The sequence below is a fragment of the Kitasatospora purpeofusca genome (assembly GCF_036010405.1).
Taxonomy (GTDB): domain Bacteria; phylum Actinomycetota; class Actinomycetes; order Streptomycetales; family Streptomycetaceae; genus Kitasatospora; species Kitasatospora purpeofusca.
In genome coordinates this window covers 3,376,359-3,488,623 of record NZ_CP108561.1, presented here as the reverse complement: position 1 = coordinate 3,488,623, position 112,265 = coordinate 3,376,359, and the positions used below count along the sequence as shown (strand labels likewise).

At 74.0% G+C, this 112,265-nt stretch carries 101 protein-coding genes, 1 tRNA gene and 1 riboswitch (2 of these 103 cut by a window edge); of the genes, 52 read left to right on the top strand and 50 right to left on the bottom strand.

The window, feature by feature from the left end; translation table 11 throughout:
• Positions 1–400 carry the 3' portion of a response regulator gene (locus tag OG715_RS15170; RefSeq protein WP_266269289.1) on the top strand. Its footprint begins 263 nt before the window's first position, so only the last 400 of its 663 coding nucleotides appear in the window; the start codon falls outside the window, past its left edge; its stop codon occupies positions 398–400.
• Positions 401–409: 9 nt separating this feature from the next.
• Entirely contained in the window at positions 410–1,312 is a 903-nt protein-coding gene (locus OG715_RS15165; protein WP_266269288.1) for a 1-aminocyclopropane-1-carboxylate deaminase/D-cysteine desulfhydrase, read from the top strand.
• 45 nt (positions 1,313–1,357) lie between these two features.
• Here the strand turns inward: OG715_RS15165 and OG715_RS15160 are convergent, their stop codons facing one another.
• Both OG715_RS15160 and OG715_RS15155 read right to left on the bottom strand, forming a co-directional pair.
• Positions 1,358–2,953, bottom strand: coding sequence for an LCP family protein (locus OG715_RS15160; RefSeq protein WP_266269287.1), 1,596 nt, complete (start codon positions 2,951–2,953; stop codon positions 1,358–1,360).
• Between the two features lie 148 nt (positions 2,954–3,101).
• Positions 3,102–3,575 (bottom strand): MarR family winged helix-turn-helix transcriptional regulator, encoded by a 474-nt coding sequence (locus tag OG715_RS15155; protein WP_078880288.1) that lies wholly within the window; start codon positions 3,573–3,575, stop codon positions 3,102–3,104.
• 81 nt (positions 3,576–3,656) lie between these two features.
• On the opposite strand from OG715_RS15155, the gene OG715_RS15150 reads away from it, so the two are divergent.
• Positions 3,657–4,700 (top strand): NADP-dependent oxidoreductase, encoded by a 1,044-nt coding sequence (locus OG715_RS15150; protein WP_266269286.1) that lies wholly within the window; start codon positions 3,657–3,659, stop codon positions 4,698–4,700.
• A 358-nt stretch (positions 4,701–5,058) separates the two neighbouring features.
• Entirely contained in the window at positions 5,059–5,553 is a 495-nt protein-coding gene (locus OG715_RS15145; protein WP_266269285.1) for a DUF3145 domain-containing protein, read from the top strand.
• A 100-nt stretch (positions 5,554–5,653) separates the two neighbouring features.
• On the opposite strand, the gene fabF is transcribed toward OG715_RS15145, so the two are convergent.
• From fabF to OG715_RS15120, 5 genes are all read right to left on the bottom strand, one after another.
• The gene (gene fabF, locus OG715_RS15140; protein WP_266269284.1) at positions 5,654–6,919 is read right to left on the bottom strand and encodes a beta-ketoacyl-ACP synthase II; all 1,266 of its coding nucleotides are present in this window, start codon (positions 6,917–6,919) and stop codon (positions 5,654–5,656) included.
• 143 nt (positions 6,920–7,062) lie between these two features.
• A complete protein-coding gene (locus OG715_RS15135; RefSeq protein WP_030310143.1) occupies positions 7,063–7,305 on the bottom strand; it encodes an acyl carrier protein in 243 nt (80 codons plus the stop codon).
• A gap of 79 nt (positions 7,306–7,384) precedes the next feature.
• Positions 7,385–8,419: a beta-ketoacyl-ACP synthase III gene (locus OG715_RS15130; RefSeq protein WP_266269283.1), complete on the bottom strand. Its 1,035-nt coding sequence runs from the start codon at positions 8,417–8,419 to the stop codon at positions 7,385–7,387.
• Positions 8,416–9,363 carry an ACP S-malonyltransferase gene (locus tag OG715_RS15125; protein WP_266269282.1) on the bottom strand — a complete coding sequence of 316 codons (948 nt, stop codon included), beginning with the start codon at positions 9,361–9,363 and terminating at the stop codon, positions 8,416–8,418. Before OG715_RS15125 ends, OG715_RS15130 begins: the two co-directional genes overlap by 4 nt.
• A 90-nt stretch (positions 9,364–9,453) precedes the next feature.
• Positions 9,454–10,650, bottom strand: coding sequence for a PucR family transcriptional regulator (locus OG715_RS15120; protein ID WP_266271678.1), 1,197 nt, complete (start codon positions 10,648–10,650; stop codon positions 9,454–9,456).
• Between the two features lie 215 nt (positions 10,651–10,865).
• Between OG715_RS15120 and OG715_RS15115 the strand changes: the two genes are divergently transcribed.
• Positions 10,866–11,642, top strand: a complete 777-nt coding sequence (locus tag OG715_RS15115; RefSeq protein ID WP_266269281.1) for a pirin family protein — start codon at positions 10,866–10,868, stop codon at positions 11,640–11,642.
• Positions 11,643–11,703: 61 nt separating this feature from the next.
• Here OG715_RS15115 and OG715_RS15110 read toward each other — a convergent pair whose 3' ends face one another.
• The gene (locus tag OG715_RS15110) at positions 11,704–12,537 is read right to left on the bottom strand and encodes a serine hydrolase domain-containing protein (protein ID WP_266269280.1); all 834 of its coding nucleotides are present in this window, start codon (positions 12,535–12,537) and stop codon (positions 11,704–11,706) included.
• 105 nt (positions 12,538–12,642) lie between these two features.
• Here OG715_RS15110 and OG715_RS15105 point away from each other — a divergent pair, with 105 nt between their 5' ends.
• Positions 12,643–13,098 carry a MerR family transcriptional regulator gene (locus OG715_RS15105; protein ID WP_266269279.1) on the top strand — a complete coding sequence of 152 codons (456 nt, stop codon included), beginning with the start codon at positions 12,643–12,645 and terminating at the stop codon, positions 13,096–13,098.
• Between the two features lie 40 nt (positions 13,099–13,138).
• Here the strand turns inward: OG715_RS15105 and OG715_RS15100 are convergent, their stop codons facing one another.
• Positions 13,139–13,729, bottom strand: a complete 591-nt coding sequence (locus OG715_RS15100; RefSeq protein WP_266269278.1) for a TIGR03086 family metal-binding protein — start codon at positions 13,727–13,729, stop codon at positions 13,139–13,141.
• 101 nt (positions 13,730–13,830) lie between these two features.
• Here OG715_RS15100 and OG715_RS15095 point away from each other — a divergent pair, with 101 nt between their 5' ends.
• Positions 13,831–14,811, top strand: a complete 981-nt coding sequence (locus OG715_RS15095; RefSeq protein WP_266269277.1) for a helix-turn-helix transcriptional regulator — start codon at positions 13,831–13,833, stop codon at positions 14,809–14,811.
• A 55-nt stretch (positions 14,812–14,866) separates the two neighbouring features.
• Here OG715_RS15095 and OG715_RS15090 read toward each other — a convergent pair whose 3' ends face one another.
• The 6 genes from OG715_RS15090 to OG715_RS15065 form a co-directional block, all read right to left on the bottom strand.
• Positions 14,867–16,078, bottom strand: coding sequence for an alpha/beta hydrolase (locus OG715_RS15090; RefSeq protein ID WP_266269276.1), 1,212 nt, complete (start codon positions 16,076–16,078; stop codon positions 14,867–14,869).
• Positions 16,079–16,342: 264 nt separating this feature from the next.
• Positions 16,343–17,593: an acyltransferase family protein gene (locus OG715_RS15085; RefSeq protein ID WP_266269275.1), complete on the bottom strand. Its 1,251-nt coding sequence runs from the start codon at positions 17,591–17,593 to the stop codon at positions 16,343–16,345.
• A gap of 104 nt (positions 17,594–17,697) precedes the next feature.
• Entirely contained in the window at positions 17,698–18,834 is a 1,137-nt protein-coding gene (locus tag OG715_RS15080) for an alpha/beta hydrolase (RefSeq protein WP_266269274.1), read from the bottom strand.
• Between the two features lie 181 nt (positions 18,835–19,015).
• Positions 19,016–19,690, bottom strand: a complete 675-nt coding sequence (locus OG715_RS15075; RefSeq protein ID WP_266269273.1) for a response regulator — start codon at positions 19,688–19,690, stop codon at positions 19,016–19,018.
• A gap of 23 nt (positions 19,691–19,713) precedes the next feature.
• Positions 19,714–21,078: a sensor histidine kinase gene (locus OG715_RS15070; RefSeq protein WP_266269272.1), complete on the bottom strand. Its 1,365-nt coding sequence runs from the start codon at positions 21,076–21,078 to the stop codon at positions 19,714–19,716.
• Positions 21,079–21,168: 90 nt separating this feature from the next.
• Positions 21,169–21,834 (bottom strand): TetR family transcriptional regulator, encoded by a 666-nt coding sequence (locus OG715_RS15065; RefSeq protein ID WP_266269271.1) that lies wholly within the window; start codon positions 21,832–21,834, stop codon positions 21,169–21,171.
• A 214-nt stretch (positions 21,835–22,048) separates the two neighbouring features.
• Here OG715_RS15065 and OG715_RS15060 point away from each other — a divergent pair, with 214 nt between their 5' ends.
• The gene (locus OG715_RS15060) at positions 22,049–23,653 is read left to right on the top strand and encodes an MFS transporter (protein ID WP_266269270.1); all 1,605 of its coding nucleotides are present in this window, start codon (positions 22,049–22,051) and stop codon (positions 23,651–23,653) included.
• A 114-nt stretch (positions 23,654–23,767) separates the two neighbouring features.
• Here OG715_RS15060 and OG715_RS15055 read toward each other — a convergent pair whose 3' ends face one another.
• Both OG715_RS15055 and aceE read right to left on the bottom strand, forming a co-directional pair.
• Complete coding sequence (locus OG715_RS15055) at positions 23,768–24,568, bottom strand: hypothetical protein (protein WP_266269269.1); 801 nt, start codon at positions 24,566–24,568, stop codon at positions 23,768–23,770.
• A gap of 170 nt (positions 24,569–24,738) precedes the next feature.
• Positions 24,739–27,489 carry a pyruvate dehydrogenase (acetyl-transferring), homodimeric type gene (aceE, locus tag OG715_RS15050; protein WP_045938524.1) on the bottom strand — a complete coding sequence of 917 codons (2,751 nt, stop codon included), beginning with the start codon at positions 27,487–27,489 and terminating at the stop codon, positions 24,739–24,741.
• 516 nt (positions 27,490–28,005) lie between these two features.
• Between aceE and OG715_RS15045 the strand changes: the two genes are divergently transcribed.
• From OG715_RS15045 to OG715_RS15025, 5 genes are all read left to right on the top strand, one after another.
• Positions 28,006–28,443 carry a DUF3052 domain-containing protein gene (locus OG715_RS15045; protein WP_030395852.1) on the top strand — a complete coding sequence of 146 codons (438 nt, stop codon included), beginning with the start codon at positions 28,006–28,008 and terminating at the stop codon, positions 28,441–28,443.
• A gap of 320 nt (positions 28,444–28,763) precedes the next feature.
• Positions 28,764–29,222 (top strand): peroxiredoxin, encoded by a 459-nt coding sequence (locus OG715_RS15040; protein WP_266269268.1) that lies wholly within the window; start codon positions 28,764–28,766, stop codon positions 29,220–29,222.
• Between the two features lie 205 nt (positions 29,223–29,427).
• Entirely contained in the window at positions 29,428–30,003 is a 576-nt protein-coding gene (locus OG715_RS15035; protein ID WP_030395854.1) for a TerD family protein, read from the top strand.
• A gap of 252 nt (positions 30,004–30,255) precedes the next feature.
• Positions 30,256–30,831, top strand: coding sequence for a TerD family protein (locus OG715_RS15030; protein ID WP_030395855.1), 576 nt, complete (start codon positions 30,256–30,258; stop codon positions 30,829–30,831).
• A gap of 108 nt (positions 30,832–30,939) precedes the next feature.
• Positions 30,940–32,046 (top strand): DUF475 domain-containing protein, encoded by a 1,107-nt coding sequence (locus OG715_RS15025; protein WP_266269267.1) that lies wholly within the window; start codon positions 30,940–30,942, stop codon positions 32,044–32,046.
• A gap of 122 nt (positions 32,047–32,168) precedes the next feature.
• Here the strand turns inward: OG715_RS15025 and OG715_RS15020 are convergent, their stop codons facing one another.
• Entirely contained in the window at positions 32,169–33,296 is a 1,128-nt protein-coding gene (locus tag OG715_RS15020; RefSeq protein ID WP_266269266.1) for a DUF2637 domain-containing protein, read from the bottom strand.
• 412 nt (positions 33,297–33,708) lie between these two features.
• On the opposite strand from OG715_RS15020, the gene OG715_RS15015 reads away from it, so the two are divergent.
• Positions 33,709–34,437, top strand: coding sequence for a Tellurium resistance (locus tag OG715_RS15015; RefSeq protein WP_266269265.1), 729 nt, complete (start codon positions 33,709–33,711; stop codon positions 34,435–34,437).
• Positions 34,438–34,483: 46 nt separating this feature from the next.
• Here OG715_RS15015 and OG715_RS15010 read toward each other — a convergent pair whose 3' ends face one another.
• The gene (locus tag OG715_RS15010; protein ID WP_266269264.1) at positions 34,484–35,551 is read right to left on the bottom strand and encodes a TerD family protein; all 1,068 of its coding nucleotides are present in this window, start codon (positions 35,549–35,551) and stop codon (positions 34,484–34,486) included.
• 331 nt (positions 35,552–35,882) lie between these two features.
• Here OG715_RS15010 and OG715_RS15005 point away from each other — a divergent pair, with 331 nt between their 5' ends.
• The 3 genes from OG715_RS15005 (at position 35,883) to OG715_RS14995 (ending at position 40,746) form a co-directional block, all read left to right on the top strand.
• On the top strand, positions 35,883–37,142 hold the full coding sequence (locus OG715_RS15005) for an HpcH/HpaI aldolase/citrate lyase family protein (protein WP_266269263.1): 1,260 nt from the start codon (positions 35,883–35,885) through the stop codon (positions 37,140–37,142).
• Between the two features lie 239 nt (positions 37,143–37,381).
• Positions 37,382–39,835 (top strand): phosphoribosyltransferase, encoded by a 2,454-nt coding sequence (locus tag OG715_RS15000; protein ID WP_266271677.1) that lies wholly within the window; start codon positions 37,382–37,384, stop codon positions 39,833–39,835.
• A 5-nt stretch (positions 39,836–39,840) separates the two neighbouring features.
• Positions 39,841–40,746, top strand: coding sequence for an HAD family hydrolase (locus tag OG715_RS14995; protein ID WP_266269262.1), 906 nt, complete (start codon positions 39,841–39,843; stop codon positions 40,744–40,746).
• Positions 40,747–40,753: 7 nt separating this feature from the next.
• On the opposite strand, the gene OG715_RS14990 is transcribed toward OG715_RS14995, so the two are convergent.
• Together OG715_RS14990 and OG715_RS14985 are read right to left on the bottom strand one after the other, a co-directional pair.
• A complete protein-coding gene (locus OG715_RS14990) occupies positions 40,754–40,981 on the bottom strand; it encodes an FmdB family zinc ribbon protein (RefSeq protein WP_266269260.1) in 228 nt (75 codons plus the stop codon).
• Between the two features lie 71 nt (positions 40,982–41,052).
• Positions 41,053–42,372, bottom strand: coding sequence for a hypothetical protein (locus tag OG715_RS14985; RefSeq protein WP_266269259.1), 1,320 nt, complete (start codon positions 42,370–42,372; stop codon positions 41,053–41,055).
• 226 nt (positions 42,373–42,598) lie between these two features.
• Between OG715_RS14985 and OG715_RS14980 the strand changes: the two genes are divergently transcribed.
• A tRNA-Val gene (locus tag OG715_RS14980) sits at positions 42,599–42,670 on the top strand.
• An 89-nt stretch (positions 42,671–42,759) separates the two neighbouring features.
• Here OG715_RS14980 and OG715_RS14975 read toward each other — a convergent pair.
• Positions 42,760–43,692, bottom strand: a complete 933-nt coding sequence (locus OG715_RS14975) for a nuclease-related domain-containing protein (protein WP_266269257.1) — start codon at positions 43,690–43,692, stop codon at positions 42,760–42,762.
• Between the two features lie 161 nt (positions 43,693–43,853).
• Between OG715_RS14975 and OG715_RS14970 the strand changes: the two genes are divergently transcribed.
• Both OG715_RS14970 and OG715_RS14965 read left to right on the top strand, forming a co-directional pair.
• A complete protein-coding gene (locus OG715_RS14970; protein WP_327064146.1) occupies positions 43,854–44,180 on the top strand; it encodes an MmcQ/YjbR family DNA-binding protein in 327 nt (108 codons plus the stop codon).
• 104 nt (positions 44,181–44,284) lie between these two features.
• On the top strand, positions 44,285–46,807 hold the full coding sequence (locus tag OG715_RS14965) for an ATP-dependent Clp protease ATP-binding subunit (RefSeq protein ID WP_407661109.1): 2,523 nt from the start codon (positions 44,285–44,287) through the stop codon (positions 46,805–46,807).
• A gap of 69 nt (positions 46,808–46,876) precedes the next feature.
• On the opposite strand, the gene OG715_RS14960 is transcribed toward OG715_RS14965, so the two are convergent.
• Positions 46,877–47,758: a metallophosphoesterase family protein gene (locus OG715_RS14960; protein ID WP_266269254.1), complete on the bottom strand. Its 882-nt coding sequence runs from the start codon at positions 47,756–47,758 to the stop codon at positions 46,877–46,879.
• 166 nt (positions 47,759–47,924) lie between these two features.
• On the opposite strand from OG715_RS14960, the gene OG715_RS14955 reads away from it, so the two are divergent.
• The 5 genes from OG715_RS14955 (at position 47,925) to OG715_RS14935 (ending at position 53,772) form a co-directional block, all read left to right on the top strand.
• Positions 47,925–48,794, top strand: a complete 870-nt coding sequence (locus OG715_RS14955; protein ID WP_266269252.1) for a S1 family peptidase — start codon at positions 47,925–47,927, stop codon at positions 48,792–48,794.
• A gap of 154 nt (positions 48,795–48,948) precedes the next feature.
• Positions 48,949–50,421 carry a S28 family serine protease gene (locus OG715_RS14950; protein ID WP_266269251.1) on the top strand — a complete coding sequence of 491 codons (1,473 nt, stop codon included), beginning with the start codon at positions 48,949–48,951 and terminating at the stop codon, positions 50,419–50,421.
• 195 nt (positions 50,422–50,616) lie between these two features.
• Positions 50,617–51,246, top strand: coding sequence for a TetR/AcrR family transcriptional regulator (locus OG715_RS14945; RefSeq protein WP_266269250.1), 630 nt, complete (start codon positions 50,617–50,619; stop codon positions 51,244–51,246).
• Positions 51,230–52,867, top strand: a complete 1,638-nt coding sequence (locus tag OG715_RS14940) for an acyl-CoA dehydrogenase family protein (RefSeq protein ID WP_266269249.1) — start codon at positions 51,230–51,232, stop codon at positions 52,865–52,867. Before OG715_RS14945 ends, OG715_RS14940 begins: the two co-directional genes overlap by 17 nt.
• Complete coding sequence (locus OG715_RS14935) at positions 52,864–53,772, top strand: amidohydrolase family protein (protein WP_266269248.1); 909 nt, start codon at positions 52,864–52,866, stop codon at positions 53,770–53,772. The genes OG715_RS14940 and OG715_RS14935 overlap by 4 nt, the downstream gene beginning before the upstream one ends.
• Before the next feature lie 3 nt (positions 53,773–53,775).
• Here OG715_RS14935 and OG715_RS14930 read toward each other — a convergent pair whose 3' ends face one another.
• On the bottom strand, positions 53,776–54,591 hold the full coding sequence (locus tag OG715_RS14930) for an inositol monophosphatase family protein (RefSeq protein ID WP_266269247.1): 816 nt from the start codon (positions 54,589–54,591) through the stop codon (positions 53,776–53,778).
• Positions 54,592–54,690: 99 nt separating this feature from the next.
• Here OG715_RS14930 and OG715_RS14925 point away from each other — a divergent pair, with 99 nt between their 5' ends.
• Positions 54,691–55,710 (top strand): Lrp/AsnC family transcriptional regulator, encoded by a 1,020-nt coding sequence (locus tag OG715_RS14925; RefSeq protein ID WP_266269246.1) that lies wholly within the window; start codon positions 54,691–54,693, stop codon positions 55,708–55,710.
• A gap of 157 nt (positions 55,711–55,867) precedes the next feature.
• A complete protein-coding gene (locus OG715_RS14920; protein WP_266269245.1) occupies positions 55,868–56,287 on the top strand; it encodes a hypothetical protein in 420 nt (139 codons plus the stop codon).
• A gap of 38 nt (positions 56,288–56,325) precedes the next feature.
• On the opposite strand, the gene OG715_RS14915 is transcribed toward OG715_RS14920, so the two are convergent.
• From OG715_RS14915 to OG715_RS14905, 3 genes are all read right to left on the bottom strand, one after another.
• Positions 56,326–57,156 carry a helix-turn-helix domain-containing protein gene (locus OG715_RS14915; RefSeq protein ID WP_407660980.1) on the bottom strand — a complete coding sequence of 277 codons (831 nt, stop codon included), beginning with the start codon at positions 57,154–57,156 and terminating at the stop codon, positions 56,326–56,328.
• Positions 57,157–57,188: 32 nt separating this feature from the next.
• On the bottom strand, positions 57,189–57,671 hold the full coding sequence (locus OG715_RS14910) for a DUF2269 family protein (protein ID WP_266269244.1): 483 nt from the start codon (positions 57,669–57,671) through the stop codon (positions 57,189–57,191).
• A gap of 176 nt (positions 57,672–57,847) precedes the next feature.
• Positions 57,848–58,603 carry a 4'-phosphopantetheinyl transferase family protein gene (locus OG715_RS14905; RefSeq protein ID WP_266269242.1) on the bottom strand — a complete coding sequence of 252 codons (756 nt, stop codon included), beginning with the start codon at positions 58,601–58,603 and terminating at the stop codon, positions 57,848–57,850.
• A 230-nt stretch (positions 58,604–58,833) separates the two neighbouring features.
• Here OG715_RS14905 and OG715_RS14900 point away from each other — a divergent pair, with 230 nt between their 5' ends.
• Positions 58,834–60,357, top strand: coding sequence for a choice-of-anchor A family protein (locus OG715_RS14900; protein WP_266269241.1), 1,524 nt, complete (start codon positions 58,834–58,836; stop codon positions 60,355–60,357).
• A 76-nt stretch (positions 60,358–60,433) separates the two neighbouring features.
• On the opposite strand, the gene OG715_RS14895 is transcribed toward OG715_RS14900, so the two are convergent.
• Positions 60,434–61,069, bottom strand: coding sequence for a TetR/AcrR family transcriptional regulator (locus OG715_RS14895; protein WP_266269239.1), 636 nt, complete (start codon positions 61,067–61,069; stop codon positions 60,434–60,436).
• Between the two features lie 63 nt (positions 61,070–61,132).
• Between OG715_RS14895 and OG715_RS14890 the strand changes: the two genes are divergently transcribed.
• Positions 61,133–62,086: a hypothetical protein gene (locus OG715_RS14890; protein WP_266269238.1), complete on the top strand. Its 954-nt coding sequence runs from the start codon at positions 61,133–61,135 to the stop codon at positions 62,084–62,086.
• An 87-nt stretch (positions 62,087–62,173) separates the two neighbouring features.
• Here the strand turns inward: OG715_RS14890 and OG715_RS14885 are convergent, their stop codons facing one another.
• From OG715_RS14885 to OG715_RS14875, 3 genes are all read right to left on the bottom strand, one after another.
• A complete protein-coding gene (locus tag OG715_RS14885; RefSeq protein WP_266269237.1) occupies positions 62,174–62,686 on the bottom strand; it encodes a F0F1 ATP synthase subunit B family protein in 513 nt (170 codons plus the stop codon).
• Positions 62,687–62,848: 162 nt separating this feature from the next.
• On the bottom strand, positions 62,849–64,075 hold the full coding sequence (kynU, locus tag OG715_RS14880) for a kynureninase (RefSeq protein ID WP_266269236.1): 1,227 nt from the start codon (positions 64,073–64,075) through the stop codon (positions 62,849–62,851).
• Positions 64,076–64,199: 124 nt separating this feature from the next.
• Positions 64,200–65,030, bottom strand: coding sequence for a tryptophan 2,3-dioxygenase (locus OG715_RS14875; RefSeq protein ID WP_266269235.1), 831 nt, complete (start codon positions 65,028–65,030; stop codon positions 64,200–64,202).
• A 247-nt stretch (positions 65,031–65,277) separates the two neighbouring features.
• Between OG715_RS14875 and OG715_RS14870 the strand changes: the two genes are divergently transcribed.
• Both OG715_RS14870 and OG715_RS14865 read left to right on the top strand, forming a co-directional pair.
• Entirely contained in the window at positions 65,278–65,712 is a 435-nt protein-coding gene (locus OG715_RS14870; protein ID WP_030391649.1) for an Lrp/AsnC family transcriptional regulator, read from the top strand.
• A 69-nt stretch (positions 65,713–65,781) separates the two neighbouring features.
• Positions 65,782–66,324 (top strand): NADPH-dependent FMN reductase, encoded by a 543-nt coding sequence (locus OG715_RS14865; protein WP_266269234.1) that lies wholly within the window; start codon positions 65,782–65,784, stop codon positions 66,322–66,324.
• 41 nt (positions 66,325–66,365) lie between these two features.
• Here OG715_RS14865 and OG715_RS14860 read toward each other — a convergent pair whose 3' ends face one another.
• On the bottom strand, positions 66,366–67,001 hold the full coding sequence (locus OG715_RS14860) for a MarC family protein (RefSeq protein ID WP_266269233.1): 636 nt from the start codon (positions 66,999–67,001) through the stop codon (positions 66,366–66,368).
• 181 nt (positions 67,002–67,182) lie between these two features.
• Here OG715_RS14860 and OG715_RS14855 point away from each other — a divergent pair, with 181 nt between their 5' ends.
• The 3 genes from OG715_RS14855 (at position 67,183) to OG715_RS14845 (ending at position 70,771) form a co-directional block, all read left to right on the top strand.
• Complete coding sequence (locus OG715_RS14855; protein WP_053651565.1) at positions 67,183–67,743, top strand: DoxX family protein; 561 nt, start codon at positions 67,183–67,185, stop codon at positions 67,741–67,743.
• A gap of 193 nt (positions 67,744–67,936) precedes the next feature.
• A complete protein-coding gene (locus OG715_RS14850) occupies positions 67,937–68,623 on the top strand; it encodes a hypothetical protein (protein ID WP_266269232.1) in 687 nt (228 codons plus the stop codon).
• 348 nt (positions 68,624–68,971) lie between these two features.
• Complete coding sequence (locus tag OG715_RS14845) at positions 68,972–70,771, top strand: glycosyl hydrolase family 18 protein (protein ID WP_266269231.1); 1,800 nt, start codon at positions 68,972–68,974, stop codon at positions 70,769–70,771.
• A gap of 119 nt (positions 70,772–70,890) precedes the next feature.
• On the opposite strand, the gene OG715_RS14840 is transcribed toward OG715_RS14845, so the two are convergent.
• Positions 70,891–71,451 carry a MarR family winged helix-turn-helix transcriptional regulator gene (locus tag OG715_RS14840; protein WP_266269230.1) on the bottom strand — a complete coding sequence of 187 codons (561 nt, stop codon included), beginning with the start codon at positions 71,449–71,451 and terminating at the stop codon, positions 70,891–70,893.
• Between the two features lie 169 nt (positions 71,452–71,620).
• On the opposite strand from OG715_RS14840, the gene OG715_RS14835 reads away from it, so the two are divergent.
• From OG715_RS14835 to OG715_RS14820, 4 genes are all read left to right on the top strand, one after another.
• Positions 71,621–72,958, top strand: a complete 1,338-nt coding sequence (locus tag OG715_RS14835; protein WP_266269228.1) for an MFS transporter — start codon at positions 71,621–71,623, stop codon at positions 72,956–72,958.
• A 173-nt stretch (positions 72,959–73,131) separates the two neighbouring features.
• A complete protein-coding gene (locus OG715_RS14830; RefSeq protein WP_266269227.1) occupies positions 73,132–74,760 on the top strand; it encodes a dolichyl-phosphate-mannose--protein mannosyltransferase in 1,629 nt (542 codons plus the stop codon).
• Positions 74,761–74,763: 3 nt separating this feature from the next.
• Complete coding sequence (locus OG715_RS14825) at positions 74,764–75,573, top strand: ABC transporter permease (protein WP_266269226.1); 810 nt, start codon at positions 74,764–74,766, stop codon at positions 75,571–75,573.
• 254 nt (positions 75,574–75,827) lie between these two features.
• Complete coding sequence (locus OG715_RS14820) at positions 75,828–76,415, top strand: TMEM165/GDT1 family protein (protein ID WP_266269225.1); 588 nt, start codon at positions 75,828–75,830, stop codon at positions 76,413–76,415.
• Between the two features lie 14 nt (positions 76,416–76,429).
• Here the strand turns inward: OG715_RS14820 and OG715_RS14815 are convergent, their stop codons facing one another.
• Positions 76,430–77,614 carry a peptidoglycan-binding domain-containing protein gene (locus OG715_RS14815; RefSeq protein WP_266269224.1) on the bottom strand — a complete coding sequence of 395 codons (1,185 nt, stop codon included), beginning with the start codon at positions 77,612–77,614 and terminating at the stop codon, positions 76,430–76,432.
• 313 nt (positions 77,615–77,927) lie between these two features.
• On the opposite strand from OG715_RS14815, the gene OG715_RS14810 reads away from it, so the two are divergent.
• The gene (locus OG715_RS14810; RefSeq protein WP_266269222.1) at positions 77,928–80,024 is read left to right on the top strand and encodes an MDR family MFS transporter; all 2,097 of its coding nucleotides are present in this window, start codon (positions 77,928–77,930) and stop codon (positions 80,022–80,024) included.
• 40 nt (positions 80,025–80,064) lie between these two features.
• Here the strand turns inward: OG715_RS14810 and OG715_RS14805 are convergent, their stop codons facing one another.
• Entirely contained in the window at positions 80,065–80,529 is a 465-nt protein-coding gene (locus tag OG715_RS14805; protein WP_323182122.1) for a MarR family winged helix-turn-helix transcriptional regulator, read from the bottom strand.
• 87 nt (positions 80,530–80,616) lie between these two features.
• Between OG715_RS14805 and OG715_RS14800 the strand changes: the two genes are divergently transcribed.
• The 3 genes from OG715_RS14800 to OG715_RS14790 all read left to right on the top strand — a co-directional run bounded on the left by OG715_RS14800 (position 80,617) and on the right by OG715_RS14790 (position 82,425).
• Positions 80,617–80,988 carry a cupin domain-containing protein gene (locus OG715_RS14800; RefSeq protein WP_266269221.1) on the top strand — a complete coding sequence of 124 codons (372 nt, stop codon included), beginning with the start codon at positions 80,617–80,619 and terminating at the stop codon, positions 80,986–80,988.
• 44 nt (positions 80,989–81,032) lie between these two features.
• Positions 81,033–81,359, top strand: a complete 327-nt coding sequence (locus tag OG715_RS14795) for an antibiotic biosynthesis monooxygenase family protein (RefSeq protein WP_030391634.1) — start codon at positions 81,033–81,035, stop codon at positions 81,357–81,359.
• A gap of 322 nt (positions 81,360–81,681) precedes the next feature.
• Positions 81,682–82,425 carry a helix-turn-helix domain-containing protein gene (locus tag OG715_RS14790; protein ID WP_266269220.1) on the top strand — a complete coding sequence of 248 codons (744 nt, stop codon included), beginning with the start codon at positions 81,682–81,684 and terminating at the stop codon, positions 82,423–82,425.
• A 677-nt stretch (positions 82,426–83,102) separates the two neighbouring features.
• Here the strand turns inward: OG715_RS14790 and OG715_RS14785 are convergent.
• Positions 83,103–83,402 (bottom strand): hypothetical protein, encoded by a 300-nt coding sequence (locus tag OG715_RS14785; protein WP_266269219.1) that lies wholly within the window; start codon positions 83,400–83,402, stop codon positions 83,103–83,105.
• A gap of 226 nt (positions 83,403–83,628) precedes the next feature.
• Between OG715_RS14785 and OG715_RS14780 the strand changes: the two genes are divergently transcribed.
• On the top strand, positions 83,629–84,459 hold the full coding sequence (locus tag OG715_RS14780; RefSeq protein WP_407661108.1) for a glycosyltransferase family 2 protein: 831 nt from the start codon (positions 83,629–83,631) through the stop codon (positions 84,457–84,459).
• On the opposite strand, the gene OG715_RS14775 is transcribed toward OG715_RS14780, so the two are convergent.
• Together OG715_RS14775 and OG715_RS14770 are read right to left on the bottom strand one after the other, a co-directional pair.
• Positions 84,456–85,463, bottom strand: a complete 1,008-nt coding sequence (locus tag OG715_RS14775) for an NAD-dependent epimerase/dehydratase family protein (RefSeq protein ID WP_266269217.1) — start codon at positions 85,461–85,463, stop codon at positions 84,456–84,458. The two genes, OG715_RS14780 and OG715_RS14775, sit on opposite strands and share 4 nt — an antisense overlap.
• A 50-nt stretch (positions 85,464–85,513) precedes the next feature.
• Positions 85,514–85,717: a hypothetical protein gene (locus OG715_RS14770; RefSeq protein WP_266269216.1), complete on the bottom strand. Its 204-nt coding sequence runs from the start codon at positions 85,715–85,717 to the stop codon at positions 85,514–85,516.
• Between the two features lie 369 nt (positions 85,718–86,086).
• On the opposite strand from OG715_RS14770, the gene OG715_RS14765 reads away from it, so the two are divergent.
• Both OG715_RS14765 and OG715_RS14760 read left to right on the top strand, forming a co-directional pair.
• Positions 86,087–87,469 (top strand): Tat pathway signal protein, encoded by a 1,383-nt coding sequence (locus tag OG715_RS14765; protein WP_266269215.1) that lies wholly within the window; start codon positions 86,087–86,089, stop codon positions 87,467–87,469.
• Positions 87,470–87,482: 13 nt separating this feature from the next.
• Positions 87,483–87,974, top strand: a complete 492-nt coding sequence (locus OG715_RS14760) for a TrmO family methyltransferase domain-containing protein (protein WP_266269214.1) — start codon at positions 87,483–87,485, stop codon at positions 87,972–87,974.
• A 108-nt stretch (positions 87,975–88,082) separates the two neighbouring features.
• On the opposite strand, the gene OG715_RS14755 is transcribed toward OG715_RS14760, so the two are convergent.
• The 6 genes from OG715_RS14755 to OG715_RS14730 all read right to left on the bottom strand — a co-directional run bounded on the left by OG715_RS14755 (position 88,083) and on the right by OG715_RS14730 (position 94,964).
• Complete coding sequence (locus OG715_RS14755) at positions 88,083–88,934, bottom strand: ECF transporter S component (RefSeq protein WP_266269213.1); 852 nt, start codon at positions 88,932–88,934, stop codon at positions 88,083–88,085.
• The gene (locus tag OG715_RS14750) at positions 88,931–90,553 is read right to left on the bottom strand and encodes an ABC transporter ATP-binding protein (protein WP_266269212.1); all 1,623 of its coding nucleotides are present in this window, start codon (positions 90,551–90,553) and stop codon (positions 88,931–88,933) included. Before OG715_RS14750 ends, OG715_RS14755 begins: the two co-directional genes overlap by 4 nt.
• Positions 90,550–91,836, bottom strand: a complete 1,287-nt coding sequence (locus tag OG715_RS14745) for a CbiQ family ECF transporter T component (protein WP_327064144.1) — start codon at positions 91,834–91,836, stop codon at positions 90,550–90,552. The genes OG715_RS14750 and OG715_RS14745 overlap by 4 nt, the downstream gene beginning before the upstream one ends.
• Positions 91,833–92,531, bottom strand: coding sequence for an SCO2322 family protein (locus tag OG715_RS14740; RefSeq protein ID WP_407661107.1), 699 nt, complete (start codon positions 92,529–92,531; stop codon positions 91,833–91,835). Before OG715_RS14740 ends, OG715_RS14745 begins: the two co-directional genes overlap by 4 nt.
• 110 nt (positions 92,532–92,641) lie before the next feature.
• Positions 92,642–93,940 carry a prenyltransferase/squalene oxidase repeat-containing protein gene (locus tag OG715_RS14735; RefSeq protein WP_266269208.1) on the bottom strand — a complete coding sequence of 433 codons (1,299 nt, stop codon included), beginning with the start codon at positions 93,938–93,940 and terminating at the stop codon, positions 92,642–92,644.
• An 87-nt stretch (positions 93,941–94,027) separates the two neighbouring features.
• Positions 94,028–94,152, bottom strand: a riboswitch (cobalamin riboswitch).
• Positions 94,153–94,268: 116 nt separating this feature from the next.
• On the bottom strand, positions 94,269–94,964 hold the full coding sequence (locus OG715_RS14730) for a TetR family transcriptional regulator (RefSeq protein ID WP_407660979.1): 696 nt from the start codon (positions 94,962–94,964) through the stop codon (positions 94,269–94,271).
• A 233-nt stretch (positions 94,965–95,197) separates the two neighbouring features.
• On the opposite strand from OG715_RS14730, the gene OG715_RS14725 reads away from it, so the two are divergent.
• The 3 genes from OG715_RS14725 to OG715_RS14715 all read left to right on the top strand — a co-directional run bounded on the left by OG715_RS14725 (position 95,198) and on the right by OG715_RS14715 (position 98,502).
• Positions 95,198–96,508 carry a glycosyltransferase family 4 protein gene (locus OG715_RS14725; protein ID WP_266269206.1) on the top strand — a complete coding sequence of 437 codons (1,311 nt, stop codon included), beginning with the start codon at positions 95,198–95,200 and terminating at the stop codon, positions 96,506–96,508.
• Between the two features lie 153 nt (positions 96,509–96,661).
• Positions 96,662–97,423, top strand: a complete 762-nt coding sequence (locus OG715_RS14720) for a class I SAM-dependent methyltransferase (protein ID WP_266269205.1) — start codon at positions 96,662–96,664, stop codon at positions 97,421–97,423.
• Entirely contained in the window at positions 97,420–98,502 is a 1,083-nt protein-coding gene (locus OG715_RS14715) for a prenyltransferase/squalene oxidase repeat-containing protein (RefSeq protein ID WP_266269204.1), read from the top strand. Before OG715_RS14720 ends, OG715_RS14715 begins: the two co-directional genes overlap by 4 nt.
• A 90-nt stretch (positions 98,503–98,592) precedes the next feature.
• Here the strand turns inward: OG715_RS14715 and OG715_RS14710 are convergent, their stop codons facing one another.
• The 4 genes from OG715_RS14710 to OG715_RS14695 form a co-directional block, all read right to left on the bottom strand.
• On the bottom strand, positions 98,593–99,543 hold the full coding sequence (locus OG715_RS14710) for a hypothetical protein (RefSeq protein ID WP_266269202.1): 951 nt from the start codon (positions 99,541–99,543) through the stop codon (positions 98,593–98,595).
• A gap of 285 nt (positions 99,544–99,828) precedes the next feature.
• Positions 99,829–100,911, bottom strand: coding sequence for an N-acetylmuramoyl-L-alanine amidase (locus tag OG715_RS14705; RefSeq protein ID WP_266269201.1), 1,083 nt, complete (start codon positions 100,909–100,911; stop codon positions 99,829–99,831).
• Between the two features lie 7 nt (positions 100,912–100,918).
• Complete coding sequence (locus OG715_RS14700) at positions 100,919–102,169, bottom strand: hypothetical protein (protein WP_266269200.1); 1,251 nt, start codon at positions 102,167–102,169, stop codon at positions 100,919–100,921.
• A gap of 291 nt (positions 102,170–102,460) precedes the next feature.
• On the bottom strand, positions 102,461–103,117 hold the full coding sequence (locus OG715_RS14695; protein ID WP_266269198.1) for a class I SAM-dependent methyltransferase: 657 nt from the start codon (positions 103,115–103,117) through the stop codon (positions 102,461–102,463).
• A gap of 213 nt (positions 103,118–103,330) precedes the next feature.
• Here OG715_RS14695 and OG715_RS14690 point away from each other — a divergent pair, with 213 nt between their 5' ends.
• From OG715_RS14690 to OG715_RS14675, 4 genes are all read left to right on the top strand, one after another.
• Complete coding sequence (locus OG715_RS14690; protein ID WP_266269197.1) at positions 103,331–104,089, top strand: hypothetical protein; 759 nt, start codon at positions 103,331–103,333, stop codon at positions 104,087–104,089.
• A complete protein-coding gene (locus OG715_RS14685) occupies positions 104,086–104,436 on the top strand; it encodes a winged helix-turn-helix domain-containing protein (RefSeq protein WP_266269196.1) in 351 nt (116 codons plus the stop codon). The genes OG715_RS14690 and OG715_RS14685 overlap by 4 nt, the downstream gene beginning before the upstream one ends.
• 179 nt (positions 104,437–104,615) lie before the next feature.
• Positions 104,616–105,707, top strand: a complete 1,092-nt coding sequence (locus tag OG715_RS14680; protein WP_266269195.1) for an alcohol dehydrogenase catalytic domain-containing protein — start codon at positions 104,616–104,618, stop codon at positions 105,705–105,707.
• A 547-nt stretch (positions 105,708–106,254) separates the two neighbouring features.
• Positions 106,255–107,307, top strand: a complete 1,053-nt coding sequence (locus tag OG715_RS14675; RefSeq protein ID WP_266269194.1) for a serine/threonine-protein kinase — start codon at positions 106,255–106,257, stop codon at positions 107,305–107,307.
• An 8-nt stretch (positions 107,308–107,315) separates the two neighbouring features.
• On the opposite strand, the gene OG715_RS14670 is transcribed toward OG715_RS14675, so the two are convergent.
• Both OG715_RS14670 and lanL read right to left on the bottom strand, forming a co-directional pair.
• Positions 107,316–109,322: a S9 family peptidase gene (locus OG715_RS14670; protein WP_266269193.1), complete on the bottom strand. Its 2,007-nt coding sequence runs from the start codon at positions 109,320–109,322 to the stop codon at positions 107,316–107,318.
• Positions 109,313–112,265: the 3' portion of a class IV lanthionine synthetase LanL gene (lanL, locus tag OG715_RS14665; protein ID WP_266269192.1), read on the bottom strand. 515 nt of this gene lie beyond the right edge of the window; the window shows 2,953 of its 3,468 coding nt (coding positions 516–3,468); the start codon falls outside the window, past its right edge — the gene reads right to left on this strand; the stop codon is at positions 109,313–109,315. The genes OG715_RS14670 and lanL overlap by 10 nt, the downstream gene beginning before the upstream one ends.

The following is a 112,265-nucleotide window of genomic DNA, read 5'->3' as shown; positions in this document are numbered from 1 at the left end:
CTACGACACCGACGCCGACGTGCTCCCCGCCGTCCGGGCCGGAGCCACCGGCTACCTGCTGAAGGACGCGGCCAGGGAGGACCTCTTCCACGCCGTCAGCGAGGCCGCCCGCGGCGCCTCGGTGATCGCGCCGACCGTCGCCGCCAAGCTGCTGGGCCAGGTCCGGGAGCCGGCCCGGGAGCCGGCCCAGGAGGCGCTGAGCCCGCGCGAGCTGGAGGTGCTGGAGCTGGTCGCCGCCGGATCCACCAACCGGGAGGCGGCAGCCCGGCTGTTCATCAGCGAGGCCACCGTGAAGACCCATCTGATCCACGTCTACGCCAAGCTCGGCGTCAAGGACCGCGCCTCGGCCGTCGCCGCCGGCTTCAACCTGGGCCTGCTCACCCCCACCGGTCGCCCGTAAGCTGGCCGGATGCTCGAATCCGCGCTGCTGCCGACCCCGCTGGTGGACTGCACCGACGAGGCGCTCGCCCGGGCCGGGGTGGAGCTGCGGCTCAAGCGGGACGACCTCGCGCACCCGCTGGTGCCGGGGAACAAGTGGCGCAAGCTCGCGCCGAACCTGGCCGCCGCCGTCGAGGGCGGCCACACCCGGCTGCTGACCTTCGGCGGGGCGTACTCCACCCATCTGCGGGCGGTCGCGGTCGCGGCCGGGGCGCTCGGGCTGGAGAGCGTCGGGCTGGTCCGCGGCGAGGAGCTGGCCGACCGGCCGCGCAACTGGTCGCTGCGGGCCGCCGAGGCGGCCGGGATGGAGCTGGTGTTCCTGACCCGGGCCGAGTACCGGGAGGCCGCCGGCCGGGCCGGGGAGGGGCCGGGGTGGCGCTGGGGCCCCGGGCTGGTGCTGCCGGAGGGCGGCTCCAACGGTCTCGCGGTCACCGGCGCGGCGGAGATCGTGGCGGAGCTGGACGACCTGGGCGGGCGCGACGTGGTCTGCTGCCCGGTCGGCACCGGCGGCACGCTGGCCGGGATCGCGGCCGGGCTGCCGCCGGGAGCGCGGGCGCTGGGCGTGGCGGTGCTGCGCGGCGGCGAGGGGTACCTGGAGGCCGAGGTGACCCGGCTGCACCGGGCTGCGTACGGGCGGGAGTTCGAGGGCTGGCGGATCGACCACGGGCACCACGGCGGCGGGTACGGCCGGGTGCCGGCCGCGCTGGAGGAGTTCGCGGCCGGCTTCGAACGGCGGCACGGGATCGCCCTGGAGCGTCGTTACGTGGCGAAGCTGCTGGCCGCCGTGCACGATCTGGCCGGGGCCGGCGCCTTCCCGCCCGGCACCCGGCTGACGGCCGTGGTCACCGGCCTGCCGGACCCGGCCGGGCCCTGACGACGGAGGGCCGGGCCGGGCGGGAAGGGTGCGCGGCTCCCGGCCTCAGCCGAAGGTGAGGTTGGCGCAGGGGTCGGAGTCGGCGGTGCGGCTGTTCTCGGCGATGCCGCCGGGGACGCCGGTGGGCAGCGGTGCGGTGGGGGCACCGCCGGGGGTACCGACCGCGGTGGGGGCGCCGGCTCCCAGGGCGATGCCGACCGCGGCGGGCGTGCCGCCGGGCACGGGCCGGGAGGCCGACGCGGTGGCGGTCGGGGGAACCGGGCGGTAGTCGCGCCCGAGGGTGACGGTGACGCCCTCGGAGCCCGGCTCCACGGTCGTCCTGGCACCGGGGAAGAGCGTGGCGAGCTGGTCGGCGACGGCCTTGAACGGCGGGTCGTAGGCGATCTCGGTGCGCAGTCGGCCGCCGGTGGTGGCGCCCAGCGAGACGTTGGTGAAGCCCTGGGCGCGGATCGCCGCGGAGCCCGCGCCGGCGAGTCCGTCGGTGCCGACGCCGTTGACCACGGTGATCGTGGTGGCGAGCTGCTCGGGGCTCAGCGGGGTCGCGGCCGGCGCGGGGGTCGCGGCGCCGTCGGTGGCGGCGGGGGAGGGGCCGGCGGTGCCGCCCTCCGGGAGCAGGCCGGTGCTCTGGCCGTCCAGGGTGCGGTCCTCGCGGAGCAGCCGCCACAGGGTGTCCACGTCGGGGTGGACCAGGTCGACCCGGCCCTTCTGCACGGTCGAGAACTGCCAGGGGGCGGTGACGAAGGTGATGTCGGACAGCTTGATCTGCTGCAGCGACTGCGCGAAGTCGACCAGCTTCATCGCGGTGCCGAGGCCCTCGTCGACGGTCAGCGAGCGGGTGGCGGCGTCGGCGAGCGGCAGCAGGGTCGGCAGCGAGAAGCCCTGGGACTGGATCTTGCGGATCATCGCGGAGAGGAAGGCCTGCTGACGCTTCATCCGGCCTATGTCGGAGTTGTCGCCGAAGCCGTAGCGGGCGCGGAGGTAGTCGACGGCCGGCTGGCCGGCGATCTTCTGCAGGCCCTTGCGGAGCTTGATGTTGTGCGAGTTGACGTCGTTGGGGACGCAGACCTCCACGCCGTCGATGGCGTCGGTCATCGCGGCGACGCCCTTGAAGTCGACCACGATGGTGTGGTCGATCCGCAGCCCGCTGAGCCCCTCGACGGTGTTCTGGGTGCAGGCCGGGTTCCCCTTGGGGGAGTCGCCGACGGTGAAGGCCTCGTTGAACATCTGGTTGGTGCGGGGCTTCGTCCAGTCGCCGCTGGGCAGCCGGCAGGACGGGACGGTGACCAGGGTGTCGCGGGGTATGGAGACGCCGACGGCGTGCTTCCGGTCGGCGTAGATGTGCAGCAGGATCGCGGTGTCCGAGTGGCCCACCCCCACGTCGCCGCCGCCGAGGTCGTCGTTCCCGTCGTTGCGGGTGTCCGAGCCGAGCAGCAGGACGTTGACCGGCACCGAGGCCCCGGGAGCGGTGGGAACCGGGGCGGGCGGGCGCTCGGTGGCGACGCCGCCGGCGTCGAAGGTGCTGATGTTGGTGTCGAGCCGGTGGTAGAACCAGGCTCCGGCTCCGGCCACGGTCAGCACCAGGACGGCCGCGAGTCCTATGACGGTTCGTATGACACGTCGACGGCGCGAGCTGCCGCTCATCCTTCCCGCCCCCCGTTTTCCGTTCTGGGATCCCACCCGGTCGCCGGTCGGCGGGCGGGTGCCTCGTCTTCGAACGTTAGACGTTTCGGGGGAGTGTTCGGTTACCTTCGATCGGCGGACAACTCGGGGGCCCGTGCTGTGATGCTGCTCACGCGCCGGGGCCGGTGGCGCCGGTGAGCATCCGGCGGAGCAGGTCGCGCAGCTGGGTCCGCTCCTCGGAGTCGAGCGCGGCGAGCGGCTCGCGGGCGAAGTTCAGCGACTCGCGGAGCTCCTCGGAGGCGCCCGCCCCGGTCTCGGTGGCGGCGACCAGCTTGACCCGGCGGTCCTGCAGGTCGGGCTGGCGGGTGACGAAGCCGCGGGTCTCCAGCCGGTCCACGATGCCGGTGATGTTGGAGGGCTCGCAGCTGAGCGTCTGGGCGATCTGGCGCATGGGCATCGGGCCGCGCCGCAGCAGCGCGAGGACCTTGGCCTGCGCTCCGGTGAGCGAGCGGGCGGCTGCCGCCTCCTCGTACTCGCGGTGGAAGAGCGCGACCAGGTTGGCCATGAGATCGACGACCTCGCGGGTGATCTCGTCGGTCTGCGGTGCGGTGGCCCGGGTCGGCTGGGTGTCCATGGTTCCCATCATACCTGAACAGTTGACAACGTGAACCTTTCATGCCCATTGTTACTTCACCGACTCAACCTTTTATGTGGGGAGATCATCATGGCCGCCGAGCAGACCGCCGCTCCGGAAGCCCCCGCCACCGCCCGCGAGTGGCACCTCGCCGCCCGCCCCGAGGGCTGGCCCGTCCCGACCGACTTCGCCCTGGTCGAGGCGCCGGTCCGGACCCCGGGTCCGGGCGAGATCCTGGTCCGCAACACGGACCTGTCGGTCGACCCCTACATGCGGGGCCGGATGAACGACGCGAAGTCCTACATCCCGCCGTTCAAGCTCGGCGCGGCCATGGACGGCGGCGCCGTCGGTTATGTCGTGGCCTCGGAGGCCGAGGGCTTCGCCCCGGGCGACGCGGTGCTGCACGGGCTCGGCTGGCGCGAGTACGCCACCCTGCCCGCGACGCACGCGGTCAAGGTGCCGGAGATCGAGGGCGTTCCGCTCTCCGCCTACCTCGGCGTGCTCGGCATGCCCGGCCTGACCGCCTACGCGGGCCTGCTCGCCGTCGGCGCCCTCAAGGAGGGCGACCGGGTCTTCGTCTCCGGAGCGGCCGGCGCGGTCGGTTCGCTCGTCGGCCAGATCGCGAAGCTCAAGGGCGCCTCGCTGGTGGTCGGTTCGGCCGGCTCGGCGGAGAAGGTCGACCGGCTGACCAAGGAGTTCGGCTTCGACGCCGCCTTCAACTACAAGGACGGCCCGGTCGGCGAGCAGCTCGCCGAGGTCGCCCCGGAGGGCATCGACCTCTACTTCGACAACGTCGGCGGGGAGCACCTGGAGGCCGCGATCAACGCCCTGGGCGTACACGGCCGGGCCGTGCTGTGCGGCGCCATCGCCCACTACAACGACACCGCCGCCGCCCCCGGCCCGCGCAACCTGATGCAGGTCATCGGCAAGCGGCTGCGCCTGGAGGGCATCCTGGTCGGCGACCACGACGGGCTCCGCCCGCAGTTCGTCGCCGAGGTGGGCGGCTGGCTCCAGGAGGGGAAGCTGCGCTCCGAGGAGACCGTGGTGGACGGCTTCGGGAACGCCGCCCAGGCCTTCCTGGACATGCTGCGCGGTGCCAACACCGGCAAGATGGTGGTCCGGCTGAAGGGCTGACGCCCCGTCGGCTCCCGCTCCCGCCTCGCACCGGCCACCGCCGGTGCGAGGCGGTTTGCGTACCCGGCGGAGGGGATCCGGCCGCACTACCGCATTCCGGCCGGATCCGAAAGTGCGTCAGCACCGCTGCGGGGAGGCGCGGTACGGTGGTCCCGCCTGGCGATGGGGCCGTTCGGGGGAGAGATCCCACCGGGGGGTGGACCTCGTTGCGGATTCGACTAGCATTGAGCGAAAGCCTGTCCGTTTTGCTCAATTTAGTGGCTTAATGTCGGCTAACGTGGGTAACTGTGGATCAACTACGGGCACGAACGCGAGGCAGCTGGGGAAGGCGACCCTCGTCCACAGCCTGGAGGTCCCGGTGACGACACGTGGAGTCCTGTACGTCCACTCCGCGCCCCGCGCGCTGTGCCCGCACGTCGAGTGGGCCGTCGCGGGGGTGCTCGGGGTGCGGGTGAGCCTGGACTGGATCCGCCAGCCGGCCGCGCCCGGACACTGGCGCGCCGAGCTCTCCTGGCAGGGCGAGCCCGGCACGGCCTCGAAGCTCGCCTCCGCGCTGCGCGGCTGGCAGCTGCTGCGGTACGAGGTCACCAGCGAACCCTGTGCCACGGCCGAGGGCGAGCGCTACAGCAGCACGCCCTCGCTCGGCATCTTCCACGCCGTCACCGGCATCCACGGTGACATCCTCATCCCCGAGGACCGGCTGCGCGCCGTCCTGCTGCGCTCCCGCAGCGAGGGGTCGGACCTCGAGGCCGAGATCGCCATGCTGCTCGGCAAGCCCTGGGACGACGAGCTGGAACCCTTCCGCTACGCGGGCGAGGGCGCCCCGGTGCGCTGGCTGCACCAGGTGGTCTGACCGGCCGCGGGACGACGACGAGGAGGGGCCGGCGCTCAGTACGAGCGCCGGCCCCTCCTCGTCGAACGAAGGTCCGGGTGCGGGCCCGGGCCCGGCCGGGTCAGCGGGAGCGGAAGGCCAGCACCACGTTGTGGCCGCCGAAGCCGAACGAGTTGTTCAGCGCCGCGATCCGGCCCTCGGGCAGCTTGCGGGCCTCGCCGCGGACGATGTCCGCGTCCACGTCGTCGTCCAGCTCCTCGACGTTGATGGTCGGCGGGGCCAGGCGGTGGTAGAGGGCCTGCACGGTGGCGACGGTCTCGATGCCGCCGGCGCCGCCCAGCAGGTGGCCGGTCATCGACTTGGTCGCCGAGATGGCGATGTGGTCGAGCTCCTCGCCCAGCTCCTTGCGGAGCGCCTTCAGCTCGGCGGTGTCACCCTGCGGGGTCGAGGTGGCGTGCGCGTTGACGTGCACGATCTCGGCCTTGTCGAGCTGGTTGCGCTCGAACAGGTCGGCCAGCGCGCGGGCCACACCGGCACCGGTCGGCTCGGGCTGGGCGATGTGGTGGGCGTCCGAGGACAGGCCCTGGCCCACCGCCTCGCAGTAGATGCGGGCACCGCGGGCCTCGGCGTGCTCCACGGACTCCAGCACGACCACGCCGGCGCCCTCGCCGAGCACGAAGCCGTCCCGGCCCTTGTCGTACGGGCGGGAGGCGCGCTGGGGGTCGTCGTTGTTCTTGGACATCGCCATCATGTTGGCGAACGCGGCGATCGGCAGCGGGTGGATCGCCGCCTCGGTGCCGCCGGCCACCACGACGTCGGCGCGGCCGTTGCGGATCATCTCGATCGCGTAGCCGATCGCCTCGGCGCCGGAGGCGCAGGCGGAGACGGGGGTGTGCACACCCGCGCGGGCGCCGACCTCCAGGCCGACGTTGGCCGCCGGGGAGTTGGGCATCAGCATCGGGACGGTGTGCGGGGAGACCTTGCGGGCGCCCTTCTCCTTCAGCACGTCGTACTGGTCGAGCAGGGTGGTGACGCCGCCGATGCCGGAGGCGATCACGGCGCCCAGGCGCTCGGGCGCCAGCTTGGAGGACTCGTCGGTGGCCGGGGTCTCGAAACCGGCGTCGGCCCAGGCCTCGCGGGCGGCGATCAGCGCGAACTGCGCCGAGCGGTCCAGCTTGCGGGCCAGCGGACGGGGGAGGATCTCGCCCGGCTCGACGGCGGTGCGCGCGGCGATCCGGACGGGCAGCTCGGCGGCCCACTCCTCGGTCAGGACAGCCACCCCGGAGCGCCCGGTGAGCAGGTTCTCCCAGGTGGTGGCGGCGTCGCCGCCCAGCGGCGTGAAGGCGCCGATACCCGTGACGACCACGGTACGGTTTTCAACGGTCACTGGATCTTCTTCTCTCACGTTCGTGCGGGGGGTCGGCGGCGGGCCGAATGTGGGCCCGGCCGGGCGCCCGGTGGGCGTCCCGGCCGGCGGGTCGGCCGACCCGGTGGAGTCGGCCGATCTCAGGCATCGACGGAGTCGACGGCTCAGGCGTTGGTGAGGATGTAGTTCACCGCGTCGCCGACGGTCTTCAGGTTCTTGACCTCGTCGTCCGGAATCTTGACGTCGAAGCGCTCCTCGGCGGCCACGACGACCTCGACCATGGACAGCGAGTCGACGTCCAGGTCGTCGGTGAAGGACTTGTCGAGCTCGACGTCCTCGGTCGGGATGCCGGCGATCTCGTTGACGATCTCGGCGAGACCTTCCAGAACCTCGTCCTTGGTAGCCATACTGGCTGCTCCTCTTCGGTGTTGAATGCGGCCGCCCGGCGGACGGACGCAGGTTTGTGGTGGATCGGGCGGAAAACGCCTAGGGGAGCGTAACGACCGCGGCGGCGTACACGAGACCCGCCCCGAACCCGATGATCAGTGCGAGGTCCCCGCTGCGGGCCTCACCGCTCTCCAGCATGCGTTCCATCGCGAGCGGGATGGAGGCCGCCGAGGTGTTGCCGGTCTCCGCGATGTCGCGGGCGACCGGCACCGACTCGGGCAGCTTGAGGGCCTTGATCATGGCATCGGTGATCCGCATGTTGGCCTGGTGCGGGATGAACGCGCCGAGCTGGTCGGCGGTGATCCCGGCGGCGTCCAGCGCCTGCTGGGCCACCTTCGCCATCTCCCAGACCGCCCAGCGGAAGACCGTCTGGCCCTCCATCCGCAGCGCCGGCCACTTGGTCTCCTCGCCGGCGCCGTTGATGGCGTCCTGCTTGGCGAAGGCGGTGTCCCAGGCCTCGGTCTGCGAGATGACGTCCTTCTGCGAGCCGTCCGAGCCCCAGACGACCTTGCCGATGCCCGGCGTGTCGGACGGGCCGACGATCGCGGCGCCGGCGCCGTCGCCGAAGATGAACGCGGTCGAGCGGTCCGAGGTGTCGGTGAGGTCGCTGAGCCGCTCCACACCGATCACCAGCACGTACTCGGCGCTGCCGCCGCGCACCATGCCGTCGGCCAGGCCCAGGCCGTAGCCGAAGCCGGCGCAGGCGGCCGAGATGTCGAAGGCCGGGGCGGTGCCGCAGCCGAGCCGCTCGGCGATCTCGGTGGCGACGGCCGGGGTCTGCTTGAGGTGCGAGACGGTCGCGACGATCACGCCGCCGATCCGCGCCGGGTCGATCCCGGCCTGGGCGATCGCCTTGCCGGCGGCCTGCACCGACATCTCGGCGACGGACTCCTCCGGACCGGCCCAGCGGCGCTCGGCGATCCCGCTGCGGGTGCGGATCCACTCGTCCGAGGACTCGATCCAGGTCAGCACCTCGGCGTTCGGGATCACCCGGACCGGCCGGTAGCCGCCCACACCGTGGATGCGCGAGTACTGCGCACCGGTGACGGGGCGGATCTGGGGGGTGTTGCTCATGCCTGCTCCTGCTCCTGACCGCCGTGCTCCGCGACCAGGGCGCGTGCCTTGTCCAGGTCGGCGGGGGTCTTGAGGGCAAGCGTCGCCACACCCTTGAGGTTGCGCTTGACCAGTCCGGTGAGGGTGCCCGCCGGGGCGAGCTCGATGACGGCGGTCGCACCCAACTGCTGGATGGTCTCCATGCAGAGGTCCCAGCGGACCGGGTTGGACACCTGCGACACCAGTCGGCTCAGCACCTCGGCACCGGAGGCGACCACCTGGCCGTCCTGGTTGGAGACGTAGGCGACCTCGGGGTCGGCGACCGTCAGGGTCGGGGCCAGCTTGGCCAGCCGCTCGACGCCGGGGGCCATGTGGGAGGTGTGGAAGGCACCGGCCACCTTCAGCGCGACCAGTCGGGAGCCGGCCGGCGGGTCCGCGCGCAGCGCGTCCAGCTGCGGCAGGGTGCCGGCCGCGACGATCTGGCCGCCGCCGTTGTTGTTGGCCGCGGTCAGGCCGTGCTCGGCCAGCTTGGCCGCGACCTCCTCGGCGTCGCCGCCGAGCAGGGCGAGCATGCCGGTCTCGGTGGCCGCGGCGGCCTCGGCCATGGCCAGGCTGCGCTCGCGGACGAAGGTGAGGGCGTCGTGGGCGCTCAGCACCCCGGCGCCGGCGGCGGCGGTGATCTCGCCGACGCTGTGGCCGGCGACGGCGCCGACCAGCCCGCGGGCGGCGTTCTCGTCCGGGAACAGCGCGCGGGCGGTCACCAGGCCGGCGGCGACCAGCAGCGGCTGCGCGACGGCGGTGTCCTTGATCTCCTCGGCGTCCGCCTCGGTACCCGCGCGCACAAGGTCGAGCCCGGCGACCTCGGACCAACCGCGGAGGCGGTCGGCGACGCCGTCGAGCTCCAGCCAGGGGCTGAGGAAACCGGGGGTCTGGGCACCCTGTCCAGGGGCGACGATTACGAGCACGGTTCAACCCTCTCTCGCCAGGCGCCCGGGGGCGGGTAGGCGACGGTAACGAAGAAAAGCATCCGGGATTGTAAGGTCCCTACAGCGTGGTCAGTTCGACTCTCCGGTGGCGGTGAGCCGCCCCAGCGCCAGTGCGATACGCAGGGTGAAGGCCGAACGCACGTCGGAGGGAGCGTAGCCCGTGACGTCGGTCACACGTCGGAGCCGGTAGCGCACCGTGTTGGGGTGGACGAAGAGCATTCGGGCGGCGCCCTCCAGCGAGGAGGCCTGCTCCAGGTAGACACTCAAGGTCTCCAGGAGTGCCGAACCGGCCTCGTCCAGCGGTGTGTAGATCTCCTCCACCAGCTGGCGCCGGGCCGCCTGGTCGCCCGCGAGGGCCCGCTCCGGCAGCAGATCGTCCGCCAGCACCGGCCGCGGCGCGTCCGGCCAGGCCGCGCAGGCCCGCAGGCCGGCCGCGGCGGCGTGCGCCGAGCGGGTCGCCGACAGCAGGTCGGGCACGGTCGGGCCGACCACCACCGGACCGGCCGCGAACTGGCCGATCAGCGCCCGGGCCGCGTGCACCGGCTCCTTGTCACCGCCCACCACGACCACCAGGCGCTTGCCCAGCACCCCGGTCAGGACGTGCAGCTTGGCGTACCTGGCGGCCCGTCGGATCGCCTCCACCACCAGCTCGCTGTCGCCGTCCGGGGCGGAGCCCATCACCACCCGGACCTGGCTGGGCTGGCCCCAGCCGAGCGCGGCGGCCCGGGACAGCACACCCTCGTCGGCGTCGCCGGAGAGCAGCGAGTTGACCACCAGGGCCTCCAGCCGGGCGTCCCAGGCCCCCCGGGCCTCGGCGGCCTGGGCGTACACCTGGGCGGTGGCGAAGGCGATCTCCCGGGCGTAGACCAGCACCGACTCGCGCATGTCGGCCTCGTCGCCGGGGGCGGCCACCTCCTCGATCGCCTCCTCCATCACCTCGATGGTGGTGCGGATCAGCTCGACGGTCTGGCGCAGGGTGATCGCCCGGGTCAGCTCGCGCGGGGCGGTGCCGAAGACGTCGGTGGAGATCGCCTGCGGGGCGTCCGGCTTGCGGTACCACTCGGTGAACGCGGCGATACCGGCCTGGGCGACCAGGCCGATCCAGGACCGGTGCTCCGGCGGCATCCGCCGGTACCAGCCGAGCTGGTCGTCCATCCTGGCGATCGCGGCGGAGGCGAGCTTGCCGGAGGACTTCTCCAGCCGCTTGAGGGTCGCGGCCCGGCGCTCGGCGCGGTCGGCGGCGAGCCGGCGCTCCTGCGCGGTCAGGCGCGGTGCCGCCCGCCCGGGCCGGTCTCTCCCGGCACCGGAGGTCGGGCTCTTCCCGTTCCGGTCGGGGGCGGTCGGATCGCTCTTGGAGTTCGCGGAGGCGGCTGGCACAGGGACAAGACTGCCTCACCGGAGTGACTGCTCGTGCACAGGCCCCTGCGGACCGGCGGAGTGGTGGCGGTCGCACCCGCCGGAGCCGGCACTACGGTGGGGCCGTGACCGATGCCCCAGCCCGCCCCAGGGCCGATCTCCGCCGTACCGCCGAGCGTTACCTCTCGACCCCCGCCGAGGGCGTCGAGACCCGGCACGCGTTCTCCTTCTCCGGGCACTACGACCCGAGGAACACGCACTTCGGGGCCCTGCTCGCGTGCAATGAGGAACAGCTCGCCCCCGGCGCCGGGTTCGACGAGCACAAGCACCGGGACACCGAGATCCTCACCTGGGTGCTGGAGGGCGCGCTGGCCCACCGGGACTCGCACGGGCACAGCGGGGTGGTGCGGCCCGGCATGGTCCAGCACCTGGGCGCGGGCTCCGGCGTCAGCCACACCGAGCGCAACGTCGGCGGCGCCGAAGGGCCGGTCCGCTTCGTCCAGATGTGGCTCCAGCCGGACGTCCTCGACGCTCCGCCGGTGTACGGGCTGCGCGGGGTGGAGCGGGCGGCCGACGGGTTGACGCTGCTCGCCTCCGGGCTGGCGCGGGACGCCGGCTCGGAGGCGCTGCGGCTGCGGCGCGGGGACGCCGCGCTGTGGCTGGTGACCGCCGGGCCGTGGCAGCCGCTGCCGGTGCTGCCGGCCGCCGCCTACCGCTACGCGCACCTGACGGCGGGCTCGCTCGGCTACCGGACGGTGCCCGGGCCGCAGGGCGGCGGCCGTTCGATGGTGCCCGGCGACAGTGTGCGGATCACCGGGGACGCCTTCGCGGCGCCGACGGCCGGCGAGGCCGGTGCGGAGCTGCTCCTGTGGGAGATGCACTCGCCGGTCTCGTACGGCTGACGGCGCCGCCGAAGCTGTACTGCTTCCGTACTGCTTCCGTACTGTCGCCGGACTGCCGCCGTCAGCCCCGGAGTTCGGCGAGGACGGCGTCGGAGAGCACCGGCCAGACCTCGGCGGCCCACGGGCCGAAGTCGAGGTCGGTGAGCGCGACGCAGGCCACCCCGGCCTCCGGGTCCACCCACAGGAAGGTGCCGGACTGGCCGAAGTGGCCGAAGGTCGCCGGGGAGTTGGCGGTGCCGGTCCAGTGCGGGGCCTTGCCGTCGCGGATCTCGAAGCCGAGGCCCCAGTCGTTCGGCCGGCGGTGGCCGAAGCCGGGCAGCACGCCGCCGGTGCCCGGGAAGGCCACCTCGCGGGTCGCCGCGCGCAGGGTGCCCGGGTCGAGCAGCTTGGGCGACTGCAGTTCGGCGGCGAACCGGGCCAGGTCGGCGACGGTCGACAGGCCGCCGGCCCCGGCGGGGGTGCGGTGCGCGGTGTTGATCAGGGTGGCGTGCATGCCGAGCGGCTGGAACACCGCCTCGGCGGCGTACCGGCCGAACTCGATGCCCGCCGCCTCCTCCAGGGTCCGCGCCAGCACGTCGAAGCCGGCGTTGGAGTAGAGCCGGCGGTTGCCGGGCTCGGCCATCACCCGGTGCTCGTCGAAGGCCAGGCCCGAGGTGTGGGCCAGCAGGTGCCGGACGGTCGAACCCTCGGGCCCGGCCGGGTCGTCCAGCTCGAAGACGCCCTCCTCGACCGCGACCAGCACCGCGTACGAGGTGAGCAGCTTGGTCACCGACGCCAGCGGGAACAGGTGCTCCTGCGGCCCGTGCGCACCCAGCAGCGCGCCGTCCGCGCCCCGTACGACGGCCGCCGCCGCGTGCGGTACCGGCCAGGTCTCGATCTTCCGCAAGCTCTCCATGGGCCGACTCTAACCAAACCGCCCGGCGCGCCGGGATGGCAGGCTTGGTCCGACCGCACTCCACGGCGCCGGTGGCGTCGGCACGTTCAGCACGGGGGGACCGACATGACCGTACTCGCGGCGATCGAGGCCGGACTGCGCACCTGCGGCGAGGTGTTCCGGGAGCCGCTCGGCGCGCCGGACCGGACGCCCCGGCACACCATCGGCGAGGTGTCGGCGGCCAGCGGGCTGACCGCGCACACCCTGCGCTGGTACGAGCGGATCGGCCTGCTGGACCCGGTCGACCGCTCGGCCTCGGGCCAGCGCCGGTACAGCGACGGGGACCTGCACCGGCTGGCCTTCCTCGGGCGGCTGCGGCTGACCGGGATGCCGGTGGCGGACATGCTGCGGTACGTGGAGCTGGCCCGCCAGGGCGACCGGACCTCCGCCGACCGGCGCGATCTGCTGCTCGCCCACCGGGAGGAGGTGCGGCAGCGGATCGCGGACCTGCACGCGACGCTGGCCGTGCTCGACCACAAGATCGACCTGTACGACGGCCGGATCGCGCGGCGGGAGCCGTGAGGCGGTGGGCGGGAGCAGGGGCGGGGGCGGGGCGGGGGCCTCAGACCTCCCGGCCGAGGTACGCGGCGAGCCGGGTGTACGGGCCGGCCCCGTCGGGGGCGGTCCTGACCGGGCCGAACGGCACCGCGCCGCCGCGCGGTTCGGCCGGCAGCACGGCCAGGGCGATCCCCAGCGCGGCCTCGGCCAGCCGCTCGTCCAGTCGCCCGTCCAGCGGGGGGTCGGTGTCGAGCGCGCGGGCGATGTCCCAGGCGTGGGTCGCGGTCTCCAGGACGTAGCCGCCGACCGCGGCCCGGCCGGGCACCTCGCCCCAGGGCGCGGAGGTCGGGCGGTCGAGCTTGGCATCCTCGGCCCAGGCGGCGGTCACCCGGGCCCGGGCCCGGCCGAGGGCGGCCGGCCAGCCGTCGTCGGGGAGTTCGCCGGTCGCGGCCGCGACGTCCTCGCAGTGGCCGCCCTCGCCCATGTAGGCGAGCCGGTGGACGCCGCCGACCACGTGGCCGAGCAGGGTCCGAAGGTCGTACTCGGTGCACGGGGTGGGCCGGTCCAGGGTCTCCGGGGCGGCCTCGGCGATCAGCTTCTCCAACTGGTCGAGGGCGAGCAGGTACAGCGGGCGCGGGTCCTGGGTGGTGTCCATGGGAACGTTCGACTCCAGTGGTGCGGAAGGTTTTGCGGTACGGAGGCAATCTCCCGGTAAAACCTGACAAGCACCGTCATGATTTCTGGGATCCTCGGGGCATGAAGGCCGACCGCCTGCTCTCGATCCTGCTGCTGCTCCAGACCCGCGGCCGGGTGCCCGCCACCGAACTGGCCGAACGGCTGGAGGTGTCGGTGCGCACCATCTACCGCGACGTCGAGGCGCTCTCGACCGCCGGTGTGCCCGTCTACACCGAACGCGGCCGGCACGGCGGCATCAGTCTGCTGCCCGGCTACCGCACCGACGTCAGTGGCCTGACCGCCGACGAGGCGCGCGCCCTGTTCGTGCTGTCCGCCCAGGGCGCGCACAGCGACCTCGGGCTGGACGGCGCGCTGGGTTCGGCGCTGCGCAAGGTGATGGCCGCGCTGCCCGCCCCGCACCGGCCCGGCGCCGAGCGGATCAGCGAGCGGATCCTGGTCGACCCGGCGCGCTGGCTCCAGGCCGGTGCCGCGCCCGGACCCGACCTCGGCGAACTGCAGTACGCCGTGTTCGCGGACCGGCGCCTGCGGCTGCGCTACCGGCACAGCGGCTCGCCCGCCCCGGCGGAGTACACCGTGGACCCGTACGGCCTGGTCAGCAAGGCCGCCGTCTGGTACCTGGTGGCCGACCTGCGCGGGGAGCCGCGGCTGTTCCGGGCCGACCGGGTGCTGTACGCGGAGACCGCGGAGGAGTCGGTGCGCCGACGGCCGGGAGTGGGGCTCGGCGACGTCTGGACGGTGCTGCGCGAGCAGGTGGAGCGGCTGCCCAAGGAGCTGACGGTGAAGGTGCGGGTGCGGCGCGGGCGGCTGGACATGTTCGTCCGGATCCACGGGGCCCGGCTCGCCGCTCCGCCACCGGAGGGCGGGGGCGGTGCGCCCGAGGAGTGGGTCGAACTCGCGCTCGGCTTCCAGTCGTTGCCGGCCGTGCGGGCCCTGCTGGCGTTCGGCGCGGACGCCGAGGTGCTCCACCCGCCGGCCGCCCGCCGGGAGATGGCGCGCACCGCCGCCGACGCCGTCCGGCTGTACCGGCCGGACTCGGTCTGACACGGGGCGGTCCGGGCCTGACGCGGGGCGGTCCGGGGGCCGGGGGCCTCGGACCTCAGGCCTCGGGGGCCGGGCGGAGCACGTCCTGGTCCCGGCCGAGGGCGACGGCGCCGAAGTTGTACAGGCTGTCGGTGCCGGTCGCGAAGTAGCCGTTGTGGCCGGAGGACCGGGCCGAGGAGAGCCGCTCGGAGCCGAAGTCCACCGAGGTCGGGTCGGCGCCGTGGCCGAGTCCGCCGACCTCCAGGTACGGCACGTTGCCGATCCAGTCGGTCTCGTTGCGGGTCGCCCAGACCCGCACCCCGCCGCCCAGCTCGGAGCGGCTCTCCACGCCCATGCCGGGGGAGCCGAAGACCACCATGTCGGTGACCCCGCCGGTGTCGGACGGGGAGCCTCCCGCCCGGGGGATGTCCGGCGCGGCCGTGCCGCAGACCACCGAGCCGTAGGAGTGGCAGAACAGCGCGGGCGGCGCCTGCGGGCGGGTGGTCTCCTTCAGCCCGGCGAGCAGGCGGCGCAGCCGGGGCGCGCCGACGTCGGCGAGCCGGGAGGTGACCGCGTCCGGGCCGAGGCCGGAGGGGGTGACGTAGCCGGTCCAGGCGACGACGGCGGTGCGGGAGCCCGGAGCCTGCCGGTGCTCCTCCTCGTACAGCGCGCGGGCCATCCCGGCGGGGGAGCGGAGCGGTTCCACGGCCTGGTCGAAGTGGCCGAGGTCGGCGTCCGAGCCGGGGACGAGCACGGCGATCCGGTCGGCGGTCCCGAGGTCTCCCCAGACCTCGGTCAGCAGGCCCCGGCCGCGCGGGTCAAAGGCGAGGATCTGCCGGCCGGCGGCGAGCAGGCTCTGCACGTCGTTGGCGCGGGAGACGGCCAGCGCGCGCTGGTCCCGGTCGAGCTTCGGGTCGTCGGCGCGGGCCCGGGCGTGGTCGCGCTCGGCGGCCAGCGCCACCCGGTTGGCCCGGTAGCGCAGGGCGAGCGGCGCGCCGTCGTAGTTGCCGACGACCAGCGGGTAGGCCGCGACCAGCCGGTCGGTCGCGGCCGGGGAGAGCCGGTCGAAGAACTCGGCGGCGGCGGCCGGCGCGGTGGTGGCCGGGTCGGGCAGGTCCTGGCCGTAGGAGTGGTCCTCGACCCAGGCGGCGCTGCCGGCCGGCGGCGTGGAGATGGCCAACTGCTCGGTGGCGGCGGCGGCCTGGGCGGCTGCCGCACCGGCGTCGGCGAGGACGGCGGCGCCCGCGAAGGCGCCGATCAGGACGTGCTTCCACCGTCGACGGCGCATCGTCTCAGCTCCCAGAGAGTCCCGTCACCGATCCCGGACGGGGCCCGAGGGTGGTACGACTGCCAACTTTCAGCGCAAGCCTAGGGGTCCGGAGCGGCGCCCGGACCGCCTTAAACTGTGGGATGGATCACATGAACGCGGGGTGTCCCGTAGGGGTTTCGGTCGTTGGCGCGGAAATCGGCGGCTGCGGACCGGTTCGTCCCCCCGGCCGGCTCCCCGACCGGCCCGCGCCGCCGCCCGCCCGCAGGCCCCGGGGCCGTGCGTTCAGACCACGCCGAGCGCGTACGCGGCGAAGAACGCCGCCGCCGCGCCGGCCGCCGCCTTGGCCGGCCGGGAGAGCGCCGTCCACGGGCCGTCGAACCGGCGGGTGAACCACCCGATCCCGATCAGCACCGCGCCGAACAGCGGCAGCAGGGCCAGTCGCAGCGCCACCCAGCCGAGCGAGTCCGGTGCCACCGTCAGCCCGGGCACCTCGCCGAAGGCGGCCGCGCCCGGCACCGCGACGGCGAGCATCGCGCTCTGGTGCCAGCAGAAGATCGTCATCGCGGAGAGGTTGACCGCCACCACCGGCAGCCACAGCAGCGGACGGCCGGCCAGCAGCCGGCCGAGCCGGTCGCGCAGCAGCACCGCCGCGCCGCACTGGACCGAGGCCAGTGCCAGCACCAGCAGGGACGGCGGGTGCGAGTTGGTCCGGGCGGCGCCCGGGACCCCGACCATCGACGCCGGGTAGTGGAACACCAGCAGCAGCGCCGCGAACAGCACCGCGCCCCCGGCCAGCAGCAGCCGCGCCGCCGGACGGCCCAGCCGGCCCCCGGCCCAGAGCGCGCCCAGCTGGTAGCCGAACAGCCAGCCCGGCAGGATGTTCAGCAGTCCGACCCAGGACGGCACCGACTCGGCCCACGGCCCGTAGCGCAGCAGGTCGACCGCGGCGACCGCGACCAGCGGCAGGCCGGCGGACCAGCCGCCCAGCCGGCGGGCGGCGGCCGCGCAGAGCGGGGTGAGCGCGGTCAGTCCGAGGTAGACCGCGATGTACCAGAGCGGCTGCACCACCAGCGTGGACCCGGTCCGGACGGTGTCGGCGGGCACGCCGAGGCGCGGCAGCAGCGGGATCAGCAGGGCCCAGACGGCGGCCACCCCGAGCACCGGGCGGAGCAGTCGCACCGCCCGGCCGCGCAGCCAGCCGGCCGTGCCGGTGCCGCGGGCCCGGGCGCGCTCCAGCGAGCGGACCGCGGAGTACCCGCCGACCAGGAAGAACACCCCGAGCAGTTGCAGCCCCCAGCTGGCCGGGGCGAAGAAGCCGAGCGCGGGCGAGGACAGCGGGCTGGCGTTGTGCAGGGCGCCGTCGGCGGAGCGGGTGAAGCCGCCGAGCAGCCAGTGGCCGACCGGGACGGCGAGCAGGGCCAGGGCGCGCAGGCCGTCCAGCGCGCGGTCGCGGCTCTCGGGAGTGCGGGCGTCCACCTGGCGGGCGGCGCGGCGCAGGGGCGCCAGCAGGGGGGTGGGCAGGGGTCCGGACATGACGGGGTCTCCGTTCGCGGGGTGCGGCGCGGCGGTCGGGGGCGGAAGAAGGGGGACGGCTCGGTGGCCGGTGGCCGGTGGCCGGTGGCCGAGGGGCCGAGGGCTCAGCGGCCGAGGGCGAGCTCGGCGAAGGCGGCCAGCGAGGCCGTGCCCGGGGCGAAGTAGCCGGTGTGGCCGTGCGAGCCGGTGGACGGCAGCGGCCGGGCGCCGAAGGTCGGGTCGGTCGGGTCGGCGCCGTGGCCGAGGCCGAACAGCCGGACGAACGGCACCCTGCCGATCCAGTCGGAGTCGTTGCGGGCGGTGGCCCAGAGCGGGACGCGCGGGTCGAGTTCGGCGGCCGAGCCGACGCCGAGGCCGGGCGAGCCGAGCACCACCACACCGGAAGCCAGGTCCGGGCCCGGCGCGGCCAGCCCGCACACCACCGAGCCGTAGCTGTGGCAGAACACCGTGGGCGGGGCGTCCGGGCGGGTGCTGACGGCGAGTCCGTCCAGCAGCCCGGTCAGCCGCCCGGCGCCGGCCCGGGCCAGCTGCTCGGTGGCGGCGTCCGGGCCCAGGCCGAGCGGGGTGGTGTAGCCGGCCCAGGCGATCACTGCGGTCCGTCCGCCGGTCGCCCCGGACAGGGCGCGGGCCATGCCGACCGGGGTGCCGTACGGGTCGCCGGCGCGGTCGAAGGTGCGCAGGTCGATGTCGGAGCCGGGGACGACCACCGCGACCCGGGCGGCGGTGGCGAGGTCGCCGAACACCTCGGCGACCAGGCCCCGGCCGCGCGGGTCGAAGGCCAGGAACCGGCGCGGACCGCCGGGCGCCGACCCGTCGAGCAGGGCGCGGCAGCGCTCCGCGCGCTCCCGGGCGGCGGCGTGGTCCTGCGGGGTGAGCGCCGGGTCGGCGGCCCGGGCCGCGGCGCGGTCGCGTTCGGCGGCGATCGCCCGGGCGTTGGCGCGCAGCCGCAGCTCGACGGGCGCGCCGTCCAGGTTGCCGACCACCAGCGGGTGGCGGACGGCCAGCGCCTCCTGGGCGGCGGGCGGCAGCCGGGCGAAGAAGGCGGCCACCTCGGTGGGGCGGGCGGTGGCCGGGTCGGGCAGCGGCAGGCCGAGGGTGGTATCGGCGACCCACTCGGTGCTGCCGGGCGGCGGCCCGGTCACCGCCCGCTCGCCGCCGGCGGCCCAGCCGCCCACGCCCAGCGCCGCGACCAGTGCCAGCGCGGTGGCCGCCAAGGCGCGCCGGATTCGCTGCTTCCCCATGTCCGTTCCCTCCCGGGCCGTTCGGCTTCGACAGGAGGGGACGGTAGGAACGAGGTGGCCCCGCGGACGTCACACCGCAGGGCCAACTCCCGGGTGCTACCCGGGTATCAGGAGGTTCTCCCCCGGGGGAGAACCCCACCCCGGGCCTGGGGAGAGCCCTGCGGTGCTTCGGCGGCGGGCGTCACTGCCCGGGCGTCACCAGGCCGGACTCGTAGGCGAGCACCACCGCCTGGGCGCGGTCGCGCAGGTCCAGCTTGGCCAGGATCCGGCCGATGTGGGTCTTCACGGTCTGCTCGGCGAGGACCAGTCCGGCGGCGATCTCCTGGTTGGACAGGCCGCGGGCGATCAGCTCCAGCACCTCGGTCTCACGCGGCGTCAGGCCGTTGAGCCGCAGCTTCGGGTCCCGGCGCCGGGCCGGCCGGGTGCGGGCGAAGTCCTCGATCAGCCGGCGGGTCACCGAGGGCGCGAGCAGCGCCTCGCCGGCCGCCACCACCCGGACGGCGGCGATGAGGTCGGCCGGCGGCGCGTCCTTGAGCAGGAAGCCGCTGGCGCCGGCCCGCAGCGCCTCGTAGACGTAGTCGTCGACGTCGAAGGTGGTGAGCATCAGCACCTTGGGGCGGTGGGCGCCGGGCACGGCCGGGTCGAGCAGTCGCCGGGCGGCCTCCAGACCGTCCATGACCGGCATCCGGACGTCCATCAGCACGACGTCCGGATGGGTGCGGCCGCTGACCTCCAGGGCCTGCGCGCCGTCCGCCGCGTCCCCCACCACGTCGATGTCGCTCTGCGCGCCCAGCAGGGCGGCGAATCCGGCCCGTACCATCGCCTGGTCGTCGACGATGATCACGCGGATGGTCATACGGTGCACTCCCCGGGGGCGTTCTACGGTCCGGCCGGGGTCCCGTCCGGACCGGGGGACGCGGTGCCGTTCGGCCGGCCGTCCTGCGACCGAGTATCCGTCAGACCGGTGACGGGCAGCACGGCGGCCACCCGGAAGCCGCCGTCCGCCAGCGGGCCGGTGTCCAACTGCCCGCCCAGCAGCCGGACCCGTTCGCGCATGCCGACCAGCCCGTGGCCGGTGCCCTCGGCCGAGCCCTCCAGCGACTCGGTGCGCTCCGGCGGGGCCGCGTTGACCACGGTGACCAGCAGGGACTCCCCGGTGGCGGTCAGCGAGACCCAGGCCCTGGCGCCCGGGGCGTGCCGGACCACATTGGCCAGCGCCTCCTGGACGATCCGGTGGACGGAGAGGCCGACGGCCGGGGGCAGCGCGTCGTCCGTCAGCTCCGGGTCGAGGGCGAGCTCGGCCGCCACCCCGGCCCGGCGCACCGTGTCGACGAGCTGGGCCAGCTGGCCGATCCCCGGCTGGGGCGCCGTCTCGGCGCCGGAGTCCTCGCTGCGCAGCACGCCGAGCAGCCGCCGCATCTCGGTCAGCGACTCGCGGGCCGTCCCGGCGATCGCGGTGAACTCCTCCGCCGCCTCGTCCGGGACCCCGGCGATCCGGTACGGCGCGCTGGCCGCCTGCACGGCGATCACCGACATGTGGTGGGCGACCACGTCGTGCAGTTCGCGGGCGATCCGGGCGCGCTCCTCCAGCAGGGTGCGGCGCTCGCGCTCGGCCTCGCTGATGTGCTCCTGCTCCGCGAGCCGGCGGGCGGCCTCGGCGCGCTCGCGCAGCGCCCCGCCGAGCACCAGGACGGCGCCGGTCAGGGCGGTGGCGAGCAGGCTGTTGTCGCCGCCGAACCGGTCGGTGAAGCCCAGCAGGGACATCGTCAGGCTGGCCGCCGCGGTCGTCAGCCAGACCGCGACCAGGGTCCGCCGGGGCTCGCGCAGGGCCAGCGGCAGCATCAGGAGGAGGTGGCCGACCAGGACCGGTGGCGGCCACGGCCAGGGGCCGGTGGGGCCGGTGCCGACGGTGAGGACCGCCAGCGCGGTCAGCAGGTCGGCGCCGCCGATCATCCACCAGGCGGGCAGCGGCCGGGTGAGGGCGAGCAGCAGCGGCACCGTCTGGGCGACCGAGAGGGCGGCGGCCAGGCCGACGGAGATCCCGTAGTCCTGGCTGAGCACGTTGATCCCGCTGGGCAGCAGCGAGGCGATCGCGGCCACGGCGGCGAGGTAGGGCAGGCGGCGGACCCAGCGGCGCGGGGACTGGCCCAGCAGCGGGGTGTGGTCCGCGGCGGGGCGGGTCAGCGGGGCGAGCAGCGCGCGCACCGGACCGGCCGGGGCGGGCCCGGCGAACGGCTTGATCATCCGGTCAGCCTAGGGCGGGCGGGGGCGGCCGGGCGTCCCCCCGGAGTGCCGCGTCCCGGGTAGTACTCAGGTAGGGGGCGGGCCGGTGGCTCAGGAGCGCCAGTCGCCGACCAGGGCCGGGCCGAGCTGGTCCAGGTGGCGGTCGATCAGCGCGATCATGCCCTCCGGGCCGATGTCCTCCCGGTCGGAGGTCCAGGACAGGTGGGCGGCGCGCAGCACGGCGCCGAACGCGGCGGCGAGGACGGCGGGCCGCAGGTCCTCGGCCGGGTCGAGGCCCTCGCGCTCGGCGAGCACCCGGATCACCACGCGCTCCTGCTCGGCGACCCGCCGCAGGTGGGCGGCGAGCAGGGTGGGGGTGTCCTCGATCATCCGGATGAGCTCCAGCGCGGCGTTGACCGAGCACGGTCCGGTGGGGTGGGCGGAGCCGCGCTCGCGCCAGGAGCCGACGATCGCGGCCCGCAGCGCCCGCAGCGGGCCCTCCTCGGCGGGGCGGGCCCGCAGCAGCTCGATGAAGTGGTCCTCGGCCTCGGCGAGGACGGCGAGGGCGACCTCGTCCTTGTTGGCGAAGTAGCGGAAGAAGGTGCGCTGGGAGACGTCGACCGCGGAGGCGATCTCGTCGACGGTGGTGCTGGCGAAACCCTGCCCGAGGAACAGCCGGTGCGCGGCCTCGATGAGGGCCTCCCGGGTGCGCTGCTTCTTCCGCGCGCGCAGCCCGGGCTCCGGGGCGGCGGCGGGAGGAGCGGACTGAGCGGCCATGGCGGGCGCCTTCCGGAGGGTGATCGGGCTGGTGTTCCGGAGGCTACTGTAGCCCTCTGACAAATGGCAGAAGGCAGCAGAAGGCAGTGTTTGCCGAATGTCAGCTGCTGACATAATCTGCCGGAGTGGCGCCCCTCGGGCCGGGTACTCGTGGGGACGGGTGGGCCGGGGCGCCACGACCATGTCCGTCCGCAGTCAGCCCCGGAGGGCCCAGATGAGTCAGTCCCTCACCAAGAGCGCCGAGGCGGGCACACCGCCGTCCGGCACTTCGCCGGGTGGGAGGAGCCTCCAGGGACACCCCTGGCTGACCCTGCTCACCGTCGCCGTCGGCGTGATGATGGTCGCCCTGGACGGCACGATCGTCGCCATCGCCAACCCGGTGATCCAGGCCGACCTCAACGCCGCGCCCTCCGAGATCCAGTGGGTGACCAGCGGCTACCTGCTGGCCCTCGCGGTCTTCCTGATCACGGCCGGCAAGATCGGCGACCGGTTCGGCCACAAGAGCACCTTCCTGGTCGGCGCGGTCGGCTTCGCCGCCACCTCGGCCGCGATCGGCTTCGCCGGCAACATCCAGACCGTGATCGCCTGCCGCGTGCTCCAGGGCCTGTTCGGCGCACTGCTCCAGCCGGCCGCGCTCGGCCTGCTGCGCGGGGCCTTCCCGGCCGCGAAGCTCAACATGGCGATCGGCATCTGGGGCGGCGTGATCGGCGCCTCCACCGCGGCCGGCCCGATCGTCGGCGGCCTGCTGGTCGAGCACGTCAGCTGGGAGTCGGTGTTCTTCATCAACATCCCGGTCGGCCTGCTGGCGCTGGGCCTCGGCCTGTGGATCCTCAAGGACGTGCGGGCCGAGAACGCCGCCAGGTCCTTCGACATCCCCGGCATCGTGCTGCTCTCGGTGGCGATGTTCGCGCTGGTCTTCGGCATCATCAAGGCCCCCGAGTGGGGCTGGGGCGACGCCTCCACCCTGCTCCTGCTGGGCGGCGCGGTGGTGCTGATGGTGCTCTTCGCGCTCTGGCAGGGCAAGGCCCGCGAGCCGCTGGTCCCGCTCGCGCTGTTCCGCTCGGTGCCGCTGTCGGCAGGCGTCCTGCTGATGGCCCTGATGGCCTTCGCCTTCTTCGGCGCGATCTTCTTCGTGACCTTCTACCTGCAGAACGTGCACGGCATGTCGCCGGTCCAGGCGGGCGTCCACCTGCTGCCGATGACCGCCATGATGATCGTCGGCTCGCCGGTGGCCGGCATCGCGATCGGCAAGCTCGGCCCGCGCGTCCCGATCGTGGGCGGCATGCTGATCACCACCGTCGCGATGTTCGGCATGTCCACCCTGGACGCCGGCTCGGGCAACGGCGTGATGGCGCTCTGGTTCGTGCTGATGGGCCTGGGCATCAGCCCGGTCATGGTCGGCGCCACCGAGGTCATCGTCGGCAACGCGCCGATGGAGCTGTCCGGTGTCGCCGGCGGCCTCCAGCAGTCGGCGATGCAGGTCGGCGGCAGCCTCGGCACCGCCGTGCTCGGCGCGCTGATGGCCGCCAGGGTCACCGACGTGCTGCCCGGCAACTGGGCCGGCGCGGGCCTGCCCCCGGTCGAGCCGGGCCAGGCCGAGGGCCTCAACCAGGCCGCCCAGCTGGGCATCGCCCCGCCCGCCCCGGCCGGCACTCCGCAGCAGGTGGTCGACGCGATGGCCGGCGCCGTCCACGACTCCTTCGTCAGCGGTATGTCGCTGGCCTTCGCGGTCGCCTCGGTGGTCGCCTTCGCGGCCGCCGTGCTCGGACTGCTGACCCGGCGCGGCACCACCGAGGCCGGGCCCGCCGTCCACATCTGACCAGCCCGCCCCGTGCCCCCGCCGGGCACCGGCCCCGGACCGTTCCCGCGGTCCGGGGCCGGTGGCTTTCCGGGGCCGGGGCCCGGTGGCCTCGCGGCGTCAGGAGGTGGGGCGTCAGGAGGTCGGGCAGTCCAGCGACGGGTCGGTCTCGGCGGCGGCCCAGCAGGCCTCGGCCCGCCGCCAGTACTCCTCCTCGGAGAGCGTGGCGGAGGGGCTCGGCGTGGGCAGCACCTGGCTGGGGCCGAAGTGGCCGCCGCTGCCGGCACCGCCGGTGCCACCGGCGGGCGGGGGAGTCGGGGTCCGGGTCGGGCCGGGCGCCGCGGTGGCGGCCCCGACGTCGCCGGTCCCGCCCGCTCCGGCGGCCCCGCCGGCCCCGCCGGTCCCACTGGTCCCACTGGTCCCACCGGCGCCGCCGGTCGGCGGGACGGCCGGTGCGGTCGGCCCGGTGGCCGGTGCGGTGGGCGGAGGTGTCGCCCCGGCCCGGTCCGGGGCGGTTGCCGACGCCGGTGCCGACGCGGTCGGGCCGGGCCTGCCCGCCGGGACCTCGGCGGCGACCAGCCCGAGGGCCGGTCCGGCCGGGGTGCCGGGCGCCGCAGGGGCGCCGGGAGCGGTGGCGGAGGAGTCGCCCGGTTCGGCCGGCCCGTCCGGTGCGGTCGGCGGCGCGGACGTCCCGGGCGCGGGACCCTCGGCAGCCGCCGGTCCTCCGGGCCCGGCGGACTCGGCCGGTCCGGGCACGGTTCCCGGCGCCGCGGGCACCGGCACAAGTTCGACCACGACCCGGTCCGAGGCGGCCGGCAGCGCCACCGACGGCCCGCCGATCTCCTCCGGAGCGGGCAGCAGCTGGGACAGCAGGGCGCCGGTCGTCACCCCGACCAGCACCGCCAGGGGAAAGGCCCCCGACCTAGGTGTGCGCACCGTGCCCGGCCCCCTCCCCCTCGCCCCCTCGGGACACCTTAAGGGTGACTCTCGGGAAGGTTAAGAGGCGGCCGGAACCGGTCCTGAGCACAGCCCCGGGGGAAACGGCGAGGGGCCGGTCCTCCCGCACACGGCGGGGGGACCGGCCCCTCAGGGGATCAGCGCTGCGCTCAGGCCTCGCCGCCCGCGGCGCCCGGGTCGGCCGCCGCCACGTCGAGCAGCTGGTAGCGGTCGATCGCGTCCTTCAGCGCGCTGCGGTCGATCTTGCCCTGCTTGGCGAGCTCGGTGAGCACGCTCAGCACGACCGACTGCGCGTCGATGTGGAAGAAGCGACGGGCCGCACCGCGGGTGTCGGCGAAGCCGAAGCCGTCGGCACCCAGCGACTGGTACTGGCCCGGCACCCAGCGGGAGATCTGGTCCGGCACCGCGCGCATCCAGTCGGACACGGCGACGAACGGGCCCTCGGCGCCCTGGAGCTTGCTGGTCACGTACGGGACGCGCTGCTGCTCCTCGGGGTGCAGCAGGTTGAACTCCTCGGCCTCCACCGCGTCGCGGCGCAGCTCGTTCCAGGAGGTCGCGGACCAGACGTCGGCCTTGACGTTCCACTCCTCGGCCAGGATCCGCTGGGCCTCCAGGGCCCACGGCACGGCCACGCCGGAGGCGAGGATCTGGGCCGGGATCTGGCCGGCGGTGCCGGGGGCGTACCGGTGCAGACCCTTGAGGATGCCCTCGACGTCCACGTTCTCCGGCTCGGCCGGCATCTTGATCGGCTCGTTGTAGACGGTCATGTAGTAGAACACGTCCTCGCCGTGCGGGTGCTCGGCGCTGGAGCCGTACATCCGGCGCAGACCGTCCTGCACGATGTGCGCGATCTCGAAGCCGTACGCCGGGTCGTACGCGACGACGCCGGGGTTGGTCGAGGCCAGCAGGTGCGAGTGGCCGTCGGCGTGCTGCAGGCCCTCGCCGGTCAGCGTGGTGCGGCCGGCGGTGGCGCCGATCACGAAGCCGCGGGCCAGCTGGTCGGCCATCTGCCAGAACTGGTCACCGGTGCGCTGGAACCCGAACATCGAGTAGAAGACGTAGACCGGGATCAGCGGCTCGCCGTGGGTGGCGTAGGACGAGCCGGCGGCGATCAGCGAGGCGGTACAACCCGCCTCGGAGATGCCGTCGTGCAGCATCTGGCCGGTCGGCGACTCCTTGTAGGCCAGCAGCAGGTCGCGGTCGACCGACTCGTAGGTCTGGCCCAGCGGGTTGTAGATCTTCGCCGACGGGAACAGCGAGTCCATGCCGAAGGTGCGGTACTCGTCGGGCGCGATCGGCACGAAGCGGTTGCCGATGCCCTTGTCCCGCATGAGGTCCTTGAGCACCCGGACGAACGCCATGGTGGTGGCGATGGTCTGGTTGCCGGAGCCCTTCTTGACCGCCTTGTACGCGTCGTCGCCCGGGAGCTCCAGCTGCCTCGGCCGCACCTTGCGGGTCGGCACGTAGCCGCCCAGCTCCTTGCGGCGGTCGTGCATGTACTGGATCTCCTCCGAGTCCTTGCCCGGGTGGTAGTAGGGCGGGTAGCCCTCGTCCAGCTGCTTGTCCGTGATCGGCAGGTGCAGCCGGTCGCGGAAGCGCTTGAGGTCCTCGACCGTCAGCTTCTTCATCTGGTGGGTCGCGTTGCGGCCCTCGAAGTTGGGGCCGAGGGTCCAGCCCTTGACGGTCTGGGCGAGGATGACCGTCGGCTGGCCCTTGTGCTCGCGGGCCGCCTTGTACGCCGCGTAGACCTTGGCGTGGTCGTGGCCGCCGCGACCCAGGTGCTGGATCTGCTGGTCGGTCATGTTCTCGACCATCTTGCGCAGCCGCAGGTCGCCGCCGAAGAAGTTGTCCCGGATGTACGCGCCGGACTCGGTGGCGTAGGTCTGGAACTGGCCGTCCACCGTGGTGTTCAGCTTGTTCACCAGGACGCCGTCGCGGTCCTGGGCGAGCAGCGGGTCCCAGCTGCGGTCCCAGACCAGCTTGATGACGTTCCAGCCGGCGCCGCGGAACTGCGACTCCAGCTCCTGGATGATCTTGCCGTTGCCGCGGACCGGGCCGTCGAGGCGCTGCAGGTTGCAGTTGACCACGAAGGTGAGGTTGTCCAGGCCCTCGCGGGCGGCCAGGGACAGCTGGCCGAGCGACTCGGGCTCGTCCATCTCGCCGTCGCCGAGGAAGGCGTAGACGTGCGAGTCGGAGGTGTCCTTGATGCCCCGGTGCTCCAGGTAGCGGTTCATCCGCGCCTGGTAGATCGCGCCGAGCGGGCCGAGGCCCATCGAGACGGTCGGGAACTCCCAGAAGTCCGGCATCAGCCGCGGGTGCGGGTAGCTGGAGAGGCCGTAGGGGGCCTTCGACTTCTCCTGGCGGAAGGCGTCGAGCTGCTGCTCGGTGAGCCGGTCCAGCAGGAACGCGCGGGCGTAGATGCCGGGGGAGGCGTGACCCTGGAAGAAGATCTGGTCGCCGGACTCGCCCTCGGCGTCCTTGCCCCGGAAGAAGTAGTTGAAGCCGACGTCGTAGAGCGACGCGGAGGAGGCGAAGGTGGCGATGTGCCCACCCACGCCGATGCCGGGGCGCTGCGCCCGGGAGACCATCACCGCGGCGTTCCAGCGGGTCGCGTTGAGGATCTTGCGCTCGATCTCCTCGTTACCGGGGAAGAACGGCTCGTCCTTGGTGGCGATGGTGTTGACGTAGTCCGTGCTGCGCATCTCGGGCACGGCGACACGCTTCTCGCGGGCGCGCTCGATCAGCCGCAGCATCAGGTAACGGGCACGCTCGCGCCCCCGCTCGTCGATGGCCGCATCGAGCGACTCCAGCCATTCCGCGGTCTCCTCGGGATCGAAGTCCGGGACCTGACTCGGAAGGCCGCCAATGATGATCGGGTTGCGATCGGATCCGGAAGCCACGCTGTTCCTTCACTGTCGGTCGAAACTGAGGTGTGTCGCGCCGCCTCCATCGTGCTACCGCGCTCGGAGATCCGTCATCTCTACCGATCGGTAACCGTTCCGCCCAACAGAAGGAACGGTCTGGCGATGTGCGGTTCGGACAGCGTCGTCCGTGCCGCACACCTCCGGGTGTTACGAACAGAGGTGGTCCGACCTGGTTTCCCGCCCGTCCGATGGCGGACGGCCGGGGTGAGGGCCAACAGGAGACTCTACGCCCGCGCACGCGCGGACCCGAATGCTGTTCGCATCTCGGGCGTGCGTACGGCCTGTGGACCGGGACCTCCCGAAGCATCCTTGTCTTGTGCAGAGAAGGGCAAATCGGTGTGATTCCCGACACGTCGCCCGGCGTGTTCCCGTGCGACACGTCAACCTTTGGAGGGGATCGGGGGTCGGGTACTTGCGCGAACCGCCGCGCCCGTGTGGACTACGGCCACAGCCTCGGCATGGACGCCGGGCCGAATACTGGAGGTTATTCCCGTGAGCGCGACCGCGGACCCCGCGGACAAGTCCAACCCGGCAGCCCGTCTCGGCTTCGACGAGGGCCAGATCATCCAGGAGCTGGGGTACGACGAAGACAGTGACCAGGACCTCCGCGAGGGCATCGAGGAGATCACCGGGACCGATCTTGTCGACGAGGACTACGACGACGTCGCAGACGCCGTCCTGCTGTGGCACCGCGACGACGACGGAGACCTCACCGACTCCCTCGTCGACGCCCTGGAATACCTGGCGGAGGGCGGCCTGATCTGGCTGCTGACGCCCAAGACCGGCCGTGACGGCCACATCGAGGCCTCGGACATCGCCGATGCCGCGAAGACCGCGGGTCTCTCCCAGACCAGCTCGATCGCGATCGCCAAGGACTGGGCCGCGACCCGCCTGGCGACCAAGTCGACGGCCAAGCCGGCCAAGCGCTGAGTCCTGCCAGAAGGCCCCACCGGGCCCCGCCGGAGTCTCCCTCCGGCGGGGCCCGGTCGGTTTTCCCCGGACGGCCGACCGGAAGGCGGTCCGGAGGGCGTCGCGACCGGGAGGGCCGTCCGGAGGGCGCGCCGTGACCCGGACGGCCGTCCGACGGGTGCCGCAACCCGGACGGCCGAACCGTTCGCCCAGGGCGAAAGCGGTGGCCCCGGACGGCGCAGCCCTCACCCGTCCGGCTCAACCGGCCTCGGCGAATGCGAGGATGGCGCTCGCCGCGTCACCCGCGCGGCCCAGTCGCGTCGAGTGGGAAAGGTCACCGCATGGCCATCGAGATCGGCACCGAGGCTCCGGACTTCGAGCTCAAGAACCAGCACGGCGAGCTGGTCAGGCTCTCCGACTTCCGGGGTGACAAGAACGTCGTCGTGGTCTTCTACCCGTTCGCGTTCACCGGTGTCTGCACCGGTGAGGTCTGCGCGATCCAGAAGGAGCTGCCGCGCCTGCAGAACGACGAGGTCCAGGTGCTTGGTGTCTCCAACGACTCGCCGTTCAGCCAGCGGATCTTCGCCGAGCAGGAGGGCCTGGACTTCCCGCTGCTCTCCGACTTCTGGCCGCACGGCGAGGTCTCCCGCGCCTACGGCGTCTTCGACGGGACGAAGGGCTGCGCCGTCCGCGGCACCTTCGTGATCGACAAGGCCGGCGTGGTCCGCTGGAGCGTCGTGAACGGCCTGCCGGACGCCCGTGACGAGCAGGAGTACCTGACCGCCCTCGGCGCGCTCTGAGCCGTCCGGGGCACCCGTCCGGCGCGCTTCCCGGCCTGGTCCGGGGCGTCGCGGGCACCGGGTCCACGCGGTTCCCCGGCGCGGACGGGAACCCCGCACTACGATCGGTCCGTTGGCTGGTCAGAGGCTCGGGGCGGTTCGCCGCCGGAGCTTCGGACCGCACCACGGGGGCACCGAGGAGTGCCTCCCGAATCTTGGAGGACAAGTGGGTGTCAGCCTGAGCAAGGGCGGCAATGTCTCGCTCACCAAGGAGGCCCCGGGCCTGACCGCCGTACTGGTCGGCCTCGGCTGGGACGTCCGTACCACCACGGGCACGGATTTCGACCTGGACGCCAGCGCTCTGCTCTGCAACGACCAGGGCAAGGTCGGCGCGGACGGCAACTTCGTCTTCTTCAACAACCTGAAGAGCCCCGACGGCTCGGTCGAGCACACCGGTGACAACCTCACCGGTGAGGGCGAGGGCGACGACGAGGCGATCAAGGTCAACCTGGCGACCGTGCCGGCCGACGTGCAGAAGATCGTCTTCCCGGTGTCGATCTACGATGCCGAGAACCGCTCGCAGAACTTCGGCCAGGTCCGCAACGCGTTCATCCGCGTGGTGAACCAGGCGGACAACAAGGAGCTGGCCCGGTACGACCTCACCGAGGACGCCTCCACCGAGACGGCCATGGTCTTCGGCGAGCTGTACCGCAACGGCGCCGAGTGGAAGTTCCGCGCGATCGGCCAGGGCTACGCCTCCGGCCTGCGCGGCATCGCCCAGGACTTCGGCGTCAACGTCTGAGTCGGGGCAGGGCCGGTGACGGCCCGGTGGTGAAGCACGGCCGGGGCGGCCGCGGACGCGAGAGCGTCGGCGGCCGCCCCGGCCGTTCGCCTTGTGTCGGCGCGGGGTTTGCCGTGCCCGGGCTACGACCTGCTCGGCCGCACTGGAAGGATGGGAGTTCAGGAAAGTTCAGCCGGCCCGGAGGGGCCGGCCGGGGTCGCGGGGGAATAGACCTGGAATGCGCCCCGGGAGGCAAGGGAGGAAGGACCGCCAATGAGTGTCACGCTCGCCAAGGGTGGCAATGTCTCGCTCACCAAGGCCGCGCCGAATCTGACGCAGGTGCAGATCGGTCTCGGCTGGGACGCCCGGTCGACGACCGGCGCGCCCTTCGATCTGGACGCGAGCGCGCTGCTGTGCTCCAGCGGCCGGGTGCTGGGCGACGAGTACTTCGTCTTCTACAACAACCTCAAGAGCCCCGAGGGCTCGGTCGAGCACACCGGCGACAACCTCACCGGTGACGGCGACGGGGACGACGAGGTCGTCCTGGTCAACCTGGACCTGGTGCCGCCGCAGGTCGACAAGGTGGTCTTCCCGGTGTCGATCTACGACGCCGAGAACCGGGGGCAGAACTTCGGCCAGGTCCGCAACGCCTACATCCGGGTGGTCAACTCGGTGGACGGTCAGGAGATCGCCCGCTACGACCTCACCGAGGACGCGTCCAGCGAGACCGCGATGATCTTCGGCGAGCTGTACCGGTACGCCGGTGAGTGGAAGTTCCGCGCGGTGGGCCAGGGTTATGCCTCGGGCCTGCGGGGCATTGCCCTCGATTTCGGCGTAAACGTACAGTAAAGGCCCTCATCGCTGTGATCGTTCCGTTCGGCGCCCCGGCGCGTCCGGACGCATCCCGGCGAACGTCGACCTCGTCGACGCCATGAACCCGAAAGGTAACCAAGTCCCGTGTTCCTCCGCACATTCGGCTGGTCATTCGCGATCACCATTCTCGGGCTGATCGCCGCCGGCCTGCTCTGGGGAGCCGAGGGATTCGGCATCGTGCTGATCCTCTCCATCCTGGAGATCTCCCTCTCGTTCGACAACGCGGTGGTCAACGCCACGGTGTTGAAGCGGATGAACCCGTACTGGCAGAAGATCTTCCTCACCGTCGGCGTGCTGATCGCCGTCTTCGGTATGCGGCTGATCTTCCCGCTGCTGGTCGTCGGCCTCACCGCGCACCTCAACCCGGCCACGGTCGTCGACCTCGCGCTGCACAGCGACAAGACCTACGAGGGCCTCACCTACGGCCAGTACCTGGAAGCGGCCAACCCGGCCATCGCGGCCTTCGGCGGCGTCTTCCTGCTGATGATCTTCCTCGACTTCATCTTCGAGGAGAAGGACTACAACTGGCTGGCCTGGATCGAGCGCCCGCTGGAGAAGGTCGGCAAGCTGGAGGCCTTCTCCACCGTCGTCGCCCTGGTCACCCTGCTGCTGGCGGCCAACTTCTTCGCCGCCGACCACGCCGAGACGGTCCTGCTCGCCGGTGTGCTCGGCCTCGTCACCTACCTCTCGGTGAACGGCCTCTCCTCGGTCTTCGAGGCGGGCCTGGAGGAGGAGGCCGAGAAGGAGGAGGCGCAGGAGAAGACCGGCAAGTCCATCGTGCAGGTGGGCGGCAAGGCCGCGTTCTTCCTCTTCATGTACCTGGAGGTGCTGGACGCCTCGTTCTCCTTCGACGGCGTCGTCGGCGCGTTCGCGATCTCCAGTGACATCTTCCAGATCACCCTGGGCCTCGGCATCGGCGCGATGTACATCCGCTCGCTGACCGTCTTCCTGGTCCGCAAGGGCACCCTGGACGACTACGTCTACCTGGAGCACGGCGCGCACTACGCGATCGGCGCGCTCGCGGTGATCCTGCTGGTCGGCATCGAGTACCACATCCCGGAGATCGTCACCGGCCTGATCGGTGTCGCCTTCATCGGCCTCGCGCTCGGCTCCTCGGTCCTGCGCAACCGCCGGGAGGGCGCCGACGGCGGGGGCGACGGGGACCGGGAACTGGTGGGCAGCGACAGCTAGCGCCCGTCCCCCGGATCCCCGCCGGTCCTCCGGATCCTCTCCGGTCTCCCGGTGAACGCCGAACGGCCGTTCCTCCCGAGTGGGGAACGGCCGTTCGGCGTTCTGCGTGCGGGTGCCGCTGCTCAGCCGAGCTGCTGCTCGATGGCGCGCAGCTTGCGCTCCAGGGAGTCGAGCTTGGGCATCGACAGGGTGTCGTCGTCCGGCGTCAGGTCGACCGTCGAGCGGTAGGCGGACGACGAGGAGGCCGAGGCCGAGCTCGACGACGAGGTCGAGGAGGAGGACTCGGAGCCGCGCGAGCGGCGGGTCTCCAGGGTGCCCAGCGGGGCGGAGTCCAGCAGCGAGCCGGAGGTGCGGGAGGAGAAGGCGTCCACCTCAACGGCTAGGGCAGGCTCCGAAGCGCTCGGGCCGTCTCCGGCAGCGGCGAGGGCGGGCACCTGGCGGCCGGCGCGGTTGCGGGACAGCACACCACCGGACTGACGGGAGATCGCCTTCAGCTCGGCCCGCTCGCGGCGGTCGGCGCTGCGGGCACGCACCTTGGCGTCCAGCTTCGCCTGACGCTCCTCGCGCACCTCGTCGACGGCCTCGTCCAGGCTGCGGACGTTCTCCAGCAGCATCAGCGACCAGGCGGCGTAGGTCTCGCGGGGCGCGCGCAGCCAGCGGACGATGCGGATCTGCGGCAGCGGGCGCGGGACGAGGCCCTGCTCGCGCAGCGCGGCCTTGCGGGTCTGCTTCAGCGCGCGGTCGAACAGGATCGCGGCCGAGATCGACATGCCGGAGAAGAACTCGGGGGCGCCGTCGTGGGACATGCCGCGCGGGGCGTGCACCCAGTTGAACCAGGCCGAGGCGACCGCGAACACCCAGACCAGCAGGCGGGAGCCGAGCGCCGCGTCACCGTGGCTGGCCTCGCGGACGGCGAGCACCGAGCAGAACATCGCGGCGCCGTCCAGGCCGAACGGGACCAGGTACTCCCAGCCGTTCGACAGGCCCAGGTTCTCCTTGCCGAAGCCGACCAGGCCGTGGAAGGAGAGCGCGGCCGCGACGCCGGCGCAGCAGAACAGCAGGACGTAGGAGGAGATCCCGTAGACCATCTCCTTGCGTCGGCGGCGCTCCTCGCTGCGCTCCCAGGAGTCGCTGGAATCGTCCTTCCGGTTGTTGTTCTTGAAGCGCAGCGTCGCCACCAGGATGGCGGTGAACAGCAGGGCTACACCGCCGATGACGGTCCAGACCAGCTGTATGGAGGTCAGGTTCATTGCGGGTCGGGCCTCGGGTTTCCGCAGGGGACAAAGGTCTCAAGTGCGACACGATGATCAGGATCCGTCCCCGGGACCGGGCCTGACGAAGCGTCGTCGTCGGACGGGTGATCCGACGCGCCCGGGCGGGCGGGCGGGACACCTGTGCGGCTAGACGATATCGCGTCCGAAGTGGCCGCATGGTACGGGAGGTGAGCTTCACCCCGCCAATCGACCCGCCGGTGTCCGTCCGGTGTCCGGCGGGCGGCGGCCGGAAGGGGACTTCGGGTACCCGCGGGCGGTGGCGGGAAGAGGACTCCGGGTACCCGCGGGCGGTGGCGGGTAGGGGAGTTCGGGTACCCGCGGGCGGGCTGATGCCCGATCATGGAGCGGCGGACCGTCAGAACGGCTGGCGCGGCTGGGGGAGGACGGCATGGCCTCGATTTGGGAGTACCTGCGCGGAGAGCGGAACGCCCTCGACACGGGCGGCCAGTTCAAGGTCACCCTGACCAAGTCCTCGCCGCACCACGCGATCACCGGTGCGGCGGCGACCACCGGCTACCTCTACGTCAATCTGCACTGGACCACCCGGATAGGAGCCCCGAGGGCGAGTGCCAGGGACTCCCTGCGGCGGGTGTTCACCCCGCGCATCCTCAGCCCGATGGAGCCGGACTCCAGCCAGAACGCCCAGGTCAACGTGGACCTCGACCTGGCCTGCATGTACGAGCTGAGCGACGGCAAGCGGGGTGTGGTGCAGCCGCTGGGCGGCTTCTTCGGCGACCTCCGGAACCCGCCGTACATCAAGCTCAGCGGCGACGACCAGTACGGGGCGCCCTCCGGCGAGACGATGTACGTCAACCTGGAGAAGAAGGACCAGTTCAAGCGGCTGTTGATCTTCGTGTACATCTACGACGGCACGCCGGCCTTCGAGCAGACCAACGCGGTGGTGACGATCGTGCCGCAGTCCGGGCCGCGGATCGAGGTCCATCTGGAGGAGCGGGCGTCGGCGGCCCGTTCCTGTGCGGTGGTGCTGATCGAGAACACCGGTGACAACACGCTCACGGTGCGGCGCGAGGTGCGGTACGTGAACGGGTTCCAGGCGGACATCGACCGGCTGTACGGCTTCGGGATGCAGTGGCAGCGCGGGTACAAGACGGAGTGAGGCCGGGGGGTCCGGCCCCTCGGGGCGGGTGGGCGAGCGGGCGGGCTCAGCGCGGCTGGAACTGCGGGCCCTGCGGGGGCAGCGCGAACTCCTCGGCGGGCGGGGCCGGCTGCTGCGGGACGGGCTGCTGGGCCTGCGGTGCGGTGTTCGGCGGCGGGTAGCCGTAGCCCGGCTGCTGCTGGGGCTGGTGCTGCTGGGGCTGCTGCTGCCGGGGAGGGTAGCCGTAGCCGGGTGCGGGCGCCGGGGGCTGCTGCTGGGGGTAGCCGTACCCCGGGCGCGGGGCGGGCGGCGGGTAGCCGTACCCGGGGCGTCCGGCCGGCGGCGCGGTCGGGGCGGGCGGGAGGTTCGGCGGCACCGTCGGCGGCTTGGGCGGCGGCGGGGGCATGTTGGCCGGGACACCGGTCGGTGCCTGCGGGGCGGAGGCCTGTGGCACGGACGACTGCGGGACGGCCGGGGCCAGGGTGAAGGTGCCCGGCTCGGGGCGGCCGGCCGGCCGGGGGTCGGGCAGGGCGGCCCGGGGGTCGCCCGCGGGCGGGCGGGCGGCGGTCCCGGCCTGGGTGTTGCCCTCGTCCTCGACGGTGATGCCGAAATCGGTGGCCAGTCCGATCAGCCCGGACGCGTAGCCCTGGCCGACCGCGCGGAACTTCCAGGCGCCGGCCCGGCGGTAGAGCTCGCCCGCGACCAGCGCGGTCACCTCGTCCCCGTCGGCCATCGCGAACTCGGCCAGCGCGGGCACGCCCTCCCCGGCCGCGGCGTCGAACAGCAGCAGGCGCAGCCCGCTCACCGTCCGGAACGTCCCGCCCTCGGAGGAGCCGGCCAGCACCACCCGGTCCACGTCGGCCGGCAGCTTGGCGAGCTCGGCCTCGACGGTGTCGGTGATCTCGCTGCCGTCGGCCGTCTGCTGCTTGGGCAGGTGGCGCACCAGGCCGGACGGGTGCCGGGGCTGGTTGTAGAAGACGAAGTCGGCGTCCGAGCGGACCTTGCCGGCCGGTCCGAGCAGCAGCGCGGAGGCGTCCACGTCCGGCGCACCGGGCGTGGCGCTCCAGCGCAGCACGGCGCGGACAGCCGCCACCGGCAGTGCGATGTTGGCGCCCTTGGCCATCACGTGCGTCATAGCCGACCATCCTGCCTGTTCGCCACCCCTTCGGACAACGTGACCGGAGGAGGCGTTGTGGTGGGACTTTGCCAACGCTTGCGCTTTGTGAAGTGGAAGGTAACCTTCCGAGAATTCGATGTTTCGGAAGCCTCCACGACCCGGCACCGTCCGTACGATGGGCGGGCGGGGGGCTCCTGGCCGGACAACGGTGACCGGACGGGGCCGGACCGGGAACCACCACGGCCGTCGAGCCGGTTGGACCGGGTGCTGGACCGGGTGTCGACACCGTCCCTCCCTGTCCTCCCCCGTCTCCGCCGGACCGGCGGCCGAACCTCCTGAGGAGAGCACCTTGCGCCACTTCGGCCACCTCGCGGACGACGTCCGCGACCGGCTCTTTCTCAGTGCTCCCGGGGAGTTCACCGCCGACAGCGCGGCGGCCGTGCTCGCCACCGCGCTGGGCGCCACGCTCTACAGCCCGGCCACCCGCCCCACCCTGCGCACGGACATCCGCAAGCAGGCCGCGCAGGGCGTGGTCTCGATGGTCCTCTGCCTGGAGGACGCCATCGCCGACCACGAGGTCCCGGACGCCGAGGCCAACCTGGTGGCCCGGCTCGGCGAGCTCTGGGCGGAGGTCACGGAGAGTGCCGGGTCCGGCGTCACGGAGGGTGTCGGGGCCGCTGTGACGGAGGGTGTCGGACCGGATGGAATCTCCACCGTTTGCGCACAGGATCTTCCCCTCCTCTTCGTCAGGGTGCGGACCCCCGCGCAGCTGACCGACCTCGCCGGCCGGCTCGGCCCCGCGATCGGACTGCTCACCGGCTTCGTCCTGCCGAAGTTCACCGAGGACACCGGCGGCGACTTCCTGGAGGCGCTCGCCGCCGCCGAGGCCGCCACCGGGCGCCGGCTGTTCGCGATGCCCGTGCTGGAGTCGCCCGAGCTCGCCCACCTGGAGACCCGCCGCGACCAGCTCTTCGGCATAGCCAGGCTGCTCGACAAGTACCGCGAGCGCGTCCTCGCCGTCCGCCTCGGCGTCACCGACCTCTGCTCCGCGTACGGACTGCGCCGCTCGCCCGACCTGACCGCGTACGACGTGGCGCTGGTCGCCTCGGTGATCGGCGACGTGGTGAACGTGCTCGGCCGCGCCGACGGCACCGGGTTCACCGTCACCGGCCCGGTCTGGGAGTACTTCCCGGTCCAGGAGCGGATGTTCAAGCCGCAGCTGCGCCGCACCCCGTTCGCGGAGGCCGAGCCCTCGCGCGAGGCCGTCCGCCGGCAGATCATCGAGCACGACCTGGACGGGCTCATCCGCGAGATAGAACTCGACCGCGCCAACGGCCTGTTGGGCAAGACCTGCATCCACCCCAGCCATGTGCCCGCCGTCCACGCGCTCTCCGTCGTCACGCACGAGGAGTACAGCGACGCCCATGACATCCTCCAGCAGGAGCGCGGCGGGGGCGGGGTGCTGCGCTCGGCGTACACCAACAAGATGAACGAGGCGAAGCCCCACCGGGCCTGGGCGGAGCGGGTGTTGCTGCGCGCCGAGGTGTTCGGGGTGGCCCGCGAGGACGTCAGCTTCGCGGAGCTGCTCTCGGCCTGCCTCTGCCGCTGAGCCGCCCGGCCGGCCCGGGGCCGGCCCGTCAGACCTTGCCCACCGCGGCACCATCGCACCGCACCGCACCGCACAGACAGAAGACAGGACCCGTAGTGACAGCAGCGCAGCAGGACCGGACCACTGGAGCCGACGGGACGGACAGGACCGACGGGACCGGCGGTTCCTTCGGGGTCGGCGGTTCCTTCGGGTCGAGCGCCGAGGGGCCTGCGGGAGCGGGGGAGTGGACCGGGCGCTGGGTGGCCGAGCGGGCGGGCGTCGTGCTGACCGGTTCCGAGCGCCTCCCCGAGCTGGTCGGCCTCGCCCTGCGGGAGAACCGCAAGCGGGCCCACCTGCTGGTCTCCACCGTGCTCGGCAAGCACGTCCCGCAGCGCCCCGCCGTGGTGCACGGCGCCGGCCTGGAGCTCGGCCGCCGGGTCCGCGACCTGCTGGCGCCGCTCCCCGGGGAGAGCGTCGACCGCGCCGTCGTGCTCGGCTACGCGGAGACCGCCACCGGCCTCGGTCACAGCGTCGCCGACGGCCTGGACGCCCCCTACCTGCACTCCACCCGCCGCCCGGTGCCCGGTCTCACCCCGGTCGGCGGCTTCGAGGAGGAGCACTCGCACGCCACCTCCCACCTGCTGCTGCCCGCGGACCCCGGGCTGCTCGCCGGTGACGGCCCGCTGGTCCTGGTGGACGACGAGTTCTCCACCGGCACCACCGTGCTCAACACCATCCGCGAACTGCACGCCAACCACCCGCGCGAGCACTACGTGGTGGTCGCGCTGGTCGACCTGCGAGGCCCGGCCGACCGGCGTCGGCTCGCCGACACCGCGGCCGAACTCGGCGTCCGGTTGGACCTGGTGGCGCTGGCCGACGGCGGCGTGGAACTGCCCGCCGACGTCCTGGACCGGGCCGAGCGGCTGATCGCCGAGGCCGGTCCCGCGCCCGAGCCGCCGGCCGCCCCGGCCGCCCCGCTGGTGCGGGTCGACCTGGACTGGCCGGCCGGACTGCCCGACGGCGGGCGGCACGGGTTCACCCGGGAGCACCGCGCGCTGCTGGAGGAGGCGCTGCCCGGTCTGGCCGAGCGGCTGGCGGCGGCGGTCGACCCCGAGGACAGTGACGGACAGGTACTGGTGCTCGGCTTCGAGGAGCTGATGTACGCGCCGCTGCGGCTCGCCGGCGCCCTCGCCGAGCGGCTGCCCGGCGGCACCGACCGCGTCCACTACTCCACCACCACCCGCTCGCCCGTCCTCGCCGTCGACGACCCCGGCTACGCCATCCGCACCCGGCTGGCCTTCCCCGCTCACGACGACCCGGCCGACGACTCCTCCCGCGAGCGCTACGCCTACAACGTCGCCCCCGGCACCGACCCGGCCCGCCGCTTCGGCACCGTGGTGCTGGTGGTCGACGACACCGCCGACACCCCCGCCCTGCACGAGGGCGGGCGCGCCCTGCTCGGCCAGCTGCGCCGGGTCACCGACCGGGTGGTGCTCGCCGTCCTGCCGTCCCACCGGCCGACCGCCCCCGCCGTCCCGGCGGCCCCGGCGCGTCCGCTGTACGGCCCCGAGTTCTCCTCCTACCGCGCCGACGAAGTGGCCTGGCTGCTCAAGGACCTCACCGGCGTCGACCTGGAGGCACCCACCGAGGAGCGCGAGGAGGCCGTGCAGAGCGGCGGCGCCCACTACGCCGAGTCGCTGCCGGTCGAGTACCAGCCGAGCCCCGAGTACCAGGAGCTGTTCCACCAGGCGCTGCGGGTCTCCGCCCGGCGGATCGCGCTCGCCGTCGGCACTGTCGCCGAGACCCTGCTGCGCGAGCGCGGCCCCGGCCTGGTGCTCGCCTCGCTGGCCCGCGCCGGGACGCCGGTCGGCATCCTGATCCGCCGCTGGCTCGCCGCCGGACACGGCGTCGACGCCCCGCACTACGCCGTCTCGATCGTCCGCGGCCGAGGCCTCGACCCGGCCGCCCTGCGCTACCTCGACGCCCACCACCGGGCCGCCGACGTGGTGTTCGTCGACGGCTGGACCGGCAAGGGCGCGATCACCCGCGAACTCGCCGAGGCCCTCGCCGGGACCGGCTTCGACCCCGACCTCGCCGTCCTCGCCGACCCCGGCCGCTGCGTGCGCACCTTCGGCACCCGGGACGACTTCCTGATCCCCTCCGCCTGCCTCAACTCGACCGTCTCCGGCCTGGTCTCGCGCACCGTGCTGCGCTCCGACCTGATCGGCCCCGACGACTTCCACGGCGCCAAGCACTACACCGAGCTGGCCGGCGCCGACGTCTCCGGCGCCTTCCTGGACACCGTCGCCGACCACTTCGACGACGTCCGGGCCGAGGCCCTCGCGGCGGCCGAGCGCTTCCTCGCCCCCGAGCACGCCGACGAGCGCGCCCCCGACTGGGCCGGCTGGGCCGCGGTCGAGCGGATCAGCGCCGAGTACGGCATCGACAGCGTCAACCTGGTCAAGCCCGGCGTCGGCGAGACCACCCGGGTCATGCTGCGCCGCGTGCCCTGGCGGGTGCTCGCCCGCCGCGGCGCCGGCGCCGACCTCGACCACGTCCGGCTGCTCGCCGCCCAGCGGGGAGTGCCGGTCGAGGAGGTGGACGACCTGCCGTACTCCTGCGTCGGACTCATCCACCCCCGCTACACCCGTGGGGCGACCGGCGCCTCCGGCACGGCCGTCCTCACCAAGGCCGTCATCACCAAGGAGTCCTGAGCCCGATGAGTGGTCACGCCCGCCCGGACGGCGGCTCCGCCGCCGCACCGCGCTTCGTCGTCGCGAGCGACCTCGACCGCACCCTGATCTACTCCAACCGGGCCCTCGCCCTGGACGTGCCGGACCGGCTCGCGCCGCGCCTGCTCTCCGTCGAGGTGCACGACGGCAAGGCGCTGTCCTTCATGACCGAGGAGGCCGCCGCGCTGCTCGTCGAACTCGCCCGCGAGGCTGTGCTCGTCCCCGCCACCACCCGCACCCGGGCCCAGTATGAGCGGGTCAACCTGCCCGGCCCGACGCCCGGTTGGGTGCCGCCCTACGCGATCTGCGCCAACGGCGGCCGGCTGCTCGTCGACGGCGTGCCGGACGAGGACTGGCAGACCGAGATGGCCGGCCGGCTGGCCGAGGGGGCGGCGCCGCTCGCGGAGGTGGTCGACCACCTGGCCCTCTGCGCCGACCCCGAGTGGACCCACAAGCGGCGGGTCGCCGACGAGCTGTTCGCCTACCTGGTCGTCGAGCGCGCCGAACTGCCGACGGGCTGGATCGCCGAACTCACCGGCTGGTGCGCCGAACGCGGCTGGAGCGTCTCGCTCCAGGGCCGCAAGGTGTACGCGGTGCCGGGGCCGCTCAGCAAGAGCGCGGCGCTGGCGGAGGTCGTCCGGCGGGTCGGCCCGTCCACGGTGCTGTCCGCCGGCGACTCGCTGCTCGACGCCGACCTGCTGCTCGCCGCCGACGCCGCCTGGCGCCCCGGCCACGGCGAACTGGCCGACACCGGCTGGACGGCGCCCGGGGTCACCGCCCTCGACGAGATCGGCGTCGCGGCGGGCGAGGAGATCGCCCGCCGCTTCCTGGCCCGGGTCCGGGGCGAGGCGGGGGCTCCCGTCCCGGCTCCGGCCCCGGCTCTCGGCGCCTAGATTTCCGTCAGCCGCAGCAGCCGCCGCCGCAGCACCCCCCGCCGCCACCGGCCGACGGGGCCTGCTGCGGCGCGGCGCCGCCGGAGGCCGCACCGGTCACGGCGACGGCCGACAGCAGCTTCACGGTGTCCGGGTGCCCCTGCGGGCAGACGGCGGGGTCGTTGGCCTGCGCCATCGCGCGGCGGAGCTCGAACGTGGCGCCGCAGGAGCGGCAGCGGAAGTCATAACGAGGCATACCCGCCAGCGTATCCGGGCCACCGGCACCCGCTCCCGCTTCCGCTCCACCTTCCGCAGCTACTTCTGTCCCTACTTCTGTCCGCCGAGCTCGCCGCGGATCAGCTCCACCACGTGGGCCGCCGACTCCCGCACCGCCGTCAACTCGGTCAGGAACCGCCAGTAGTCCGGGTGGCGCCCGGCCGCCTCCAGCTCGGCCACCGCGCGGTCCAGCCGGGCCACCGCCGCGTCCAACGGCGCGGCGTGCCGCGGATCCGGCGCGTGCCGCCCGGCCATCGCCAGCCGCTGGGCGTCCCGCAGCGCGAACCGGGCCCGCTCGACCTCCTTGTTCGGGTCGATCTGCACCTCGTTCAGCTGCCGCAGCCGCTCGTTCACCGCGACCACCGACCCGTCCGCCGTCTCCAGCAGCGCGCGCACCGTCCCCAGCGCGCCCGTGGCATCCGCCCACCGCTGCTCGTCCCGGGCCCGCGCCGCCTCGGCCAACTTGGCCTCGGCGGCCCGCCCGGCCTCCGCCACCTGGTCCGGCACCCGCTGGAGGTCCTGCCAGCACGCGGCCGTGAACCGCCGGCGCAACTCGCTCAGCGCCGGCGGCACCGTGCCGGCCTTGGTCTCCAGCGCCTGGATCCTGGTCCGCAGACTGGCCACCCGACGGTCGATCTCCCGGGCCCGCTCCGGCAGGTGCCCGACCTCCGCCGCGATCGCCTCCGCACGCTCCTTCACCCGCTCGGCGCGCTCCAGCGTCTCCGGCACCCCGTGCCGGGCCACCCCCTCGTTCAGCCGCCCCAGCTCCGGCGCCAGCTCGGCCAGCCGCGCCGCCGGCCCGTCCGCCCGCAACCCGGCGCCGCGCGCCGCGTCCAGCGCGTTGCTGGCGTCCAGCAGCGCCCGCTTGGCCTGCTCCACCGCCGGTGCCACCCGCATCAGCTGCGACTCGGCCCGCTCCAGCGTCGGCTGCAACTTGCGCAGGAAGTCGTTCAGCTCCGACAGCGCCGAACCGAGCTGGCCCTTCACGTCGTCCAGCTGGTGCTTGGCCCGCGCGGCCGCACCGGACTCCAGCTCCTCCGCGTCCAGGTCGTGCGCGTCCAGGGCGGACAGATAGTTCACGGTCACCTGGTCGACCCGGCCCGAGATCGCCTCGAAGTCCGCGACCGCCCGCCGGGCTGTCGCACTGTCCCCGACGGACCGCACCGTCTCCACCGCCAGCCGCACCTCGCGCTGGGTCGAGTCCACGTCGTAGAACGCCTGCTGCGCCGCGTCCCTGGCCGCCCGGGCGTCCGCCCGCATGCCGTCACCGCCGCGCCGCCCCCACCAGCCCCCGCCGGCCCCGAACGACGCCGCCCCCGCGGCCCCCAACGCCCCCGCGACCACCACCGGCAGCACCAGCGCCTCGGCCACCGCGCTCCCCGGCCCCCGCCGTCGCCCCCGCCCGCCTCCGCCGGCCACCCTCACTGCGCGCTCCCTGGTTCCCGACCGCTGGTCCACCACCCATTCTTCCCGATCACCCCCCGGACCCGGCACCCCACCCGCCCCACCGCCCCACCACCTGCACCACACCACCCCCCGGACCAGGTACCCTAGGCACTCGTCGTGCGCCCCGGCCCCCCGGGACCCGCCCGACCGGGGGCGCGTAGCTCAGTGGTAGAGCGCTGCTCTTACAAAGCAGATGTCGGCGGTTCGAAACCGTCCGCGCCCACAGCGGAGAAGGGCCAGTTCGGAGGCGGCGTCCTCCCGAACTGGCCCTTGATCGGTTTTGGGGGTCCTGTTCGCTTCTGGCCGGGTGGCTCAGCCGGGGCGGCGGCCGAATTGGGTCCAGGTGCTTCGGCGGCGTGCGATGTTGAAGACGGCTGCGGCGCGGTGGGCTTCGAGAAGCGGGGGGCGGGAGGCCAGGACGGCCGCGATCCGGGTGCCGTCGATCACATCGACGGCGGGGGTTCCCTTGTGGGTCAGGGTGCGGGCGCCCACGACGGCGATCACCGGGTGCACCGGGATCGCGAGGCCGCACCAGTGGTGCAGGAGTTCTGCGGTTCTGCTGCCTTCGAGGCTGGACTTCTCGATGTACGGGTAGCTGTTGCGGTTGACGGTGATCCGCTTGTCGCCGACCCAGACCGTGGCGTCGGGGTGGTGCTTGGTGTTCACCGTGAAGACCCCGGGCGGGCCGATCACCACGTGGTCGATGTCCGCACCGGTCGGGAGCGGGACGGCGTGCAGTACGTACCAGCCGTGGGCGCGCAGGTTGTCGAGCAGCCCGCCGACGAACCTTTCCCCGTCGAGGCCCTTGCTCAGCTCGGAGCGGGTGAGGTCGTCGCCGGAGAGCTTGGCCGCCACGCGGACCAGCCACGTCCGCTTGCTCTGATCGGCCTGGATCATGCCTCGGACACCTTCTCCGGGGCGGTTCGAGGCGAGGTCGTCGTCGACCGTGAGCGGCGGCAGAGCGGGCAGCACTGTCGGCGGGGAGGTGGGGCGAGGCGGTACGGGTGGCGGGACGTGGGGTGACGTCCGGTGGAGCACGGTCAGGGGTGGGATCGCTCGACCGCAGGTCCGGCACCACTCCCTGACCTTGTCGAGCGCCGACGATTCATGGGCGGCGTCGGTGATCGTGACGACCCCGGTCAGACAGTCCAGCCACGCGACCGCCTCGCCGCGGGGGCCGGCCAGATTGACGTACAGCCGATCCTTGCCCGCCCGCCGCCACGGTTTGACCGTCAGTTCCGCCACGTTGCCCCCTCCGCTCCGGCCCTGACACGAGATCAGCACGCGGAGCGCACTCTGACAAGAAGGCCATCGGTCAGGCAGGGTCGGTGGGGCGTACGGTTCCGTGGTCGGCCTGTGGCGTGGGAGGGAAGGGGAAGCGGATGGTGGCGGAGGAGTTGTTCGAGGTGGCTTCGGGGTTGCCGGGGGTGACGGACGACGAGGCGTTCGGGCCGGGGGTGACGGTGTTGAAGGTGGAGGGGAAGGTGTTCGCGGTGCTGGGGGAGGAGCGGGTGACGCTGAAGTGCGAGCCGGGGCTGGCGGTGCACCTGCGGGGGCAGTTCGCGGCGGTGGGGCCCGGGTATCACATGAACAAGCGGCACTGGATCACGGTCGTACTGGATTCGACCGTCCCGGACGAGGAGCTGCGGGAGATGGTGGAGCACTCCTGGGAGCGGGTGGTGGCGGGGATGCCGAAGGCGGCGCGGGAGCGGTTGCTGCTGCAGCGGGGCTGACCCGGCGGCGGGGTCAGTCGGGTGCTGTGGTCGGGAGGCAGGGTGGGGTGGGGTGTGTTTGGGTGGGCGCACGCCCCGCTTGGGAGAGGTGACCTTCCGTGACCATGCCGCCGTTCGGGTCGAACGACCCGTTTTCGGATCTGCTCAGCCGGTTCTTCGGGATGAGCCCGTTGGCCTCGCCGCCCGCGGTGCAGCGGGTGCCGATCGGGCGGTTGTTGAGTGAGTCGGCGCAGGAGTTGTTGGCGGCGGCGGCCCGGCGGGCGGCCGAGGGTGGGGGGAGCGATCTCGACACCGGGCATCTGATGTGGGCGGCCACCCGGGTGGATCCGTCGCGGCGGATGCTGGAACGGGCGGGGGTGGATCCGGACCGGTTGGCGGGGGACCTGGACAAGGCGCTGCCGTCCGGGGCGCAGGTGTCGGGGGAGGAGGGGCGGCCGGCGCTGACGCCGGCGGCCAAGCGGGCGCTGCTGGCGGCGCACGCGCGGTCGCAGGCGGCGGGGGCCTCGTACATCGGGCCGGAGCACATCCTCGGCGCGCTGCTGGAGGAGGAGCGGTCGGGGGCGGGGACAGCGGTGCGCAACGCGGCGCCGTCGCAGGACGCGCTGCGCTCGGTGCTGGACGGGCGGGGTACGGGCCGGGGCGCGGGCGGGGGTACCGGTGGCGGCGGGCAGCCGAGTGCGACGCCGACGCTGGACGAGTACGGGCGCGACCTCACCGAGGAGGCCAGGGCGGGCCGGCTGGACGCGGTCGTCGGCCGGGCCGAGGAGATCGAGCAGACCGTCGAGATCCTGTCCCGCCGGACCAAGAACAACCCGGTGCTGATCGGTGAGCCGGGCGTCGGCAAGACGGCGATCGTGGAGGGGCTGGCACAGCGGATCGTCTCGGGGGACGTGCCGCAGATCCTCAAGGAGAAGCGGGTCGTCACGCTCGACCTCACCGCGCTGGTGGCCGGTTCCAAGTACCGGGGCGAGTTCGAGGAGCGGTTGAAGAACGTGATCGACGAGGTCACGGCGGCCGAGCAGAGCGTGATCCTGTTCCTCGACGAGCTGCACACCGTGGTCGGCGCGGGCGGTGGGGGAGAGGGCTCGATGGACGCGGGCAACATCCTGAAACCGGCCCTGGCCCGGGGTGAGTTGAGCGTGGTCGGCGCGACCACCCTGGACGAGTACCGCCGGTACGTGGAGAAGGACGCCGCGCTGGAGCGCCGCTTCCAGCCGGTGCTGGTGCCCGAGCCGACGGTGGAGGAGACGGTCGAGATCCTCCGGGGCCTGCGCGACGCCTACGAGGCGCACCACCAGGTGCGGTTCACGGACGAGGCGCTGGACGCGGCCGCGACCCTGTCGGACCGCTACGTCAGCGACCGCTTCCTGCCGGACAAGGCGATCGACCTGGTGGACCAGGCGGGCGCGCGGGTGCGGCTGCGCAGCCTGGGCGGTTCCACGGTCGCGATGCCGGTGCGGGACCGGATCACCAAGCTGCGCCGGGAGTTGGAGGAGGCGGTGGCGGACGAGGAGTTCGTCCGGGCCGCCAATCTGAAGACCGAGCTGCGGCAGACCGAGGACGAGCTGGCGGCGGTCGCCGAGGCCCGCGAGGAGGTCGTGGCAGTCACCGCGGACGACATCGCGCAGGTGCTCTCGGGCCGGACCGGCATCCCGGTGGCGGAGCTGAACGCGACCGAGCGGGAGCGGCTGCTCCGGCTGGAGGAGCATCTGCACGAGAAGGTGATCGGGCAGGACCGGGCGGTCACCGCGGTGGCCCAGGCGGTCCGCCGCGGCCGGGCCGGGATGGGCGATCCGGACCGCCCGACCGGCTCCTTCCTGTTCCTCGGCCCGACCGGTGTCGGCAAGACCGAGCTGGCCAAGGCGCTGGCCGCGCTGCTGTTCGGCGACCCGGAGCGGATGATCCGCTTCGACATGAGCGAGTTCCAGGAGAAGCACACTGTCTCCCGGCTGGTCGGCTCCCCGCCCGGGTATGTCGGCTACGACGAGGCCGGCCAGCTCACCGAGGCGGTGCGCCGCAAGCCGTACAGCGTGCTGCTCTTCGACGAGGTGGAGAAGGCCCACCCGGACGTCTTCAACCTGCTGCTCCAGGTGCTGGACGACGGCCGGCTGACGGATTCCCAGGGGCGTACGGTCGACTTCCGCAACACCGTGCTGATCATGACGAGCAACATCGGTTCGCAGCGGATCCTCGATCACGCGGGTGACGTCGACCAGATCCGTGACGACCTGATGCAGGATCTGCGTTCGCAGTTCCGGCCGGAGTTCCTCAACCGGATCGACGAGGTGATCGTCTTCCACGCGCTCACCCGCAAGGACCTGCTGCAGGTGGTGGACCTGCTGCTGGACCGCACCCGGCGCCGGCTGAAGGCCCAGGACGTCGGCCTGGAGGTGACCGACGGGGCCAAGGAACTGCTGGTGAACCTCGGCTACCAGCCGGCGTTCGGGGCCCGGCCGCTGCGCCGCACCATCCAGCAGGAGCTGGACAACCGGATCTCGGACCTGCTGCTGGACGGCACGGTCCGGGAGGGTGACACGCTGGTCGCGGACGTGTCGGACGGGCAGCTGACGGTGACGTTGGCGCGCCCGGAGCCGGAGCAGGGGCAGGGGCAGGGGCAGGGGCAGTAGCCGGAGCAGGGGCAGGAGCCGGTGGTGGGAGGCGAAGGCGAGTAGCGGCCACCACCGGCACGCGGCGCCTCACGCGCCCGGGAACACCTCGCGCAGCAGCGGGTCCGGCAGGCCGCGCCGCCCCCACTCGCGCGGGTAGCCGAGCGACACCTCCTCGAACGGCACCCCGTCGTAGCTGGTCCGCCGGGGGATGTGCAGGTGCCCGTAGATCATCGTGGCGGTGTTGAACCGGCGGTGCCAGTCAGCGGTCAGCTCGGTGCCGCACCACTGGGCGAACTCGGGGTACCAGAGGATCTCGGTGGGATTGCGCACCAGCGGGTAGTGGTTGACCAGGACCAGCGGCAGTTCGGGGTCGTGCTCGACGAGGCGCTTCTCGGTCAGCCGGACGCGCTCGCGGCACCAGGAGTCGCGGTCCGGGTACGGGTCCGGGTGCAGGAAGCGCTCGTCCGCGCAGACCACGCCGGTCTCGTAGGCCGCGGCCAGGGACTCCTCCTTGGTGGAGGTGCCGGGGGCCCGGAAGGTGTAGTCGTAGAGCAGGAACAGCGGGGCGACCGCGACCGGGCCGCCGGCGCCGGTCCACACGGGGTACGGGTCCTCGGGGGTCACCACGCCGAGCTCGCGGCACATCTCCACCAGGTGCTGGTAGCGCTCGACGCCGCGCACCTGGACCGGGTCGTTGGGGTGGGTCCACAGCTCGTGGTTGCCGGGGGCCCAGACGACCTTGGCGAAGCGTTCGGCCAGCAGGCCCAGGGCCCAGCGGATGGTGGTGGTGGACTCGGAAACGTCGCCGGCCACGATCAGCCAGTCGTCGGGCGAACCCGGGCGCAACTGCTCCACCAGGTCACGGTTCTGCTGGTAGGAGACGTGCAGGTCGCTGACCGCGAGCAGTCGGCCCCCGGTCGGTCCGCGTCGCGCGTCGTCCGTGCGGTGGTCGCGGTGCTCGCCGGTCATGTCAGCCCCCCAGATGGTCTTCCTGCCGTCCCGGCCACAGTACCGGGGTCCGGCGGCCGGAACACGGCCCTCTGGTCCGGGGGTCGGTGACAGGACTCTTGACAGTACGTCATGTCCGCGCCAGCTTTGGGGCACCCCCACGCCGAGACACACCGAGAGGTCTCTCATGAAGAAGCCGCTCATAGGCACGGCCGCCGCGCTCCTGTTCGCCGGGGCGACCGCCCTGGCGGGCGCCCCCGCCGCGACCGCGTCCACCGCCACCACCAGCACGAACGTCACGTCGCCGCAGGCCGGGAAGGTCGCCGCCGTCACGTTCGCCGGGACGGTGGCGCTGAGCAACTGCTCCGGCTCGCTGGTCCGGTTCCCCGCCTCGACCGCCAACGACCCGGCCCTGGTGCTCTCCAACGGCCACTGCCTGGAGTCCGGTATGCCCGGCCCCGGCCAGGTGGTCACCAACCAGGCCTCCAGCCGCAGCTTCACCCTGCTCAACGCGAGCGGCGGTTCGCTCGGCACGGTGAAGGCCAGCAAGATGGTCTACGGCACCATGACCGACACCGATGTGTCGATCTACCAGCTGAACACCACGTACGCCGCGATCCAGTCGCGCTACGGCATCGCCCCGCTGACCGTCGCGGCCACCCACCCCGTCCAGGGCAGCTCGATCAAGGTCGTCTCCGGGTACTGGAAGAAGATCTACTCCTGCTCGGCCGACGGCTTCGCCTACCGGCTCAAGGAAGCGGACTGGACCTTCAAGGACTCCCTCCGCTACACCTCCACCTGCAACGTCATCGGCGGCACCTCCGGCTCCCCGGTGGTCGACGCCAACAGCGGGCAGGTCGTCGCGGTGAACAACACCATCAACGAGGACGGCCAGCGCTGCACCCTGAACAACCCGTGCGAGGTGGACCAGAACGGCGCGGTGACCGTCCGCCGGGGCATCGGCTACGCCCAGGAGACGTACATCATCCCCGCCTGTTTCGGCACCGGCAACAAGCTCGACCTCACCAGGGCCGGCTGCACCCTGCCGCGCCCCTGACCGGCACTTTTTCCCCGATGGGCCATCCGCGACCGGCGGGTGGCCCATTCGGCCGTCTACCGGACGGCCGGTCCGTCCGGCGGCGGCGGTGCGCCGACTGCCGGAGAGTTCGGACCAGAACACCGCACAGTTCCGTTGACCCGATGGAGAGTTGATGACCACCACGATCAGAAGGCTGCTGGTAGCCGTTCTGCTGATACCGCTGCTCGGCCTCGGCCTGGCCCCGACGGCGCTCGCCCGGTCCGCCGGGACGACCGGCCCCGAGGGCGTCGCGTCCTCGGTCGCCGACGACCCGTCGGCCGACATCAAGGCGCGGCTGGCCGGGATCCCCGGGATGACCGTCACCGAGGAGCAGCCCACCACCACCGGCCACCGCTACTTCCTGCTCACCTACACCCAGCCGATCGACCACGCCCGCCCCTGGCTGGGCACCTTCCAGCAGCGGCTGAGCGTGCTGCACCGGGGCTACGACCGGCCGACCGTGTTCTACACCAACGGCTACACGCTGCGCACCGCGCCCTCCCGCACCGAGCCGGCCCGGCTGGTCGACGGCAACCAGGTCTCCATCGAGTACCGCTACTTCACGCCGTCCCGCCCCGAGCCCGCCGACTGGAGCAAGGCCGGCATCAAGCAGGCGGCCACCGACGCGCACCGGCTGATCACCGCGCTGAAGCGGATCTACCACCAGGAGTGGCTGTCCACCGGCGCCTCCAAGGGCGGCATGTCCTCCACCTACCACCGGCGCTTCTTCCCGGACGACGTGGCCGGCACCATCGCCTACGTCGCCCCGAACGACGTCGACGAGCGCGAGGACTCCGCGTACAGCCGGTTCTTCCGCAACGTCGGGACCCCGGAGTGCCGGGCCGCGCTGACCGCCACCCAGCGTGAACTGCTGGCCCGCCGCGACCGGCTGGAGCCCCGCTACGCCGCCGACAACGCCGCCGCCGGCTCCACCTTCAGCACGATCGGCAGCGCCGACAAGGCGTACGAGCTGGCCGTGCTGGACTCGGTCTGGGCGTTCTGGCAGTACAGCCTGGCTGCCGACTGCGTGAACGTCCCGGGCGCCGCCGGCACCGACGACGCGCTGTACGCCTGGCTCGACACCCAGTCCGGCATCACCGGCAACAGCGACCAGGCGCTCGCCGGGTACACCGCGTACTACTACCAGGCCGGCACCGAGCTGGGCTCGCCCTCCTTCGACGTCTCGGCCCTCAAGGGCCTGCTGCACTACGACTACAAGGAGCTGTACGCGCCGCGCACCTATGTGCCGCGTTCCATCCCGATGCGCTTCGACCCGTCCGCGATGCGCGACATCGACCGCTGGGTGCGGAACTCGGCCGAGCGGATCATCTACGTCTACGGCCAGAACGACCCGTGGGGCGCCGAGCCGTTCCGTCTCGGGTGGGGCAGCGAGGACAGCTACGTCTACACGGTGCCGGGGGGCAACCACGGCTCCAACATCGCCAAGCTGCCGGCCGACGAGTCGGCGGCGGCCACCGCGAAGGTGCTGGAGTGGGCCGGCCTCGGTACGGACGCCTCGGCCCGCGCGCTGAAGGGGCAGTACCAGGTGCCGCCGATCGGCCCGCTGGACATCGAGGGGCTGAAGCAGGACCGCGTCCGGCTGTAGTCCGGACGTCCGGACGGTTCGGACATCCGGACCGCCCGGACCGCCCGCGTTCGCGGGACCGTACGAAGCGAGGGCCGCCCGCCGGACGGGCGGCCCTCCGCCGTTCCCGGGCCCGCGTCGCCGTTCCCCGGAGCCTTCTGGGCAGGGGGTGCGAGGCACCTCCCCGAAGCAGTGAATCAGTGCTTCAATGCTTCCATGGCCTACCGTCGCACCCCCGCCGTGCAAGCCCGACTGGACGCCCAGCGCGAGGCGGTGCTCCAGGCCGCGGTCGGCCTGCTCGCCGAGCGCGGCTACGGCGGCTGCAGCATGGCCGCGGTGGCCGAACGGGCCGGTATCGCCACCGGCTCGATGTACGGGCACTTCACCAGCAAGGCCGAACTCTCGGTCGAGCTCTTCCGCCGGGTGGTCACCCGGGAGGTGGCCGCCGTGCACGAGGCCGTCGCCCGGCACGACACCCCCCGGGACCGGATCGCGGCCGTCGTGGAGACCTTCGCCGCCCGCGCCCTGCGCGCCCCCCGGCTCGCCCACGCGCTGCTGGTCGAACCGGCCGACACCGTGGTGGACGCCGAGCGCCTGGTCTTCCGCCGCACCTTCCGCGATGTGCTCGCCGCCGAGATCGCCACCGCGCTCGCCGCCGGACGGCTGCCGCCCCAGGACCCGCAGCTGACCGCCGCCGCGATCGTCGGCGCGACCGCCGAGGCCCTCACCGGCCCGCTCGCCGCGGTACCCCCGCACGGCCCCGGGGCCGCCCCCGACGCCGTGGTCCCCGCCCTCGTCTCCTTCACCCTCCGAGCGCTTGGAGAACGCGATGACAGCGACGCATGAGGTCACCAACCAGGCCCCGCCCCCGTACGGGCACGACACCGCCGCCGACCCCGCGCTGCTCGCCGCCCTGCACCGGGCCGGCGCCGGCTGGGCCGAGCCCGAACTGCGCGCCCTCGGCCGGCTGGCCGGCTCCGAGCAGGCCGCCGAGTGGGGGCGGCTGGCCAACGAGCACCCGCCGGTGCTGCGCACCCACGACCGCTTCGGCCACCGGATCGACGAGGTCGAGTTCCACCCGTACTGGCACGAGCTGATGCGCACCGCCGTCGGCCACGGCCTGCACGCCGCCCCCTGGCGGGACGACCGGCCCGGCGCGCACACCGCCCGCGCCGCCAAGTTCCACGTCTGGAGCCAGGTCGAAGCCGGCCACACCTGCCCCGTCTCGATGACCTACGCCGCCGTTCCCGCGCTGCGCACCACGCCCGCGCTGGCCGCCGAGTTCGAACCGCTGCTCGCCGCCACCGAGTACGACTTCGGACTGCGCGAGCCGCACGGCAAGCGCGGACTGATCGCCGGCATGTCGATGACCGAGAAGCAGGGCGGCTCGGACGTCCGCACCAACACCACGACCGCCGTCCCGCGGCCCGACGGGAGCTACCGGCTCACCGGCCACAAGTGGTTCACCTCGGCGCCGATGTCCGACCTCTTCCTCACCCTCGCCCAGGCGCCGGGCGGGCTCAGCTGCTTCCTGCTGCCGCGTGTCCTGCCGGACGGCAGCCGCAACCGGCTCCGCCTCCAGCGGCTCAAGGACAAGCTCGGCAACAAGTCCAACGCCTCCGCGGAGATCGAGTACGAGGAGGCGTACGGCCTGCTGGTCGGCGAGGAGGGCCGCGGGGTGCGGACCATCATCGAGATGGTCAACACGACCCGGCTCGACTGCACCATCGGCGCCGCCGCCGGGATGCGGCTCGGGGCCACCCGGGCGGTCCAGCACGCCCTGCACCGCCGGGCGTTCGGCCGGGCGCTGGTCGACCAGCCGCTGATGCGCAATGTGCTCGCCGACCTCGTGGTGGAGTCCGAGGCGGCCACCACCGTGGCGATGCGGCTCGCCCAGGCCACCGACGCCGCCCTCGCCGGGGACGAGCGGGAGGCGCTGGTCCGCCGGCTCGGCCTGGCCGTCGCCAAGTACTGGGTCTGCAAGCGCGGTCCGGCGCACGCCGCCGAGGCCCTGGAGTGCCTGGGCGGCAACGGCTACGTCGAGGAGTCCGGCATGCCCCGGCTCTACCGCGAGGCGCCGCTGGTCTCGATCTGGGAGGGCTCCGGCAACGTCGCCGCCCTGGACGCGCTGCGCGCCATGGCGAAGCACCCGGAGACCGTCGACGCCCTCCTCGGCGAGCTGGACGCGGCGGCGGGCGCCGACCGCCGGCTGGACGCGGCCGTCGCAGGGCTGCGCAAGCAGCTCACCGACCTCGACCAGCTGGAGTACCGCACCCGCCGGCTGGTGGAGGCGATGGCGCTGGCCTTCCAGGGCTCGCTGCTGGTCCGGTACGGGGACCCGGCGGTAGCCGACGCGTTCTGCGCCTCCCGGCTCGGCGGCGACCACGGCGGCGCGTTCGGGACCCTGCCGCCCGGCCCGGACGTCGCGGCGATCATCGACCGCGCCCGGCCGGTGCCCGCCGCATGACCGGGTCCGACCCGGTGGCCGCTCCCGCCCCCGCCGTCGAGGCGGCCGGGGTGCGCGCCTTCTGGCAGCACCTCGGCCTGCCCGGACTGATCGACGTCCACACACACTTCATGCCGAAGAACGTGCTCGACAAGGTGTGGGCGTACTTCGACGCGGCCGGTCCGCTGACCGGCCGCCCCTGGCCGATCGCCTACCGCGAGGCGGAGGAGCAACGGGTCGCCAGGCTGCGGGAGTTCGGCGTCCGGGCGTTCACCGCGATGCTCTACCCGCACAGGCCGGGGATGGCCGAGTGGCTGAACGCCTGGGCCTCGGACTTCGCCGCCCGCACCCCCGACTGCCTGCACACCGCGACCTTCCACCCCGAGCCCGGCGCGCCCGGCTACGTGGCCCGGGCGCTCGCCGACGGCGCCCGGGTGTTCAAGGCGCACCTCCAGGTCGGCGGCTACGACCCGGCGGACCACCTGCTCGACGAGGTCTGGGGACTGCTCGCGGAGAGCGGCACACCGGTGGTCACCCACTGCGGCTCCGGGCCCGTCCCGGGCAAGCACACCGGCCCCGGCCCGATCGGTGCGGTGCTCGCCCGGCACCCCCGGCTGGTCCTGGTGGTGGCCCACCTCGGCCTGCCCGAGTACACCGACTTCCTCGACCTGGCCGAGCGGTACCCCGGCGTCCGGCTGGACACCACGATGGCGTTCACCGACTTCTCCGAGCGGGAGACCCCCTTCCCGCCCGCCGAGCTGCCCCGGCTGCGCGCCCTCGGGGAGAAGGTGCTGCTCGGCAGCGACTTCCCCAACATCCCCTACCGGTACGGGCACCAGCTGGACGCGCTGGACCGGCTCGGGCTGGGGGAGGACTGGATGCGGGCCGTGTGCCACGACAACGCGGCCGCTCTGTTCCGCATCTGACGTTCAGCCAAGACCGTTCAGCAGTGGGAGCACCTGGCCGTGGAGGCCCGGCGCGGCGGCCAGGAGGGCGTCCGCGGCGGGCGTCCACGCGGCCCCCGCGGCGTCCGTGACCGCCGCGCCCGCCTCCGCCGCGACCAGCGCGCCCGGCAGCAGATTGGCCGCGTCCGCGCCGAACTCCCAGAACAGGCCCAGGTGTCCGGAGCCGACCTGGGCCACCTGGAGCGAGGTCGGCCCCAGATTGCGGACGGCCAGCACCGATCCCGCCACCGCCGACAGCGAGGCGCCCGCCCGGCGCAGCGCCACCGGGTCGGCGGCCACCCCCGGCGGCTGGCTGGTCCCGGCCACCGCCGCCGCCAACTCCCGCTCCACGGCGGCGATCGGCAGCCCGTCCAGCTCCGCCCCGCCGCCGCGCACCGCCCGGTAGGTGCGGGCGCCGAGCTGCGGCGCGTGCACCACGGCCAGCACCGCCGCGCCGTCGCGCACCAGGGTCGCGGTCACCGCCCACTGCGGCAGTCCGAGCAGGAACTGCACCGCGCCGTCCATGGCGTCGCACAGCCACCACTCGCCCCCGGCCGGTACCGCGCCGTCGAACTCGTCCTCCAGCAGGCCCGCCTCCGGGCGCAACGCGCCCAGCCGCGAACGGAGTTCGGCGGCCGCAGGGTCGTCGAAGGCGGCGAACCGCGCCATCGCCCCGGCCAGGCCGAACTCCTGGCAGGGTTCGGCCGGCCGCCGTTCGGCCAGCCGCGCGCCGACCTCCCGGACCGCCGCCTCCACGGCCGGCAGCAGCGTCCGCAGTTCCCGCACCTCGATGTCGCCCATGGTCCCTCTCCCGTTCCTCGTGGTCGTGCGGTCAAGGAGTACCGTCGGAGCGCCCGGACAGGACGTCCGGTGCGGGACGGACGACGGAGATCGGACACCATGGACGTCGCTGCTGCTGATCCGGACACCGTGCTGGACACCCTGGACCGCCGGCTGGTCTGCGCGCTCCAGGTGAACGGCCGGGCCGGGGCCGGGAGGATCGCCGAGGTGCTCGGTGTCTCCCCGCGCACCGTCACCCGCCGGCTCGTCCGGCTCCAGCAGACCGGCCTGGTCCGGGTGGTCCGGATGCCCGACGTCGAGGACGCGGCGGTCGGCGCGCTGCTGCTGCGGATCCGGGTGCTGCGGGGCAAGGGCGAGGCCGTCGCCCGGGCGCTGGCCGAGCGGCCCGACGTGCCCTTCGTCGACGTCATGCTCGGCGGCCAGGAGGTCGGCGCGGTGATGCTCACCGGGGCCGGCGCCCGCGACCGGCTGCTGAACGGGCAACTGCCCGCCACCGCCGCGGTCACCGAGACCACCGTCCACGCCGTGCTGCACGCCTTCGCGGACGCCGGCCAGTGGCGCTCCGGCCACCTGGAGGAGGCGGAGGCGGCCGCGCTCGCCGAACCCCCGGCCGCCCGCCCGGCCCCCGGGAGTGTGTCGCTGGACGCACTGGACCGCGACCTGCTGGCCCGGCTCGGCGAGGACGCCCGGCAGTCGCACGCGATGCTGGCGGCGGCGGCCGGCACCCCCGAGTCCACCGTCCGGCGCCGGCTGCACCGGCTGGACGGGGCGGGGCTGCTGCGCACCCATGTCACCGTCGACCCGCGGCTGTTGGGGCTCGCGGTGGACGCCAACCTGTGGCTGGACGTGCCGCCGGGCCGGCTCGCGGCCGTCGGCGCCGCGCTGGGCCGCCACCCGCAGGTGCACGGTGTGTTCGCGACCAGCGGGCCGGCCAATCTGATGGCCGCGGTGTTCTGCCCGGACCACGGCGGCCTCTACCGGTTCGTCACGGACACCCTGGGCCCGCTCGGCGTGGGCCGCGCCGAGACGGTGATCGTGGCGCGGGCGGTCAAGCGCGCGGGCGTGCCGCTGCGGCCGCCGGGCGCCGAGGCGCTCCGGCCGCGCGTCGGCCGGCCCTGACCTGACCTGACCTGGCCGGGTGCGGGGCACGGCCGACAGGGGCGGGCGGATGACCCCGGAGGTAATCGACGGCCGTCCGCCCGCCCGGCACAGTGGTGCCCACCCGGCGGCGGAGCGCCGACCGGGATCCCACCCCACCGCCGGAGGCCGATCCGCCATGTCCGCCCACACCGTCGCCACCGCCCGTCGGACCGCCCCCGCCTCCTGGACGGCGCTGCGCCGCTTCCTCGCCCTCGACGCCGTGGTCAGCGGCGGCAACGGCCTCGCCTACCTGGCCTTCTCCGGACCGCTCGGCGACCTGTTGGGGGTCGGCCGCTCCACCCTGCTCGAACTCGGCGCCGTGCTGGCGGTGTTCGGACTGGCGGTCGGCCTGCTGGCCACCCGTCCGCAGCCGCCGCGGACCGCGGTGCGGGCGGTGATCGACATCAACCTGGTCTGGACGGCGCTCAGCGTGGTGGCGATGGAGCTGTGGTTCGAGCCGACCACCGCCGGTTACGTCTGGATCCCGTTGCAGGCCGCCACGGTGGCCGGCTTCGCCGTGCTCCAGTTCACCACCCTCCGCCGGATCCCGGGCTGACCGTCGGCCCGCCCGACCGCCATACCGCCGGAACGGTCCTACCGCTCCGCCCCCACGGCGGCCAGGAGGAACGCGGCCGTCTCCGTGTCGGCCGGGAGGAAGGCCTCCAGGGCGAGTTCGGAGACGGTCACGTCCATCGGCGTGTTGAAGGTCGCGATGGTCGACAGGAACGACAGCACCCGCCCCTCGTGCGCGATCCGCAGCGGGAGCGCGAACGGGAACAGCTCGGTGTGGTCCTCCTCGGCCGCCTCCACCACGCCCGGCGGCTCCGGGTAGGCCCGCACCTCCTCCAGCAGCAGCCGCAGCGGCGCCGAGCGGACCAGTCCGAGCTGCTGCTCCATCCGCTCCAGCAGGTGCCGCCGCCACTGCCGCAGGTTCACGATCCGCGGCGCGAGACCCTCCGGGTGCAGGGTGATCCGGACGGCGTTCAGCGGCGGCTCCAGCAGGTGCGGCGCGACCCCCGCCAGCAGCAGTCCGAGCGCGCGGTTGGCCGCGAGCACCCGGAAGGACCCGTCGACGACCAGCGCCGGGTACGGGTCGTGGGCGGCGAGCAGTCGTTCCATGCCGGAGCGCAGCGCCGCCATCGAGGGGTCGTCCAGCCGCTTCTCCGGGTAGAGCGGCGCGTAGCCGGCGGCCAGCAGCAGCGCGTTGCGCTCCCGCACCGGGACGTCGAGGTGTTCGGCGAGCCGGAGCACGAGGTCCTGGCTGGGCCGGGAGCGGCCGTTCTCGACGAAGCTGATGTGCCGGGCCGAGGAGTCGGCCAGCAGGGCGAGCTGCAGTTGGCTGAGCCGCCGCCGTTCGCGCCAGCCGCGCAGCAGTGGCCCTATGCCCGCCCCGGTGCCGGGCCCCATCCCCGCCATGATCGTCATGGCCGGACAGTACTACCCCGGCGCGGGCGAGGTCAGACGCCGGTGGTCGATCCCGGCCGGACGATCATCAGCACCACCACGACCGCCCAGAGCAGGTTGAACACGCCCGCCGTCATCGGCAGCAGCTTCAGCCCGCGGACGGCCCTGCCGTGCTCCTCCGCGTCGGGCTCCAGGGCGAGGGCGTCGACCGCGGCCTGCTGCGCGGGCAGCACGAACAGCAGCAGGGCGAGGGCGGCGACGGCGGTCAGCACCATCGAGGCGATCAGCCAGGACTGCCCGAGCACGTCCATCACCTGGGCGACCCCGACGCCGAGGACCGGCACCGCGATCCCGAGCAGCGCGTAGACCTGGGTGATCCGGTGCAGCTGCCGCAGCATGCCGGCGTCGGCCGCCCGCTCGGGCCCGCCGGCCAGCGCGGCGGCCGCCCGGCGCGGGAACATGCTGACGGCCACGGCCACCGGGCCGATGAACAGCACCGAGGCGAGGACGTGCAGGCTCAGCAGGAATTTGGCCATGGCGGGCACCCTTGTGATTCAGCGGGGCGGCCCGGCGGCGGTCGTGGCGCGGGCAGCCGGGGCGGACGGTTCTCATCGCCCCGTCCAGGACGCTAACACCGCTTATCCGACCGCCTTCCACCCAGGTGGGAGCAGCCGCCCAGGTGGGAGCAGCTGCGACCGCGGGCCGGCCCGGGTCAGAGCGCGGACAGCTCCACCACCCGCGGCGGCAGCCCGCAGACCGCCGCGACGGCGGCGCCGTGCGGCTCGTCGGCCCAGTCGAGCAGTTCCAGGTCCTCGAAGCGCCCGAGCAGCGGACCGCCGCCGGGCAGGTCCAGCGGGAGCCCGGAGAGGTCGACGGCGGCGAGGCCGTCCAGGGTGGTCCGGCCGACCTTGATCAGCGCCTCCTTGCGGACCCAGAGCCGCAGGAAGGCGCGCGCCGGGTCGGCGTGCGCCCGGACCTGCCGCAGCTCCCCCTCGGTGAGCACCCGGGGGGCGACGTCGAGCAGGGTGCCGCCCCGGTCGACGAGTTCGACGTCGACGCCGATCGGCCGGTGCCCGGCGGCGGCGGCGACCACGCCCTTGGTGTGCGAGAGGCTGACCGAGATCCCGGGGTGGTCGGGCAGGTAGGGCTTGCCGTGGTCGCTCTTGCCGCAGTCGGGGCAGTGCTGGGCGAGCGTCAGCGAGGCCGCCGGGACGCCGAGCAGCCGGGCCGCGCAGAGCCGCACCAGGATGTGCCCGGCGGTGAAGTCGACCCGCCCCGACTCGTACCGGAAGCGGGCGGCGCGCTCCTTCTCGACCGCCGTGAGCAGGTGCTCCCCGGCCTCGGGGTGGCGCAGCACGTCGGCGCTCGCGGCGACGGTGGCGATCGCGTCGGCGGCACCGGTCGCGTCGGTCGCGCGGGCTGCGGCGGTCGCGTCGGCCGCGTCGGAGGTCTTGCCGGCGGAAGTCATGCCTCCAACCTAGCGGGGGCCGCGCGCGGCCCGGAAGGACACGGTCGGCTCGTCCGACCGGAGCATTTTCGGATCGCTGCTGATGGTCTGTAAGGTACGGATAGTCCGATTTGGTAGGTATTTTCCGATATCCCGGGATTCTCCACCGACGGGACGGGGCGTTCGGGAATCGACTGGAACCCGGCAGGTGCTGTTCCACCTGCCTTTTCTCTGTGCGGAGGAATGTGCCGATGGGTCAGGGTCAGGGAACCGGTGTGCCGGGCCGCAGCAGGACCACCGTGGAGCGTCCGCCGTCCCCCAGGAGGCGGACGGCCGTCCGGGCCGCGGTGGCGACCGCCGTCGCGATGCTGCCGCTGGCGGCGGTGCTGACGGTGGGTTCGGCCGCACCGCTGACCCCGCCGCTGGGGCCGTGCAGCGGGCCGGACTGCCCCGCGGTCTGGCCGTCGCCGCCGAACAACGGTGACTTCGCCGGCCGGGACGCCTCCATCACCGTCTTCACCGGCGGCAACTACCTGGTCGCCGGACGGGCGGCCGAGGCCGAGGGCAGGATCGTCACCCTCGGCAACTTCGAAATCAACAAGAGCGAGGGCGGCGGTGCCTTCAACGCGGGTGTGGTCGGTGTCGGTTCGCGGGTGGTCCCGCCGAACGGCAGCGACTTCCTGACCGTCGGCGGCAATGTCACCGTCCAGCCCGGCAACAGCCTGCTGATCGGCGGCAGCGACTCCAAGGGCGAGGCCTTCGGCAACCTGCGCTACGCGGGCACGCTCACCGGCACGGTCTCCATCGACCCGACCGGCCAGGCGATCAAGGATCCCGACGCGGCCGCGCCGTACCAGTCGGTGCTCACGCAGATCGAGGAGGTCTCGGCCTGTGTGGCCAAGGCCGCCGCCACCGGCACCGTCGTCGTCACCAGCAGCGAGGCGACCTTCACCGGCGACGGGACCAGCGCGAAGCAGGTCTTCAACGTCCCCGGGAACCTCGCCGCGCCGAACGGCGGGCAGATCGGCCTGGTGTTCGACAACATCCCGGCTGGCGCCACCGTCGTGGTCAACATGCTGTCGGACAGCCCGATCATCAACACCTACACCGGCACCGGCCTGGCGGGCGACCCGACCACCGAGCTGCGCTCCCGGCTGATGTGGAACTTCCCCACCTCCACCGCCGCGCAGATCCTCGGCAGCGCCCAGTTCCAGGGCTCGGTGATGGCCGGCAACCCGGCCGGCACCACGACCATCAGCATGCCGGGCATGAACGGCCGGGTGTACCTGGCCGGCAACCTGGTCCAGACCGGCAACGGCGGCTACGAGATCCACAGCTACCCGTTCGACGGTGACCTGCCCGACTGCGAGGTGACGCCGAGCCCCTCGCCCACCTCGCCGTCGCCCTCGCCGACCTCCCCGACGCCGACCCCGACCCCGACCGAGACCACCACCTCGCCGGCGCCGACCTCGCCCAGCCCGACCAGTACCTCGCCGGCGCCGACGTCCCCGACGCCGACGCCGACGCCGACCACCAGTTCCGCCACCCCGACCACCTCGCCCAGCTCCACCAGCGCGGCGCCGACCAGCCACGGCCCGTCCAGCCACGGTCCGACCGGTCACCACCCGGCGCCCAGCCACGGCGGCGGCGGCGGGCAGCTGCCCTCCACCGGCGCGGGCAACGCCCCGGTGGTCCTCGGCCTGGCGGGCGTCGGCCTGCTCGGCCTCGGCGCCCTCGCCGTCCTGGCCGCCCGTCGCCGCGGCCGCCACAGCTGACGCAGTCGCTGCCGTCCGTCACCTGGGCCGCCCGGTCGCTCCGACCGGGCGGCCCAGGCCGTTCCGGCCGCGGGGTTCAGCCCCCGGTCCGGTCCGGCCAGCCGTCGAGGCCCGCCGCCAGCAGGCCGAAGGCCGCCGTCACCGCGGTCACGACCCGCGCCCGGACGGCGTCCACCGGCTCGCCCGCCACCATGCCCCGGCGGACCTCGGCCAGGGCCGCCCGGTGCGCCCCGGCCAGCGCGCCCGCCACCAGCCGCGGCACTGGATCGCCGGGCGCGGTGCCGGCCTCCTCGGCCAGGGCGCCGGCCAAAGCCTCCTCGGCGCGCTCGCCGAGCTCCAGCAGCCGGGCCCGGAGCGCCGGGCTGTCCTCGACCGTCCGCCAGAACGCCGCGGCCCGCGGGTCCAGCCCGTACGTCGGCTCGGCCTCGTCCAGCCCGGCCAGGAGTTCGGCCCGGACGGCGTCCACGGGGGAGGCGCCGGGCGGCCGCTCGCGCACGACCAGGGCCAGCCGGGCGACCACCTCCTCCTGCCGGTCGAAGAAGAGGTCCTCCTTGGTCGGGAAGTAGTTGAAGACCGTGTTGACGGCCACGCCGGCGGCCCGGGCCACCTCGGCCACCGTGACCCGTTCGAACCCGTACTCGGCGAACAGCGCGGTCGCGGTGTCGGTGAGCAGGGTCCGGGTCTGCCGCTTCTTCTCCTCGCGAAGTCCCATACGGGAATCATAGTGCCGCACCAAACTTGCAGTGACACCAATAATTTCGGCTACGGTGGGGCCATGACCTTCACCTTCGGCATCTACCCCGGTGGTCTGCTCGGCGACGAGAGCGGCGTGATCGCCCCCGTCCGCCCGGACGACCCGGCGCGGATCACCGCCGCGCTGCGCGAACTCCAGGGCGCCGCACCGGTCCTGCTGGTCCGCGCCTACCGCTCGTACCCGCCGGGCCCGGCCCTGCCGCCCACTCCGGCCGAGCCGGAGCAGTACCTCGGCGAGGGGCGCCGGCTCGACCTGGTGCTCCAGTACCGGGGCCCCGGCGAGCGGCCGGACGGCTGGACCGACTTCGTCCGGCACGCGGTCCGCGCCGGGGGCGGGCGGATCGGCACCCTGCAGATCTGCGAGGAGCCGAACGTCGACTCGCCGGTGCTCGACGGCTCCGCCCCGGGCGTCCTGCGGGCACTGGTCGACGGGGTGGTCGCGGCCAAGGAGGAGGCGCTCGCCCTCGGCCTGGACCTCGCCGTGGGCTTCAACGCGGCCTTCAGCCCGGATCCGGCCGAGCCGTTCTGGTCCGCGCTCGGCGGGCTCGCCGACGAGCGGTTCCACCGCGCGCTCGACCACGTCGGCCTGGACTTCTTCCCGGACGTCTTCCGCCCGGTACCGGCCGGGCAGCTCGGGGTGGCGGTCACGGCGGTGCTCACCGGCTTCCGGAGGGAGGTCGTGGTCCGGGCCGGGATCGGGGCGGCGGTGCCGATCAGGGTGTGCGAAAACGGCTGGCCGACCGGCCCGGACCGCTCCGAGCGGCGGCAGGCCGAGGTGGTCGAGGAGGTGGTCCGGACGACGGCCGGACTCGCCGGGGAGCTGAACCTCGCCGGGTACGGCCACTTCGGCCTGCGCGACGCGGACAGTGCGGGGCCGGGCCTGTTCCACCGCTTCGGCCTGCTCCGTGACGACTACGCCCCCAAGCCGGCCTTCGCCGTCTACGGGCGGCTGGTCCAGGAGCTGACGGCGCCGTGACGCGGACCGCGCCGTGACGCGGACGGCCCCGTGACGCGAACGGCCCCGCACCCGGAACCCGGGTGCGGGGCCGTTCGCTCCGTCCGCTCAGCGCTCCGCGGCGGGGAGTTCGTCGAAGAAGCGTTCCGCCGTGCGGCGCTCGGCGGCGACGGCGGCCACCGACTCGCCGACCAGCCGGCCGGCCAGCTCGGTGGCCAGCTGTCCGACGTCCTCCCGGAGCGCCGCCTCGGCGAACGCCCGGTCCACGGCGAGCCGCGCGTCGGCCTCGGCGAGCAGCAGGTCGCGCTCGCGCAGGCCCTCCTCGCGGGCCGCCGCGATGGCAGCCGCGCCCTCCTCGGCGGCCTGCTGCCGGATGTGCGCCGCCTCGTGCCGCGCCGCGGCCAGCTCCTGCCGGTACTCGTCCAGCGTTCGCTCGGCCTCGGCCACGATGGCGGCGGCCCGTTCCAGCCTGCCCTCGGTGGCGTCCCGCCGTTCGGCGAACACCCGCTCCGCCCGGGGCAGTACCACGCGGCCGAGCAGCCAGAGGACGAGGAAGAAGCAGGCCAGCCCGACGAGGAGTTCGACGGGCTCCGGCTTGAGCGGTCCGAGTTCCAGATCCATACGACCCTCCCAACGTCTGACGAATCGTCATCGGTGAGGCTTCCCGGGTGGATCGGCGACGAAGCGTCGGCCCGGTGTGGGGGTCGTCACTCCGGGCGCCCCGATCACTCGGCTCACTCCGGCCGCTCGGGTCGCCCCGGCCGCTCGGACCGCCCCGGTCGCTCAGGTCACCTCGCCGCGGCGGGCGAAGCGCTCGTCCTTCCACTCGCCGCTGCCCAGCACCTCGGCGAGGTGCCGCGCGGCGTCCCACACCTCGGTGTGCGAGAGGTAGAGCGGGGTGAAGCCGAAGCGCATGAGGTCCGGCGCCCGGAAGTCCCCGATCACGCCGCGGGCGATCAGCGCCTGCACCACCGGGTAGCCGTCGGCGTGCCGCAGCGCCACCTGGCTGCCGCGCCGCTCGTGCTCGCGCGGGGTGACCACCTCGATCCCTTCGAGGTCCTCCACCAGGGAGATGAACAGATCGGTCAGCGCCAGGCTCTTCGCCCGGACGGCGGCCCGGTCGGCCCGCTCCCAGATGTCCAGCGAGGACTCCAGCGCGGCCTGGCCCAGCAGCGAGGGCGAGCTGGTGAGGAAGCGGCCGATGCCGTCCTTGGGCTCGTAGCCGGGCTCGAAGGCGAACGGGCGGGCGTGCCCGAACCAGCCGCTCAGCGGCTGCAGCGGCCCGGCCGCCAGGTGCCGCTCGGCGACGTACAGGAAGGCCGGCGAACCGGGGCCGCCGTTCAGGTACTTGTAGGTGCAGCCGACCGCGAAGTCCGCGCCGCTCGCGCCGAGTTCGACCGGCAGCGCGCCCACCGAGTGGCAGACGTCCCAGATCATCAGCGCCCCGGCGGCCCGCACCCGGGCGGTGATCCCGGGCATGTCGAGGAGTTCACCGGTCCGGTAGTCGACGTGCGAGAGCACGACCGCGGCGACGTCCCCGTCCAGATGCGAGTCCAGCTCCGCCGGGTCGACCAGCAGGCTGCGGGCGCCGGGGACCAGCCCGGTCACGCCCTCGGCGATGTAGAGGTCCGTCGGGAACGCCGCCCCGTCGCCGAGCACGGTGGAGCGGCCCGGCCGCAGCCGCAGCGCCGCCGTCAGCACCTTGAAGAGGTTCACCGAAGTGGTGTCGCAGACCACCAGCTCCTCCGGCGAGGCGCCGACCAGCGGGGCGATCCGCCGGCCCAGCCGGTACGGCTGCTCGAACCAGCCCGCGTCGTTCCAGCTGCGGATCAGCTCGCGGCCCCACTCCTCCTCGACCACCGCCCGCACCCGCTCGGGCGTGCGGACCGGCAGCGCGCCGAGCGAGTTGCCGTCCAGGTAGATCACCCCCGGCGGCAGGGAGAACTCCCCGCGGAACGCCGCCAGCGGGTCGGCGGCGTCCAGCGCCGCGCACTCCTCGCGCGTGATCATGACCTGCCCTTTCCCGTTCCTCGTTCGTGTCCGCGGCTCCGTGCCCGCGGCGCGGTGGTCGGCGCCGGTCCGGGCCCGGGGCCCGTCCGGTGCCGGCCACGGGTTCCTGCCCGGCCGGGGCCGGTCACATCCCGTCCCGGATCTCCCACAGCTCGGGGAAGACGTCCTGCTCGGCGGAGCGGCGCAGCCAGCTCAGGCCGCTGGAGCCGCCGGAGCCGGGCTTGGCGCCCATGGCCCGCTTGACCGCCATCAGGTGGCGGTGGCGCCAGCGGGTCACCCGCTCGGCGACGTCCAGCAGCGCCTCGGCCAGCGGCCGCAGCCCGGCGTGCCCGTCCTCGGTGTAGACCCGCCGCCAGGCCGAGGCGACGGCCTCGTCGCTCTGGTGGCGCCGCTCGGAGACGGTGTCCGGCACCTTCAGGCCGTGCCGGCCCAGCAGGGCTATCGCGTCGTCGTACAGGCCGGGGGAGCGCAGAACCTCGGTCAGCTCGGCGAGCGCCGCCGGGCTGTCGTCGTACATCCGCAGCAGCGCGGCGTTCTTGTTGCCGAGCAGGAACTCCAGGTGCACGAAGGCCGAGGACTGGAAGCCCGAGGCCTCGCCGAACACCGACCGGAAGGAGTTGAACTCCTGCGGCGTCATGGTGGCCAGCAGGTCCCAGGACTCCGTCAGCACGTCCTGGACGTGGGTGCCCCGGCGCAGCGCGGCCAGCGCGCCCGGCAGGTCGTCCGCGCGCAGTGCCCGCTGGGCGAGCGTCCACTCGTGCCGCAGCAGGCCGAACAGCAGCTCCATCACCTGGGTGGTGACGATGAACGACAGCTCGGCCGGGGCCTCGCTGAGCGGGTGCTGCAGGCTGTGCAGTTCGTCCAGCCGGGCGTAGCGCGCGTACGGGGTGCCCCGAACCGGCTCCCCGGCCCGGTCGAACGACAGGTTGGGCTTCTCCACCGTGTCGTGCCCCATACCGATCCCTCCAGAAGTCACCGGCGGCGGGACCACCGGACGGGCCCGGGATCCGGTCCCGTCGCCCCGGTCCTCGCCGGGGCCCCATTGTGCGGTGGTCCGGTCCCGCATTTGAATGGGCGGCGGGCACGGCAACCTCTGTCGCGCCTGTCGTACAAGAGGTGTTTTCCTGATCCTCTTCACGATCGCAAAGCGGTGGGATCCGGCCAACCGGAGGACACCCGCACCAGACCCTCGGGAGCCCGCCGTGGACACCGTCGACCGCCGTCTTCTGGCCGAGCTGCAGGCCGATGCCCGCCTCTCCTACAACGAACTCTCGCGCCGGGTGAGCCTCTCCGCACCCGCCGTGGCCGAACGGGTCCGGCGGCTGGAGGCCGATGGGGTGATCGCCGGCTACCACGCCCACGTCGACCTCACCCGGGCCGGGCTGCCGATCACCGCGCTGGTGCAGATCCAGTGCTACGGCCCGCGCTGCGTGCTGCGCGACCCGGAGGTGGCCCGGTGGCCGGAGGTGCTCCAGCTGCACCGGGTGACCGGCGGCGCCTGCTGCGCCCTGCTGGTCGCCGTCCCCGCGATGGCCGATTTCGAGGCCCTGATCGACCGCCTCGGCGCCTACGGCCAGCCGGCCAGCTCGATGATCCTCTCCAGCCCGGTGCCCTGGCGGCCGGTGGTCGTGCCGTGACCGGCGGTCGTGCCGTGACCGGTGGACAACCGGCGCGGACGGGGTGCCGCGACCTATAGGTTCCTGCCCATGCCGAACGACCGTCACATCCTGCTGCTCCCGGGCAGCCTGCGCACCGGGTCCGTCAACGAGACGGTGCTGCGCACCGCCGCCGTCGTGGCGCTGGCCACCGAGGGCGTCGCGACCACCTACTTCACCGGGCTGGCCGGACTGCCGCACTTCAATCCGGACCTCGACACCGATCCGCTGCCGGAGCCGGTCGTCGCGCTGCGCGAGGCGGTGGAGGCCGCCGACGCGCTGCTGATCTGCGCGCCCGAGTACGCCGGGGCCCTGCCGGGCAGCTTCAAGAACCTGCTGGACTGGACGGTCGGCGGGATGGAGATCGTGGACAAGCCGGCCGCCTGGATCAACGCCGCCGGGGCGGGGCGGGGCCTGGGCGCGGAGGAGTCGCTGCGCACGGTGCTCGGGTACACCGGGGCGGCCGTGGTGGAGGCGGCCTGTGTGCGGCTGCCGCTGGCGCGCGGGGACGTCGGCGCGGACGGGCTGGTCGCCGACCCGCTGGTGCGCGACCGGATCGCGGAGGCGCTGGTGCGGCTGGCCGCGGCGGTGTGAGCGGCCGGGCCCGCAGGCCCGGACCTGTGCCGGCGGGCGGCTCAGTGCCCGTCGGGCAGGTGCAGGCCGAGTCCGGCCAGCCCGTTCAGGAACAGCTCGACGCCGACCGCCGCCAGCAGCAGTCCGAGCAGCCGGGAGAGCACCTCCAGCGAGGTGCGGTGGCTGTGCCGCATCAGCGGGGCGAGCAGGGCCACGCAGACGTAGTTGATCAGCACCACGGCGATGTACGCGCCGGCCACGGTGGTGCGCCAGCCCCAGTCGTCCTTGATGAGCGAGGCGACCAGGACCGCGGTGACCGCGAGCGGGCTGGCCAGGTAGGGCAGCAGCAGTTCGCGGATGCCGTCCACCAGTGGGCTCATCAGATGCTCGTCCGCCTCGTCGGTGCCCCAGCCCAGGTGGACCCCGAAGACCAGGGCGACCGCGTAGACGAAGAAGATCAGCCCGCCGGCGAGCTGCAGCGACTGGTCGCTGATGTGGAACAGCGTGGTCACGAAGTCCGCGCTGAAGGCCATGAGCGCGCCGACCAGTGCGGAGATGACGGTGCTCCACGCCGCGAGGCGCCGCAGCTCCCGGGTGGTGCGGGTGGTGGCCAGCCGGGCGAAGGACAGCAGGACCTTGGGCGGGCCGACCACGGCGAAGAAGGCGATGAAGGCGCTGCTCAGGTTGAAGACGAACATGGGCCAAGCATGGCCGCGACGATCACCGCAGCCCGGCCGCCACGCCCCCGGCCGGTTATTCCCGCCCGCGCTGTCATTCGCCCGAACGGCCGCTCCGAGTCGAGTGGTGCCGCCGTTTCCGGTGCCATGGAAGCCGGACCTCCCCACCATTCGGCGGAGGGCTCCCGAAGGGGACTTCGACATGGCTCTGAACCGTAAGGACCTTGGTCTGCTGGCCCTGCGCGGCGCCGTCGGCGGCGTGCTGATCGCCCACGGCACCCAGAAGCTGTTCGGCTGGTTCGGCGGTGGCGGCCTGGACGGCACCGCCAAGGCGATGGAGGCGATGGGCTTCCATCCGGCGCGCCAGAGCGCCCTGGCCGCCGGTCTCGGCGAGGCGGGCGGCGGCGCGATGCTGCTGGTCGGGCTGGCCACCCCGGCGGCCGGCGCGGTGGTGGCCGGCACCATGGCCGGCGCGGTCGCGGTGCACGCCCCGGCCGGCTTCTTCGTGATGTCCGGCGGCTACGAGTACCCGGCCTTCCTGGGCGCGACCGGGCTGGCGCTGGGGCTGGCCGGTCCCGGCCGGTACTCGATCGACCATCTGACCGGGCACGCCTTCGACCAGCCGTGGGTCGGCGCCCTCGCCTTCGTGGCGAGCGCGGCCTCCGCGTACGGCGTGGTGGCCCGCCGCCGGCACGCCGTCCGGCTGGCGGAGGAGCGCGCGGCGGTGGAGGCGGACACCCAGGACGGTGCCGGGCTCTCCTGAGTCCGCCCGCACCCGAAAGACATCCGCACCGCCCCGAACCGCACTCGAACGGCCCCCGAACGGCCCCCGAACGGCGCCGGCCGGCCGGGCTCACCCGAACGCAGCACCCCTGTTGGCGAGCGTCTCCCGGCCCCCGGAACGTGGGCGGGGAGGCGCGCCGGGTCCCCGGCGCCGGCCAGAATCGAGGACCCCGATGGACCGCCAGCCGCTCCGCCGCACCGCGGCTCCGCCCCGCCGGACCGCCGCCACCTCCGCCACTACTGCGACTACCGCCACGACCGCCACCACCTCCCCGAGGCCGACCGCCGGGGACCCGCACGCCCCCGCCGTCCGCCGGCCGGGCCGCGCCGTGGCTGCGGTCGTGGGCGCCGCCCTGCTCGGCGGCGCCGCGCTGGCGGGCTGCTCGTCGAGCACCAGCGCGGGCAGCGCGGTCTCCTCGGCCGCCGGGCAGGTGGGGTCGGGCATCGCGGGAGCGGCCTCCGCCGCCGCCTCGGCCGCGAGTTCGGCGCTCGCCTCGGCGGCCGGCGGGCTCTCCTCCTCGCTGGCCTCCGCGGCCTCCTCCGCCCAGGCCGCGGCCTCCTCGGCGCTCGCCGGGGTCAAGGGCGGCCTGGACGCCAAGGCGGACGTCTCGGCGGGGGCGGTGTCCTTCACGGACGGCAAGGCCCAGACGACGCTGACCGTCACCAACCACGAGTCGCAGGGCAGTGCCCGGTACGTGGTCCAGGTCAACTTCACCGACGACAGCGGCAATGTGCTGGACGCGACGGCGGTGACCGTGCCGGACGTCGAGGCCGGGAAGAGCACCGACGTGAAGGCGGTCAGCAACCGGGACCTCTCGGGCTCGGTGAAGGCCGTGGTCGCCAATGCCGTCCGCTACTGAGCGGACCGGGCCGGCTCCGGGCCGGCCGTCCGACCTCGTCCGCCCCCGTTGACCCGCAGGTCAGCGGGGGCGGACGGGTTCCGGGGGAACCTTAACGGCGGCTCAAGGCTCAACATCACCCCTTGACGGGCTAGTTGGTCTAGTCCATTTTAGTGCCCAGGTGCAGGGAGCCCCTGAGCCGGCGTCAGCGGTTCGCCGCTGGCGCCGGTTCGGCATATCCCGGCGTCCGTCAAGGCATGTTCCGTTCGATTCCCCCATCCTGTTCTGTCATGTCCTGGTCGTACGGCCCCACCCCGTGCGCGCGTTCCCGGACCCGGCGGAATCCCCCACACCAGGAGTCACGCACCCATGCTCCGTTCACGCATCGAAAGGGCCGGGGCCCCGGTTCAGGAGGGCGGCCGTCGCAAGCGGTCCAAGAGCCTGACCGCGATCGCCGCCGGCACCACTGCGTCCCTGCTGCTCGGCGCGGGTCTCGCGCTCACCGGTGGCGCCACGGCCAACGCCGCCGTCACCAACTCCACCGGCGCGCCCGCCACCAGCGGCGGCATCAAGGTGGCCTACTTCGACCAGTGGTCGATCTACGCGAACGGGTACTACCCGAAGACCATCCAGGACACCGGCGTGGCCGGGAAGCTGGACTACCTGATCTACTCGTTCGCCAACATCAACCCCACCACGCTCGGCTGTTTCGAGGCCAACAAGGCCGCGAGCCCGGACGAGAACAACCCCAACGCCGGTGACGGCGCGGGCGACTCCTTCGCCGACTACCAGAAGAGCTTCGGCCCGGACATCTCGGTCGACGGCGTCGGCGACGTCTGGGGCCAGCCGATCGTCGGCAACTTCAACCAGCTGAAGAAGCTGAAGGCGAAGAACCCCAAGCTCAAGATCCTGATCTCGCTGGGCGGCTGGACGTACTCCAAGTACTTCTCGCCGGCGGCCGCCACGGACGCCTCGCGCAAGAAGCTGGTCTCGTCCTGCATCGACATGTTCATCAAGGGCAACCTGCCGGTCGAGGCCGGCTACGGCGGCCCGGGCACGGCGGCCGGCATCTTCGACGGCATCGACATCGACTGGGAGTACCCGGGCGGCGGCGGCCACACCGGCAACCTGTCGAGCCCGAACGACAAGCAGAACTTCACCCTGCTGCTGAAGGAGCTGCGCGAGCAGCTCGACGCGCAGGGCAAGACCGACGGCAAGACCTACTACACCGCGGCCGCGGTGGGTGCCGGTCAGGACAAGATCAAGAACGTCGAGACCGACAAGATCGGTCAGTACCTGTCGTTCCTCGACATCATGACGTACGACATGCACGGTGGCTGGGAGTCCAAGGGCCCGACCAACCACCAGGCCCCGATCTACGCCGGTCCGAACGACCCGATGACCCCGGTCCCGGGCGGCACCGGCAAGTACTCGGTCGACTCGGCCGTCAAGGCCTACACCGCCGGTGACCAGCAGTACGGCATCCCGGGCGGCTTCCCCGCGAACAAGATCAACGTGGGTGTGCCGTTCTACTACCGCGGCTGGACCGGCGTCCAGAACAACGGCAAGAACGGCCTCTTCCAGCCCGCCACCGGCCCCGCCGCGGGTGCCGCCATGTCGGGCAACGTCCCGGGCATCCAGATGTACAAGGAGCTGGCCGGCTTCGTCGACAACCCGGCGAAGACGTACTGGGACGAGGACGCCAAGACGACCTACTTCTACGACGGCAGCACCTTCTGGTCCGGTGAGGACTCCCGCTCGATCCAGGCCAAGCTGGACTACGCGCACTGCAACGGCCTCGGCGGCTCCTTCGCCTTCTCGCTGTACGACCTGGGCACCAGGACCGGCCTGTTCGACAAGATGGTCGAGGCCACCAACGGCTCCGCCGCGGGCTGCCCGGCGCCGCCGGTGACCACCCCGCCGACCACGCCGCCGACCACTCCGCCGACGACCCCGCCGACCACGCCGCCCACGACTCCGCCGACCACGCCGCCGACCACCCCGCCGGGCTGCGCGGGCGCCCCGAGCTGGGACGCGGCCGCCACCTACGCGACCTCGACCAAGGTCTCCTGGAAGGGCCACTACTACACCAACAAGTGGTGGACCAAGGGCGACGACCCGAGCGCCAGCGGCGCCTGGGGCGTCTGGACCGACAACGGTCCCTGCTGACCCCGTAGTACCGACCGGGTGAGGACCTGACGGACCCTCGCACCCGTCGCACCGAATGTCCGGCCCGCCGGGGGACACCCCCCCCGGCGGGCCGGACGTCTTTCGTGCTCCCGGGCCGGTCAGCCCTGCTCGGCGGCGGGCCCCGGGGTGTCCGGCCGGCTCTCCTCGATCCGCCGCAGCATCCGCGCCAGCATCCCGGCGAGCGCCGCGCGGTCCTCGCCGACGACGTCCTGGAGCAGCTCCTCCTCGAAGACGGCGGCCATCCGCATCGACTCCAGCCACTTGTCCCGGCCGAGGTCGGTCAGCTCGATGATCACCCGGACCCGGTTGGTCTCGTCCCGCTCCCGGGTGGCCAGGCCCTCGGCCACCATCCGGTCGACCCGGTGGGTCATCGCGGCGGGCGTCAGTCCGAGCCGCTTGGCCAGCTCGCCCGGTCCGAGCCGGTACGGGCTGCCGGACACCACCAGCGCCTTGAGTACCTCCCACTCGGCGGCGGTGATTCCCAGCACAGTGAGCTGCCGGTCGTAGGCGACGGTCATCCGCCGGGCGACCCGGGAGAGGGTCTGCACGATGGTCTCGACCTGGGGGTCCACGGTGGGGAATTCCCGCTGGTAGAGCGCCACCTGCTCGGCGATGCCCAGCTCGCGGGCGGTGGCCGGCGCGGGCTTCTCTGCAGTCATGCGGACCAGTGTCGCATGCGGATGCACTCCTTAAGGCTTTGACTCCGCACTCTTACGGTGCTAATACTTTAGAGTCAAACTTTAGCTCTTAAGTCTTCCGGGCTTAAGAGTGTCCAGTGAAAACTGACGAAGCCCTGACGGGCGGAGTCCACAGGAAGGGGTGTGCACGGTGACCGGCACGGTGAAGCAGCAGAGGCAGCAGCGACGTGGGGCGGGCAGCCCGCTGCGCCGCGTCCAGATCGGGAACGCGCTCAGCGCGTTCGGCAGCGGGTTCACGATGCCGTACATGTTCGTGTACGTGGACCAGGTGCGCGGACTGGGCGCGCTGGCCGCCGGGATGGTGTTCACCGTCTTCGCGCTGGCCGCGCTCGCCGTGCTGCCGTTCACCGGCCGGGGCATCGACCGCTACGGCCCGCGCCCGGTGCTGCTGGCCGGCGCCGCGCTGGCCGCCACCGGCGCGTTCGCCTTCGGGCATGCCACCGGCACCCCGGCCCTGCTGGTCTCCTCGTTCCTGTTCGGCGCGGGTGTCACCACCTGCCAGCCGGCGCTCGCCACCATGATCGTCCGCTGCTCGACCGCCGCGACCCGCTCGCACGCCTTCGCGCTCCAGTTCACCCTGATCAACCTGGGCATGGGCATCGGCGCGCTGGTCGGCGGGCAGATCGTGGACGTCGCCGACCCGGCCAGCCTGACCCGGCTGTTCACCATCGAGGCCGTGACCTTCCTCGGCCTCGCCCTGGTGACCGGCAGCGCGCGGATCCCGAAGGCCGCGCCGGTGCTCGTCCAGGACGGCGCCGACGCCCCGCGGGGCCTGCGCGCCCTGGTCGCCGACAAGGCGATGCTGCGGCTCTGCGTGCTCGCCGGGCTGATCTTCTTCACCTGCTACGGCCAGTTCGAGTCCGGCGTCGCGGCCTTCGCCACCGACACCGTCGGCACCGCCCCGTCCACCCTGGGCATCGCCATCGGCGCCAACGCGCTGATCATCGTGGTGCTGCAGATGTTCATGGTGCGGATCACCGCCCGCCGCCGCCGTACCACCGCGATGGCCGCCGCCGGCGTGGTCTGGCTCGGCGCCTGGGCGATGGCCCTGGTGGCCGGTCTGATCCGGACCGAGGCGATGGCCGCCACGGTCGCGATCGTCTCGATCTACGCCCTGTTCGGCGTCGGCGAGTCGCTGCTGGCCCCGACCATGGGCCCGATGGTCGCGGACCTCGCCCCGGCCCGGCTGCTCGGCACCTACAACGCCGGGTACGCCCTGGTGAAGCAGATCGCGATCGCCGTCGGCCCCGCCGTGGGCGTGCTGCTGGTCGGCTCCGGCACCTGGCCGGTCTACCTGGCGGCGATGGCCGGCTGCACCGTGCTGATCGTGGTCCAGGCCCTGCGCCTGCGGCCGCACCTCACCGCGGCCCAGGACAACGCGGCCCCCTCGGCGGGGGACGAGCAGGCCCCCGCCACCCCGGTCCGCACCCCGGCCCGGCCGGTCCGGGAGCTCCAGGCCGCCGCCTGACCCGCTGCTCGACCGCCCCGCGACGGGCGCCCGACAGGTCACCTGTCCGGCGCCCGTCGCGCTTGGTTTCGCGCCCACCGGCACATAGTGTCGGTGGCTGTTGACCGTCCGGCCCGACCCCGCTCGGGGCCGGCACCCGGCGAGAACGGCGAAGCGGCGAGGCTACCGAGACCATGACCCAAGCGGCGCTCACCCACCCACCGGCCGCGACGGAGCCCGCCGGCCCGGCACCGGAGCGGCGAGGGCTGCCGCGCCTGGCGGCGGCCCGCTGGGACTGGCTCGGGCCGATCGCGGTGGCGGTCTTCGCCGGTCTGCTGAGGTTCTGGAACCTCGGCCACCCCAACGCCTTCGTCTTCGACGAGACCTACTACCCCAAGGACGCCTGGTCCCTGCTGCGGCAGGGCTACGAGGGCACCTGGCCGGAGCACGCGAACGAGCAGATCCTCGCCGTCCCGCAGCAGATCCCGCTCACCTCGGCGCCCGAGTTCATCGCCCACCCGCCGCTCGGCAAGTGGGTGATCTCGCTCGGCGAGTGGGGCTTCGGCCTGCACCCCTTCGGCTGGCGGTTCATGACCGCGCTGCTCGGCACCGTCACCGTGCTGATGCTGGCCCGGATCGGCCGCCGGCTCTTCGGCTCCACCCTGATCGGCTGCACCGCCGCCCTGCTGATGGCCGTGGACGGCCTGCAACTGGTGATGAGCCGGGTCGGCCTGCTCGACGGCGTCCAGATGTTCTTCGTCCTGGCCGCCTTCGGTGCGCTGCTGATCGACCGCGACCGCACCCGGGCCCGGCTCGCAGCCGTCCTCCCCGACCGCGGCGGGGACACCGTCCGGCTGGGGTGCAGGCCCTGGCGGATCGCCGCCGGGGCCTGCCTGGGCGCCGCCGCCGGCGTCAAGTGGAACGGCGTCATGGTGCTCGCCGCCTTCGGCGTGCTCACCGTCCTGTGGGACCGGTCCGGCCGCCGCTGGGCCGGCGCCCGCCGCCCCTGGCGCTCGATGCTCCGCCGGGACGCCGGGCCCGCCTTCCTCGCCACGGTCGGCACCGCCTTCGTGGTCTACGTCGCCGGCTGGGCAGGCTGGCTGTTCACCGGTGGCGGCAAGGGCGCGACCGGCGGCGGCTTCGACCGGCACTGGACCGACGACCGGGCCGGGCTGTCCCCGGACAGCTTCCTCGGCGTCCCGCTGCCGCAGCTCCCGATGGACTGGGTGCCCGCGCCGCTGCGCAGCCTCTGGCACTACCACGCGCAGATGTACGACTTCAACACCGGCCTCAGCAGCCCGCACACCTACCAGTCCAACCCGTTCAGCTGGCTGGTCCAGGGCCGGCCGGTCTCGATGTACTGGGAGCAGGTGCCGGCCGGCCAGCACGGCTGCACCGCCTCCGGCGGCTGCGCGGCGCAGATCCTCGGCCTCGGCACCCCGCTGCTCTGGTGGACGGCCTGCTTCGCCCTGGTCTACCTGCTCTGGCGGTGGGCCTTCCGCCGGGACTGGCGGTCCGGCGCGGTGCTGTGCGCGGTGGCCGGCGTCTACCTGCCGTGGTTCCAGTACCAGGAGCGGACGGTCTTCTCCTTCTACATGGTGGTGCTCGTCCCGTTCCTCTGCCTGGCCGTCGCGCAGATGCTGGGCGCGATGCTCGGCCCGGAGGGCTGCTCGCCCGAGCGGCGGCGGATCGGCGCCGCCGGTGCCGGACTGGTGGTGCTGGCGATCATGGCCTGCTTCGCCTTCTTCTACCCGCTGTACACGGCGGAGGTGATCCCGATGACGTCCTGGCAGGACCGGATGTGGTTCACCACCTGGATCTGACCGGTGCCCGGTGTCCCGTCGGCCGCCGGCGGGGGACAGCTGCTGCCGGTGACCCCGGCGCTGGGCGCGGTCACCGCGGTGCTGCTGCTGGCCGCCGTCGCGGTCGCGGGGTGGGGCCGGCTCGGGCACGGGCACGCCGTGCTGCGGGCCGGGCTGCGCGCGGTGGTCCAGCTCGCCGCCGTCGCGCTGGTGATCGCCTGGGTGGTCGACTCGCTGCGGTGGTCGGCGCTGTTCGTGCTGCTGATGTTCACGGTCGCGGTGCGGACCGCCGGGCGGCGGATGGTCCCGGACCGGGGGCGGGCCTGGCTGTGGGCGGCGGCGCCGATCGGCGCCGGGGTGCTGCCGGTGCTGGTGCTGCTGCTCGGCAGCGGACTGCTGCCGGCGAAGGGCCTGTCGGTCATCCCGGTCGCCGGCATCCTGATCGGCGGCGCGCTCACCGCGACCTCGCTGTCCGGGCGGCGGGCCCTGGACGAGCTGCGCCAGCGGCACGGCGAGGTCGAGGCGGCGCTGGCGCTCGGCTTCGAGGAGCGGGACGCCCGGATGGAGATCTGCCGAACGGCCGCCGCCACCTCGCTCGTCCCGGCGCTCGACCAGACCCGGACGGTGGGCCTGGTCACGCTGCCGGGGGCGTTCGTGGGCATGCTGCTCGGCGGGGCCTCGCCGGTCCAGGCGGGCACGGTGCGGCTGTTCGTGCTGGTGGCGCTGCTGGCAGTGGAGTCGACGGCGGTCGTGGTGGTGCTGGAGCTGGTCGGCCGGGGGCCGGTCCGGGTCGCCGGCCCCGCCGCGTCCGCGCCGGGCGGCCGGGAGCGGTGATCGGGTAGGCTTGGCCGAGTTGAAGGGGAGTAGCCCTCCACCGGACCGTCGACATACTGGCCCCTCGGGGCCCGGCGCCCGGGGCACCGCGGATCCTGGTCCGCGGGTGCCGGCGAGACCTTCGGCCGCAGTGCTGTGAACGTGGGCGCGTCCGTGCGTCCCGCGTGTCTTCCCACCAGCGCTGTCGGGCCGGAGCGACCCCTGACGGAGCTGCCCGCGGTCCGGCAGCCCGAATCCGAGGGACACCACCCCCGATGAGCCTGACCGTCGCCGTCATTACTTTCGGCATCGTCTTCCTGGCCGAACTGCCCGACAAGACCGCCCTGGCCAGCCTGATGCTCGGCGCCAAGTACCGGGCGAGCTACGTCTTCGCCGGGATCGCCGCCGCCTTCGCCCTCCAGGTGGGTATCGCCCTGGTCGCCGGGCAGCTGCTCTCGCTGCTGCCGCAGCGCTGGGTCGAGGGTGTCACCGGTCTGCTGTTCCTGGCCGGCGCGGCGATGCTGCTGTTCCACGGCGGGGGCGACGACGAGGACGGGCACGCCGCCAAGGAGCCGTCCGCGAACAGCTTCTGGAAGGTCGCCGGGGCCAGCTTCGTGGTCGTGGCGATCGCCGAGTTCGGCGACCTGACGCAGATCATGACCGCCAACCTCGCCGCCAAGTACGCCGACCCGCTGGCCGTGGGCCTGGGCGCCTGGCTGGCGCTGTGCGCCGTCGCGGGGATCGCGATCCTGGGCGGGCAGAAGCTGCTGAAGCACGTGCCGATGAAGATCATCATCCGGGTGGCGGCGGGCATCATGGTGCTGATGGCCGCGTTCAGCCTCTTCAAGGCGATCACGGGCTGACGGCCCGTCCGGGGTCAGCAGCCGGTGCGCTTCTCCAGGGCGGCCCGGGTGTTGGCCCCGTAGACGCCCTGCTTGTCGCCGCGGACGCCCTGCATGCTCTGGAAGTACGCCACGTAGTACTGGGTGTCCCCGTCGAAGTAGCCGTTCACGGGAATGTCCGGCGCCATCCAGCACATCACCACGGCGAGCTTCTGCTGCATGGCCTGCACGTCGGTGCCCTGCATGCCGTACTGCAGCACCCGGTTCGTGGGGGTCGGGGTCGGGGTGGGCGTGGTGCTGGGGCTCGCCGTGGCGGTCGGGGTCGGGGTCGTCGAGGGGCTCGGGGCGGGGCTCGACGGCGCCGGCGGCTGGGTGGCCGGGGCGGAGGTCGGTGCCGGGGCGGGGGCCGGCGGTGCGGCGGCCGCGGTGGTGCTCGGGGCGGCCGGGGGCGGGGTGCTCGCGGTCGACCGGGTCGGCGAGGGCTTGGCGCTGGTCCGGCTCGGCGTGGGCGTCGGGGTGTCGCTGGTGGGCGGCGGCGAGCTCGGGCTCGGCGCGGCCGGGGTGGTCGGGGCCACTGGGGCGGGGGCGATGCTCGTACTGGGCGGGGGCGCGGTCCGGTCGTCCGGGTCGGCGGACGGGGTGACCGCGTAGGCCAGGCCGACGGTGAGGGCCAGCAGGCCGGCGCCGGCCGCGATCAGCAGTCCCTTGCGGCGGCCGGGCCCGGTGCCGTTCTCCTGCTCGGCGGCGCGACGAGCGGCCCGGCCGCCGGTGGGTGCCGCGGCGTCGGGGGCGACCGGGAAGACGCCCAGCTCGTCCTCGGCGGGGGCGCCGTACGCCCGGGGCGGGGCGCCGGTCGGCGACGGGGGGAACTGCGGGGCGGTGGCGACCGGGGGCAGCACGGTGGTCGCGTAGGCGTCGGCGTCCGGTCCCAGCGGGGGCGTGACGGGCGGGGCGGTGGCCGACGGGGGAGCGACCGTGGGCAGCACGGTGGTGCCGAACGGGTCGGCCGTCGGCGGCCCGGGTGCCGGGGGAGCTTCGAGGGTCGCCGGGAAGGCCGGTTCCGCCACTTGGCCGACGGCCTGCGGCACGTACGGGCGGACCAGCGGCGGGCCCTCCAGGTGCGGCAGGACGGCGGTGTCGTCGAGGCCGCGGTCCGGCGGGAGGCAGCCGCACCCGGTCGATCGTGCGGAGCCGCACGTCGGGCAGCGCTGGTCCGGCATCGGCCGGCCCTCCTCGGTTCTCGGTCGTTCGCGGTCCCGGACGCGCGGTCGGTCGGACTCGTGTTCAGGCGATGGACGGGCCTGATTATGCAGGACGTCCCTGAGAGGGGACAGGGGCGTCCGGCCCGGTGTGGGGGCCTTGTGCCGGTTGGTGGGGGTTGGGCATCGGTGAACGGTGGGTGTGCGGATGTGAAGGTCCGGCTGACGCCCGTGCTTACGTTCGGCTCAACTGAACGGAGCAAAACGGTGCATTTCTGACAGCATGGTGGCCTGGAGTGATCATCTGCCGAGCTGTGAGGGATACGGAGACGCCATGACGGATCCGATCGCCCCGTCCGACCGGAGCCCGGACGGGGGGCCGGGGCCGGGGTCCGCGGGAGCTCCCGCCCAGCCCCCGGTCACCGCGGGCAGTCTGTGGGTCCCGATCGGGGCCCTGCTGCTGGCGATGCTGCTCGCCGCGCTCGACCAGACCATCGTCTCCACCGCGCTGCCCACCATCGTCAGCGACCTCGGCGGCCTGGAGCACCTGTCCTGGGTGGTCACCGCCTACATGCTCGCCTCGACCGCGGCCACCCCGCTGTGGGGCAAGCTCGGCGACATGTACGGCCGGAAGGTCTTCTTCCAGGCCTCCATCGTGATCTTCCTGCTGGGCTCGGTGCTGTGCGGCATCGCCCAGAACATGGGGGAGCTGATCGCCTTCCGCGCCGTCCAGGGCCTGGGCGGCGGCGGTCTGATCGTGCTCTCGCAGGCCATCGTCGGCGACCTCGTGCCACCCCGGGACCGGGGGAAGTACCAGGGCGTCTTCGGCGCCGTCTTCGGTGTCACCAGCGTGCTCGGCCCGCTGCTCGGCGGCCTGTTCGTCGACAACCTCAGCTGGCGCTGGGTGTTCTACATCAACCTGCCGATCGGCGTGGTCGCCCTGGTGGTGATCGCCGCCGTGCTGCACGGGACGGAGGTCCGGCGCCGGCACCGGATCGACTACCCCGGCACCGTGCTGATCGCCTCGGTGGCCACCTGCCTGGTGCTGATGACCTCGCTCGGCGGGACGACCTGGGGGTGGAGCTCCTGGCAGATCATCGGCCTGGGAGTGCTCGGCCTGGTCCTGCTGGTCGCCTTCGTCCAGGTGGAGCGCACCGCAGAGGAGCCCGTCCTGCCGCTGCGGCTGTTCCGCTCCCGGACCTTCAGCCTGGTGGCCGTCATCTCCTTCGTGGTCGGCTTCGCGATGTTCGGCGCGCTCACCTACCTGCCCACCTTCCTCCAGGTGGTCATGAAGGTCTCGCCGACGATGTCCGGCATCCACATGCTGCCGATGGTGATCGGCATGCTGGTCACCTCGATCGGCTCCGGCCAGATCGTGGCCAGGACCGGCCACTACCGGGCCTTCCCGATCGCCGGCACCGCGATCACGACCGTCGGCCTGTTCCTGCTCTCCCTGCTCGACGAGAACAGCAGCACCTTCGAGATGAGCTGTTACTTCCTGGTCTTCGGCCTCGGCCTCGGCCTGGTGATGCAGGTGCTGGTGCTGATCGTGCAGAACTCCGTCGGCTACCAGGACCTCGGTGTCGCCACCGCTGGAGCCACCTTCTTCCGCTCCATCGGCGCCTCCTTCGGGGTGTCCGTCTTCGGCACGATCTTCGCCTCGGGGCTCAACGACCGGCTCGGCGACGCCCTGGCCGGCGTCCCGCTGCCGCCCGGCTTCGGCCCCGGCGCGATCACCTCCGACCCGCGCGTCGTCGAGCAACTGCCCGCCGCGACCCAGGCGGCGGTCTACCACGCCTACGCCGAGTCGATCACCCGGGTCTTCCTCTACGCGGTGCCGGTGGCGGTGGTCGCCTTCGTGCTCTCGCTGTTCCTGCGCGAGCAGAAGCTGCGCACCACCGTGACCGCCCCCGACCTCTCCGAGTCCATCGGCCTCAACCCGGTCGAGCGCTCCTCGCTGGACGAGATCAGCCGGGCGCTGTCCGTCCTCGGCACCCGGGAGGCGCGGCGCGACCTGTTCAAACGGATCACCGCCACGGCCGGGCTCGACCTCAGGCCGGCCTCCAGCTGGCTGCTGCTCCAGATGTACCACCACGGCTCGGTGGAGCCCGCCGAACTGGCGGAGCGCCGGATCGTGCCCTTCTCGGTGGTGGAGGAGGCGGTGCGCGAGGTCGAGGGCCGGGGGCTGGCGGCCCGCTCCGGCGGCCTCCCGCTGCGGCTCACCGAGCCGGGCGAGGCGGCGGCCGTCCAGCTGGTCGCGGCCCGGCGGACGCAGCTCGCCGAACTGCTCGGCGACTGGGACGAGAAGCAGTTCGACGACCTGGCCGCACTGCTCACCCGGCTGGCCTCCGCACTGTGCGCGGACGAGCGGGACCGGCCCGACCGGGTCGTGGAGGAGCACCCGTACCGCGGTGAGGGCCGCTCGTTCTGACGGTCGTTCCTTCCGGGGGCCGCTCGTTCGGGGGCCCGCGTCACGGGCCGCCGAACCACCTCGGGGTGTCCAGCCGGAACGGGTCCCCGGGTGCGAGCGTCCGCAGCGCGTCCTCCAGCCCCCGCAGCCGCTCCTCGCCGCCCAGCTGCGCGACCCACTCCTCGCGCAGCTCCTCGAAGATCCGGGCCGACCGGGCCAGGCAGTCCACCCCGCGCGCCGTCAGCCGGACCACCTTGCGGCGGGCGTCCGCCGGGTCGCTGCCGCGCTCGACGTAGCCGAGCCGTTCCAGCTGCTCGACGGTCTTCCCGGCCGCCTGCTTGGACACCCCGAGCCGCTTCCCGAGTTCGACGGCGGTGGTGCCGTGCGGCCCGATCGCCTGGAACACGAACCCGTGCATCGGCCGCAGGTCGGGGTGCCCCTCGCGGGCGATCCGCTCGTGCAGCTCGTCGATGACCGTCCGGAAGGCAAGCAGCAGCCGCAGCGGCAGCTCGTAGCCCGGCCTCACGTCTTCCTCGGAATCCCTTGACACGATCGACAACCTCATTGACCATATAGACAACTTGGTTGTCCATCATAAGGGAGACACCCGCTCTTGTCCGTCATCCGCAGCACCGATGCCCGCCGTACCGAGACCCCCAACGCCGTGATGACCACCTACGCCTCGCCCACCCAGGGCGGCACCGGCCTCGCACTGTGGCGGGTCGAGATGTCGGCGGCCCGCTCCGGCCCGCGCCACACCATGGACACCGAGCAGGTGTGGACCTTCCTCACCGGCACCGCCGTCGTCGACCTGGACGGCGAGGAGCTCGCCCTCGCGGCCGGCGACACCCTCGTCCTGCCCGCCGGCCTCCCCCGCGTGATGCGCTCCGAGGACGGCTTCACCGCCGTCGTCGCCGCCCCGGCGCCGTCCATGGCCGTCAACCTGGACACCGGTGACCGGGTCGCCCCGCCGTGGATCGTGTGAGGTGTAGCAGACTGCCTCCCGGAACAACCCTGAGGAGGTACGGCGTGTCCGTCGTCAAGATCAATGTGCTGACCGTTCCGGCTGAGCAGCGGGAGGTGCTGGAGCAGCGCTTCGGTGCCCGGGCCGGTGCGGTGGAGAACTCGGACGGCTTCGAGTACTTCGAGCTGCTCCGCCCGGTCGAGGGGACCGACCAGTACCTGGTGTACACCCGCTGGCGGGACGAGGAGTCCTTCCAGGCCTGGCTCGCGGGCCCGATGCAGGCCGCGCACCGGCCGGCGGCCAAGGACGGCGAGGCGCCGCAGCGGCCCGCCGCCGCCGGCTCCACCCTGTGGTCCTTCGACGTGGTGCAGTCGGCCGGCCCGAAGGGCTGAGACCCGCATTCGCGGAACGGCGCGCCCCGGACGCAACGGCGTCCGGGGCGCGCCGTCGTGGGGGTGCCGAAGGGATGAGCCCGACCTTCGCGCCCGGTGACGGGCGGCGGTACTGTCCGGCATTGGACGGTTCATCACATGGGGGCGCTGTTCGGCATTCGAGTGCGCCGGGGTGTGTGCGCGTGCGCCGCCCGATCGGGTGATGAGGATGAGGTTTCCGGGGCTGTTCGCTGGACTAACGTGATCATTGCTTTCAGCAAAGGAAAGCCCCGGCGGTGCGCCAACACCCCGGGGAACGGCACCAGGAGTAAAGGGCTCCACGATGCAGATCAATCGTATCCCCAAGCACGCGCCCGGGTACACGATCCTCGACAACGGGCATGTCGTGCGGAAGCACTCGCTCAGTTGGGCGGCGCGCGGGTTGCTCGGCTACCTCCTCAGTCTGCCGAACGGCGCTCGGGAGGATGTTCGGACGCTGGCCGCGAAGAGCGTCGAGGGGCGAGCGACGGTCGCCCGGGCGCTGCGGGAGCTGGAGACGGCCGGGCACTACGTGCGGCGGACCGTGCGCGACCCCGTGACGGGGCGGGTCAGGACGGTGGTCTCCGTGCATGAAGCGCCCTTGGGGGACAAGGCGGTTCACGCATTGCCACCGGTTCCCGTGGCACCGGCCGCCGGGCCGTCCGGCGCCGGGAAGGCGGGAAGCCCCTCCTTGAGGGTAAGGACGGTGAGGCGGAAGGAACCTTCCGTCCATCCGGTGGCGACAGCGCCCCGGATGACGGAAGGGATGGGGCTGCTGATCGAACTCGGTTCCCGGGAGCCGGCGTTGGCACTGGCCGGCAAACCGCTGGCGGACCAGGCCGCGCGGGTGGAGGGCCTGTTGGCGGGCGGATGGTCGGCGGACGCGCTGATGGGCATCCTGGCCGCGCCGCTTCCGGGGAAGGTGACCCACAGCGTTGCGGCGATCCTCGGCGGGCGGTTGACGAAGGTGCCGCCCGTTCCGTCGGGCCGTGGCACCGCGGTGAAGTCGGTGGCGGTGCCGCCTTCGTCTCGGGGGTTTTGGAGTTGAGCATCAGGTATTCGGACACCACCTCGAAGTAGAGGTAGCCGAGGAACGGGAAGACCGGCACGGTGGCGGCGAGCCGGTCGATGAATTCCGCGTCTGGTGTCGGGTGCCCCGTGGCGTTGGCAAGGAGGGTGTCGAGGAAGGGCGCCGCTGCACGGACCCGGCCCAGCGCCGCTCGGCGGAGCTGGGCGTCCTCGGCCTCGGTGAGGAAGTTGCGGTGGGTGAGGTAGGTGCGCAGGTGGACAGCGCCCAGCCGGAGATAGTCGATGCCCTTGGGCGGCACGGGAGCGTCAGGGGTGATCTCGAAGACCAGGGTGCGGGTGTGCTTCTTGGTCTCAAGCAGGTAGCTGCCCAGGTTGTGGGGACGTAGGCTGGCGGGCTCGGCGGCGAGGGGTGCGCAGTAGAGCGCGGCTACCAGGCAGCCGGTGGAGGCATACAGCTGCCCGCTGGCGCGGATCGCGTCCAGGGCGACGGTGGTGTGCATCAGGTGGACAGGGCGCCCGGAGGTCAGCGCCTGGGTCATGGCGTTGCCGCTCAGCAGCCAGCCGTTGGGCGTCTCGTGTACGAGGTGTCGGCGCCAGTCGGCTTCGGTCTCGGCGAGGCCGGACGGCCCCGGTCGGGTGGCGCTGCCTGTGTGGTCGGTGTGGGCGTTGTCCCACTCGTGCTGCATGAACGGCCTCCTACTGCCGGGGGTTGAGGAGCTGGCTGGCGTGGATGAGTGCCCCGTGGTTGGTGGCGCCGTTGAGCCGGGCCTGTTCGCTTCGGACGACGCGGCCGTGTCCGGGATCGTCGCGGTCGTCGCGCCGCCGGCAGTCGTGGACTGCTGCGGCGGTGCACAGGGCCGCGGTGTGATCGGGGTCGAGTCCGTACTCCTGGGCGAGCAGACCGGCGAGCAGGGAGACACGCGCGTTGTGCCGGATGCCGTGGATGGAGTCCACAAGCTGGGGCTGCGCGAACCAGGTGTCGGCCGGTACCAGCATGAGTGGCGGATGTGGCAGGGTGGGCGGCGCGACTGGGGCTTCGGGGCGGTTCCTGTCGATCCAGGCGAGTATGTCCCGATCCATGACCTGATGGGCGGGAAGGATCCGGTTCTCGGCGAGATCGCGGAGTGATGTGGCACCCGGCTTCGATGTTCGTGAGGTCATCTCTGGTTCCTCGAAGGGAAGAGGTTCGGTGGGCGTCAAGCTGGGCGTGGCGGTCCTGACCATGGGCACGCGGCCGAAGGAACTGGCCGAGCTGCTGGCGTCGGTGGGGATGCAGACGGTCAAGGCCGCGAAGGTCGTGGTGGTCGGCAACGGGTGCGTGCTGCCGGAACTGCCCGCCGGGGCGGAGGGCGTGGAGCTCGCGGACAACCTCGGTGTGACCGGCGGGCGGAACGTCGCCCTGGAGCACCTGCGGGACGTGGACGTGGTGATCGACCTGGACGACGACGGCTTGCTGGTCGCGGACGACGTCCTCGCCCGGATCGCCGACCTGTACGAGGCCGACCCCGGGCTTGGGATCGTCGGGTTCCGGATCGCGGACGAGACCGGTGTCACCCAGCGGCGCCATGTACCCCGGCTGCGGGCTGGTGATCCGATGCGTGGCGGTGAGGTGACCGGCTTCCTCGGCGGCGGCCACGCGCTGTCCTCGAAGATGCTGGAGCAGGTCGGTGGCTGGCCGGACGCCTTCTTCTTCGCGCACGAGGAGACCGACATGGCCTGGCGTGCCTTGGATGCCGAGTGGCGGGTGCTCTACGTCCCCGAGCTGCTGCTCCAGCACCCGCGCACCAGCCCGACTCGGCACTCCTTCTTCTACCGGGTGAACGCGCGCAACCGGGTGTACCTGGCGCGCCGACACCTCCCGGCCCTGCTCGTGCCGGTCTACCTCAGTGTGTGGATGGCGCTCACCGTTGCTCGGACGCGGGATTCGGCCGGGCTGAAGGCGTGGTTCGCGGGCTTCGCCGAGGGCTGGCGCACACCGTGCGGTCGGCGCAAGCCGATGCGCTGGCGCACGGTGTGGAGCATGACCAAGCTGGGGCGTCCGCCGATCATTTAGGCCGCTGCGGCCTGGCGCATCCAGCCGGGGACAGCCTCCGGGGTCGCCTTCAGCCAGGCCACGTAGCGGGCGACGCCTTCCGCCATCGTGACGCCCGGCCGCCACCCCAACAGCGTCTCCATCCGCTCGACGGAGGCGTATCCGCCCTCGGGGTCGCCGGGCGGCATGGGTGTCTCGATCAACGGGACGTCCGGGTAGTGGCTGCGAACGAGCTCCGCGACCTGCCGGATCGAAGTGCCAGTACCGGTGCCGATGTTGACGGTCTCGTTGTGCACATCGGGCGCGACCAGCGCCCACAGCGTACCGGTGGCGATGTCGTCCACGTGGACCATGTCGCGGATCTGGTGGCCGCCGCCGTTGAGGTGCAGCGGCATGCCGAGCGTGGCCCGCATGGCGAACCAGGCGACCACCCAGGAGTGGCTGTGCTCCTTGACGACCTGGGGCTCGCCGTAGACCGAGAAGTACCGCACGACGGCGTACGAGACTCCGGCGCCGCCGAGCACGGCGGCGGTCTGGTACTCGCCCCACGCCTTGCTGTTCCCGTACACCGACACCGGCTGGACCGCCGCGTCCTCCGCGAACTTCGGGCTGCCGTTGCCGTAGACGCTGGCGGAGGAGACGAACACCATCCTGCGCACCCGGTTCGAGGCGGCGACGGCGTCCAGGACACGTTGGGTGCCGGTGATGTTGGTGTCGATGGCGTCCAGCGGCCGACGCGTGCAGGCCGCCACGTCGGCCAGGGCGGCGGCGTGGATGACGTAGTCGCAGCCGGAGATCACCTTACGCATCAGGTCCGGCTCGGCGATGTCGCCGACGATGAAGTCCGGGTCGGCGGTGTCGATGCCGAACCGCTCGCGGTACACCTCGTGCGGGTAGGCGTCGAGCTTGCACACCGACACGGGGCGGGCACCGAGCCGGCGGAGCTGGGACGTAATGCGGCTGCCGATGAGGCCGCCGGCGCCGGTGACCAGCACGGTCTTTCCTGAGAGCTGTTCGAGGGACATGGGAGGTTCTTCCTCTCACTCGTGATGGGTGGTGCCGTAGGGACAGCGGGTCAGCCGACTCGGTGCTGCGGGCAGCGACAGGCAGGCCAGGTGGCCGAGGGGTGGTAGGCGTAGGCGTCGGGCTCCGACTCCACGGTGATGACGCCGGAGTCGTCGTACCGGGTGCCGTCCTGCGCGATCTTGAACGTGCGGATGGACAGGCCCCGGTGGCGGTCCTCGGGCAGCTTGAAGTCCGGGGAGTTCCCGGCGCTCATGCCGCGGACTCCGGCCGTCGCTCGCGGCGGCGGCCGACGGCGGGGTGACGCAGGGCGCGTCGGCGGGCGCGTTCCCGGTCGGGGGCGAGGGCATCTGTTGTGGAGGAGTCGGCGAGGCTCCACGGGTGGGGTGTGCGGGCGGCAGTCGTCATTGGCGTCTCCGGGGGCGCGAGTCGGCAGGGCGCCCCCGATACCGGATGCATGGCTGGAGCCGCCGCAGGCCGCCGCTCCGCAGGGGTTCAGGATCCGAGGGCGGTCCCACCCGGCGAGCGGCATGCAATGAGTGAACCGTCCAGTCGCTACTCGGAGTACGGTGTTGGGCACGCTGAGCGGTTTAAGCGGTTTAACGGCCCGTCAGGGAGGTGCGCTTTGGCGCCGACGAGGGAACCGAACGAGCGACTGCGGAAGGTCATCGACGATACGAAGCTTTCCGGCGATGCGATCGCGCGCCTGGTCAGGCGAGTGGCGGCCGAGCATGACGAGCTCTTGGAGACCAACAAGTCGAGCATCACGCACTGGAAGAACGGCGGTCAGCCGGCCGGGAACGTTGGTGTATTCCTGGCCGAGGCGTTGGGTCGCGCGCTCGGCGGGCGGGTCGTGACGCTGGAGGAGGTCGGTCTGATCGCACCCGTGCCCCAAAAATCCGACTGGGACGCGGATACGCTGAGCGCGCTGGCCGAACTCGGGAGAACCGACGTGGACGTGGAACGCAGGCGGGCGCTGGGGGTGGCGGTCTACTCAGTGGCCGGGCTCTCCCTGCCTGGCGAAGACTGGTGGCAACGCATGGCCGAGCGGGGCAGTGCGCGCAGCTCCGCCGCAACCCGGCGGGTGGGCCCTGGCGACCTGGCAGCCGTCCGCGATATGACCACCCTGTTCTCGCAGGTCGATCAACGGCGAGGCGGTGGTCACGCCTGGATGTCCGTGGTGCAGTACCTGGCGACCGACGTCACCGCCTACCTGCGGGGGAAGTTCACCGACGAGCGGGTACGCCGTGACCTCTTCTCCGCAGCCAGCGAACTCGCTTACCTGGCAGGCTGGATGGCGTTCGACGGTGGCCAGCACGCGATGGCGCAGCGGTACTTCGCCGAGGCGGTCAAACTCGCGGCCGAGGCCGACGATCCGCCGATGGCCGCCCACGTGCTGCGAGCGATGGCACACCAGGCCATCGACCTCGGACACCATCAGCAGGCTCTCGACCTCGCCGCCGCATCCGTCGACGGCGATCGGTACGCGCTCGCCTCCCCAAGAGAGCGGGCTCTCCTCGGCGTCGTCCACGCCCGGAGCCTGGCTGCAGCCGGGCGCAAGAACGCCGCTGCCAAGGCGCTGCTGCGGGCCGAGGGCGACCTGTCCGCCGCGAGCGACGACATTGCCGAGCCGGACCGGGTGTTCTTCTTCGGTGAGGCCAGCCTGGCCCACGAGACCGCGTGCACCCTGCGCGACATCGGAGACCTCGACGGCTCCGTGCGCGAGTTCCAGCACAGCGTCCGCACCCGCAGGGCGACGAATTTCACCCGCACCCACGCGGTGACGCTGGGATACCTCGGCTCCGTCCACGCGCAGATGAACAACATCGACCGGGCCTGCGCCACCTGGTCCCAGGCACTCGACGCCATGGACGGCGTGCGGTCCGGCCGCACCCGCCAGGCCGCCGCCGACATGCGCACCCTGCTTTCCCCCTATCGGCGGCGCGGTAGCGCGGCGATCTGCGAGATCGACGCGCGCGCTGCCGCGTACCTTTCCGAAACAGCCTGACGAGGAGTCACTGATGGCAGACGGTGCAACGTTCGAGGTCGAGGCGCTGGGCCAGGTGGTCGGCGGTCGGATCGAACCCACTGACGACTTCTGGGGCGGCACCCGCGCGATCGTCCGGCTGGACGGATCCCGCTTCACCGCCGACGCGACCAAGGGCCTTGAGGAGTTCTCGCACCTGGAGATCGTCTTCCGTTTCCACCTCACCGACCCGACCGACCTGAACCTCGGTGCTCGTCGGCCCCGGGACAACCCGGAGTGGCCGGAGGTCGGGATCTTCGGTCACCGCAACATGCGGCGCCTGAACTGGCTGGGTGTGTCACGCTGCCGCCTGCTCAAGGTCGACGGGCTGGACCTGCACGTCGAGGACCTCGATGCTGTCGACGGCACGCCGGTCCTGGACGTGAAGCCGTGGTTCGGTGAGATGGGACCCCGTGGAGAGCAGCACCAGGCTGAATGGACGACTGTCATGCTCCGTGACTACTTTGCGCCCGGGGCCGGTGATTGACGACGGACCGTGACTGTCCGATCGTGACCGGGCCCTCCTCGCCGTACCCGATCGGGGCGGTGGCCCGCAGGCCGAAGGTGGTTGCTCCGGCGCCGGAGCGCGCCGCTGTCAGTCGGCCGGGGGCCGGAAGGCGACCGGGGCGGCGAAGGCGGCGCGGCGGGTGGCGCGGCGCAGGGCGCGCAGCACCGGGGTGCCGAGGGTGAGGCAGAGGACCACCGTGAGGGCGGCGCGGGGGAGGTCCCAGCCGAGCGAGGTGGTGAGGCAGTAGGCGGCGAAGCGGACCAGGTTCTCGGACACCGGGTCGCCGGGGACGAAGGAGATCGAACTCGCGAGGCCGGCGATGTAGGGCCAGCCCTGGAGGTTCATGATCACGCCGTAGAGCAGCGAGGCGGCGGCTCCGTAGCCGGCGAGCAGGGCGAGTTCGCCGCGGCCGCGCAGCCGGGCCGGGCCGGGGAGGAGGCCGGCGCCGAGGCACACCCAGCCCATGGCGAGCATCTGGAACGGCAGCCAGGGCCCGACGCCGCCGGTGAGCAGCGCGGAGGCGAACATCGACAGCGCGCCGAGCACGAAGCCGAAGCCCGGTCCGAGCACCCGGCCGGACAGCACCATCAGGAAGAACATCGGCTCCAGCCCGGCCGTGCCCGCGCCGAGGGGGCGCAGGGCGGCGCCGGCGGCCGCGAGGACGCCGAGGAGCGCGACGGACTTGGCGTCCAGCCCGGGGGCCCCGCCGCCCGCCGTGCGGCCCTCGGAGATCTGGGCGACGACGACGGCGAGGAGGAGCGGGAGCAGGAGGGCGAACAGCCAGGGGGCGTCGACGGAGTGGCCGACCAGGGCGGACCGGGCGGAGGCGAGCAGCGGCCAGCCGAAGCCGGCCACGCCGACCAGGGAGGTCAGGGCCAGGGCGAGGACCGAGCGGCGGCCGAGCGGGACCGGGCGGGCGAGCGTGGTCGGCGGGGTCATGCGTCGGGCCCGATCCGGTCGAGGGCCTCGGCGACCTGGCGGACGGTGAGCCAGGGGCCCGGGGCGAGGATCTTGGCGACCTGCGGGGCGAAGGCCGGCGAGCCGAGCACCACCTCGGGGGTCGGGCCGTCCGCGACGATCTCGCCGTCGGCCAGGACGGCCGTGCGGTCGGAGAGTTCGGCGGCCAGCTCGACGTCGTGGGTGGCGAGCAGGACGCCGTGGCCCTCGGCGGCGAGGCCGCGCAGGATCTCGACCAGCCGGGCCTTGGCCGCGTAGTCGAGGCCCCGGGTGGGCTCGTCGAGCAGGATCAGCGGCGGGCGGGCGGTCAGGACCACCGCCAGGGCGAGGCTGAGCCGCTGGCCCTCGGAGAGGTCGCGCGGGTGGACGGCGTCGGGCAGGCCGGGCAGCAGCCGCTCCACCAGGGTCCGGCAGGTGCCGGGTTCGGCGCCCGCGTCGTGGTCGGCGGAGGCGCACTCGGCGGTGACGCTCTCGCCGTACAGCAGGTCGCGCGGGTCCTGCGGGACGAGGCCGACGTGGCGGACGAGCTCGGCGGGCCGGGTGCGGTGCGGGGTGCGGCCGCCGACGGCGACCGATCCGGAGGCCGGCGCGTGCAGGCCGACCAGGGCGCCGAGCAGGGTGGACTTGCCGGCGCCGTTGCGGCCCATCAGGGCGGTGATCGTCCCGGCGTGCAGGGTGAGGTCGACGCCGCGCAGGGCCGGGACGGGGCCGCGTCGGACCACCAGCCGGGAGGCGGTGGCGAGCGGGGGGCCGGGGTCGGTGGCGGCGGGCGCGGCGGGCGGCCGGTGGCCGTCCAGCCGGGCGCGCAGGCCGGCCGCCCGGCGGCGGGCGTCGCGGACGGTGAGCGGCAGCGGGTGCCAGCCGGCCAGCCGGCCGAGGCCGACCACCGGTGGGTGGACCGGTGAGTGGGCCATGACCTCGGCGGGCTCGCCCAGGACGGGCGGCGCGCCGGGGGTCAGCAGCAGGACCCGGTCGGCGTACTGGACCACGCGCTCCAGCCGGTGCTCGGCCATCAGCACGGTGGTGCCGAGGTCGTGCACCAGCCGCTGGAGCACCGCCAGCACCTCCTCGGCGGCGCCCGGGTCGAGCGCGGAGGTCGGCTCGTCCAGGACCAGCACCTTCGGGTGGACGGTGAGCACCGAGCCGATGGCGACCCGCTGCTGCTGGCCGCCGGAGAGCGAGCCGAGCGCCCGCTGCCGCAGCTCGGCCAGGCCGAGGAGGTCGAGGGTCTCCTCGACCCGCCGCCGCATCACGTCCGTCGGCAGGCCCAGGGACTCCATGCCGTAGGCGAGTTCGTCCTCGACCGTGTCGGTGACGAAGTGCGCCCTCGGGTCCTGGCCCACCGTGCCGACCAGGTCGGCGAGTTCGCGCGGGCGGTGGTCCCGGGTGTCGCGTCCGCCGACGGTGACCCGGCCGTGCAGCACGCCGCCGGTGAAGTGCGGGACGAGGCCGCTCACCGTGCCCAGCAGGGTCGACTTTCCGGAGCCCGACGGGCCGACGAGCAGGCAGAGTTCGCCCTCGGGGACGGTCAGATCGACGCCGTCGATCGCGGGCGCCTCGGCGTCGGCGTACTGGACGCCGACCTGTTCGAAGGTGATCACGGAGTCCTCCCGGGCCCGGACGGGGTCCTGGCGGTGGTGGCGGCCTTGATGGTGGTGCCTGTGGTGGTGGTGCCTGTGGTGGTGCCCACGGTGCTTCCGGCGGTGGTGCCGGTGGTGTCCGGCGGTACCGGCGTGACGAAGGCGGGCAGCAGTCCGAACAGGACGGCCGCCGCCGCGGCGACCGGCAGCACCGGCGCGGTCGGCGGGACGACGGTGGGGGCGAAGGCGAGCGGGTCCAGCGCGGCCAGCCAGGCCGTCGCCGCCGCCACCGCGACCCCGGACCCGGCGGTGAGCCACTCCGGCAGCGCCCAGGGGTCGGGCCGGTGGCGGGTCCGGACCGAACGCCGCCCGCCGAGCAGCAGTCCGGCGAAGGCGGCGGCCAGGCCGATCACCAGCACCGGCACCGCCCAGCCGGCGCCGTCGGCCGTCAGCAGCCCGTACGCGGCCAGGCAGATGCCGAGCAGTCCGGCCAGGGTCAGCCCGGCGGTGAGCACCGCGATCCGGCGCGGCACCGCGGCGGTGCGCCCGAAGCCTCGGGTGTCCATCGCCGCCGCCAGCGCCACCGAGCGCTCCAACGCGCCCTCCAGGACGGGCAGTCCGACGCTGAGCACGGCGGCCACGCCCCGGTCGCTGCGGCCGCGCAGGCGGCGGGCGGCGCGCAGCCGTTGCACGTCGGCCACCAGGTTGGGCGCGAAGGTCATCGCGACCACCACGGCCACGCCCGCCTCGTAGAGCGCGCCGGGGAGCGTGCGCAGCAGCCGGGCCGGGCTGGCGAGGGCGTTGGCGGCGCCCACGCACACCAGCAGGGTGGCCAGCCGCAGTCCGTCGTACAGCGCGGCGAGCAGCCCCTCGGCGGTCACCCGGCCGCCGATCCGGACGCCCTGCGCCCAGGCGGGCAGGGGGACTTCGGGGAGGGTGAGGAGCACGTGGGTGCCGGGGACCGGCGAGCCGAGGAGGACGGCGAACAGCAGCCGGATGCCGAGCACCAGGAGGCCGAGCCGCAGGAACGCGCCGTAGGAGCGCGACCAGGGCGCGTCGCCGCGCCGGGCGGCGACGACGTAGCCGGCGACGGCGGCCAGGAGCAGCAGGACCAGCGGATTGGTGGTGCGGGTGGCGGCCGCGCCCAGGCCGAGCGCCCACAACCACCAGGCTCCTGGGTGAAGTTGGCGAGGTCCGGCGGCCGGTCGGCGGCGGGCGGCGCGGGGAGTGGGCACGGTGGGGTCCAGGGGGTCGGTCCGGAGCGGGGCGGCGGGCGGGCGGGGCCGGGAGGTGGCCGGCCTCATCGTCGGCGGCGCGACTGCCAACGGGCGCCCGCGGCCACGGCGAGGACGAGGGCCAGACCGGCGCCGACCCCGAGGGCGGGTCCGGCGGCACCGGGGGAGGCCCCGGCCGCGGTCGCGCCGGTGGCGTCGGCGGGTCCGGCACCGGTCGAGGGGGCGGCCGTGCCGGCCGGCCGGTCCGCGCCGCCCAGCTGCTCGCCGCAGCCCGTGCGCGGATAGCCCGCGATGGCGCAGAGCAGCCCGTTGGTGTCGTACCGCAGCGGCGGGGCGACGGTGGCCAGGACCTCCGCCGAGCTGGCCCGGTTCGGCACGACGGCGCAGGCGGTCCGGGGCTCCGGCGGGGTCTCGCGGGCGGGCGCGTCGGCGGGGCCGCCGAAGTCCAGCACCACGGCGACCCGTTTGCGCCCGGCCTCGGCGGGCGTACCGGCGCAGAGGGCGGCGAAGTCCCCGGCCGGACCGGGCCGGGCGGCCTGTTGCCCGCCGTCGGGGCTGACGGCGAACCGCCAGCCCTCGACCTCGCCGTCCGCCGGGACGTGCACGGCGGGGCCCTGCTGCTGGTACGCCCAGCCGCCGTCGGACCAGCGCCAGAACGACCAGTACCGGTAACCGGCGGCCTGCGCCTGCGCGGCGCCGAGCAGGAGCACGATCAGCAGTCCGGCGACCGCCCCGGCCAGGAAGCGCAGGGCGGCCCGCGCCACCCGCCGCCGGGCCGCCGCCCTGTCCCCGGCGGCGGTGGTGGTGACGGGGGTGGCAGCGGCCGGGACCGGGGCCGTGGTCGGACGCGGTTCCCGGTCCCGGCCGGGAGGGGTCACAGCTTCGCGCCGCGCTTGCGCTGCAGGCTGAGCACCAGCCCGCCGCCGATGCCGATCAGCAGGCCGACGCCGAGCAGCCAGAACTTGCCGATGCCGCTGTCCTTGTCCTTCCCGGCCGAGGTCGAGGCCGAGGCGGAGGCACTGGCGGACGGGGCGCCGACGGCCTTGGGCGCCGGGCCCAGCGCGGTCAGCTGCTTGACCAGGTCGGCCCCGCCGAAGGCGGCCGGGTCGCGCTGAGCGGCCTGCGCCACCAGCACCAGGGTGGCGGTGGCGGCGGCGTCGGTGCCGCCCTTGGTCCAGTTGCCGCCCTCCTTGGCCAGCCAGTCGACAGCGCCCGCGGCCTGCTGCGGGTGCTCGCCCTGGACCAGGCCGAGCGCCGCCCAGGCGGTGGCGGTGTAGTCGGGGGTGGGCGCGGCGCCGGCCAGGGTCAGGGTCAGGTGCTGGCCGCCCGCGGCGAGCTGCTCGGTGAGGTAGGCGCCGGCCGCCTCGCCGGAGTCGGCCCGGGGGACGGCGGTGGCGGTGGCGCCGCCGTCGGCGCAGGCCAGGGCCTTGGGGGCGGCGTCGGTCCGGTTGCCGTTGGCGACCGGCAGCTTCCCGCCGGCCGCGGCCAGCGAGGCCTGGCCGCTGGCGAGGGCGTTGGGCTCGGCGGCGGGGGCGCCGGCCGGGGCGGTCTGGTAGACGAAGGCACCGCGCTGGTCGGCGGGGGCGGCGCAGCCGAGCTGGAAGACGGCGAGCCCGTCGAAGGCGTTGCGGCCGGCCTTGGCGACGCCCGCCGGGTCGTTCCTGGTGGCGATCAGGGCGTTGACGGCCAGGCCGGTGGAGTTGGCGTCGCCCGGGTTGCCGGGGTTGTAGGCCCAGCTGCCGTCCGCGTTCTGGTTGGCCTTGAGCCACTGGACGCCCTTGTCCACGGCGTCCTGGTGCCCGCCGAGGGTGGTCAGCGCCTGGATCGCGAGCGCGGTCGCGTTGCTGTCCTCGAACGCCGGGTCGCAGGCGGTCGCGGTGTCGGCGCGGTACGAGGGCCAGCCGCCGTCGGCGCACTGCTGCCCGGTCAGCCAGGCGACGGCCGAGTCGGCCGGGGTCACCTTGGCGGTGGTCAGCGCGGTCAGGGCGAGGGACTGCCGCCACACCGCGTCGTAGGTGGGGTCGCCCTTGCCGTACAGGCCCTCGGGGAGCGGAGCGGCGCCGAGGCTCGCGGTGGGGCTCGGGATGTCGGCGAACGCCGGGGTGGCGGCGGCGGTGCCGGCGAGCAGCGCGGCGGCCAGGGCGGCGGCGCCCGCGCGGGCGGCGGTCAGCATGATCGGAGTTGTGCCTTTCGATGAGCGGTGCCGGCCGGGGCCGGCGTTCCGTGGACCTCGACGGTGCCCGGCGGTGGTCCGCCCGGCATGGGCCGCTCGCCTCTCCCCGGGTGCTCCGGCTCGCCGGCGGACGGGCGCCGGGCTCACGGTTGCGGGGTCAGCGCCGGATTCGCACCGGCTTTCCCCGGAATAGGAGAAGCGGGATGGAGTTGTCCTGCCCGTCGACTCTAGCCGCCGGTCCGGGCGTTCCACTCCGACCGGGGTGAGAACAGGTTCCAGTTCGGCGCCCGCCCGCCGGGCCGGCGGCGGACCGGTCCCGGGGCCGGCCTCAGGGCAGGTCCAGCAGCCGGGCGGCGGTGTGCAGGTCGGCCCTGACCTCGGCGATCGAGGCGCGGCCGGAGAGCCAGGCGACCAGTGCCGCGTGCCAGGTGTGCTCGATCACCCGGACGGCGGCGCGCTGGCTCCCGGTCGGCGGCCCGGACTGCCCGATGGCGTCCAGGATGAGCTGCCCGGTGGCGGCGGACACCTGGTCCACCTCGGCGCCCACCGAGCGGTCGGCGAAGGAGAGCGCGCGGACCATCGCCTCGGCCAGCAGCGGTTCGCGCTGCAGCGCGTGGAACGCCCGGGTCAGCGTCTCGGCGACCCGCGGCGCCGGTTCGCGCTCGGTCGGCGGGTGCCGGCGGACCTGCTCCTGGAGGCCGCGCAGCTGCTCCAGCATGACCGCGACCAGCAGGTGGACCTTCGACGGGAAGTACCGGTAGAGGGTGCCGAGGGCCACCTGCGCGCCCTCCGCCACCTCCCGCATCTGGACCGCGTCGTAGCCGCCGCGGGCGGCCAGCGCGGTCGCGGTCCGCAGGATCCGCCGCCGCCGTTCGGCCTGCCGGGCGGTCAGCGGCGGTGCCATCGGGGCGGCCGGCAGGGGCGCCGGGGCGGCGCCGGGCGGGAGGGCGGCGGAGGGGGTGTCGGAGGGGGTGGACGCCGGCGGCGCGGGCGGTGCGGGCGGAGGTGAGGACGGTGACGGCAAGGACGCTCCCGGGCGCGAGAGTGGTGGGGCTGCTCCGGACGGGCACGGTCGGCCGGGCGGGGCGCCCGGGCGTGGCGCGAATCACCAGCCCTGGATCCTGAGCGGAAGCTACGGGCCGGTATCTTCGAGGTCTCTCATTGTTCACAGGGTCAGCGGTGAACTCCACACCGCACTGAAACCTGATCTACTTTACCGACCGGCAGCACAGACAGCAGCAGAGATGAGGGCCGACGATGACCGCGCAGCCGCTGCGGATTGCCCTGCTCTCCTACCGCGGCGACCCGTTCTGCGGCGGTCAGGGCGTCTACGTACGGCACCTCTCCCGTGAGCTGGCCCGGCTCGGCCACCACGTGGACGTGATCGGCGCCCAGCCGTACCCCGTCCTGGACGAGGTCGAGGGGCCGGGTTCGGTCCGGCTGGTCGAGCTGCCCAGTCTGGACCTCTACCGCGCCGACGACCCCTTCCGCACCCCGGCGCGCGAGGAGTACCGGGGGGCGGTGGACGTCCTGGAGTACGCCACCATGCGCACCGGCGGCTTCCCCGAACCGCTGACCTTCTCGCTGCGCGCCCGCCAGTACCTGGCCCGGCACCGGGGCCGCTACGACGTGGTGCACGACAACCAGACGCTCGGCTACGGCCTGCTCGGCCTGGCCCGGCACGGCTTCCCGCTGGTCACCACGATCCACCACCCGATCACGGTGGACCGGCAGGTCGAACTGGACGCCGCCCCCGGCCGGTTGAAGCGGCTGTCGCTGCGCCGCTGGTACGCCTTCACCCGGATGCAGCGCCGGGTCGCCGCCCGGCTGGAGCACATCATCACCGTCTCCGGCAGCTCCGAGCGCGAGATCGCCGAGCACCTGGGCGCCGCCCCGGGCGCCGTCTCGGTGGTGCCGATCGGCGCCGACACCCGGTTGTGGTCCCCGTCGGACGAGGTCGCCCGGGTGCCCGGACGGATCGTCACCACCTCCAGCGCCGACGTCCCGCTCAAGGGCCTGGTGCACCTGGTCGAGGCGCTGGCGAAGGTCCGCACCGAACGGGACGCGCACCTGGTCGTGGTCGGCAAGCCGCAGAAGGAGGACGGCCCGATCGCCCGCGCGGTGCGCGCCTTCGGGCTGGAGCCGCACATCGAGTTCCGGCACGGCCTGACCGACCGGGAGCTGGTCGACCTCTACCGCTCGGCCGAGGTCGCCTGCGTGCCGTCGCTCTACGAGGGCTTCTCGCTGCCGGCCGCCGAGGCGATGGCCACCGCGACCCCGCTGGTCGCCACCACCGGCGGTGCGATCCCCGAGGTGGCGGGGCCGGACGGCGAGAGCTGCCTGGCGGTGCCCCCGGGCGACGCGGACGCGCTCGCGACGGCGCTCGGCCGGCTGCTGGACGACCCGGAGCTGCGCGCGGCGCTCGGCGCGGCGGGCCGGGAGCGGGTGCTCGCCCGGTTCACCTGGGAGCGCGCCGCCGAACTGACCGTCGAGAGCTACCGGGCCGCGATCGCCACCGGCGCCGGCCGCCGGGCCCGCTCCGGCCCGGGCTGGCGCTACGTGGCCTGACGGCGTCCGCCGAACGGCCGAGCGGGCACGGCGGGAGACCGGCGCCCGCACCCCCGGCCGCGCCGGCCGGTGCGACCGCCCGCCCACCCGCCCCCGTGATTTCTCTGACTCGGCGTCAGGAACCCTTTGGTACCGAAGGAATGGGAGTCCGCAGTGCTGACCGTTGATTTCTCGCGCTTCCCGCTCGCCCCCGGCGACCGGGTGCTCGACCTGGGCTGCGGCGGGGGACGGCACGCGTTCGAGTGCTACCGGCGCGGGGCCGACGTGGTCGCCCTCGACCAGAACGCCGAGGAGATCGCCGAGGTCAGGAAGTGGTTCGCCGCCATGGAGCAGGCCGGCGAGGTGCCGGAGGGCGCGTCCGCGGTCGCCATGGAGGGCAACGCGCTCGCGCTGCCGTTCGAGGACGAGCACTTCGACCGGATCATCATCTCCGAGGTGATGGAGCACATCCCGGACGACAAGGGCGTGCTCAACGAGATGTTCCGGGTGCTCAAGCCCGGCGGCCTGCTCGCCGTCACCGTGCCGCGCTGGCTGCCCGAGAAGATCTGCTGGGCGCTCTCCGACGAGTACCACGAGGTCGAGGGCGGCCACATCCGGATCTACCGGGGCGACGAACTGCTCGACAAGCTCAAGGACGCCGGCCTGGAGCCCTACGGCACCCACCACGCCCACGCGCTGCACTCCCCGTACTGGTGGATCAAGTGCGCGGTCGGCGTCGACAACGACAAGTCGCTGCCGGTCAAGGCCTACCACCAGCTGCTGGTCTGGGACATCGTCGGCACCCCGGTGATCAGCACCCTCACCAAGGCCGCCGAGCGGGCGCTCAACCCGGTCATCGGCAAGAGCTTCGTCGCCTACGCCACCAAGCCCCATCGGGCCGGTCGCGGGGCCGAGGGCGCGGGCGGGGCGGAGTGACCGCCGCCGTCCCCGAGGTCCTGCTGCTGGACGGGGTGCTCGACGCCGAGCAGGCCGCCGGCACCGTCCGCAGCATCCTCGCCGAGCAGCAGCCCGACGGGGCCGTACCGTGGTTCCGCGGCCACCACCTCGACCCGTGGGACCACACCGAGGCGGCGATGGCGCTGGACACGGCCGGCGAGCACGCCGCCGCCGAGGCCGCCTACCGCTGGCTGGCGAAGCGCCAGAACCCGGACGGCTCCTGGTACGCCGGCTACGCCTACGGGAAGCCGGAGCACACCGACGGCGAGGTCTGCGACGCCGCCAAGGAGACCAACTTCTGCGCCTACGTGGCGGTCGGCGTCTGGCACCACCACCTCTCCACCGGTGACGACGCCTTCCTGGACTGGATCTGGCCGACCGTCCGGCGCGCGCTGGACTTCATCGTCGCCCAGCGGCTGCCCGGCGGCCCGATCGCCTGGCGGGTCGACGAGGACGGCCGGGCCACCGACGAGGCGCTGCTCACCGGCTCCTCCAGCATCCTGCACGCGCTGCGCTGCGGGCTGGCCGTCGCGGACTACCTGGAGGAGCCGCAGCCCGACTGGGAGCTCGCGGCCGGGCGGCTGCGGCACGCCGTCGCCCACCACCCCGAGCGGTTCCTCGACAAGGGCCGCTACTCGATGGACTGGTACTACCCGGTGCTCGGCACCGCGCTGCGCGGCCCGGCGGCGCAGGCCCGGATCGCCCGGGACTGGGACCGGTTCGTCGTCCCCGGCGAGGGTGTGCGCTGCGTCAGCGACCGTCCCTGGGTCACCGGCGGCGAGAGCGCCGAGCTGGCCATGGCGCTGTGGGCGATCGGCGAGTCCGACCGCGCGGTGGACATCCTGCGCTGGATCCAGAAGCACCTGCGGCACCCCGACGGCTCGTACTGGACCGGGTACGTGTTCGAGGACGACGCGATCTGGCCGGAGGAGCGCACGACCTGGACGGCGGGCGCGCTGCTGCTGGCGGTCGCGGCGCTCGGCGGCGACCCGGCGACGGTGGCGGTGTTCGGCGGCGAGGAGCTCCCGGCCGGGCTGGTGGTCCAGGACTGCTGCTGAGCGGGCGGCGCTCACGACACCCGTACGGCGAAGGGGCGGGACCGGAGAGATCCGGTCCCGCCCCTTCGCCGTACAGGGTGCCGCGCGGGGTCAGCCGCGCTGGATGCCCGAGGTGTCGGCCAGCACGCCCTGGGTGCCGTCCTGGAGCTGGGCGACCAGCGCGGCGCCGCGCTGCTCGACCGCCAGGTACCAGGTGCCGGGGACCAGTTCGCCGACCGGGCCGCCGGCCGGGTTGTCCTTCGGGGCCAGCTGACGCGGCGCCGGGACGGCGAACCAGAACGGCGCGAAGTCCGCCGCCGGGGCGGGCTGCGGCTGGGCGGCCTGCTGGACGGAGGCCTGACGGGCGGCCTCGGCCTCGGCGGCGTGCGCGGCCGAGGCCTGCTGGGCGGCGAAGTCGTGCGGCTGGCCCGCGACCGGCTGACCGGGCTGGCCGGCCTGCGGGGACGGGTAGCCGTAGCCGCCGGGCTGGCCGCCGAAGGCCGGGGACTGCGCCTGGCTCGGGTCCTGGCCCGGGCCCGGGTAGCCGTACTGGCCGGGCTGGCCCGGGGCGGGGTAGCCGCCGGCCGGGAAGGCCGCCGGGGCGGCCGGCCGGTCGGTGACCAGCGGGGTCTTGAGCACCGGGATCAGCTGGCCGCCGGCGGAGGCGCCGGTCAGCACGATCAGCGCGATGACCGCGAGCCAGGCGCCGATGCCGTGGCCGATGCCCTCCAGGCCGCCGCCGAGCGCCCACACCGAGGTCCAGAGCGCGGCCACCGAGAAGGCGATGCCCCACTGGTCCAGGCGCAGGCCGAGGATCTGGCGGTTCGTGGCCGCCTGGCCCTGGAAGCGCTGCACCAGGATCAGGGCGGCGGCGAGGATGCCGAGCAGGAAGACCGAGGGCAGCACGGGGAACAGGACACTGTCCCAGGCGTTCGTCGAGGTGTCGCCGCAGTACTTGCCCTTGCACTCGACGGTCCAGTACGGCAGGAAGGATGCGATGAAGAGCAGGACGGCCGCACCTGCGACGGCGGCGTCTCCCTTGGTGAGAGCGCGCAGATTCACTAACGTTCCCCTCGTTGGTGTGTCGTGGTCGGCGGTTTTCGGTTCGGCGCTCGGCCGATGTGGTTCCGGCGCCCGTCCGGTCGGCTGACCGGCCGGAAAACCCCGAACGGACCAGAAGCCTAGGGCCAACGGCCTCGCGGGTGCACAGCGGGCTCGGGAATGGGGTGAAGTCGTTGCAAATCGCGCGCTTCCGGCCCCGGCCCTTCCGCCGGCCCGTCCATCGTTCCAGTGCCCGGTCCGCCGCCCCGTCAACCGGGCCGGTGGCGGGGTCGACAGAGCGGGTTCCTACCGGGTGGTCAGGAACGAGGTCAGCGCGTCGGCGATCCCCTGGGCGGCCTGCTGGCGCCACTGAGGGTCCGTCATCCGGTGGGCGTCCGCCGGGTTGCGCATGTTACCGCACTCGATGAACACCTTGGGGACGGTCGAGAGGTTCAGTCCGCCCAGGTCCGAACGGGTGTCCAGACCCTTGCTCGCGACGTAGTCGGCGTAGGGCTCGCCGGTCGCCGCGTGGAAGCTGTCGCGCAGCAGCAGGCCCAGCCGGTGCGAGGGGTCGACGATCGCCGCGGTGTCGGCCTTCCCGGCGGCCACCTTGGCGGGCATGATCACGTGGAATCCGCTGCCGTTCGCCGGTCCGCCGTCGCCGTGCACCGAGACCGCGGCGTCGGCGCGGGCGGCGTTGCCGATCCGGGCGCGCTCGTCGATGCACGGCCCCCACGGTCGGTCGCCGTCGTGGACCAGCACCACGGTGGCGCCGCGGGCGGCGAGGATCGCGCGGGCCCGGTGGACCACGTCGAGGGAGTACTCGGCCTCGCTGTAGCCGCTGTTGGTGCTGGTGCCGGTGGTGTCGCACTCCTTGCGGGCGTTGCCGATGTCGACCTTGCGGTTGATCTCGGCGGTGTGGGCGGAGTTCCCGGTGTTGTGGCCGGGGTCGAGGAGGACGGTGCGGCCGGCCAGGGCGGTGGAGGCGGGGGCCGGGAGCGGGAAGGCGGGGTCGGCGGTGCCGCCGGGGGCGGTGCCGGGCGTCGCGGTCCCGGTGGGGGCGGCGGGGGCGGTGGTGAAGGCGGCGGTGGGGTCCGCCCCGCCGGGCGGCGCCGCGGCGGGGGTGCCGGTGCCGGCGGCCGCGACGGCGGGGACGCTCCGGTCCGGGCTGCCGACGGTCCGCCAGCCGAGCCAGCCGGCCAGGCCGAGCGGCGCCAGCACGCCGATCACGGTCACGGTGCGCAGCAGCGTCGAGCGGCGGGGGCGCCGGTTCTTGCCGGGTGCCGCACCGGCGCTGCCGGGGCTGTCGGAGCTGTCGGGGCCGGGGCCGTCGGGAGCGGCGCTGTCGGGGGCGGTGGGGCCGGCCGGTCGCCGGGTGGTGCGAGTCACGGGTGGTTCAGATCCGGTCCTGGGTGCGGGGGGTGAGTCCGAACTGGTCGGCGATCGCCTTCCACTTCGTGACGAAGTCCTTCTTCGCCTGGGTGGCCTGCGGGTTGAGCTCGTCGGCGCGCTTCTTGTCGGCGGTGTTCGGGGCGCTGCCCGAGCAGCCCTGGGAGGCGACCGTCCGGGCCCAGGTCGCGTAGGCCCGGTCGATGTCGGCCGACAGCTGCCAGGCGGACTTCAGCGACTGCACCGCGTCCGGGCCGCCGGGCAGGTCGGTGACGCTCAGCTGGGCGAGCTTGGCCAGCAGCTGGTCGCGCTGCTTGGCGCCGCTGTCGAACACCTGGGCGGCGGACTCGATGTCGGGCTTGGTCGGGCAGCTGTTCACCTTGGCGACCGCGTTGCCGATCGGGGCCTTGGCGCTCTCGCCCTGGGTGAGCAGCTCGTCCAGGGCCTTGGCCTGGGTCGGCGCGTTGGCGCCGGCGCCGGTCGGGGAGGGGGACGGAGCGGTGCTCGCCGCGGGGTCGGGGGCGGTCGGGGTCGGCGCGGCGCCGGTGGGGGCCGGGGCGGGCTGGGGGTTCCCGGACCCGGAGGTGCCGCCGGTGGCGGTGGCGGAGGGGCTCGCGGGGCCGGCCTGGTCGGTGCCGGAGCCCTTGTCCTTGACCGCCCAGAGGATGCCGCCGCCGAGGGCCAGCACGAACAGCAGCGCGAAGGCGATCAGCAGCGGCGCGCGCTTGTTGCCGGGGCGCTCGTCGTCGTCCTCGGCCTCGTAGCCGGTCGGGTAGTCGGGCCCGGCGTACTCGTGCTGGGGGTACTCGTTCCCGGCGTAGCCGTCCCCGGGGTACTCGGGCCGGGCGTAACCCTGCTGGGCGGGGTCGTACGGCGGCCGGCCGGGCGCCCCGTACGGGGCCTGGCCGTACGGTGCTTCCTGGCCGTACCCCGGCTGCGGCTGGGCCTGCGGCGGGTACGGCGGCTGCTGGGCGGGCCGGGGCGGGCCGTAGGGCGCCTGCTGCTGCGGCGCGCTCCGGGGCGGGAAGGCGCCGGGCGCGTCGGGGCGCGGCGGCACCGGCTGCGGGATGAAGGCGGTCGGGGCGTCCTCGTCGTACGGTCCGGCGGGGGAGCCCGGGGGCGGTCCGGGAGCGGCCGACGGGGCGGTCGGCGGCGCGCCCGGGGTGGCGGGCTGCTGGGGACCGCGCACCCAGCCGCCCGCACCGCCGCGGGCGGTCGGGTCCCAGACCGCCGGAGCGGTGTTCTGCTGGTCCGTCATCTGTCCCTGGCCCCCACGGTCTGCCCGGGCCTGCTCCGCCCGGTGCTCTGCTGGTGTCGTGCGGCCGCGCCGCGGTCGCGGGCGCCCGCGACCGCGCGGACACCGTACCGTTCGCGCCCCCCGACCGGCAGCCCCGGCACGACGTTAGAGCATCCGTGATCGCCCGTGGGGCGGGTCGGCCGATTCCGGACACCCGCGCGGCGGCCGGACGGCGGCGTCCGCGGGGCGTCGGGTCCGGCGGGTTCCGCGGTGGGCCCTGTGGTGGGCCCTGTGGTGGGCCCGACCTGCGGGTCAGCCGGTGGCGGCGCGGCGCAGGACGCGCAGCGAACCGGTCACCGAGACCTCCTCGAAGCCCTCCGCCAGCGCCCGCAGGTACACGCGGTACGGCGCCTGGCCGCCGTCGGCCGGGTCGGGGAAGACGTCGTGGACGACCAGCAGGCCCTCGGGCGCCAGGTGCGGCGCCCAGCCCTCGTAGTCGGCGGTGGCGTGCTCGTCGGTGTGGCCGCCGTCGATGAAGACCAGGGCGAGCGGGCCGCCCCAGACCGCCGCGATCTGCGGGGAGCGGCCGACCAGGGCCACCACGTGCTCCTCCAGGCCGGCCGCGTGCAGGGTGCGGCGGAACCGGGGGAGGGTGTCCATCCGGCCGACCTCCGGGTCGACCAGGGTCGGGTCGTGGTACTCCCAGCCGGGCTGCTGCTCCTCGGAGCCGCGGTGGTGGTCGACGGTCAGCGCCACGGTGCCGGTCTCCCGGGCGGCCTCGGCCAGCAGGATCGCCGAGCGGCCGCAGTAGGTGCCGATCTCCAGCACGGGGCGGCCGGTGCGGCGGGCGGCGGTCACGGCGGCGGCGTACAGGGCGAGGCCCTCGTCCGCGGGCATGAACCCGGTCGCGTCCTCGAACGCGGCCAGCACCTCGGGCCGGGGCCGCGCGGTCTCCAGGAGGTCGGACATGGTGCTGCTCCTCGGCGGGGGTGGTGGGTGGCGGCGCGGTCCGGTTTCCGGCCCGCCGTCGGACCCTACTGGACGGTACGGCGCGACTCCGAGCCCGCGGCGGCGTCCTCGCGCCGCGGGCGTCGAACGCGCCGCCCGGTCCGTCCGCATCGTACGGTCTGCGATCCAGTCGGGTTTCTTGTCAGAACTGGTTTGTGATGCAAAGCTGACGGCATGACAGACGCATCGGTGCCGTCGTCGGGCGCCCCCCAAGAAGTGCTCGCCAGTCTCGGTGATCTGACCCGCAGGGTCCGCGCCGCCCAGCGCGCCACCTGGTTCCCCCTCCTCCTGTTCGGTGTGCTCACCCTCGGCGGGATCCTGGTCGACCGCCTCACGTTCAGCGTCGAGACCGTCACCCCCTGCCCGCCGGGCCCCTCGCGGGCCGACGCGGTCCTCGCGAGCTGCACCGTCGCCGAACACGGGTCGCCGCTCTACTGGACGGTCGGGATCGCCCTCGTCTACGCCGCGACCTCGGTCTTCTACGTCCGCCGCTCCCGCGCGCGGGGCGTCGGGAGCCCGATCCGGCCCTACGTCCTCACCGGCGTCGCCCTCGTCGCCGTGGTGGCGGCGACCATGTTCTGGGTCGGCCGGAACGGCGTGCCGCAGCCCGGTGCCCCGCTCGACTTCTGGGGTCTGCACCTCGATCCCGGGGCCGGGACGACGCGGTTCCTCGAACGGCTCACCGGAGAGGCGGCGGCCGTCGGGCTGCCGCTGCTGGTGCTGTCCCGGGTCGAGCGCAGCCGCGCCCTGCTGCTCTTCGCGCTGGTCTACCTGCTCCTCGAACTGGTGCCGCTCTCCACCGGCTGGGCGGGGATCGGTGCCGCCTCGCCCTGGTCGGCCCTGCCCCGCCTGATCGTCCCCGGGGTGCTCCTCCTGCTCGGCGCCCTCGGCTTCGCCCTGGTCCAGCTGCCCCGGCGGCGCGACGCGTCATGACCGAAGAGCACGATCAGCACCCCGTCAACGGTCTCGACGACGTCGTCCACCAGCGCGTCCGCCTCGGGATCCTCACCGTGGCCCACGAGGCGCGCCGCGTCGAGTTCGGCTTCCTCCGCACGGCACTCGGCCTCACCGCCGGAAACCTCAGCCAGCACCTGACCGTCCTGGAGAAGGCCGGACTGGTCGCCGTCGAGAAGGGCTACGAGGGCAGACGCGCCCGTACCTGGCTCTCCCTCACCCCCGCCGGGGACCGCGCCCTCCGGGACGAGGTCACCCAGCTCAAGCGGCTCATCCAGCTGATCGAACAGGGGGGTGCGGCCCCGGAGGGGCGGGACTCGCCATAGAGCCCCCGCCGTCCCGGCGGGCCGTGCGCAAGGGGCGGCGGCCCGCCACGGGGGTGCGGGCCGCCGTCCGTGTGGACCGCCCGGGCCGAGTGGAACGTGTTCTACTCGGCCCGGGCGCGGCGTGCCAGAATCGGCCCGACCGACGATCCGCGAATCCGCGAAGGACCCGGGAGCAGCCCATGCGCGCCGCCATCCTGCACAGGACCGGTCAGGACACGCTCGACGTCCGCGACGACGTCGAGGCGGTCGGCTTCGGGCCGGGCAGGGTGAGGATCCGGCTGCGGGCCGCCAGCCTCTGCCACTCCGACCTGTCGGCGATGAGCGGCGTCCTGCCCCAGCCCGCGCCCTTCGTCCCCGGCCACGAGGGCGCCGGCGACGTCGTCGAGGTCGGCGAGGGGGTGACCGGGATCGCCGTCGGCGACCGGGTGGTGCTCAGCTGGATCGCGCCGTGCGGCCGCTGCGCGCACTGCGGGCACGGACGCTCCCACCTCTGCGTCGCCTCCCTGCGGCGGCTCGGCGCCCCGGGCTTCCGCTACGGCGGGGACGGGGACGGCGCGGGGGAGGCGTCCGGCTTCTACGGCACCGGCACCTTCGCCGAGGAGCTGGTGGTGGACCGCGACGCGGTGGTCCCGGTGCCCGCCGACCTCCCGTACGAACTGGCGGCGCTGATCGGCTGCGGCGTGACCACCGGCATCGGCGCGGCCGTCCACACCGCCCGGGTCGAGCCCGGCGCGTCGGTCGCGGTGATCGGCGCCGGCGGGGTGGGCGTCGCGGCGGTCCAGGGCGCCCGGGTCTGCGGCGCGGGCCGGATCGCGGTGGTCGACCCGGTGGTGTCCCGCCGCGAGCGGGCGCTCGCCTTCGGCGCGACCGAGGCACTCGCGCCCGAGGAGCTCAGGGCGGTGGCGAAGGGCCTGCCGGGCGGCGGCTTCGACTACGTCTTCGAGGCGGTGGGCCGCTCGGCCACCGTCCGGGCGGCGTACGACGCGGCCCGGCGCGGCGGTGCCGTGGTGGTGATCGGCGCGGGGGCGCAGGACGACCCGGTGCGGTTCAGCATGGGGGAGCTGTTCTTCAACGAGAAGCGGCTGCTGCCCTCGCTGTACGGCGGCGCCCCGCTGTCGGACACCGTCGCGCTGGCGGTGGAGCTGTGGCGGGCCGGGCGGATCGACCTCGCGGGGATGGTCACGCACCGGGTCGCGCTGGCGGAGGTCAACGAGGCGCTGGCGTGGATGCGCGGCGGCGAGGGGCTGCGGACGGTCGTGCTGCCGGGCTGAGGGCCGAGGGCTGACGGCTCGGCGGCTGGCGGTGGGTCCGGCCGGTCGCGCACACGCCGGGCCGGACCCACCGCGACCGGGTGAGGCCAGGTCGGCCGAGCCCGCGCGGTGGCGGCCGTGCGGGTCCGCCTCGGGGGTGTCGTCGGCGGCGGAGCGGCCGCGGTGGCGACCGGCCGCAGCGGTGTCCTCGGCCGTGGTCTCGTCGGTGTCGGTGAGGGTGTCGGAGATCAAGATCGTCTGTCCGTGCTTCCGTGCGAGGGTGCGGGTCGTCCGGCCTCCGGCCGGTACTGCTGGACCCGGCCGGGGCGCGGCCGCCACCCTGACCGCCGGGGCGGGCGGGGGCGTACCGGGACCACCCCGCCCCGTACAGCCCGACGGTTCGTACGCCCCGCCGGGCGGCCCGACCTGCGTCGGTCGCACCGGACGCTCAACGGGCCTTCCCCCGTGGCGCGTTCGCTCCCGCCGGGCGGGCGGATCCGGGACACTCCGCCCAGGGGCCGCGGCACGGGGACGGGGCGGCCGGGACACCAGCGAGGGCGGGGGCCGGATGGAACCGCTGTTGTTAGTGGTGGTCGCGTTCGTGGTGGTGCTGTTCGTCGTGCTCACCTCGGTGGGGCGTCGGCGGGCCCGCCGGCGCACGGTCGGACGGAACCCCGTCGGCCCGCCCGCGGCGCCGGGCGGGACCCTGCCGGGCGCCGCGTCGTTCGGAGCCGCGTCGCCCGGCGGCGCGCCACCCGTCCACCGGTCCACCCCGCCGCCGGTCGACGCGCACCCCCCGACCGTTCCCGCGCCCGCCGACCTCGGCAGCCTCGGCCGCTTCCGTCTGACCGGAGAGCTGGGGCGGGGCGGCATGGGCACGGTCTACCTGGGCCTGACCCCGGGCGGCCGCCCGGTCGCCGTGAAGGTCGTGAACCCGGAGCTCGCCGCCGACCCGTCCTTCCGGCGCCGCTTCGCCCGCGAGATCGAGGCCGCGCGCAAGGTCGGCGGCTTCCACACCGCCCCCGTGGTCGACGCGGATCCGTACGGCAGTCCGCCCTGGCTGGCCACCGAGTACATCCCCGGCCCGTCGCTGCAGGAGGTCCTCCGGCGGCACGGCCCGGTACCGGCGCGCACGCTGCACGCGCTCGCGGCCGGGATCGCCGAGGCGCTGGACGAGATCCACCGCTGCGGTGTGATCCACCGCGACCTCAAGCCGGGCAATGTCATCGTCTCCGGCACCGGCCCGCGGCTGATCGACTTCGGCATCGCCCAGGTCGCCGACGACACCCGGCTCACCTCCACCGGCTTCGTTGCCCCGGAACAGCTCTCCGGCGCACCGGTGACCCCGGCCGTCGACCTGTACGCGTTCGGCATGGTGCTGTGCCACGCCGGTGGCGCGGCCCCGTTCGCCCCGGGTGTGCCGCTGGAATCCGCCCTGGGCCTGCTTCCCGCCCACCTGGCGTCGGTCGTCGCCCGGTGCCTGGACGCCGACCCCGGGCGCCGGCCCACCGCCCACGACGTCCTGCGGCAGCTCTCCGGCGACCGGATCGGGAACGACGACTGGCTGCCGCCGCCGGTCCGGACGATGGTCGAGCAGCACCACCGCCCCGGCGGCCCCTGAGGCAACTCCTAACCCGGGCGGCCGGTGCGCAGGAAGCCGGCGAGCAGCTCGTGCAGGACCGCGCCGCCCTCCTCGGCCAGGACTTCGTGCCCGGCCCCCGCCGCCTCGACGTAGCGGAAGTCCGCCCCCTCGGTGCGCCCGATCCGCAGCAACTCGTGCCGCAGCGAACGGGACTGGCTCACCGGTACCACCTCGTCCCGGTCGCCGTGCACGACCAGCAGCGGCGCGCCGATCCGGTGCGCGAGCTGGAGCACGTCGCGCGGTCCGCGGGCGTCCGCGATCGGCTCCCCGCCGCCCAGCCGGGTGGTCAACGCCCGGACCGGGTCGGCGGCTTCGGCGAGCAGTCGGGCACCGGACAGGAACGGCGCGACCACCGCGCAGCGCGACACCTGCCCGGCCGGCGCGTGGGCCGCCGCCAGCAGTGCGAGGAAGGCGCCGTAGCTGACCCCGAACAGGGCCGGCGGCTCCAGTCCGAGCGCGGCCCGCTGGCCGGCGATGCCCTCCAGCAGGTGCAGGACGTCGTCGAGATCGGGCCCGCCCCAGGCGCCCCGGATCGCCAGCGCGTGCGCCACCCCGTAGCCCGTGGAGCCGCGCTGGTTCGGGGCGAGCACGGCCAGGCCCTCGCCGGCCATCCGCTGCAGCGCCGGGTCGAACTCCAGCCGCCAGGCGTCCGCCGGGCCGCCGTGCAGGGCGAGCACCAGCTGGGGACTGCTCAGCCAGGCGTCCCCGCCGTAGACCACGGCCTCCAGCGGGCCCGCCGGGCCGGAGAGTTCGAGGCTCTGCGCCGGGTGCCAGCGGCCGCCGTCGCCCGGTTCGGCGGAACCGTCCAGCCGCCAGCCGCGCGGTGTCGTGCCGGGGCGGCTCCTGGTGGTTCCGGGCTGCCAGGGCAGGACGGTGTCCCGCCACGGGCCGGGCAACCCCGAGCCCAGTGGCGCCAGTTGGAGCGGCAGCGGCACCGGCCCCGAGGTGGTGGCGACCGGGCCCTGGGTCAGCAGCGCGTCCACGTCCAGGGTGGCGAGCGCGGCCGGGTGGTCCGGCGCCGAGTACGGCAGCCGCAGCCCGTCCGCCGACCAGTGGCCGACCGCGCCGAGTCGTCCGGGCGGCACCGGCAGCGGGTCCAGCCGGCCCAGGGCGGGCCGCCACAGGGCGAGCGAGCAGCCCGCGCCGTGGTCGATCTGCACGGCGACCCGGGGTCCGTCGGCGGCCGGACGCAGGGCTACCGGCCGCAGGAACATGCCCGCGACGTGCAGGACTTCGGGGAACCGCAGCGGCGCGCCGCCGTCCGGCACGCCCCAGCCGATCCGGTCGGTGCCGGGTGCGTCGCTGCGCACCATCGCGAACCGGCTGTCCGGGTCGAACAGCAGCAGCCGGTCGTTGCTGCGCTCGCCGATCTCCAGCAGCGGGGTCACGGCGCCGGTGCGCAGGTCGAGCACCACGGTGCGGACCAGGCCGTCGCTCACCCGGTCGAGGGCCAGCAGCGCCCCGGTGTGGTCCAGCCAGACGCCACCGCCGTGCAGGCCCGGGATCTCGGCGACCTGGTGCGGCGGCGAGCCGTCGGTCCGGACCAGCCAGACCGTGGTGCCCGGCCGGGTGTCGCTGCCCAGGGCGAGGGCGACCGGGGCGCGCGGGCCGGAAGCGGCGCCCGCCGGGAGCGGCAGGAGCCGCAGTCCGGGCATCCGCAGGGTGGTCAGCGGCCGTTCGGCGGTGACGGCCCGGCCGTACTGGTCGGTGGCGGCGGAGAGCGTCACCAGGTCGTGCCGGTCGCCGTCGGCGCGGCGTACCAGCACCGAGCCGTCCGGCAGGGCGACCAGTTGCGAGCGGAGGTCCTCGCAGCGGTGGCCGGGCAGCGGGAGGCCGGTCGGCTGCGCGGGGCCCCGGGCGGGGAGGTGCCAGCTCTCGGCGTACCAGCCGCCGTCGGCGGCGGAGGCCAGGCAGGCGGCGTGGCTGCCGTCGGCGGCGAAGGTGAAGCCGAGCCGGCGCAGGGCCTGGGTCCCGGCCCGGGTGGTCACGTCCACGGATCCACCCGCCCGGCCGGATCGGGACCGGTCGGCCCGGACGGCGTGCCGAGAGGTGCGCGCGGCGATGCGCCGGACGGTGTGCCGAGCGGTGTGCCGGACGGCGTACCGAGCGGTGTGTCGAACGGCGTACCGAGCGGTGTGTCGAACGGGACCGGGTCCACCCAGAGCCGCGGACCGCCGTGCCGCAGCCGCAGCAGGAAGGCCAGCGCCCCCGCCGTCCCGGTGCCGTACGCGGGCGCGCACCCGGTTCCGGTCTCGTCCGGCAGTGCCAGCAGCCCGTCGCGCAGGGCCGCGCGGGCGGCGATCAGCAGACCGGACTCGACGGCGGCGGCGCGGAAGCCCGGATCGCCGGTGGCCTCGGCCAGATCGAGCAGGAACTCCCCGTCCCCGGCCAGGCCGTGGCAGGCGCAGACGCCGCTGTGCCAGCGCCCCGCAGTCACCGCCCGCCCGGCGGCCAGGGCCAGCCGGTGCGCGTCGGCGTCGCCGGTGACGCGCCAGAGCCGCAGCAGGAAGGTGCCGGCGCCGGAGGAGCCGTTGCACCAGTGGGTCAGGCGGACGTGCGCGGGGTCGTCGGCGCTCTGCGGCCACCGGGCGGCGGGGGCGGCGCCGTCGCCGCCCGGGTCCGGCGCGGCCGACGGGTCGAGGCGGGCGGTGGCGGCGAGGGTGCGGCCGGCCCCGACGGCGCCGGCGAGCAGCGCGCCGTCCCCGGTGGCCCCGGCCGCCGCCAGCAGGAAGGTGCCGACGCCCGCGACCCCGTGCGCGAACCCGAGGTGGGTGATCCCGGCCAGCGCGGAGTCGAAGTCCTGCGGCACCGGCCACACCGGGCCGTAGGGCGACTGCCTGGCGGCGGCGAGCAGGCCGTGGCCGCACCGCGACGCCCGGGCGAGGAACTCCGCCGCCCCGGCCGTCCCGTCGGCGGCGGGGGATCCGGAGAACTCGTCGGCAGCGCAGCGGAGTTGCAGGAAGCCGGCGCCGGCCGCGCCGTGGCAGACGTCCGGGTTCGGCCACTCGACGGCTATCCGCGCGGCCAGCTCGGCCGCGCGTCGGCCGAGGGCCCGGTCCTCCAGGGCGCGGGCGGCGTCCAGCAGCGCCCAGGCGGCGCCGGAGCGTCCGAAGTGCAGTCCGGGCAGGACCACCGGTTCGGCGGCGCAGCGGCGTTCGACCCAGTCGGCGGCGGTCCGGGCGGTGGCGCGGGCGGTGGCCCGGACGTCCTCCGGCAGCCCGTCGGTCGCGGCCGCCCGGGCGAGGACGGCCAGCACGCCGGCCGCGCCGTGCTGGACGTTGCAGGGGTCCGCCCGTTCGCCGGCCGGGACCACGGGCCACAGCCGGTCCCGGCGGGAGGGGGTGGCGGTGGCGGCGATGTGCCGCAGGCCGTCGTGCAGGACCCCGTCGAGGACCGAGGTGTCGCTGTGGGCGTGGGCGTGGGCGCGAGTGCGGCTGTGGCCGTCGGTGCGGGTTGCGGCGGCCGGGGCGGGGCCGGTCCGGTCCGGCGCGGCGGCCGGTTCGGTGTGCCAGAACTCGCCGTCGGGATCGGCGCCGTCGGTGCGGTCGGCGGTCCCGGACGGCCCGGGTCCGTCGGCGGGCCCGGGCTTCCGCACCGGCGCGGGGCGGTCCGGGCCGGACGGGCACTCGGCGCGGAAGGGGATGTGTCCGTCGGCCGCGAGGGACTCCCGGACCAGGGCCGGGTGCCAGCGGTGGCGCGGGTCCTCGGCGCGCAGGCCGAGGACGGCCGGGGCCAGCCGACGCGCAGTGGTGCCGCAGCGGGCGGCGAGGGCGAGCCAGCGGCCGAGCCGGTCGGCGACCGGGCGGGCGTGCGGCAGGTCCTCGGGCAGCAGCGGGTCGTGGCCGGTGGCGAGCAGGAAGAACAGCCCGCCCAGTGCGTAGAGGTCCGCCTCCGGCTCGGCGGTGCGGGTGCCGTCGCCCCCGCGTCCCGCCGTCAGGCCGGCGAACCCGCCGCCGCGCCGCGGCGCCACCGGGGCCCCGGCGGCGGTGACCAGGGCGAGCCGCCCCGGTCCCTGCTCGGGGGCGCGGTAGCCGGGCACGCCGGCCGGGCCGGCGGGGCTGCCGGCCTCGGCGGCCAGCTCCAGGTCCACCAGTCGCAGCGAGCCGTCCGGCTGGACGAGCACATGGCCGGGGGAGAGGTCGCGCAGCACCAGCCCCTGCTCGTGCACCCGCTCGACGAGGTCCAGCAGGATGTGCGCCATCGGTCCGGCCTCGGCCCAGTCGACGTCGGGGCTGCCGTCCCGGCGCAGTCTGGCCGCGACCCAGCTGCCGAGCGGCTGTCCGGCGATTCGTTCCTGCACCAGGAAGAGCGAGTCGTCCTGTTCGACGAGTTCGACCGGTCCCGGGGCCAGGCCCAGGCCCTCCAGCCGGGCGAGCAGCGCGGCCTCGTGCCGCAGGGCGGCCCGCGCGTCCGTGCCGGCCGGGTCCATCTCGATGTGCGCGCGGGCCTGCTTGACCACGACCTCGGCGCCGCCGTCGGTGTCGCGGCCGAGGAAGACGCCGCCCTTGGCACCGTGCCGGATCGCCCCGGTGACCACGTAGCGTCCGGCGAGCAGCACGCCGCCGCTGCCGCGCCGCCGGGGCGCGGGCCGGCCGATGCCCGGCCGGTACCCGGGACCGGCTGCACCGGTTGCAGCGGTGGTACCTGGCGGGAGCGGCCCGAGCGGGACCGGGCCGGGGGAGGCCCGCAGCCCGTCGAACGCCCGCGGTCCGTCGGCGGCCAGCGGGTCCCGGGTCCACGGCGGGATCCGGTAGGCGGCCCCGCAGACATCCTCGACCCGCTCGCCGTCCGGCCCGCGCAGCATCGACCGGTACCCGCCGTCGTTGCCCAGTTCGGCCCGGGCCGCGATGGCGCCGTACCGGTAGTGGACGAGACTTCCGGGCCGGTAGGGGCGGTCGGAGAGCACCGCGGGCCCGGGCAGGCCGTCGGTGGCGCGG

What these genes read in the sequence shown, in the direction of transcription:
- OG715_RS15165 (WP_266269288.1), top strand. Translation starts at nt 410, where the DNA reads ATGCTCGAATCCGCGCTGCTGCCGACCCCGCTGGTGGACTGCACCGAC.
- OG715_RS15160 (WP_266269287.1), bottom strand. Translation starts at nt 2,953, where the DNA reads ATGAGCGGCAGCTCGCGCCGTCGACGTGTCATACGAACCGTCATAGGA.
- OG715_RS15155 (WP_078880288.1), bottom strand. Translation starts at nt 3,575, where the DNA reads ATGGGAACCATGGACACCCAGCCGACCCGGGCCACCGCACCGCAGACC.
- OG715_RS15150 (WP_266269286.1), top strand. Translation starts at nt 3,657, where the DNA reads ATGGCCGCCGAGCAGACCGCCGCTCCGGAAGCCCCCGCCACCGCCCGC.
- OG715_RS15135 (WP_030310143.1), bottom strand. Translation starts at nt 7,305, where the DNA reads ATGGCTACCAAGGACGAGGTTCTGGAAGGTCTCGCCGAGATCGTCAAC.
- OG715_RS15130 (WP_266269283.1), bottom strand. Translation starts at nt 8,419, where the DNA reads ATGAGCAACACCCCCCAGATCCGCCCCGTCACCGGTGCGCAGTACTCG.
- OG715_RS15110 (WP_266269280.1), bottom strand. Translation starts at nt 12,537, where the DNA reads ATGGAGAGCTTGCGGAAGATCGAGACCTGGCCGGTACCGCACGCGGCG.
- OG715_RS15105 (WP_266269279.1), top strand. Translation starts at nt 12,643, where the DNA reads ATGACCGTACTCGCGGCGATCGAGGCCGGACTGCGCACCTGCGGCGAG.
- OG715_RS15100 (WP_266269278.1), bottom strand. Translation starts at nt 13,729, where the DNA reads ATGGACACCACCCAGGACCCGCGCCCGCTGTACCTGCTCGCCCTCGAC.
- OG715_RS15095 (WP_266269277.1), top strand. Translation starts at nt 13,831, where the DNA reads ATGAAGGCCGACCGCCTGCTCTCGATCCTGCTGCTGCTCCAGACCCGC.
- OG715_RS15090 (WP_266269276.1), bottom strand. Translation starts at nt 16,078, where the DNA reads ATGCGCCGTCGACGGTGGAAGCACGTCCTGATCGGCGCCTTCGCGGGC.
- OG715_RS15085 (WP_266269275.1), bottom strand. Translation starts at nt 17,593, where the DNA reads ATGTCCGGACCCCTGCCCACCCCCCTGCTGGCGCCCCTGCGCCGCGCC.
- OG715_RS15080 (WP_266269274.1), bottom strand. Translation starts at nt 18,834, where the DNA reads ATGGGGAAGCAGCGAATCCGGCGCGCCTTGGCGGCCACCGCGCTGGCA.
- OG715_RS15075 (WP_266269273.1), bottom strand. Translation starts at nt 19,690, where the DNA reads ATGACCATCCGCGTGATCATCGTCGACGACCAGGCGATGGTACGGGCC.
- OG715_RS15070 (WP_266269272.1), bottom strand. Translation starts at nt 21,078, where the DNA reads ATGATCAAGCCGTTCGCCGGGCCCGCCCCGGCCGGTCCGGTGCGCGCG.
- OG715_RS15065 (WP_266269271.1), bottom strand. Translation starts at nt 21,834, where the DNA reads ATGGCCGCTCAGTCCGCTCCTCCCGCCGCCGCCCCGGAGCCCGGGCTG.
- OG715_RS15060 (WP_266269270.1), top strand. Translation starts at nt 22,049, where the DNA reads ATGAGTCAGTCCCTCACCAAGAGCGCCGAGGCGGGCACACCGCCGTCC.
- OG715_RS15040 (WP_266269268.1), top strand. Translation starts at nt 28,764, where the DNA reads ATGGCCATCGAGATCGGCACCGAGGCTCCGGACTTCGAGCTCAAGAAC.
- OG715_RS15030 (WP_030395855.1), top strand. Translation starts at nt 30,256, where the DNA reads ATGAGTGTCACGCTCGCCAAGGGTGGCAATGTCTCGCTCACCAAGGCC.
- OG715_RS15020 (WP_266269266.1), bottom strand. Translation starts at nt 33,296, where the DNA reads ATGAACCTGACCTCCATACAGCTGGTCTGGACCGTCATCGGCGGTGTA.
- OG715_RS15015 (WP_266269265.1), top strand. Translation starts at nt 33,709, where the DNA reads ATGGCCTCGATTTGGGAGTACCTGCGCGGAGAGCGGAACGCCCTCGAC.
- OG715_RS15010 (WP_266269264.1), bottom strand. Translation starts at nt 35,551, where the DNA reads ATGACGCACGTGATGGCCAAGGGCGCCAACATCGCACTGCCGGTGGCG.
- OG715_RS14995 (WP_266269262.1), top strand. Translation starts at nt 39,841, where the DNA reads ATGAGTGGTCACGCCCGCCCGGACGGCGGCTCCGCCGCCGCACCGCGC.
- OG715_RS14990 (WP_266269260.1), bottom strand. Translation starts at nt 40,981, where the DNA reads ATGCCTCGTTATGACTTCCGCTGCCGCTCCTGCGGCGCCACGTTCGAG.
- OG715_RS14965 (WP_407661109.1), top strand. Translation starts at nt 44,285, where the DNA reads ATGCCGCCGTTCGGGTCGAACGACCCGTTTTCGGATCTGCTCAGCCGG.
- OG715_RS14960 (WP_266269254.1), bottom strand. Translation starts at nt 47,758, where the DNA reads ATGACCGGCGAGCACCGCGACCACCGCACGGACGACGCGCGACGCGGA.
- OG715_RS14955 (WP_266269252.1), top strand. Translation starts at nt 47,925, where the DNA reads ATGAAGAAGCCGCTCATAGGCACGGCCGCCGCGCTCCTGTTCGCCGGG.
- OG715_RS14950 (WP_266269251.1), top strand. Translation starts at nt 48,949, where the DNA reads ATGACCACCACGATCAGAAGGCTGCTGGTAGCCGTTCTGCTGATACCG.
- OG715_RS14945 (WP_266269250.1), top strand. Translation starts at nt 50,617, where the DNA reads ATGGCCTACCGTCGCACCCCCGCCGTGCAAGCCCGACTGGACGCCCAG.
- OG715_RS14940 (WP_266269249.1), top strand. Translation starts at nt 51,230, where the DNA reads ATGACAGCGACGCATGAGGTCACCAACCAGGCCCCGCCCCCGTACGGG.
- OG715_RS14935 (WP_266269248.1), top strand. Translation starts at nt 52,864, where the DNA reads ATGACCGGGTCCGACCCGGTGGCCGCTCCCGCCCCCGCCGTCGAGGCG.
- OG715_RS14930 (WP_266269247.1), bottom strand. Translation starts at nt 54,591, where the DNA reads ATGGGCGACATCGAGGTGCGGGAACTGCGGACGCTGCTGCCGGCCGTG.
- OG715_RS14925 (WP_266269246.1), top strand. Translation starts at nt 54,691, where the DNA reads ATGGACGTCGCTGCTGCTGATCCGGACACCGTGCTGGACACCCTGGAC.
- OG715_RS14920 (WP_266269245.1), top strand. Translation starts at nt 55,868, where the DNA reads ATGTCCGCCCACACCGTCGCCACCGCCCGTCGGACCGCCCCCGCCTCC.
- OG715_RS14915 (WP_407660980.1), bottom strand. Translation starts at nt 57,156, where the DNA reads ATGACGATCATGGCGGGGATGGGGCCCGGCACCGGGGCGGGCATAGGG.
- OG715_RS14910 (WP_266269244.1), bottom strand. Translation starts at nt 57,671, where the DNA reads ATGGCCAAATTCCTGCTGAGCCTGCACGTCCTCGCCTCGGTGCTGTTC.
- OG715_RS14905 (WP_266269242.1), bottom strand. Translation starts at nt 58,603, where the DNA reads ATGACTTCCGCCGGCAAGACCTCCGACGCGGCCGACGCGACCGCCGCA.
- OG715_RS14900 (WP_266269241.1), top strand. Translation starts at nt 58,834, where the DNA reads ATGGGTCAGGGTCAGGGAACCGGTGTGCCGGGCCGCAGCAGGACCACC.
- OG715_RS14895 (WP_266269239.1), bottom strand. Translation starts at nt 61,069, where the DNA reads ATGGGACTTCGCGAGGAGAAGAAGCGGCAGACCCGGACCCTGCTCACC.
- OG715_RS14890 (WP_266269238.1), top strand. Translation starts at nt 61,133, where the DNA reads ATGACCTTCACCTTCGGCATCTACCCCGGTGGTCTGCTCGGCGACGAG.
- OG715_RS14885 (WP_266269237.1), bottom strand. Translation starts at nt 62,686, where the DNA reads ATGGATCTGGAACTCGGACCGCTCAAGCCGGAGCCCGTCGAACTCCTC.
- kynU (WP_266269236.1), bottom strand. Translation starts at nt 64,075, where the DNA reads ATGATCACGCGCGAGGAGTGCGCGGCGCTGGACGCCGCCGACCCGCTG.
- OG715_RS14875 (WP_266269235.1), bottom strand. Translation starts at nt 65,030, where the DNA reads ATGGGGCACGACACGGTGGAGAAGCCCAACCTGTCGTTCGACCGGGCC.
- OG715_RS14865 (WP_266269234.1), top strand. Translation starts at nt 65,782, where the DNA reads ATGCCGAACGACCGTCACATCCTGCTGCTCCCGGGCAGCCTGCGCACC.
- OG715_RS14860 (WP_266269233.1), bottom strand. Translation starts at nt 67,001, where the DNA reads ATGTTCGTCTTCAACCTGAGCAGCGCCTTCATCGCCTTCTTCGCCGTG.
- OG715_RS14855 (WP_053651565.1), top strand. Translation starts at nt 67,183, where the DNA reads ATGGCTCTGAACCGTAAGGACCTTGGTCTGCTGGCCCTGCGCGGCGCC.
- OG715_RS14850 (WP_266269232.1), top strand. Translation starts at nt 67,937, where the DNA reads ATGGACCGCCAGCCGCTCCGCCGCACCGCGGCTCCGCCCCGCCGGACC.
- OG715_RS14845 (WP_266269231.1), top strand. Translation starts at nt 68,972, where the DNA reads ATGCTCCGTTCACGCATCGAAAGGGCCGGGGCCCCGGTTCAGGAGGGC.
- OG715_RS14840 (WP_266269230.1), bottom strand. Translation starts at nt 71,451, where the DNA reads ATGACTGCAGAGAAGCCCGCGCCGGCCACCGCCCGCGAGCTGGGCATC.
- OG715_RS14830 (WP_266269227.1), top strand. Translation starts at nt 73,132, where the DNA reads ATGACCCAAGCGGCGCTCACCCACCCACCGGCCGCGACGGAGCCCGCC.
- OG715_RS14820 (WP_266269225.1), top strand. Translation starts at nt 75,828, where the DNA reads ATGAGCCTGACCGTCGCCGTCATTACTTTCGGCATCGTCTTCCTGGCC.
- OG715_RS14815 (WP_266269224.1), bottom strand. Translation starts at nt 77,614, where the DNA reads ATGCCGGACCAGCGCTGCCCGACGTGCGGCTCCGCACGATCGACCGGG.
- OG715_RS14810 (WP_266269222.1), top strand. Translation starts at nt 77,928, where the DNA reads ATGACGGATCCGATCGCCCCGTCCGACCGGAGCCCGGACGGGGGGCCG.
- OG715_RS14790 (WP_266269220.1), top strand. Translation starts at nt 81,682, where the DNA reads ATGCAGATCAATCGTATCCCCAAGCACGCGCCCGGGTACACGATCCTC.
- OG715_RS14785 (WP_266269219.1), bottom strand. Translation starts at nt 83,402, where the DNA reads ATGCTGGTACCGGCCGACACCTGGTTCGCGCAGCCCCAGCTTGTGGAC.
- OG715_RS14780 (WP_407661108.1), top strand. Translation starts at nt 83,629, where the DNA reads ATGGGCACGCGGCCGAAGGAACTGGCCGAGCTGCTGGCGTCGGTGGGG.
- OG715_RS14775 (WP_266269217.1), bottom strand. Translation starts at nt 85,463, where the DNA reads ATGTCCCTCGAACAGCTCTCAGGAAAGACCGTGCTGGTCACCGGCGCC.
- OG715_RS14770 (WP_266269216.1), bottom strand. Translation starts at nt 85,717, where the DNA reads ATGAGCGCCGGGAACTCCCCGGACTTCAAGCTGCCCGAGGACCGCCAC.
- OG715_RS14760 (WP_266269214.1), top strand. Translation starts at nt 87,483, where the DNA reads ATGGCAGACGGTGCAACGTTCGAGGTCGAGGCGCTGGGCCAGGTGGTC.
- OG715_RS14755 (WP_266269213.1), bottom strand. Translation starts at nt 88,934, where the DNA reads ATGACCCCGCCGACCACGCTCGCCCGCCCGGTCCCGCTCGGCCGCCGC.
- OG715_RS14745 (WP_327064144.1), bottom strand. Translation starts at nt 91,836, where the DNA reads ATGAGGCCGGCCACCTCCCGGCCCCGCCCGCCCGCCGCCCCGCTCCGG.
- OG715_RS14735 (WP_266269208.1), bottom strand. Translation starts at nt 93,940, where the DNA reads ATGCTGACCGCCGCCCGCGCGGGCGCCGCCGCCCTGGCCGCCGCGCTG.
- OG715_RS14725 (WP_266269206.1), top strand. Translation starts at nt 95,198, where the DNA reads ATGACCGCGCAGCCGCTGCGGATTGCCCTGCTCTCCTACCGCGGCGAC.
- OG715_RS14700 (WP_266269200.1), bottom strand. Translation starts at nt 102,169, where the DNA reads ATGACGGACCAGCAGAACACCGCTCCGGCGGTCTGGGACCCGACCGCC.
- OG715_RS14695 (WP_266269198.1), bottom strand. Translation starts at nt 103,117, where the DNA reads ATGTCCGACCTCCTGGAGACCGCGCGGCCCCGGCCCGAGGTGCTGGCC.
- OG715_RS14690 (WP_266269197.1), top strand. Translation starts at nt 103,331, where the DNA reads ATGACAGACGCATCGGTGCCGTCGTCGGGCGCCCCCCAAGAAGTGCTC.
- OG715_RS14685 (WP_266269196.1), top strand. Translation starts at nt 104,086, where the DNA reads ATGACCGAAGAGCACGATCAGCACCCCGTCAACGGTCTCGACGACGTC.
- OG715_RS14680 (WP_266269195.1), top strand. Translation starts at nt 104,616, where the DNA reads ATGCGCGCCGCCATCCTGCACAGGACCGGTCAGGACACGCTCGACGTC.
- OG715_RS14675 (WP_266269194.1), top strand. Translation starts at nt 106,255, where the DNA reads ATGGAACCGCTGTTGTTAGTGGTGGTCGCGTTCGTGGTGGTGCTGTTC.